Origin of the sequence: Sphingobacterium puteale (genome assembly GCF_003627955.1) — a bacterium.
Classification (GTDB): Bacteria; Bacteroidota; Bacteroidia; order Sphingobacteriales; family Sphingobacteriaceae; genus Sphingobacterium; species Sphingobacterium puteale.
Genome location: NZ_RBWS01000001.1, coordinates 173,015 through 288,357, shown reverse-complemented (window position 1 = coordinate 288,357; position 115,343 = coordinate 173,015). Strand labels below are relative to the sequence as shown.

The window sequence follows — 115,343 nt, the reverse complement described above, 5'->3', positions numbered from 1 at the left end:
CCATCACTTGCTTATATGACCATGGTGACCAACCTGTTTCCTACAGGCCTGAATGGATTGGTAATCGTGGTGTTAATTGCTGTATTGGTGGGCACCATCGGTTCGTCGCTTAATTCTTTGAGTACAGTTTTCACCATGGACATATATCTTAAGCATATCCGGCCAGATGCAACCAATAAGCAAATCACCCAGGTAGGACGTTATACAGTTATCATCGGCTGTCTAGCTTCGGTTTTCGTTGCCCTGGCGATTGATCAAATTAAAGGGCTCAATCTTTTCGATGTATTTCAGTCTATTCTCGGATTTATTGCGCCACCTTTAGCTGTTGCTTTTCTAATGGCCGTGTTGTGGAAAAGAACCAATCGAGCAGCAATCAATACGATTTTGACTTTTGGTGCGGTAATGAGCTTGGGGACAGGTGTATGTTATCTCTGGATTTTCCCAAAAGATATTTATTCCTTTTGGCCGCATTATCTAATGCTTTCCTTTAGTCTTTTTATGCTGCTACTTATTATTGGAATAGGCCTAGCATACTGGGTACCCAAGTCGGGTTATGAAATGGAACATAAGGATATGTACAATATCACTGTGGAGAAACCAAGTGGCCGCGTGAAGACTGCTTGGGCAATGTTATTTGTGGTTATGCTCTTGTTGTATATTTATTTTAAATAGCCTTTGTCAAGTTAATCCTAGATTGGATTCAATTTGTGATCTGCATTTTTTTAAACTTTCAACAATAGTTTCGGTGGGTATATTCTGCCCCATTTGACGTCGAACGAGCTTTGAAACCGTGAGGCAGGCGATGATTCCTGTTTCACTAGTTCCGATGGGAACAGAAATATCGATGATGCCTTCCGCGTATGCGCTGGGCATCTCATAAAAGCCTTTGCGTTTGATATCGGCTAGGTCGCTATCAAATTGCTGACGTTCTGCTTTCTTCAAACTGCGGTAATAGGGATCGGCTTCTAAAATGGATTTTCTTTTTTTAGCCTCGGAAAAACTTAAAAGGAGCTTTCCAGACGCGGTCTGGGACGTGTTGTAGAGGTTGCCTTCCTCAATCATGATGCTGATGGGCGACGAACCTCTGGCGTAAGCGATGACCATGACCTGATTATCGTAAATAACACAGAGGTGACAGGGGTCCTTGATTTCGTTGGACGTATTCTGCATCGGTAGTAATGACGTTGCCCGTAGTTTCTCTACAAAGGAATGCCGGTGTGAAAGATAGTATAGCTTCAGTGAAAGCGAATATTTAGATGAAATTGGATCACGATGAATGTACCCGTTGGACTCCAATGATGCAAGCATGCGATAGATTTCATTGGGACTTCGATGCAAGCCCAAGGCGATCTCGGATTGGGATTGTGCTGTTGGTTGTAGGGCCAGAAATTCAAGAATCTGCAATCCTTTTTCGAGCGCTGGTGCTTTATATTTATCGGAGCTATTTACTATCATAATATGTTTTGCTTACAAATGATCGGGCTAAAGATAGAAAAAGTATTTATGAGTTTTTAGCTTCTCAAAAAAGCATGTTAAATTTTTATATTCAAATATTGTATTTATATTTGAATATTATAAACCGCTTTTCCTTTGGGAAAAAGCATTAGAAGGGAAAAGATTATAAACAATAATATCAATAATTAAAAACAGGACTATTCCGCATAGGCTATATTATCAGATCAATAGCGAAACGAAATAGGATAAAATAGCCGTGACTCCACTATTGTATTTTGGCGTTTTTAAGGAGGAATCGGTAATAGACCTTGATCATAAGATGATAGTTACAGTTGCTCTGTTTTTCGACAAGACAACATAAAATAATAAATGAATACACAATGACAGAGAAAATCCAGTTAAAAGGGATTACCTGGGGGCATACCAGAGGCTTTGTACCGATGGTTGCGACTGCGCAGCGTTATGAAGAATTATGTCCAGCTGTTGAAATTGTTTGGACAAAACGGACTTTACAGGAATTTGCTGATAAATCAGTGACAGATTTGGCAATGGAATACGATCTATTGGTCATTGACCATCCATGGACGGGACATGCTGCCGCGAAGGGGATGCTCGCTGCATTTGATGATTACCTATCCGCAGATTTTTTGGCAGATCAGCGTGCTAATAGTGTTGGGAAGTCCCATGAAAGTTATAACTTTCTTGGAAAGCAGTGGGCATTGGCTACGGATGCTGCAACACCGGTGGCTGCAAGTCGTCCGGATCTTTTACAGGCCTTGCAAGTGGCACTTCCACGTACATTTGAAGATGTTTTAGCGCTAGCAAAAACCGGGAAAGTCGGATTTTCGCTGTTGCCGATTGATTCCTTGATGCACTTTTACGGTCTTTGTTGTTCTTTGGGTGAAGAGCCTTGCCAAGATAACGAAAAGGTAATCAGCGACGCAGTTGGAATAAAGGTCTTAAAATTATTCAAATCACTTGCGGATGAACTGGATGCCGGATTTTATGATAAAAATCCATTTAGGGTGTTTGAAGAAATGACGCAGCGTGATGAAATTGCTTACTGTCCATTTGCCTATGGTTATTCGAATTACGCTCGGGCAGGTTATGCACGTAAGGTGTTGCATTTTCATGATTTAGTGTCATTAAATGGTACGCCTATGATCAGCACACTTGGTGGTGCGGGGCTGGCGGTATCCTCACAGGGCAAGCATATTGATGTGGCCATGGATTATGCACGATTTGTCGCGACACCGGAAGTTCAGGAAACGCTATATGTCGAAAATGGCGGCCAGCCTGGACATTTACGTGCCTGGAAAAATGAGCAAGTAAATGCCGCTACGGCCAATTATTTTAGCAACACACTACCCGCATTAGATCGAGCTTATTTGCGTCCGCGTTATGATGGACATCTTTATTTTCAGGATCATGCTGGTGATATCGTGGTTGATTATCTAAGGGATGGCGGCGACGAAAAGGTAGTTTTGGATAAGATGAATGCGATGTATCTGGAATCATTAGTGGATAAAGAAGATCATGGATAATAAACCATTGGAAGGACTTTTGGTCCTCGAGTTTTCACAATTTATGGCTGGGCCAACTGCTGGCTTGCGTTTGGCGGATCTCGGTGCCCGAGTCGTCAAAATTGAACGTCCGGGGGCTGGCGAAGGGGGGCGGCAGATTGCGATTAAAAATATTTTTGTAGATGAGAGCAGCCTGGTCTTTCATACCATCAACAGAAATAAAGAATCGTATGCAGCCAATTTGAAAGATGAAAATGATCTGGAAAATATTGAAAAATTAATCCGCCAGGCCGATGTAATGACACATAACTTCCGTCCGGGGGTGATGGAAAAGATCGGTTTGGATTATGAGAGCGTACGGAAAATCAATCCAAAAATGATCTATGCCACAGTAACGGGCTACGGTAATGAAGGTCCCTGGGCAAAAAAACCAGGGCAGGATTTACTCGTGCAGTCGCTGTCGGGACTTTCCTGGTTATCGGGCTGTGCACAGGATGGGCCGGTTCCTTTTGGATTGGCCGTGGTGGATATGTACTGTGCCACACATCTGACACAAGGTATATTGGCGGCATTGTTGAAACGTGCCCATACCCAACAGGGAGCTCTTGTTGAAGTCAGTTTGCTTGAATCTGTGTTGGATATGCAGTTTGAAATGCTGACTACACATGTCAACGATGGTCGCAAGCTGCCTCAGCGGTCGACGGTTAGAGGAGCTGGCCATGCTTATTTAAGTGCGCCTTATGGACTCTACAAAACCCTTGATGGCTATCTAGCCTTGGCCATGGGCAATGTAAATCATATTGCAGAAACCATAGGCTTGTCTGGACAGTTCTATCAAGACGCTGCAACCTGGTTTTCACGACGTGATGAAATACTTCAAGAATTTGCTGCTGTATTGTGTCAAAAGACAACGTGCGAGTGGATATCCCGTTTGGAATCCGAAGGGATCTGGTGTGGTGCAGTCAACGATTATCATCGTTTTTTTGAGGAGCAGGGTTTTAAGGAGGCAGGAATGCTGCAGGAAGTCACTTTACAAGATGGCACCGCACTGACCACCACCCGTAGCGTGTACCAGATCGATGGAAAACGTTTATATGCGGATAAACCTGCACCAAAAGTGGGCCAGCATACGGCATCAATTGTTCACGATTATTTAGAAAATTAATATGTTACCATTAGCAGGTTATACCGTAGTCGACTTTAGTCAATTTTTATCCGGGCCATTAGCAAGTTTACGGCTAGCTGACTTAGGCGCACGGGTTATAAAAATAGAAAAACCAGAAACGGGTGATATTTGCAGGCAACTATATACCTCTGATACGATATTGAATGGTACTTCAACAGTGTTTCATGCCATTAATCGGAATAAAGAAAGTATGGTGTTGGATTTGAAAAGCGAATCCGACAAACAGATTATACGTGATTTAATCGCGCGGGCAGATGTGGTGTTGCACAATTTTCGTCCAGGTGTCATGGAACGTTTGGGCTTTGACTATGCAGGTGTCCGAGAGATCAATCCGACGGTGATTTATGGAGAGATCTCGGGATATGGAAAAGAAGGACCCTGGGTTAAGCGGCCTGGCCAGGATTTATTATTGCAATCGCTTACCGGGATGACTTGGTTGAGTGGCGATGCAAATAATGGTCCAGTAGCCATGGGACTTTCCGTTGTGGACATGTTTGCTGGATCCAATCTATGTAGTGCCGTATTGGCCTGCCTGTACCGTCGGGCGATGCAAGGGATAGGAGCGCATGTTCATGTCAGCATGTTGGATTCTGCTGTGGATATACAGTTTGAGGCCGTCACAACCTATTTTCGTGATGGTAAATTGTTGCCACAACGTAGCGAGGTGAGCAATGCACATGCATATTTGGCAGCACCTTATGGGGTGTATCGTACGCAGGATGGTTTTCTGGCCCTTGCGATGGGGTCCATTCCTTTTCTTGGTAAATTATTGAATTGCAATTCGTTAGAAGGTTTTTCTGACGGAGAGCAAGCTTTTCGGGAGAGAGATACCATTAAGGCCATTTTAGCCGAGCACCTGACGACAGCAGGTACCAGACATTGGCTGGAGATACTGGAAGCAGCGGATATCTGGTGCGCCGATGTCTTGGATTGGCGTCGTCTGACCGAACATAATGCTTTTAAAATCTTAGACATGCTACAGCAAGTAACGATGGGCGATGGCTTCCGTTATGAGACCACCCGTTGTCCCATTCGCATCGATGGCGAGCGGTTGACCGCCACAAAAGGTTCGCCCAAACTTGGTGAGCACACAGCTAAAATATTGGAGGAACTGTATGGATAAGTTACGTTTTGCTGTCCGGAAATTTGAACCCTTTGAGCGTGCCATGGAGAAATGTTGGGCAGCTTATCAGCAGGTATATCCATCGGAGGTGGAGATGGAGTTTGTTCCGCTGGATTTAGAGGAATTGACAGCAGCTTTTTTTGAAAAGAAAGGCCTTAACAATGGCGATTGGGATATCATTCACATCAATACCGATTGGATGGCACGTGCCTATGAAACCAAGGGTTTGTCAGCACTGGATGGTATGATCGTCCAAAATCCACCGGAAGACCTGAAGGGGGCCTGGTCAGAAAGCTTACAAGCTTTACAGTGTTTTGACGAGCAAATATTTGGCCTGCCTTTTCATGATGGTCCCGAATGCCTCGTTATTCGAAAAGATTTATTTGAAGATTCGCAAGAACAGATGCGTTTTCAGGCACGCTACGGAAAGCCTTTGGCCGTCCCAAAAACCTGGCCTGATTTTATGACTGTTGCAGCATTTTTTACGCGGCCGGAAGATAACTTGTACGGGACAGTGTTTGCTGGCTATCCAGATGGACATAATGCGGTATTTGATTTCTGTATTCAACTTTGGTCCCGCGGTGGAGATTTGCAGCAAGGCGACGTACCTGTTAAGTTGGATCAGCCATTGGCTGTAGACGCATTGGATTTTTATCGTAGCTTATTTATAAAGGATAGCGGATTGCATCCCGAATCGGCCAATTATGAATCAGTGCAGGCTGGTGCTGCCTTTGCGCGGGGTGAAGTAGCTATGATGGTCAATTGGTTTGGTTTTGCATCCTGGGCACAGATTGATACCGCTTCGGCAGTAAAAGGTAAGGTGGATGTAGCAGCTATTCCTTCGGCAGAAGGCGGGATGTCCCCCTCATTAAATGTGTATTGGTTGTATGCAATTCCAGAAGGTAGTCGTCATAAGCAGTTGGCTTATGACTTTATACGTTTTGCAGTCGGACGTCAACAAGATAAGCTGCTCACTGTCGAAGGAGGAGTAGGTTGTCGTTACTCCACCTGGTATGATTCCGAAATCAATCGGATGATACCCTTTTATAATAAATTGGCGGAATTGCACGATACTGCACGCACATTACCGCGCTTGGCCAATTGGCCTCAGATTGCACATATCATCGATGATACTGTAATTGCTGCGATTAAGACCGATGAAAGTAGTGTTTCATTGTTAACAAAAGCACAGGAAAAAATAAATGCATGGTTATGATAGATATCCCTTATAAAGCGATTTTACCCCAGACTGCTTTGCCGATTATTATTATAGGTGCAGGTGGTATAGTGAAAGATGCACACCTCCCGGCTTACCGTAAGGCAGGTTTTCATGTGCATGGTATTGTCAATCGTACAAAGGCGAAAGCAGAAGCATTGGCAGTAGAATTTGGCATTCCATATGTTTACGATACGGTGGAAGATGCTGTTGCACAAGCTCCTGAAAACGCGGTTTATGATGTAACCATTATGCCGAATAAATTTATCGAGACTTTGGAGGCCTTACCCAATGGTGCGGCTGTATTGATTCAGAAGCCTATGGGCGATTATTATACCGATAGTCAAGCGATATTGGAAGTCTGTCAACGTAAACGCTTGGTAGCTGCAATCAACTGTCAGCTTCGGCAGGCACCATTTGTAAACGCCGCACGTTGGTTGATCGAGCAAGGTTATATCGGTGAACTTTACGATATGGAAGTACGCGTATCGGTGCATACACCTTGGCAACTCTTTCCCCATGTCATGGTACACCCACGCTTGGAAATTCTGTATCACAGTGTGCATTATATCGATTTGATTCGCTCCTTTCTGGGCAATCCTGAATCGGTTTATGCAAAAACATTAAAACACCCGGCTAAAGATTTATCCTCCAGTAGGACAACCTTATTATTTGACTATGGTGATACCCTGCATGCAGTTGTCAATACCAACCATGACCACGAATTCGGGCCAAAGCATGAAGAAAGCTATATCAAATGGGAAGGTACCAAGGGGGCTATCAAAGCGACAATGGGTTTGCTGATGGATTATCCGCATGGGGTATCTGATGTGTTTGAATATTGTATCAAGCCAACAGACGGCAGCCAACCGGAATGGGTGACCTACCCGATCGAGGGAACTTGGTTTCCCGATGCTTTCATCGGCAGCATGGGCAGCTTGATGCGTTTTAAACTGGGTGAAATAGCGGTATTACCAGCCGCAGTTGAAGATGTAATCCATACCATGGCCGTTGTAGAGGCTGCTTATCAAAGCAGTGCCCAAGGGGGGCAACCCATAGCAAAGGGGTAAAGAAACAAAGCCTTAAAACCAACATTAAATTAAATTATGCATTTCGAATCTATTTTTTTTGAAGATTATATATTAAACGATAAACGGACAACATTGGGCCGCACGATCACCGAAACAGATTTTGTTGTTCATGCCGGACATACAGGCGATTTCTTCCCCCATCACCTCGATGCGGAATGGTGCAAGACCCAACCCTTTGGACAACGTATTGCGCACGGCACAATGATCTTTGCAATCGGTATCGGACTGACGGCCTCAGTTATTAATCCGGAAGCGTTTTCCAAAGGCTACGATCGCCTTCGTTTTGTCAAGCCTGTATTTATTGGCGATACCATCCACGCAGAGGTGACTATTTCTGAAAAATCCGATGCAAAAAAGCCTGAATTTGGTACCGTAGTTGAACATGTTGAAATTATCAATCAACATGGTGTGGTGGTGTTGGTCGCAGACCATATCCTATTGGTAAAACGCAAGGAAGCGTCAATTTAACCGATAAGCATATGGAAATTGGTACAAAATCATCGATCAAGTTAACAGAGACATCTAGTAAAGGCTATCTGCTTCCTTTTATTCTGATTGTCAGCCTATTTTTCTTATGGGGTATGGCTCATAATTTAAATGGTGTGCTGATCCCGCATTTGAAAAAAGCCTGTCAGCTGAATAATAGCCAGTCGGCACTGGTTGATACTTCAGTTTTCTTCGCTTATTTCATTATGGCACTGCCGGCGGGTTATGTTTTGCGCAAATGGGGGTATAAATTGTCCATTATTATAGGACTGGTTACATTCTCCGTCGGTGCATTTCTATTTATCCCTGCGGCAGATCATCGTATGTATGAGCTCTTCTTGCTGGCATTATTTATTATTGGTTGTGGACTAGCCTTATTGGAAACAGCGGCTAATCCTTATGCTGCAGTTTTGGGTAAGCCCGAAGCAGCAACACATCGGCTTAATTTGGCCGCCTCCTTTAATGGATTGGCGGCAATGGTCGCTCCAGTTGTAGGTACTACCTTTATTTTGTCGGGTAGGAGCTATTCAGAAACGGAACTGGCGGCTATGTCGGAGAGCAACCGGTTAGCGTATCTGCTTCATGAAGCGTCTTCCGTAAAAATGCCTTATTTGATATTAAGTTTAATCTTGTTAGTCGTAGCGTTAGTCTTTTTGTTTGTTAAACTGCCTGAAATTCAGGGTGAAAAGAAGGAAGGAGAGAAGGCGCAAAATTCTGGTTTATTCGCAGTACTTCGGCATAAGCATTTGAGTTTTTCTGTAATCGCACAGTTTTTCTATGTTGGAGCGCAGGTTTGTGTGACCAGTTTTTTTATTCGTATGGCACAGCAGGGAGCCGGTGTCGATGAGAAGACCGCGGGGTATTTCCTAGGTGTATATGGTTTGCTCTTTATGGGCGGACGTTTTGTCGGTACCCTATTGTTGCGTTATACCACAGCCCAGCGTTTATTGGCAATTTATGCTGTTTGCTGCGCAGTATTGGCAGCTGTTGCCATTTCGGGGACGGGAATGGTGATCTTATATGCGTTGGGCGGACTTGGCTTTTTTATGTCAATCATGTTTCCAACAATTTTTTCCCTGGGTATTGCGGGGCTGGGGAACGAGACGAAACAAGCCTCTTCTTGGTTGATCATGTCCATTGTCGGTGGCGCAGTATTTCCATTCCTAACAGGAATGCTTATTGATGCCGCCAATGACAATACAAAGATTGGATACAGTGTCCCTTTAACCTGCTACCTTGTCATACTGTGGTTCGCGCTCAATGGATATAAACCTGCAAAAACATAGGCCATGCACAAAAATAAATTGGAAGCTCCCCGGGGCACCTACAAAAATACATCATTGCATATGAATAAAATTATTTTAATGATAGCATGTCTTATCACCACAACGACATCATTCGCGCAACATAAGAGCACCTGGATTTGGTATCCGGGGGATTATGAGGTCTGGCTGAGCAACGATATGCAAAATCGCCGCACCGAAAGAGGTACATTTTTCCCGCCTTTCTGGAAGATGGACAGTCACTATGTGCTGGTCGAATTCAGTAAAGAATTTGACTTGCCGGCAGCGGAGGAAATCCGTATTTATGCCGAAGGTAAGTATAACGTGAAGATCAATGGAAAAATGCTTCATGGGACACCCGATAAGGTGAAGCTCCAAAAAGGAAAGCAAAAGATCAACGTCAAAGTCTATAACCAGGGGAACGTGCCGGCGCTGTATGTAGCTGGAAACACTGTAACGACGGATAGTGACTGGAACGTAACGTATGAAGATAAGGAATGGATAGACGAGACAGGCAAAGCATCTGATCAATCTGGAACAACCTATGTTAAGGCTGGTAAATGGAACTTTGATGAACCAACAGTTCGCCCATCCGCGTTTAAATTGCCTGTTAAGCCAAAGCAAGCGCTTTCGCAAGAAAAACAAGGTAAAGGTCTCTTGGTTGATTTCGGAAAAAATACATTTGGTTTTCTTACCCTGCATAAGCTGGTGGGGACAGGTCGCCTGAACATCTATTATGGCGAATCCCGTGAAGAAGCACTTTCAACTAAAACCAGCGAGACCATCGATTTACTTGAGGTACACAAAAACCAACAACCACAGGACAGCACACTCGACCTTTCCAAAGCCTTCCGCTTTGTCTACCTGGAACCTGAAGGAACGGTGAAATTCGACCAGGTATCCATGCAGTACGAATACTTACCTGTTGCAGATCGCGGATTCTTTCGCAGTTCAGACAATGAATTAAACAAGATATGGGATGTTGCCAAATATACCATGGAGTTAACCACACGTGAGTTTTTCATTGACGGTATCAAACGCGATCGCTGGATCTGGAGCGGTGATGCCTACCAATCTTATGCGATGAATTACTATTTGGGCTTTGATTCCGAGTCCGTCAAAAGAACGATTTTAGCCTTACGGGGTAAAGAACCGACGATCAGCCACATCAACACCATCATGGACTATACCTTCTATTGGTTTTTGAGCATTGCTGATTATTACCGCTATACCGGTGATAAAGAATTTATAGCGGGCATCTATCCACGAATGAAAAGTCTGATGCAGTTTTGTCTGGATAGAAGAAATAGTGATGGTTTGATGAAAGGTTTAGCTGGCGATTGGGTATTTATTGACTGGGCCGAAGGTCTCAGCAAGCAAGGGGAAGTGAGCTTTGAACAATTATTGCTTTGCCGTAGTCTCGAAACCATGGCGATGTGTGCCGATTTGGTTGGTGAACCGACAGACAACCGGCACTATCAACAAGAAGCGAAACAACTCAAAGATAAGCTATTTGCCTATTATTGGAACGATCAGAAAAAAGCCTTTGCACATAGCCGTATTGATGGTAAGCAAACCGATAACGTGACACGCTACAGCAATATGTTTGCGATTTTCTTTAATTATCTGAATGAACAACAACAGGCAGGCGTGAAGGCTAATGTCTTGTTAAATGATCAAGTACAACAGATTACCACACCTTATATGCGCTACTATGAACTTGAAGCTTTGTGTGAACTTGGTGAAAAGGACTATGTGATGAAAGAAATGAAAGACTATTGGGGCGGTATGCTAAAACTTGGTGCGACGACCTTCTGGGAAGAATTCAATCCAGCGAAAAAAGGAGCCGAGCACTATGCGATGTATGGAAGAGATTTTGGCAAGAGCCTTTGTCATTCGTGGGGAGCAAGCCCGATCTATTTGCTGGGTAAGTACTATCTTGGTGTGCAACCTACAGCGGCGGGCTACGCACAGTATGAAATTAGACCCTATCTAGCATCGCTGGAATGGATGGAAGGAAAGGTGCCCACACCTCTGGGTGAGATCGAACTTTACGTGTCAAAAAATAAAATCAAGATTAAATCGCCTATTGGAACAGGAAAGCTCAAGTTGCAAAGCAAAACAGTTCCACGTGTAAAACAAGGTCAAGTAAAACATATTTCAGGGAACGACTATGAGCTCGTCTTGGAAAAAGGAATAGCATATGAAGTCGATTACAAAAACTAGGTTATATAAAAAAATAGCCGTATCCAAGCTGAGTGTTGCCCTGTTGTTGTCATTGTCAGTAATTTCGGTACAGGCACAAACGGTTGATGGAAAACCTGCGGTCATCCCGCCAGTGCCGAATGGACAAATCGCTGCACCATGGGAAAATCCGATGATTACATCGATCAATCGGGATCCCTCACGTGCCACGGGCTATTCCTATGCGACAGTGGAAGAAGCTTTGAAGAATGACCGGGCAAGCAATAAACGAATGCTCTTTTTAAATGGCGAATGGGATTTTAAATTTGCCTTTAAACCGGCCGATGCACCTCAAGATTTTCATGTATCCGAAGTCAAAGGCTGGGACAAAATACAGGTCCCTTCCAATTGGGAAATGAAAGGTTATGATATCCCCATTTACCGTTCGGCAGTCTATCCATTTAGTCCAATTGATCCGCCGCGCATTCCCAAAGAGTACAATGGTGTCGGGTCTTATCAAAAAACATTCGAATTGCCCGAATCCTGGGATGGAATGAATATCACCTTACATTTCGGCGGGGTTATTTCAGCTTATCAGTTGTGGATTAATGACAACTACGTAGGCTATGCGGAAGATTCCTGTTTACCATCCGAGTTCAATGCGACACCTTACCTTAAAAAAGGTAAAAATCGTATTTCTGTCCAAGTTCTGCGTTGGAGCGATGCTTCCTACCTGGAAGATCAGGATCATTGGCGCATGAGCGGTATTCACCGTGAGGTATTTTTGATGGCTGAACCGAAAGTTCGCATCGCTGATTTTCATTGGCAGGCCACTTTAGATGCTGATTATCAAGATGCCAAATTCTCGCTTCGCCCAAAAGTCGATAATTTTTCAGGCGACAGCATCAGCGGCTTTACGCTCAAAGCACAACTGTATGATAGCAATAATAAACCCATTCTCGATAAACCACTAGAGAAAGATGCTTCAGCCATCTTTGATGAAATCTATCCGAGGTTGGACAACGTGAAGTTTGGTTTATTGGAAACGACGATCAAAAATCCAAAGAAATGGTCGCCGGAAGAACCTCATCTCTACCGTTTGGTACTGACCCTTTACGATAAGAAAAATCGCTTGCTGGAAGCGAAGACTTGTCAAGTCGGGTTTCGGAGTATCGCTTTTTCTCCAAAAGACAGTAAACTTTTGATCAATGGCAAAACCACCTATCTATACGGTGTCAACCGTCACGATCACCATCCTGAACGGGGAAAGGCATTGACACGGGAAGATATGGAAGCCGACATTCGTCAGATCAAGCAATTTAATTTTAATGCGATTCGGACCTCACATTACCCCAATGACCCTTATATCTATGAACTCTGTGACCGCTATGGTATTATGGTGATGGATGAAGCCAATATGGAAACACATGGTCTAGGAGGAAAGCTGATGAACGATCCGGCCTGGCTGGCGGCGCTCAACGAACGGGTTACGCGGATGGTAGAACGTGACAAGAACCATCCCTCCATTATTATTTGGTCGCTAGGAAATGAATCTGGAAGAGGTCCGAACACGGCGTCTATGGCGGCTTGGATCCATGATTTTGACATTACGCGCCCAGTACATTACGAACCGGCCATGGGCAGCCATCAGCTACCGGGCTATATTGATCCTTCAGATCCACGCTATCCAAAATCCAACGATCACTCCCATCGTTTACAAAATATAAAAGATCAATATTATGTTGATATGGTATCGCGATTCTATCCCGGTATTTTCACCCCCTCGTTACTCTTAAATCAGGATAATGACGATCATCGTCCGATCCTTTTTGTTGAGTATACCCATTCCATGGGCAATTCGACCGGTAACATTCGTGATTTCTGGGATATCTTTCGTGCACATCCCCGTTTGATCGGTGGCTTTATCTGGGACTACAAGGATCAGGCATTGATCCGTAAGGATTCTGTTTATGGTAAAGTATTGGCCTATGGTGGTGATTTTGGTGAAAAGGTACACAATGGTGCGTTTAGCCTGAATGGTATTACGGATGCCTGGGGTCGGCCAAAAGCGGCGATGTATGAAAATAAACGGATCTATCAGCCGACGGAAATCCATTTGGTTGATCCAGAAAAGACCACAGTACAAGTCAAAAATAGATCAGCGGTACTCAACCTAAATCATTACGATGCCGTCTTATTGTTTCGCAGAAATGGTCTGCTGTTGAAGGAAGTACCGATATCGGCTATCGATTTAGCCGCAGGCGATTCCACACAGCTGACTTTCGCCTCCTATTTGCCATCCAAACGTTTGGCAGATCAGGAATATCAGCTTGATATCCAGTTCCGTTTACGGGAAGCGACTGCATGGGCGCCAGCAGGATTTGTTGTGTCTTCATCACAGGTCCGATTGCAGGATCAATCCAATGTCCTACGACCTTTATCCTACAAAGGCAACAAATTGGTAAAGACAGAAACTGCCGATCAGTATCAGATCAGGGGTAACGCTTTTCAGGTTAGCTTTGACAAATCGACCGGAAGTTTGACTGCGTTTAATTACAAGGGGCAGGAAATTATCAAAGATGCCATTCGACCAAGCTTCACACGACCAGCTACGGACAATGACCGCCGGGGCTGGAAACCGGATAAAAAACTAAAATACTGGTATGGCGCGCCAAGAATAGTGTCGGTAAACGCGCAGGAAAAAGATCAAGGGTATGAAATCCAGACATTGTACGCCCTTGCAGGTGATTCCGCACAGGTAAAAGTGATCTATACGGTGAAAAATCCAGGTATTGTGTTCGTCAATTACCAGCTGCAGGTGAAGGCTGGATTACCTAATATCCCTAAAGTTGGGCTCCAAATGGGGATCAATCCCACATTTGAAGACATCCAATACTATGGCTTAGGGCCCATGGAAAACTATCCCGATCGTGCTTATGGTTTTGATCTTGGTGTTTACCACATGAACATCGATCAATTCATGGAGCATTATCTTTATCCACAGGAAAACGGAAATCGGATGGATGTTCGTTGGATGCACCTTCAAAATAAAAATGCAGGTCTTTTGGTTGTCGGCGAGCAGCCGCTGTATATGAGTGCATGGTCTTATTCACAAAAAGCAATCGTCGAAGCAAAACACTGGTTTAAATTGAAAAAAGAAGATAAGATCACTTTAAATGTCGATTTAAAGCAGATGGGTGTTGGCGGAAATGATACCTGGACAGATGTGTCGCAACCGTTGGAAAAATATCAAATTCCGGCAAAAGACTACAGCTATTCCTTTTATCTGATTCCGACAGATTTGAAACAATCGGTCAAGGATTTTGTCCAATACAATTAAATAAATGAAGATTAGTAGGAAGATATCCAGTAAGTAAAGTTAAACCCTGTAGGAGTCAACTAGTTGAAATGACGGAATAAAGGGGATACATTCAAAATTGAAAGAAATAGGTTGTCCAAACTTTTGGATAGCTTCAAAGAACAAGATAAGATATGACGAGGATTAAGTTGCTATTAGGGACAAGTCTTCTTTTTGGCTGTTTGAGCGGCAATGCACAGATTAAAGGTATTCCAACGGCATTAGTTCCTTTGGATCAACATTCGTTTGAACAGGCAAAACCATGGGTATTTTGGTACTTTATGCATGCCAGTTATTCCAAGGAAGGGATTACTGCGGATCTGAAAGCGATGGCAGAAAATAAGATCGCAGGAGCCTACCTGGCACCGATCAAGGGTAAAACCAATCCGCCTCTTTTCGATCCACCGACAGAGACGTTAACACCAGCATGGTGGGATATGTTCAAATATATCGTCGACGAAGCAAAAAAATATGGGGTAAAAATAGCTTTATTGCCCAATGATGGATTTGCAACCGCGGGGGGACCATGGATCAGTCCCGAGAAGTCGATGCAGAAAGTCGTGCATGCCGATACCGTAATCGATAGCAAGGGCGAGCGGATGCGCAATGTTCAATTGCCACAACCACAAGCCCAACAAGGCTATTACGAAGATATTGCCTTATTTGCACTGCCACTGACACATTCGCCGCGAAAAAGCTTTACGGAGAAGGTTCACGTATCCAACAGCTATGGCGAAGATCTAAAACGACTGGCTGAAAGAGGGAATAAACAAAATTTTGCAACAGCTGCGTCAGGTTGGATACAGTATGCATTTGATCAGCCCTTCCCTTGCAATTCATTGAAAATTGAATGGACAGCATCCAACTACCAAGCGAACCGTTTGCAAGTTTGGGCTAGCGATGATGGCCTAAATTTTCGGAAGATTACACAATTAGAATCCCCAAGAATGGGCTGGTTGGACTGGGACAATGGCGTCACACACCTGATTCCCTATACCAGAGCAAAATATTTCCGTTTTGTCTACGATCCCGTGAGCAGTGAGCCTGGAGCCGAAGACCTCGATTCCGGTAAATGGAAACCTTCGCTAAAATTAAACGGCATCAGTCTGTTTGAAGAAGCGCAGGTCAATCAGATCGAAGGAAAGACGGGAGAAATCTGGCGTGTAGGAAAAAACTCTGAACCAAGCACCGTAGACAAAGACGCTATCGTCGGGCAGCAACAGCTTATCCGTTTGCCCAGTCCCGACCAAGCAGGTCGTGTCGACCTGACACTGCCGGAAGGAAAGTGGAAAATATTGCGTGTTGGACATACCTCCACAGGACATAAAAACGAAACTGCTGGTGCAGGCAAAGGTCTGGAATGTGATAAATTAGACGCGGCTACTGTCGCTTTTCAATTTGACCAGTGGTTCGGGGCAGCTAAAAAACAGGTGGATCCGCAATTATCTAAAGAAGTCCTCACAGTATTTCATATTGATTCTTGGGAATGTGGTAGTCAAAACTGGACCCGAAGTTTTCCGAACGAGTTTTTGAAACGCCGGGGTTATGACTTGACCGACTATCTCCCTGTTTTGACAGGTTGTTTTGTCAATAGTGTAGAAGATTCCGAAGCGTTTTTGCAAGATTACAGACAGACCATCAGTGAGCTGTTGCAGGAGAATGGTTATGCGACATTACGCCAAAAAGCGGATGAATACGGAGTCGAATTTACAGCCGAAGCCACGGCTCCCGTGATGGTCGGTGATGGGCTGGCCCATTTTGCTTCAACCGATCGTCCGATGGGTGAGTTTTGGCTCAGAAGCCCTTCGCACGATAAACCTGCTGATATCCTGGATGCCATTTCTGGAAGCCATATTTATGGGAAACAGGTGACGATGTCCGAAGCCTTTACCCAGATTCGGGCTCAATGGGACGAACATCCACGACTCCTGAAAAGTCTTCAGGATAGAAATTACGCCTTGGGAATCAATAATCTAGTTTACCATGTATATGTCCACAATCCTTGGTTAGACCGCAAACCAGGTATGACCATGGATGGTATCGGAACCTATTTTCAGCGCGATCAAACCTGGTGGAAACCCGGTAAAGAATGGGTGAATTATGCCATCCGGACACAACAACTCTTACAACACGGGGTACCCGTACGTGATGTAGCTGTGTTTATTGGTGAAGAGATTCCCAGAAGATCCCTGCTTCCAAGTGCTTTGGTCAATGTGCTGCCTGGTATTATCGGTGAAGGCCGTGTCCATCGGACAGATTCTCTGTTGGCCAATGTCGGCTTACCGATGCAGAAAGTTGCGGGGGTGACTACAGGAGCCAATATGTATAGGCCCGAAGATTGGGTTGATCCGCTACGCGGCTATGCCTACGATTCCTTCAATCCCGATGCACTATGGAACCAGACTAGGGTGCTAGACGGTAAGGTGATTTTTGCGGACCATATTGCTTACTCTTTACTTGTGATGCCTGGAGAAACAGCATTAAATCCGAATGGTAGCCAGTATTCCCTTCGTACCTTAGAACGCATCAGGAGTCTTGTCAATCAAGGGGCTACGGTGCTTTTTCAAGATATACCACAGACCTGGCGGGGCAAATTGACGGATGAAAAAGCACAACAATATCGCAGTTTGCTTAAAGAATTATTCAGCAATCTCGAGCCATTCACAAATACAACATTACAGGTTAAACAACTCGGAAAAGGGCGGGTGCTTGTTGGACACTATGAATCCAAGAATTTTAGTCCATTAAATATTGTTCCTGATGTGCTGATCAACGAAGGGGACAATCCGCATATTTCTTGGAACCATCGCCGTTTCGATGGCGGCCATTTGTTTTTTGTGGCCAATCAGGACAGCCTAAGGCAAAGAGCGACTTTGTCTTTACGGACAAATAACCGATATGCATACCGTTACGATCCGGTAAGCGACAAACTGGCGGTGCTACCGTTTAAAGTGATCAAGGATAGGACAGTTTTTGACTTGTCATTTGAAGCCTATCAATCCGGCTTTGTGTTAACCACTGATAAAAAGATTGATGTACCAACCTATCAGTTATCCGGGAAAACAGCCTTGACAGAACCCTGGTCATTCACGGCTGATGGGCTGCACAACAAACAAACGCTTAAACAGCAGGAACCTCAGTTTTGGACAAGCAGTACAGACAATGAAACTAGGTACCATGCTGGCTCCGGAAGCTATGAGACAACGTTGCGTGTTCATGAAATTGGTAAAAAACAGCGTGCTTATTTGGAGTTTTCAGCGATCGAATCCATGGCTGAAATTTTTGTCAATGAACAGTCTGCTGGGGTCGTCTGGACCAAACCTTATCAGATCGATGTGACTGATTTTATCCGGCAAGGAGATAATAAAATCAGGGTGAAAGTGTACAACACCTGGGGCAATCGCTTGCTGTACGAAAAAGAAAACCCCGCTGCAGAAAAGAAAATAAAAACGACGGCATCGGACAAGTTTCTGAAAGGCTTGCTGCCTTCGGGCTTGCAGGGGAAAGTTGAATTACTATGGCTAGATGCAAAATAAAGAAATCATGAAAACGAAGCGCAAACTATTGATCCTGGGTCTCTTCTTCGCGACGGCCTGGCAGGTCCAGGCCCAGGAAAAGTCTATTACAAATACTGGCGCAAGCCCTTATGCCGTCCAACAGGCGGTCGATATGGGGGATGTGCAATGGACCAAAGGTTTTTGGGCCGATCGTACAAAGTCATGCTATGAGCAGATGGTGCCACAACTCTGGCACGTTTATACAGATGCTTCCATCAGTCACGCCTATCGGAATTTCGAAATTGCGGCAGGCTTGGAGAAAGGAGAACATACAGGGCCATCCTTTCATGACGGCGATTTTTACAAAACATTGGAAGCTGTCTGCGCAATCTATGCACAGACAAAAGATAAAAAGCTGCTTGACATGCTGGATGAAGTTATTCCCGTTATCCGCAAAGCGCAACGTGCCGATGGCTATATTTATACCAAGGCGACAATTGACCAGCAGCGATCGGGACAAAATATTGAGTTTCAAGATCGGCTGAGCTTTGAATCCTATAATATCGGGCATTTGATGACAGCAGGATGTATACATTATCGGGCGACCGGACAACGTGAGTTGTTGGATATCGCAATCAAAGCAGCCGACTACCTGTATGGATTTTATAAAAAATCCAATCCGACCTTGGCCCGAAACGCGATCTGTCCCTCTCATTATATGGGTACTGTAGAACTTTATCGGACGACCAAAGACCAAAAATACCTGGAACTTGCCAAGCACTTGATCGATATTAAAGGTGAGATTGAGGATGGTACTGACGACAATCAGGACCGTATCCCATTCCGCAAGCAGCATAAAGCCACGGGACATGCCGTGCGGGCAAGCTACCTCTATGCAGGAGTTGCCGACTTATGTGCCGAGATTGCAGATACCACATTGAGCAACCGCCTTTTTGAAATTTGGGCTGATGTCACTAAACATAAAATGTACATTACTGGTGGTCTGGGATCGCTGTATGATGGTACCTCACCTGACGGAACTTCCTATAATCCCAGTGAGGTACAGAAAATCCATCAGGCATTTGGGCGGGATTATCAATTGCCCAACTTAACTGCGCATAATGAGAGCTGTGCAAATATTGGCAATATGTTGTGGAATTGGCGCATGGCTAATTTCACGGGCGATGCAAAATACATCGATATATTGGAACTGGCGCTCTATAATAGCGTACTGTCAGGGGTTAGTTTAGATGGCGACAAATTTTTGTATACCAATCCATTGAGTTATTCATCCGATCTTCCATTCCAGCAGCGCTGGTCGAAAAAGCGGGTTCCTTATATCTCATTATCTAATTGCTGTCCACCCAATATCGTTCGTACGATTGCAGAAGTAGCCAACTATGCTTACGGACTATCCACAGATGCCGTTGCGGTAAACCTGTATGGCGGAAATGAATTGAATACAACATACCAAGGCAAACATATCAGCATTGTACAAGAATCCAGGTACCCATGGGAAGGAACCGCCACCTTCACCTTAAAAGAGTTTCCTTCCGATCATACTTTGAAACTACGGATACCGGGTTGGGCTGGAAAGGCAGAAATATGGAAAAACAAGGTTAAAATAGACGCACCGATCGAGAAAGGCTATGCCCTTTTAGCCGGACCGCTGAAAAAGGGGGATCGCATTGAAATTAGGTTACCCATGGATGTTTCTTTGATGGAATCAAATCCATTGGTCGAGGAAACCCGCAATCAGGTTGCGGTCATGCGTGGACCAATTGTGTATTGTCTGGAAAAGCAGGATGTGGCTGCGGACATCAATATCTTTGATCTAAAAATGAAACAAGGCGAACAGTTCGCGCCAAGACATGAAAATATACTGGGCCAAGATATTGTTCTGTTGGAGGGAAATGCCTATCGGAAAAACAGTACGAAATGGAATTCGCTGTACCGGAAAACATCTGATGGAAAGCCGGAGGCTGTTCCGCTACGTTTAGTGCCCTATTTTGCTTGGGGAAACCGTACATTTGGAGACATGAGCGTTTGGATGCCAGTTTTTTAAAGCGATAATTTATGACAATGAAAACTTGTTTTTTTGCGATCGTGTTACTGTTGGCCCAATTGAGTAGCCAGGCGAAAGTACGTTTATCGGCTCTCTTTACCGATGGGATGGTGCTGCAGCAACAAAGTAAAGTCCCGGTATGGGGCTGGGCGGACCCCCAGACAACAGTAACCTTACAGGCCTCCTGGAATGGGCAAAAATATCATGCGAAGGTGGACAAGCTTGGCCAATGGAAAATTGTAGTAAATACACCAGCAGCAGGTGGAACTTATCAGATCAAGGTCTCAGAAAAAAATGTGATTGAACTGCACGATATTTTAATCGGTGAAGTTTGGCTGTGTTCGGGCCAGTCGAATATGGAAATGCCCTTAAAGGGCTATCCTGGGCAACCCATCCTCGGCAGTACAGAAGCGATGATGAATTCAAGGGACGATCAATTGCGTATCTATACCGTACCCCGCAATCCCTTGTTACAGCCTGCATCCGATAGCAAGCCAAGTGTTTGGAAAAAAGTTGAACCGCAGTCTGTGGTCGGTTTTAGTGCAACGGCCTACTATTTCGGCCGACAACTGCGCAAAACTTTAGGGGTGCCTGTCGGTTTGATTCATAGCAGCTATGGCGGTTCAAATATCGAAGCCTGGATGGAGGCATCTTGGCTGGCGGATCAGAAAGATATAAAAATCCCAAAACAAGAGGAAGGCTTGAAAGATAAAAATCGCGTACCGACCATGTTATACAATGGTATGATTCATCCCATTGCCGGTTATGGCATTCGAGGTATCATTTGGTATCAAGGTGAGTCTAATTACGAACGTCCAGATCAATATGAAGTCTTATTTCCCCGGATGGTCGAGAAGTACCGTGCGTTATGGGGAAATAATGAACTTCCATTTTATTTTATGCAAATTGCGCCATTTGATTACGCTTCATTGCCGCCTTATCATGTAGGGGGAAAATACAATTCGGCCTATTTACGGGATGCACAGCGTAAATCATTGGATAAAATTCCGTATTCCGGGATGGCTGTTACCTTGGATTTGGGCGAACAGAATTGCATCCACCCATCACATAAACAGCAAAGTGGTGAACGGTTGGCCTACCTGGCGCTACACGATAGTTACGGTTTTAGTACACTAAATCTCAAAAGTCCTGTTTATGAAAAGTTGGAAATTAAAGGCAATACTGCAGTACTCTCTTTTAAGGATGTACCGCTAGGGCTGACCTCATATAGTAAAGAAATAAAGACTTTTGAAATTGCGGGTAAAGATCAGGTTTTTTATCCTGCGAACGCTGTTTTGAAAGGAAAGACCATTGTTGTAGCGTCGCTCAAAGTTGAGGAGCCAGTGGCTGTTCGTTATGCATTTAAAGATTTCGTTGTCGGAGATGTGTTCGGTGCCAATGGCTTGCCCTTAAGTTCTTTCCGTACAGACGATTGGTAAACAGAAATGATGATTGAAAAACGTATTATAGGGATTCTAGTTTTAATAATTGTTTTATTGAGCCCAATTGGGGCTCAAGAGTTCAATTGGAAAGACTACAATGTATCTTGGACCACACAGAGCAAAAATTCATCTGAATCCATGCCTGTAGGTGGTGGAGATATTGGATTGAACGTTTGGGTGGAGCATGGCGAATTACTTTTGTACTTGGGGAAAACAGGTGCATTTGACGAGAATAATACTTTGTTGAAGCTCGGCCGCATCCGCCTCCATCTGTATCCCAACCCCTTTGCAGAAGGAAAATTCCAGCAGGAATTGCAGTTGGATAAAGGTCATATTGTCTTGAAGGGCGAAAGCAAAGGCGTCAAGGCCGAAGTACTGGTTTGGGTAGATGTGTTTAATCCCAATGTACATCTCGAAGTAAGTGCCAATCAGAAGATCAAGGTGGAAGCAGCTTACGAGAGCTGGCGTTTTCAGGATCTGTTTCCTAAGAAGAAGGAAAATAACGCGAATTCTTGGAAGTGGGCACCACCAAGGCCCGTTGTCACACATAAAGACCAAATTGGCGTTGAGGCTGATAAAATTGTTTTTTATCATCAAAATCAAGATAGTACAGCATTCGATATCGTCGTGGACCAGCAAGGTCTGTCGACTATCAAAGATTCGTTATACAATCCATTAAAAAGCCGGATTTCAGGAGGTCTTTTAAAAGGTGAGAATTTTGAATACGTTGGGCAGCGTGCAGGGACCTATATGAATACACCCTACCAATCCTGGATACTTAAAAGTAAAGCGGCAAAGACCAATCATGCGCTTCAAGTGACCTTGCATGTAGGGCAACACGCAGACCTGCAACACTGGAAAGCAGTACTGGAGGATCTGGCTACGCCCAAACCTACCTTTGTATCCCTCAAACGAGCGACAGAATTATGGTGGAAGGCCTTTTGGGATAGAAGTCATATTATTATTCATCCCGGTTCAAAAGATCTCAATAATGAAGCTTGGCAAGTTGGCCGAAACTATCAGTTGTTTCGGTTTATGTTAGCTTGTAATGCCTATGGGGATTATCCGACAAAATTTAACGGGGGTTTATTCACCTATGATCCTGTCACAATTGATAGTACGTTTACGTTCACACCAGATTTCCGCAACTGGGGAGGCGGTACCCATACCGCACAAAATCAGCGCTTGGTCTACTGGCCATTATTGAAGAGCGGTGATTTTGATTTAATGCCGGCACAATTTAAGTTTTACCAACGTCTTTTGAGTAACGCCGAATGGCGATCCAAATTTTATTGGGGACATACTGGTGCAAGCTTTACGGAGCAGATTGAAAATTTTGGTTTACCCAATCCAGCAGAATACAATTGGAAACGGCCAAAAGATTTCGATAAGGGCCTAGAATATAATGCTTGGTTGGAATATGAGTGGGATACCGTACTGGAGTTCTGCATGATGATGCTGGAAACCGAACGTTACAATAAATCCGATATTCGGGCTTATATACCACTAATTGAGAGCTGCCTACGCTTTTTTGACGAACATTATCAATACCGGGCTCGGCAAAGGGGTAGCAAGGTATTGGACGATGCAGGTCATCTTGTCTTGTATCCGGGTTCTTCCGCGGAAACCTATAAAATGGCCTATAATTCGGCTACTACCATTGCCGCTTTGCAGCAAGTAACCAAAGGATTGCTGGCATTGCCGAAAGGCTACATCAATGCTGAAATGTGTCGTTATTTGCAGGGTTTTTTGACCAGAATTCCACCTTTGCCGCAACGTGAACTTGGAGGTAAAAAGATGTTGGCGCCAGCACAGCTATGGGCCCGGGTCAACAATACCGAATCCCCGCAGCTCTATCCTGTATATCCTTGGGGAATTTACGGTATTGGTAAACCCGACATGGGTATTGCGCTCAATACTTATACGGATGATCCCGATGTGCTTAAATTCAAAAGCCATGTCGGCTGGAAGCAGCATAATATCTTTGCTGCACGTCTTGGATTGACCGATGAAGCCAAACAATTGACTGTCTTAAAGCTCAAAAATTCAGAACGAAGATTTCCAACCTTTTGGGGACCGGGCTTTGACTGGGTTCCGGATCATAACTGGGGTGGTTCGGGCATGATCGGCTTACAGGAAATGCTTTTGCAGGTAGTGGATGATAAAATTTACCTTTTTCCGGCATGGCCCAAAGAATGGGATGTGGATTTTAAGCTGCATGCTCCCGGGCAGACCACGGTCGAAGGGAGGTTAAAGGATGGTAAATTATTGGATCTAAAAGTTTTTCCAAAAGAACGGGAAGCAACTATTATCAACCTCTTAAAATAGGCTATTCGTGGATTGCTAACAGTATATTACAGCTTATGAATTGATTTAAGCATTGCGAGCCAAAGCAAAAGTATACACTTTTGAATCCTAAATTGCTAAAAAATACAAGACTAAATAAATAAAACTGGGCTGTCCATTGTTTCGGACCGCTCCGTTTGTCTGTTTTGCACACAAAACCGAGGTGGTCATAACAGTGCATAACAGTTCTAAAAAACCAATGAATTAACTTAGTCGTTAAGAACCTAAATAACGTTTATATGAATGCAGTTTTCGGAGTTATATTTCATTTCATAGGCGGATTCGCCTCGGGAAGTTTTTATGTGCCGTACAAGAAGGTAAAAGGATGGTCTTGGGAATCCATGTGGATATTAGGGGGGCTTTTTTCCTGGATCATTGTGCCGCCTATAGCGGCGATGTTAACCATACCCAATTTTGCTGAAATTATTAAAAGTACAGATAACGCCACATTAGGTTATACTTTTTTGTTTGGTTTGCTTTGGGGAATTGGTGGATTAACTTATGGTCTTGGTGTGCGCTATCTCGGTGTTTCGTTAGGTAGCAGCATTATTTTAGGGCTTAGCATGGTCTTTGGTTCTTTGATGCCCAGCATCTATTATTTTTTCAATAAGGCCGAGGGCAAACATGGCATAGATTATTTTTTTACGACCCAATCTGGTCTATGTATCCTTCTTGGACTTTTGGTCTGTGTGCTTGGTGTCTATCTATGTGGTAAAGCTGGTGTTTCAAAAGAAAAACACTTATCCACATTGTCCTCAGAAAGCAAGTCTGATTATAATTTTGGGCTGGGGATCGTTGTGGCTATTGTTTCTGGAATATTGAGTGCTTGTTTCAATTTTGGTATTGAATCAGGGAAGCCCATGGCTGATGTCGCAAATATATTGTGGAAGTCTGCTAATCCAAATCAAGGTGAATTTCTGTACCAGAATAATGTCACTTACATTGTGATTTTATGGGGCGGTTTTACGACTAATTTCCTATGGTGTCTTTACCTTTTGATCAAGAACAAAACGTTTTCGGATTATACGAAATCTGATGTGCCTAAAGGCAAGAATTTACTTTTATGTGCTTTAGCAGGAACGACTTGGTATTTACAGTTTTTCTTTTACGGTATGGGCGAAAGCCGCTTGGGTAATGGAGCTAGTTCTTGGATATTGCATATGGCGTTTATCATTTTGATATCAAATGCTTGGGGTGTGGTACTCAAAGAATGGAAAGGTGTAGATCGGCCTACCTATCGTTCCATAATAGCAGGTATCGTGACAATTATCATCTCCATTTGTATCGTAGGATTTGCTAAAACATTAGAAAATTAATATTAAAACAAAATATAGAAGAAGTGAAAACGTACAAACATGTCAATTATTTATGGGACGATCAGAAAGCTCAAGCACTTCGTGGTGATGAGGTAGCTTTGTTATTATATCGTTCAAATATTCTAGGTGCAGATTTAAGAATCACAAATTATGGCGGTGGTAATACGTCTTGTAAAGTTGTGGAAAAAGATCCGTTGACGGGCGAAGAAGTTGATGTGATGTGGATTAAAGGATCTGGTGGAGACATCGGAACGTTAAAAAAGTCAGGTCTTGCGGCTCTTTATTTGCAACGTCTCCGCAATTTGGAGAATGTCTATCGTGGTCTTGAACATGAAGATGAAATGGTGGAGTTATTTAACCATTGTATCTATGATTTAGCGTCAAAAGCACCTTCTATAGATACGCCTTTACATGGATTCTTACCATTTAAACATATTGATCATTTACATCCCGATGCTGCGATTGCGATTGCTGCTGCCAAAGATGGTAAAAAAATTACACAGGAATTGTTCGGCGGAACCATTGGCTGGGTAGATTGGCAACGTCCGGGATTCGATCTTGGGCTGCAATTGCGTGCCTGCTTGGAAGAAAATCCGGGTATCCGTGGTATTATGTTGGGGTCACATGGTTTATTTACTTGGGGCGATACAGCATACGAATGTTATGTCAATTCCTTGGATGTCATCGAAGCTTGCGCGGCATATCTTGAGCAAAATTATGGTAAAAAGGCACCTGTATTCGGTGGGCAGCAGGTAACCAGCTTGAGTAAGGAGGAAAGAACTGCGCAGGCAGCTAAACTTGCGCCTGTTTTAAGAGGTTTCTGTTCCAGTGAACGTCACATGATCGGACACTTCACGGATGATGAGCGTGTATTGGAATTTATCAATTCAAATGATTTAGAACGTTTGGCCCCGCTTGGTACAAGCTGTCCGGACCACTTCTTAAGAACTAAAATTCAACCGTTGGTATTGAATCTGGATAAATCAGAAGATCTGGACAATGTGGAGGATCTAAAAGCGAAATTGACACCATTGTTTGAAGCATACCGTGAAATGTATGCACAATATTACGAAAACTGCAAACACGAAAACAGCCCGGCTGTACGTGATAAAAATCCGGTCATTGTTTTGTATCCGGGGATTGGTATGTTTGCTTTTGCCAAAGACAAGCAAACGGCACGTGTAGCGGCAGAATTCTATACCAATGCGATCAATGTCATGAAAGGGGCCGAAGCCGTAAGTGAATACACTGCTTTGCCCCGTCAGGAAGCGTTTGATATTGAATATTGGTTACTGGAAGAAGCGAAGCTTCAACGTATGCCAAAGCCAAAAGCTTTGTCTGGAAAAATTGCCTTGGTCACTGGAAGCGGTGGCGGTATCGGAAAAGCAATTGCCAAAAAGATGGCTCAAGAAGGTGCTGTTATCGTGTTAAATGATATCAATACAGAACGTTTGGAGTCAAGTAAAGCAGAATTTGTAGCAGAATTTGGAAATGATGCAGTCATTGCTACGACCCTTGATGTAACCAATGCGGAATCTATTAAGGACGCCTTAAAAGATGCTGCTTTAGCATTTGGTGGTATCGATATTGTCGTAAATAATGCGGGATTATCGATTTCCAAGACAATCGAAGATCATACAGAGAAAGATTGGGATTTATTGTACAATGTATTGGTAAAAGGCCAATTCTTAGTTACTCAAGGAGCGACTTCACTCTTAAAAGGCCAAGCAATCGGTGGCGATATCATCAATATTGTCAGTAAAAATGCCTTGGTTAGTGGTCCCAATAATACAGGATACGGGAGTGCAAAAGCTGCACAATTGCATTTAAGTCGTCTGTGTGCAGCAGAATTAGGCCCTGCAGGAGTACGTGTGAACGTTGTGAATCCAGATGCGGTTATTTCAGACAGCAATATCTGGGCAGGTGGATGGGCTGAAGGTCGCGCTAAGGCTTATGGCATCACGGTCGCTGAATTACCAGCTTACTATGCAAAACGAACGCTTTTGAATCAGATCATCCTTCCAGAAGACATTGCAAATGCATGTTTTGCTTTTGTCGGTGGATTATTGAATAAATCTACTGGAAATGTGCTAAACGTTGACGGAGGTGTTGCTATGGCGTTTGTACGCTAATTTTTATATCTTAGGTGTCGCGTTCAGAAAGGGAAAAGATGTGCGCGACACCTAGTATTTTTACACGATAACCATTAAATCATGATTTTAGATAAGAAAATTATAGATCAGCACAATAGCCAATTAAAAGATAAGCATAAAAGAGCATTTGACTATGTGTCGGGAGATATTGCACAGGTAGATGAAATTCTGGATAAACTTCAAAAGTTTCAAATTGCCATACCAAGCTGGGCATTAGGTACAGGTGGAACTCGTTTTGGCCGTTTTTCTGGAGCAGGTGAACCGGCTACTTTAGAGCAAAAGCTTGAGGATGTTGGCTTGTTGCATGCACTTAACAGATCGAGTGGAGCAATTTCGCTGCACATCCCTTGGGATATTCCTTCAGATGCAGCGAAAATTAAAACATTGGCATCTTCCTTGGACATTGGATTTGATGCAGTAAACTCTAATACTTTTCAAGATCAGGCAGGCCAGGAGCATAGCTATAAGTTTGGCTCCCTACACCATGTCGATCCAAAAGTTCGTCAGCAAGCTGTAGACCATAATATTGAAGTAATCAACTATGGCAAAGCGGTTGGTTCTAAAGCGTTGACCGTTTGGTTGGCCGATGGATCATCCTTCCCCGGACAGTTGAATTTCAGAGAAGCGTTCCAAAATACCTTATCAAGCTTACAGGAAATCTACAAACATTTGCCGGAAGATTGGAAACTTTTTGTAGAGTACAAAGCATTTGAACCGTATTTTTATTCCATGACAATTGGTGATTGGGGACAATCCCTGTTGTTGGCAAACAAATTAGGACCGAAAGCATATACATTAGTTGATTTGGGACATCATCTCCCAAATGCAAATATTGAACAAATTGTTTCTTTATTGTTGATGGAAGGCAAATTGGGCGGATTCCATTTCAATGATAGCAAATATGCCGACGATGACCTGACTGCAGGTAGTATCAAACCTTATCAGCTATTCTTGATCTTTAATGAATTGATCGACGGTATGGATGTGAAAGGTATTGATCATGCGAGCGGACTGGGGTGGATGATTGATGCCTCCCATAATTTAAAAGACCCATTGGTAGACCTTTTACAGTCAGTTGAAGCGATTAAGATTGCATATGCTCAGGCTTTGTTGGTCGATCGTAAAGCGTTGAAACAGGCACAGCAAGCAAATGATATTGTGAAAGCCCAGGAGATATTGCAAGATGCATTCCGGACAGATGTTAGACCCTTAGTAGCTGAGGCTAGATTAAGAAGTGGAGCTGCTTTAAATCCTGTTCAGTTATTTAATGAAGGAAATTTACGCAGTAAACTTATCGAGGAACGCGGAGTAAATTCTGTAGCTACAGGTTTGTAATTAGGGAAAAAGAATGAAGGGGAAACCAATACCAGTAGTCGCCATATTCGACGTTGGGAAGACGAACAAGAAATTATTTCTCTTTAACGAGCAGTACCAAATCGTATTTGAACGGTCGGCTCGTTTTTTGGTAACTGTAGATGAAGATGGCGACCATTGTGAGAATTTGGAGAGTTTGCGTCTGTCAGTTTTTGATTCGTTGCATGAAGTGTTTCGAAAGGGCGAGTTTGAAATCAAAGCAATTAATTTTACCTCATATGGAGCAAGCTTTGTCTACATTGATAAAGACGGCAGGCCTTTGACGCCATTATATAATTATTTAAAAGAATACCCTAAAAAATTGTTGGAATCTTTTTATGCACAATACGGTGGAAAGGATAAATTCGCATTAGAAACCTCCTCTCCAAGCTTGGGGAGTCTGAATTCAGGACTACAGGTCTACCGTTTGTCAAAACTTAAACCAGCAGTATTTAAGGAAGTAAAGTGGGCGCTACACCTTCCACAATACTTGAGTTATCTGATCTCGGGGCAAGCTTATTCGGATATGACAAGTATTGGATGTCATACAGCGCTATGGGATTTTAGTAAAAATAATTATCATAAGTGGGTAGAAGATACAGGAATTATTGATAAAATGCCTCCGATCGTTCAGGGAGATCGTCTTTACAGAGCGACATTTCCTGGAAGTGGTTATCTAGTAGGTAGCGGTTTGCACGACAGTTCGTCTGCATTGATCCCCTATTTATTGAATTTTCATGAACCTTTTATATTGATTTCGACGGGAACCTGGTGTATTTCTTTCAATCCGTTCAACATTGATCCGCTCACCAAAGAAGAACTTCACAGTGACTGTCTTTCGTATATGACCTATACGGGTAAACCTGTGAAAGCATCAAGACTATTTGCAGGATATGAGCATGAGGAGCAAGTAAAACGCATTGCTAAAGCATTCCAGATTTCCACGGGTAAGTTTAAGCAGATCGATTTGGATTGGACCATAATAGAAAAATATCAAGCTTTGGATATTTCGGATGAACTGTCTGCCTTTTCCACAATTGATCTGAGTCATTTTGGCGATTATGTTGAAGCTTATCACGTGCTAATGATGCATTTGGTCAAGGCTCAAGTGAAGGCGACTACTCTTGTCATGAATCAAACCGGAGTGCAGCGAATATTTGTGGATGGAGGCTTTAGCCGTAATCACATATATATGGGGCTGCTGGCTCAAGCCTTTCCAAATAGTGAAGTGTTTGGAGCCTCTATGGCCCAAGCTACTGCACTTGGTGCAGCTTTAGTGATTCATGAGCATTGGAATAGCCGGGCGATTCCAAATGATATTATTGAGTTAAGGTATTTTAGAGCCAAACAGCAAACGCATTAGTGCGGTGTTATAGATGAAATAGGATTTAGTTTTTTTATTAGTTATCGTGGGAGGTCAGGCAACTTGTTGTCTGGCCTTTTTTAATGAGCTATGAGTGGACATCATAGGGAATTATAAAAATAAAAGGTTTCCAAACGGGAGTAAGGAAACCTTTTATTAAAAACCTAAAATTATGAATAATTATACCAATTATTATATGATATGTAAAGTTGTTAAATTTTAATGGTTCAGCTGTCCTGAACTGTTGATAGGGGCACTTTTGATTTTTAAAGTACAGGTAAGCGCAGGAAAGCTAGATTAAGATGAAGAATTATATTTGTACAACTTAATTATAGAACTTAAAAATGCAGCGATTAATCTTAACAATTGGTCTTCTTATATTGATAAAGTGTCCCGTACTATTTGCGGAGCAGATCGTAAAAGAGTTTAATTTTGGCCATAAGACAAAGAGCGGCAGCATCCTCTTGAAGAAGGCAATGGCCTATCAGATCAACCAAGGATATGGTTTCGAGTTTTCAACAGAACAAAGTGTCACTATTGATCAAAAAAATAGGAATCTTTTTAGCAAAAAGCCATTTTATTTTTCGGTAAAAGTTCCTGAAGGAAATTATAAGATTACGATTTCATATCAGGGATTAGGGAATCAAGCTTACAGCAGTACGATACGGTCTGAATCCCGGAGGCTGCAAATTGAAAATCAAGAGGTGCTCCCCAATCGAGTGTTAGATAGGACCTTTATTGTACATATTAAAAATTCGAAGATTGTTTCTGGTGGGATTGTAGCATTGAAGAAGCCACGTGAACTCCAGAAATTGGATTGGGATAATAAGTTGACGTTAGAGTTTCAACAAACGAATTGTATTTCAGCCATTCGTATCGAATCGGTTCGCGATATACCTACTATATTCCTGGCGGGAAATTCTACTGTGGTAAATCAAGAGGATGAACCATGGACTTCATGGGGACAAATGATTCCTCGTTTTTTTGATTCTGGTATAGCCATTGCTAATCATGCAGAATCTGGATTAGCTTTAAGTTCGTTTTTGTCCTCAAAAAGATTGGAAAAGATTCTCTCGGTCGCCAAATCCGGAGATTATTTGTTTATCGAATTTGGACACAATGATCAAAAAGAAAAGGGAGAGTATGCCGGAGCGTATAAAGGGTATAGCGAACGATTGCGGCACTTTGTTAATGAATTTCGAACCAAAGGGGGCATACCCGTTATTTTGACTTCTACGGCACGGCGTGCATTTGATGAACAGGGAAATCTGTTGCAGACATTAGGTGATTTTCCGGATGCGGCTCGGAAGGTAGCTGCGGAACTTCAGGTACCTTTGATCGATCTCAATAAGAAAACAAGTTTGTTTTATAAGGCATTAGGAGTTGAAGAATCCAAACGGGCATTCGTCCACTATCCTGCGCATACTTTTCCAAATCAAAAAAATGATTTGGCCGATAATACCCATTTCAATCCCTATGGTGCCTATGAGATTGCTAAAATGGTGCTAACAGGAATTAAAGAAAACAACTTGAATATAGCAGACCATATCGTCGATTTTCAAGGCTTTGATCCGCAGCAACCAGATGATTTTAAAACTTGGTATTGGCCGCCAAGTCTAATTAATAGTGTTGTGAAACCAGATGGCAATTAGTTTTGTATTGATATAATGTGAGGCCGAACGATAGATTTTGTTCGGCTTTTTTTGTGCGCTATTTGTTGATTTTGACCATGATACTACAGGATGGTGATTGCAAGAATATTTAATATAATTGTAGTATAGGTACTATAGTTACAGGCAATCAACATTAAACCATTCATAACCATAATTTGATTCAAACCTCTCGGTGCTAGTTAAAAAGGGATAAAATCGTAACATGTCAATGACAGCGCATTCTTTTGATAATGCCGTTTGCGTTTTATAATTGTAATTTATACATTTATAAATATTATGATTAATTATAACCAATGAAAACGGATAACTTCAAATTAAGAGCCTATAATTTGTTTCTTACAAAATCGCTTTGCTTCTTTTGTTTATTTTGGATTTTCAGTGCTCACGCCCACAGCAGCAGCGCTTCTGAACCGGATTCGGTTTATTTCTTTGCGTATGCAAAAGAAAAGAATGCTGGGAGGGAAGGGCTGTTATATGCCTGGAGTTTAGACGGTAAACAATGGAATTCCATCGGAACGGATCTTGCCTTTGTGAAATCAGATTATGGACGGTGGGGATCAGAAAAACGGATGATAAATCCTGTACTATTCCCTCGAAATGAAGGTGGTTGGTCCTGCGCATGGCAATTAAGTCCTGAAAGTAACGGAGCATATGCATATACTTTTACCACTGATTTTTTCAATTGGGGCAGACAGGACTATCATGTTGCATTAAAAGATTTGGATAAATCAACTGAATCTCTTGTAAAAAACAGTTTATTGGCTCGTGAACATATTTCACTTCATGGCGATCGTTTACATGGAACGAAGTTGAAAGTTTCATGGCCTGTTGTCAAAGAATTAATCAAGCACTATGATCTCGCGCTGCTTAAGCAAAAACAATGGTCCGAACGAAGCGTTGACGATGATGCCCGCTTCCCTGGCCTAAAGCCATTGGATGTCAAATTAACGCCGAAGGTAGGACAAACCAAGTCCATCAGTGATATGTTGGTGGGTGTTTTTTTTGAAGATATTAATTATGCCGCAGACGGAGGTCTTTATGCAGAATTGATTCAAAATAGGGATTTTGAATATAAATTGGACGATAAACAGGGGCATGATAAAGATTGGAATGAGAAAACTGCTTGGCGTATGGATGGCTCAGGGCAGTTTCATATTGACAGCATCAATCCAATTCATCCTAATAATAAACATTATGCGAGATTGCAAGGTGAGGGTATCTTCAGAAATATAGGCTACGATGGTATTGCCTTGAATAAGAATGAACGCTATGATCTTTCGTTTTTCGGAAGGGGCACTGTTAGTAAAGCACCTAAACTAAAGATCCGGATAAGTACAAAAGACGGAAAAATCCTCGATGAGAAATCCGTAATTGTTGACAGTAAAAACTGGAAAAAATATCAATTGGTATTGACATCCAATGAAACCTGTAAGGATGCCGTATTGGAATTTGTATTTACAGACCGACAACAATTGGATTTGGATCTGATTTCTTTATTCCCTCAGCATACATTTAAAGGGCGAAAAAATGGATTGCGTAAGGATCTGGCCGATGCTATAGCTGCATTGAATCCCCGTTTTGTCCGTTTTCCGGGTGGCTGTTTAGCACATGGCGATGGGATTGAAAATATCTACCATTGGTCTAATACTGTAGGGCCGCTGGAAAGCCGTATGCCACAGCGTAATATGTGGGGATATCATCAAACCGTGGGCTTGGGATATTACGAGTATTTTCAATTTTGTGAAGACATCGGTGCCTATGCTGTTCCAGTAGTGGCGGCTGGTGTACCCTGCCAAAATTCGGGTGCTCACGGTCACCCATTGGGTGGACAACAATGTGGTGTCCCAATGGAAGATATGGATGACTATATCCAGGAAGTACTGAATCTGATTGAATGGGCCAATGGCGATAAAAATAGTACCTGGGGAAAGGTACGTGCTGCCGCGGGGCACCCCGAGCCATTTCATCTAAAATACATTGGTGTTGGTAACGAAGATTTAATATCGAATGTTTTTGAGGAGCGTTTTACCATGATTTATAACGCTATCCGTGCAAAATATCCCGAAATACAGGTTATTGGGACTGCAGGGCCATTTTTTGAAGGAACTGACTATGTAGAAGGTTGGAAAATTGCTGATAAATTGAATGTACCCATTATGGACGAACACTATTATCAGACACCGGGCTGGTTTATTCATAATCAGGACTTCTATGATAAATATGATCGCAGCAAATCACAGGTGTATTTGGGCGAATATGCGGCTCATATTCATGGAAGGGCAAGTACTTTAGAAGTGGCTTTGGCGGAGGCAGCCTATCTCACGGCATTAGAGAGAAATGCTGATATCGTTAAGATGGCGTCTTATGCGCCGCTATTGGCGAAAGATGGTTATACCCAATGGCGCCCCGACCTTATTTATTTCTCCAATACTGACGTGAATTTAACACCATCTTATTACGTACAGCAGTTATTTGGCTGTAATAATGGGACTGAGTATATTCCAATGGAAGCCAGCTATTCTAATGCTGCAGTTGATGTACAGAAGCGCGTGGCATTTTCTATGGTTAAAGATCCGAAAGATCAATCGCTCATTGTAAAACTGGTTAATATTTTGCCTGTTGCGGCCAACATACAATTGGAACTGGATCAGTTTGATTTGAAAGCGGACACAGCGGTTGTTTCGCAGCTGACAGGGAAATTGGATAGTAAAACAGCTAAACCTGAAGAACGGACTGAGACAGTAGAAAAACTTAAACATCAAAAATTGCCGCCGTATTCGTTGACCATCATCCGGATTCCTCCGGCAACGAAATAGCCTAATTCAAGTAATATGATATATCCAGCTTTGATGAAAAAGTTTATTTTAGTTTTTATTAATCTCTGTTTGGCAATACTCCCACTGTTTTCGAGCGAGGCGTTCCATCTGATCAAAAATAGTCGAGCTGCGAATATCTATTACGGAGGCACTAACGCTGTGGTTGAAACCGCATTGGAACTGTTGGCTGCAGACGCACAGCAGGTTGGCCAATCTGCTTTTAGACGAATAGGTAGTGCAGATGGCGGAGCGATTATAATTGGGGAATTAAATGATCCAATTATCGACAAACTGATAAAAGATTATCATATCCGTCTTCCTGAAATGGAAGGTAAATGGGAAATGTTTTGTTTGAAGGTGATTCCGATAGAAAAAGTGCCGACACTTTTAGTGGTAGGCTCTGATGCTAGAGGTACGGCATATGGAGTGATGGAAATTTCCAGAAAATTGGGCGTTTCTCCATGGAGTTGGTGGGCTGATGTGGTTCCCCGTAAAAAATCAACGATTTCTCTACCCGTCGATTTTGAAGACAAGCAATTTCCTAAAGTGCAATTCCGGGGGATTTTTATAAATGACGAGGACTGGGGATTGACACCTTGGAGCAGCAAAACCTATGAACCCGAAGCAAAGTTAGATGCAGGAATTGATCCGGCCAAAACAAAAGAAATGGCAACCATAGGGCCTAAGACTTATGCCCGTATTTTTGAATTATTATTGCGGCTGCGGGCTAATTCAATCTGGCCAGCAATGCATGAAGTAACTGTTCCCTTCTATTTTGTCCAAGGAAATCGAGAAATAGCCGAAAAATATGGGATATATATCGGCTCATCTCATTGTGAACCCCTTGCCCGAAATAGTGCGACGGAATGGGATATCGTAGGTCGGGGGCCCTATAATTATTTGACGAATAAAAATGAGATTGTTGATTATTGGTCCAATCGACTCAAAACACTGGGGCGATCCCATAACATATTTACACTGGGTATGCGTGGGAAACACGATGGAGCAATGGAGGGCGTCAAAACAACTGCAGCTTATAAAGATGCGATCAATGAGGTCATTAAAGATCAAACGGATCTGTTGAAAAAATATGTCAATGCAGACCCCGCGCAGATTCCTCAGGTTGTTATACCCTATAAAGAGGTATTGGACGTATATAGAGCCGGTATGGATCTTCCTGACTATACAACACTGATGTGGTGTGACGATAATTATGGCTATATCACCCACTTCCCAAATCAGATAGAAAGAAAAAGGTCGGGTGGTAATGGACTGTATTATCATGTTTCCTATTGGGGGCGACCACATGATTATCTTTGGTTGTCGACCATGAGTCCGGCGCTGATCTATCAGCAGCTTTATACAGCTTATCATCATGATGTTAAAAAAATGTGGATTGTCAATGTTGGGGACATTAAGCCTGCTGAATACCAAATTGAACTCCTGATGGATATGGCTTGGGATATGGATCATATACAAAAAATAGGCGTTTACCAGCATATGAACCAATTTTTGCAACGGGAATTTGGACATCGTTTGGCGAAGAAGATTGTGCCGATTATGAAGGAACATTATCGGTTGGCGTATATTCGAAAACCTGAGTTTATGGGAAATACACGTACGGAAGAAAAAGATCCAGCCTATAAAATTGTGAAAGACCTACCTTGGTCCGAACAGCAGATCAAAAAGCGATTGGAACAATATAAACATATTCAAGATGCAGCCACCTCAATTGGGGCATCAGTCCCGTTGGATCGCAAGGATGCATATTTTGAATTAGTCCTGTATCCGGTTGTTGCAGCGGCAAAGATGAATGAAAAACACCTTTATGCGCAGTTGGCACGTCATGGCAAAGCTGAATGGCAAAAAAGCCACGATGCATATGATAAAATTGTTTCCTTAACTGCGCAATACAATGCTTTGAATAAAGGTAAGTGGAAGGGTATGATGGACTATAAACCAAGAAACCTTGCTGTTTTCGATAAGATTATAGAAGAGAAAGCAGTTGCTCCGCTGGCCAATGATGATCAACCCGACAAGCGAATTCCTGGTAAAGATTTAGAGGGGGCAATAGGATTTGAAGGCTTGGGGTATCAAGGGCAGGCCGGAGCTATCCCATTGGGCGCAGAAGCCAGTTATCCGCTCAAAGGGCTCAAGGGCGATTCTGTTACCATTGTCGTCCACTTGCTGCCTACACATCCTGTCTCTTCAGATGATTTGCGTTTTGAGCTGTCTTTGGGGCAACAGCATTCGTCTACTATTTCTTATAAAACAATCGGACGAAGTGAAGAATGGAAAGAGAATGTCTTGCGAAACCAGGCTATTCGAACGGTTAAATTTAAAATAGCTTCATTGCAACAGGACATATTGCGTATCAAAGCGCTTGATGAGGGCGTAGTGGTCGATGAAGTAACCGTATATTTGGATTAAAGTATTCGTTTCCTGCTCTATAATGGAAACTCGTTATAGACTTATTCATAAGATTATAAAAATGAAAAAACAATTTCTAGTCACGCTCTTCGTTGTATTGACTTGCCTGGCTAAGGCACAGTCTCCTGTCTATCTTTTTTCCTATTTCATAGGTAATGGCGCCGATGGGTTACATCTCGCTTACAGCTTAGATGGACTGAAATGGGAGCCTTTAAATCAGGGTAAACCTTTCTTAGAACCAACTGTGGGAAAAGATAAACTGATGCGCGATCCCAGTATTTGCCAAGAGCCTGATGGCACGTTTCATCTGGTATGGACAACAGGCTGGTGGGATAAAATTATCGGATACTCTTCTTCTAAAGATCTTATGCATTGGACCGAACAAAAAGCACTACCGGTCATGGTAGATGAACCTGAGGCTAAAAATGCTTGGGCTCCGGAGCTTTTTTACGACAAGGCGACGAAGGAATATTATATCATTTGGGCCACGACGATCCCTGGTCGACATAAAGAGGTACAGACCAGCGACAGTGAAAAAGGCTTAAACCATCGGATGTATAGCGTCACGACAAAGGATTTTAAACGTTTTTCAAAAACCAAGTTATATTTTGATCCCGAATTTAGTGTCATTGATGCGGCTATTATACAGCAGGCCAATAAGGAATACATGATGGTGTTGAAAAATGAAAATTCTAACCCACCTGAGAAAAATATTCGGATCACAACAACAAAGAGTTTAGCGAAAGGATTTCCGACTAATGTCTCTAAGCCGATTACAGGAAATTATTGGGCGGAGGGGCCTGCTCCGCTGCAGGTTGGGGAGTATATGTATGTATATTTTGATAAGTACCGCGACCACAAATATGGAGCTGTAAGAAGCAAAGACGGCATCAACTGGGAAGATGTCTCCGATCTGGTGAGCTTTCCTAAGGGAGTACGTCATGGAACAGCTTTCACAATAAATCAAACGGTTTTATCAAATTTATTAAAAGTAAATTGATAGCCTTGTTGATTATCGACAGGCTATCGTATTACGCTATAGGGTGAAACAGTGAAGTACAGGTTGCATATCGATAAATAGATGCTTAATTTCATTGCATGAGTTCGGCACTGAATCCGAATATACGCAGACATAGATAAATATTATTTAAGGGATAGTCATGACGGTTCTTGTCCTATGCCAAGCCTCTGATTGAACGTTTCTCTTGGTTTTAAGAATAGACAATTCAATTAAAATAGCATGAAGAAAATCCTCTTTTCCTTTATTTTGGCAGGTATTGCGTTCAGCACACAGGCTAAAGTCACATTACCACATGTTTTTGGATCGAATATGGTACTTCAGCAAGGAAAACCAGTGGTGGTATGGGGACATGCAGATCCTCAGGAGAAGATTGAAGTCAGATTGAAAGGTTTGACAAGAAAAACAGTGGCCGATCAAAAAGGAGCATGGAGTGTTACCTTTACTGCTCAAAAAGCAAGTTTCGATGCATTTACTATGGAAGTAAAGGGAGATAATACAATTTTGCTGAAAAATGTTGTTGTGGGTGAAGTTTGGCTATGTTCGGGACAGTCCAATATGGAGTATACGATGCAATTACGTAAGGGGTATAAGCAGCCTGCTACTGGAATTGATCTAGCGAAGGAGGAGTTGCACCAACCTGAAAATCCAAAAATTCGCTTATTCCTTGTTGCCAAAAAGAAAGGGCCTCTGGGGGATGTGGAAACTAACGGATGGCAAATTGCAGGCCCAAACTCACTTGGCCAGTTTTCCGCTCCGGGTTATTTCTTTGGAAAGACACTACAACAACAGCTGAATGTTCCTGTGGGTTTAATTAGTTCATCCTGGGGCGGCAGTAGAATAGAGCCATGGACACCCTTGGAGGCCTATCAAAACTCCGGTCTCTTTAAGCAGGAGATGCAAAATGGTGAAACCAAAATTGAAAATACCGTCGCCGGAGAAATGTATGAAGCGATGATCCGTCCATTGGCACCTTTCGCCATGAAAGGCTTCATCTGGTATCAGGGTGAAAGCAATCTTATGTTTGAGGATGCACGTTACTATGCAAAACAAAAATTGCTGATCGACACTTGGCGTCGTGTCTGGCAGGATAAAAATATGCCATTTTACTATGTTCAGATTGCACCTTATTATTATAGTAAAAGGAATGACAAAACAAAACACACTGCAGAGGCATTGCCTTGGTTCTGGGAGATCCAGACAAAATGTATGGATATTAAAAATTCGGGAATGGCTGTAGTCACTGATTTGGTCGACGATCTTTCTGACATACACCCCTCCTATAAATGGGAAGTGGGGCGTCGTTTGGCACTGTGGCCCCTGGCTTTTGACTATGGCCTGAAAAATACTGTTTTTTCGGGACCGCAATATAAAAGCAAAAAGATCGTAAAAGATCACATTATTTTGAATTTTAAGCATGTTGGCAGCGGATTACAGTGTAAAGGGGATCAATTGACCTGGTTTGAGATCGCAGGGCAGGACGGCAAATTTGTACCTGCTGAAGCGAAGATCGATGGCAATCAAGTGATTGTATCCGCAGCATCGATAAAATCACCAAAACAGGTCCGCTTTGGCTGGAATGAAACAGCTCGTCCCAATTTTTTTAATATAGAAGGATTACCGGCATTGCCTTTTAGAACAGAGTAGTGTATTTCTGTTGTTTTTCTATTGAAGTACACTACTTTTGAAGTTATCTAGTTGTTACTGAAATTACGAAGTTATAACTATAGTTGCCATCCGGTAATAGAAGAGTGTTATAAAAAAAGGTTTTCAAACGGGGAGAATGAAAACCTTTAAAATAACCAATTAATCCTAAATTTATGATAAAAAATATAATGCTCTTTTATGGGCTTTCCTTTACTGTAACTCGCGTAGTGTCATATAAAGTACTCACCATTGAAATTTGGAAATAACCAATTTAATACGACAAGTTTAGGTATACTGAATGAATTTGTCATCCTGTGCTGTTCTGCTTATGTGAACAAATCAAAATGGCCTAAGATGAATTTAATATAACCGTTTGAAAGTCATTGGCGTTTATATTAAGCTGGAAATTTGTAAATTTGGTCGCTGGTTAAGTGTTTAAACAGCATGCTACCTTTCCTTTTGAAAAGTTAACAATGGATGCTATCGCAGAAAATAAGCTAATGATTTCGCTTTCCCAAGGAGACGAGCACTCTTTTTTTGCTTTATACGAGCGTTACAGCCATGCCCTATTTTCCAATGTTTTCAGAATGGTTAAAGATAGGCAAGTCAGTGAAGAGATTGTACAAGATGTATTCCTAAAAGTCTGGCAAAAGAGGTCCACTATTGACCCCACTCGAAGTTTTAAATCTTGGATCTTTACGATTGCAAAAAATGATGTGATTTCTTGGTATAGAAAATTAGCTAAGGAAACGGCACTGCAGGAAAATTTATATCAACATTTCGAGCAGCTCTACGTTATGGACAAAGAGGGCGATATTCAAGAACAACAGTCCGCATTATTAGAAAGAGCGCTCAATACCTTAAGTGAGCGCAGGAAAGAAATCTTTGTTTTATGTAAAATAGAACAAAAGAGTTACGAAGAGGTTGCTAGAAAATTGAATATTTCCGTATCTACTGTGAGTAATGCTATGGTCAAATCCAATCAACATATTCGCCAATTTGTGCAGGACCACTATGATGAAATTTTAGTCATTCTTGTTACTTTCTATTTTTTTTAAAAATAATAAGATAGCGATAGTGTTTTTGCTAGTAAGTTGCGTATTAACTTATAGATATGGCAAAAAAAATAGAAAATATTTACAAGAGCTATTTGAATGGGAGTATCAATCGTGTTGATCTGGATGCGCTCCTTCTGTATTTTGAGAAAGCTGGTGATGAAGAATTGAATGCGCTGACTTCCTTTGCTATTGATGATTTTGAGGCAGATCAAGTCGAAGAATCTTTCGCTGCGCATATCCCGGTTATTAGGCAGCGATTAGAAAATAAACTGAACGAGTCCAAAAAACTGCCTATCCGTTTAAGATATAAAAAGAGCTGGTGGGCGGCTGCGTCCGTTCTTTTTATGGCGGGATTGGCCACATGGTTTTATGCGAAACAAAGCCCCAAGCATTCCGATGTGATAGCCCCTTCGGAACCTATTTTATATGTTAAAGATAAATCTGGTAAAGAAATAGCCATTTTGCCGAAAACGGATTCGATTTGGACAGTAGGCGATATTGCGTTTTCTCGAATCGACAGTCAAACTGTAAAAGTAATCGCAGTAGGTAAAAATCCAAGTTTACAAACGATATATACTCCCAATTCGGATTTTAGGTTAGTTTTGGAAGATGGCAGTAAGATTACGATGAACGCTGCATCAACTTTACGGTTTCAGCTCCCTTTTACCCCTGCAAAAAGGGAAGTTTCTTTGGAAGGGGAAGGTTACTTTGAAGTCGCCCATGATGCGCGAAGACCATTTACAGTAAATGCTGGTGCGGCAAAAATTGAAGTATTGGGAACTGTATTTAACGTACGAAATTATGCGAGTGATGGGCAGGTTACCACGTCCCTTATGTCTGGACGGATAGCCTTAAGTAAATCGGGGACCTCTGAAAGAATTGTTCTCCGTCCAGGCGAAACAGCTGTAACCGATCAGAAAGGAATACATATTGAAAATTTGGCTCCCAAGCAAGCTGTTGCTTGGACGGTTGGCTACTTTGATTACCGGGATCAGTCACTTCGACTTATCTTGTCAGATATGTCCAGATGGTATGGCGTAGATGTCGATACCATCATGCTGCCAACTGATCAATCGATCTATATGAAGGTCCGAAAAAATATTCCATTACAGGAAATGTTGAATCTATTGAATGAAGCAAGTGGTCTAAATTTTCAATTGAACAATAATAAAATCACATTAAAAACTACTGATAAAAAATAACAACTAAATAGTACATTTACCTTAATCTACCATGTCACACCTAACCGAAAAGCAACCGGTATTTTTGCGAAAATACCTGAGTTTGGTTGCTGGAATTGCCTTGATGAGCATGATTGACCCCTATGAATTACATGCGCAACAGGTACAATTGAATTTTAAAAATGCAGATGTCAAAGAAGTGATTACGAGTTTATCGGATCACTACGGCTACGAATTTGTCTTTGACGGCAATCTGCTCAAATCGGCGCACCCGATCAGTGTTAATCTGAAACTATCAAGCGTCGAAGATGCTTTATCCATTTTGTTTAAGGATCAGCCCTTCGGCTATCGGTTGGAAAACAAACGGATCATTCTCTATCGTAAAGCTGTATCAACCAATAGTCAGCTTGTACGCGGAAAAGTAATAGACAGTTTGGGTAATACCATTCCCGGCGTGTCTATTCATAATTTACAGGATGATAGTCAGACGATCAGTTCCGGAAATGGTGACTTTGAACTGGATGTTGCTAGCTCAGACATCCAATTGTCTTTTAGGCATGTTTCTTTTAATGAAAAGGTCATGCACTTCAGTCCGGAACAAATTGCTCGGCCCATCCGTGTGATGTTGAGTGCAAAGGAGTCTATGCTCAACGAAATTATGATAACGGGATATCAGCGCATCAGCAAAGAACGTAGTCCTGGAGCTTATACGAGTATTAGCAATGATCAATTGAACAAACAGATTAATACCGATTTGACTTCCGCATTAGAAGGTCAGGTGGCTGGATTGACCTATATCAAAAATCCAACGCGCTCCGGTGCAGACAGCCCCGTACTTCGGGGCATTGGCACCTATTCCAGTCAGGTAACCACCAATCCACTCATTGTTGTCGATGACCTGCCGACGGAGTTCACCTTGAACGATATTAACCCCTATGATGTTGAGTCCGTTACCGTTTTGAAGGATGCGACAGCGGCGTCCATTTATGGTGCCCGTGCGGCCAATGGGGTTATCGTCGTGACCACCAAAAAAGGGAAGGGGCAAGGTGTTTCCGTGAGCTTTAATATGGACCAATTCATCACACAGAAACCGGATATCTCCAAAATGCACTATGCGCGTACATCAGATTTAATTGATTATGAAATTGATGTATATAAGAAGGAGTTATCCCGTTATGCGAACAGTGAATCGCTATTTAATTACTACGGAAGGCTTGGAAGTGGTAGTCTAAAATATTATTCACCACTGTATGATCTATTTCGAAAAGAATCCATTGGTGCGATTAGTCAGCAAGAACGCGAAGCAACGATCAATTCATGGCGGAGCAACGATTATATCAAGGAGTTTACGGAAAATGTCTGGCAGAATGAAATACGTCAACGTTATAATGCGAGCATCTCCCAGAATTCCAGTAAGAGCAATACCTTTGTTTCTTTTAATTATGATAAGGGTAAGGGACAGGTGGTCAATGAAAAGAATGATAAATTCAATCTGTATTTGAAGTCGGGGTTTAATTTGACCAAATGGTTGTCTGCAACAGTAGGACTGAATGGTACGTATACAGTAAATAAAGAAACCGACGGCGTTTACAATAATGTGTTCTTGCAACCACGTTATGCTCGCATCAAAGATGAAAGTGGCAACTTAGTTTATACGCCGTACGTTGAATTGTCCAGTTCAGTAGGACCGGGCTCTGCCATTAACGGCGAAACGGCGGAACAAATTGCTGCTAATGGAAATCTAAAAAGTACATCCTTTAATGTGCTTGAGGCATTAGGAGAGGGCATTGAAAGTAATAAAAGTTTAGGCCTTCGTGCTTTTACATCGTTGCGGGCCAATATTTACAAAGGACTTTCTTTTCAGACACAGTTTTCATATGAATTGGGCCAAGCAGCACGTGAAAGCTTCTACGATGAAGATAGCTACATGATGCGCGTTGCATCAAATGCGATGGTCAGTTACAATGATGCGACGGGTATTTATACCAAGAACTTACCTGCTGGGGGACGTTACTATCAATTTGAGAGCAAACGCTATAGTTACACCTTTCGGAATCAGTTTAACTACGATAATACCTTTGGACAATATGGTCAACATCAACTGACAGCACTGGCCGGATTCGAGATGCGACAGTCACATGTACCACGCTCAATTGAACAATTGCTTTTAGGGTACAATCCAGTAACATTGACTTCGACCACAATTGATTGGGCTACCTTAAGTAAAACAGGAATAACGAGTTATGTGTACGGGGGAAACAACCGATTATCTGATTTGAATGGCGGGGCGCAAACAGAAACTTTACATCGATATACTTCACTTTATGCCAACGCAGGTTATACATATAACAATAGATTTAACTTGACTGGAAGCATACGGGTAGATCAAGCAGATCTATTTGGTGTAGATCCAAAGTTTAAATATCGTCCTTTATGGTCCGTCGGAGCAGGCTGGAATGTCAGCAACGAAAGCTTTATGAAAAATGAAGACTGGTTGAATTCACTCAAACTGCGGGCTACATATGGTATTACCGGTAACGTGGATCAAGCCAGTTCCAGCTATGGAACTGCAACCTGGAAATCGGATAAACTTTTTCCTTATCTACAGTATTTGGAACAGAGATCATTGCCAAATCCGATGTTACGCTGGGAAAAAACAACAACCACCAATTTAGGGGTGGATTTTTCGATTTTCGATAATCGTCTTTCGGCTAGTATCGATGCCTATAATAGATATAGTTCGGATTTGTTGGTCAACTCAGTATTGGACCCTACTGTGGGAGCCAGTTCCCGTGTGATTAACAATGGTGCGTTACGGAATAAAGGTATTGAATTTAATATCAATGGAGTTTGGTTGAAGAAGAAAGATTTAACGGCGAGCACACAGCTGGTATTTTCCTTCAATAAGAACAAGGTGGAGAAAGTGAACGGCTTAACATCTACAGCACAATCGTATGTCGGTTCGCCAAGTAATTACTTTTTTAAAGGAAGTAGCTATAATTCAATTATGGCATATCGCTACGGGGGCATGGTGAATGGTTATCCATATTTCTTGGATCAAAACGGTGAATCAAATGTTGTTTTTGACGAGAACGGTACTCCGACAAGCATTAAAGATATTACCTCGCCAGATGCATTGGTGAATATGGGGACACTGTTTCCCAAATATACAGGTTCCATCAATCAACGTTTGCGCTATAAGGCTTTTGATCTTTCGGCCATGTTTGTCTTTTCGGGCGGACATAAACTGCGTAAAGATGCAATCGACTTAGCTAGTGATAAGCTGACAAACGCTGGTTTGATCAATCGATGGGCAGAAGGTGCGGATAATGATTACCCAAGATTGCTGGTTGATTATCCTGACAAATTGCGTACCGACGCGAGCAAACTATCTACCTTATGGCGATATAGCGACAAGCAGATTGTTTCAGCAGATTACATCAAGCTGCGAAATGTGGCCGTCGGCTATCAATTACCAAAACAATTAGCGCAGAAAGCTGGGATGCAAAACGTCAAATTAACCTTGCAGGTGAATAATTTATGGACCTGGAGCGCCGCTGGTGATGACATCGATCCAGAAGCTTATTCGCTCAATAGCGGAACACGCAATTTGCCGCTGGCTAAATCATTCCTCATGGGGCTTTCATTAACTTTTTAATCTGAATCTACGATGACTTTTAAAACTTTGGCGGCGGCATTTGTGACTTTACTGGTCTTTTCCGCCTGCGACAAATACCTCGATATAACACCAAAAGGCTCACAACTGGTGAGCACAGCGCAAGATTATTACGACTTGGTTGCTTATCCCAATAGAGGGTATCCCATCAATAACTTTCAGTATTTGGTCGATGACCAGTATTTGAAGGAATCCAATGTAATTGGTTTGACACCTAATATTAACACGATCAACTTTTTGTTTCAAGAACAGGAGGATCGAGTAAGTCGCATCACTGCATCAAGCTTTTACAATCAGTGCTATAAATACATTGCACAGTGGAATATGATTATTTCTTTGGTTGATGAAAGTACAGGAGATAGTCAATTAAAGACCCTAGCCAAGGCTGAGGCCAAGATATATCGAGCCTTTGATTATTTCCACCTGATTAATGTCTACGCCAAAGCCTATGATGCGAATACTGCTTCTCAGGATGGCGGCGTCTGTATCATGGATAAATATGACCTGGAAGCTATGCCCGTAAAATCGACGGTACAGCAGGTATACGATTTTATCCAAAAGGATATCGAGGATGCTTTACCGCATTTGCAGGAAAAACCTACAAACCCCTATCATCCATCCTTAGCCTTTGCCTATGCATTGAAGGCGAAGGTACATCTTTTCAAAAGAGAAATTGTTGAAGCACAAGCTGCTGCTGAAAAAGCATTGCAGCTTAATGGGCAGCTAATTGATCTTGTTCAGTATGAAAAGTTAGGTGGTCCGAGTAAGACGCCTATAATCGCTGAAAATAATCCAGAAGTATTGAGTTACATGTATGTGAATGGCTATACGGAGATGAACTTTGGTTACAGCTATATCTTAAGCCCGGAATTGACAAGCATGTTTGATAAGGAAGACAAACGTTTTAGTCTATTCTACACGACCTCAAATGCCAGTTTTCTGGATATTGGCGCTGGAGCAAGTTACTACAACGTGAAATACACTGCTTTTTTCTTTCCCACAGTAGGGCTGAAAACACCGGAGATTTATTTGATGTTGGCCGAATGTTATGCCCGTCAGGATCAATTTGCCAAGGCTATTAACATGTTGAATACCTTACGTAAAACCCGGATCGAAGGCGATAAAGCAATATTGGCGGTCCCAACGACCCGAAAAGAAGTGATGAATCTAGTGATAAACGAACGTCGTCGGGAATTGCCAATCGGTTACCATCGTTTTTTCGATCTGAAACGCTTGAATCTAGAACCTGATTATGCCAAAACGCTCGTTCGTGTATTCCCGATTGTCAATAAGACGGTGGAGCAAAAGACCTATACATTGGCTCCGAATTCACGAATGTATATTATTCCATTTCCATTGGATGCGATGAAGTTAAATCCAAACCTACGGTTGAACACTGATGAAACTGTACCGTTTTAATATATGCTATTACATTACACATGAAAAACAAAATTATCTATAGTACCCTTGCCTTGCTTTTGTCCGGCGGTATGGTTCAAGCTCAACAGAGCCTGAGCAAGACGGACACTGTAAAATCAAAAAATGATCTGAATGAAGCTTATAGCAAGATTTTAAATAAGAAGAAAATTGCCCGGTCTGGCGTTTTTAACGTCGTAGAGTCGGAAAAGAAATGGTATTTGGAAATACCGGATAGTTTATTGAACCGCTATTTTCTGACGGTAACGCGCTTGGTGTCTGCTCCACAGGGATTCCCAATGTATGGTGGTGAAAAACTGAATGAACAGACACTTTATTTCGAGAAAGGCCTGGGTGACCGTATACAGTTGCGGGCAGCAATTTATAAACAAGATGCCCCAGAAAACGATGCCATACGGACCGCCTTAGTACAGTCACAAGAGGATCCTATTATCGCGATTTTAGATATCAAAGGACTTAATCCGGCAAAGAACGGCTATCTTATTGATGTGACGGATCTTTTTCGGAAAGACAATGCTGCAATTTCATTTGATAGTAAGATAAAAAGCGAAAATAAACTATCTTCATTGGCGGATGACCGATCTTTCATTACAGACATGAAGGTCTTTCCCATTAATTTGGAAGTAAAAACAACAAAAACCTATTCGTCGACATCTGGCACACCAGCGGCAAGTCTGACTGGGGCAATGACTTTTACAACCAATACCTCCATGGTACTGCTTCCAAAGGTGCCGATGAAAAAGCGGATTTTCGACGAACGTGTAGGGTATTTTGCAAACAAGTATATCCTATTCACCGATAAAGATCAACGTTCTAAAGCGTTGAATTTTATACAACGCTACAGACTTGAACCTAAAATCAAAGATGTGTCGCGATACTTAAAAGGTGAACTTGTAGAACCACAAAAGCAAATTGTGTATTATATCGATCCCGCGACGCCCAAGAAGTGGCGCCCTTATCTCATCGCAGGTATCAACGACTGGAATGTCGCATTTGAACAAGCCGGATTTAAAAATGCGATTGTAGGCAAAGAATGGCCTGAACAAGATACCACCATGAGCCTTGAAGATGCACGTTTTTCCGTGATTCGTTATTTCGCTTCTGAAAAAGCAAATGCCTATGGACCGCGGATCTCAGATCCTAGAAGCGGTGAGATTATCGAAGCGCATGTCGGCTGGTATCATAATGTTATGAAGCTCGTTCAACAGTGGTTTATGGTACAAGTGGGGCCATTAAACAAAGCTGCTCAAAAAATGCAGCTGGATGACGAAGTGATGGGGCAGTTAATTCGCTTTGTTTCCTCACACGAAGTGGGACATAGCTTGGGTCTACGTCACAACATGGGGGCAAGCAGCCAAACACCGGTCGAGAAATTGCGCGACAAGAAATGGGTGGAAAAAAATGGCCATACGGTATCAATTATGGATTATGCACGTTTCAATTATGTCGCTCAGCCTGAAGATGGCGTGGGGTTGTCTGGTATATATCCGCGTGTAGGCATGTACGATAAATGGGCTATTCAATGGGGGTATCAATATCTTCCACAGTTTTCAAGTGGTGAAGAAGAGCGCGGCTATCTTACAAAACAGGTGACAGACAGCCTGACGGCTAACCCGAAGTTATGGTTTGGTGGTGAAGGAAACAATGAGGATCCGCGTAGTCAGAAGGAAGATCTTGGTGATGATTCAATATTGGCAAGTACCTATGGTATCAAAAATCTGAAAAAAGTAGTTACTCATTTGGTGGATTGGACTCATGAGCCTGGCGATGATTATAGCAACCTAAAGGATATGCATAAAGCTGTCCGAGGACAATTTAATCGTTATCTCTATCATGTGCTAAAAAATATCGGAAGCCAAGAGATTACGAATAAAGTCCGGGGTCAAAAAGGAGCCGTCTACGCAGCAGTTCCCAAAGAAAAAGTGAAAGCAGCAGTACACTATGTAAATAATAATGTATTCGCTCCACCCTTGTGGTTATATCCTGACAATATACAGTCGCTCATTGGAATAGACGCCAATAAAGAAATCAATGATCAACAAGAGCAGATGCTCAACATGCTGATGAGTCCCGGTTTGCTTTATAATGTTTATGTCAAGTCTCTAAGTAATGAGGATCCTTACACCTTGAATGAATATTTGGAAGACGTTGGTCATGGGGTATGGACATTGCCCGGTGGGGATCTTCGGATGGATGCCTTCAAACGTGGCCAGCAACGCTATTTTCTGGAACGGGTAAATCAAGTTGTCAACCCGAAAATCGGACCAGGGTCGGATATCATTACACAGGCGCAGCGCAGTGACGTACAACTGTATGTCAGAAATTATCTGCCTAGTTTGATTGAGCAGATCAATCTGCTTCATGCCAAGCAAACAGATCAACTCAATAAGCAGCATCTGAATTTGATGCTGCAAGAAATTAAACGTATTCAAAATCAAATAAACAAAGACTAAAATGAAAAGTAGATTAAAAAAAATGTATGTGGCATGTGTGATCGGCTTCATGCTGGTTTCTTGCCAATTAAGCGGGCAGGATAATGCACAAGCACAGCGCGACAGATTATTTAAGGCCTATATGGAGGTGAAACAGGATATCACGGATGAGAACTTTGCTGGCAGTAAAGAGCATGTCGTTCAGTTAGAAAAAGAAGTACAGAACTTTCGGCTAAAAGGTTTGCAGCTCGATGATATGATGCGCCTCAAGAAGGTCAGTCAGACCATGAAGACAGATGCTGCCGGCTTGAAATCTGCGCAGGATATGAAGGCAATGAAGGTTTCCTTCTCTGCAATTACGCAATCCCTATTTACCATAATGGAAACGATGAAATGTACAGATGAAACCGTTTACTTACAATATTGTCCCATGGAAAAAGGCTATTGGTTAAGTTATGACAAGGAGATTGAAAATCCTTACGCAGCTTCTATGCGCGAATGTGGACAATTGGTCAAAGGGATGGCGACAGGAGATTATCCTGAGCCCGTAGCCTGCCATTAAGGGGCGCCATACAAGAAAATTACAACAATTCAGGTAAGTTCAGGACACTTTAGTGTCCTGAACTTTTTATTTTAGGGGTTTGCAAACTCAATAAATAAACCTATGTTTAAAATTCGAATTGTCTTGCTTGCATTGCTATGCGTTACGTCTGTTCTGATGGCCTTAGCACAGACGCAGAAAGAAATACATTATCTTTCAGGAACAGACAATATTCACACGGTGAATTGGGACTTCTGGGTGACAGGAGGACGTAAAGCAGGAAAATGGGATAAGATTGCAGTGCCGAGCCATTGGGAACAGCAGGGATTTGGGGCTTATAATTATGGACGTGATTATGTAACCTATGGAAAAAATTTTGTATTTCATGATGAGAAAGGTCTGTATCGGCATCAGTTTACTGTTCCAAAGCATTGGAAAGGTAAGAAAATAAGCTTGGTTTTTGAGGGTTCGATGACGGATACTGAAGTCAAGGTCAACGGCCAGATCGCTGGAGATATCCACCAAGGTGCTTTCTATCGGTTTAAGTACGATGTTACCGACAAGATCACCTTTGGCAAGACCAACATATTAGAAGCCACTGTATCGAAGATGTCTTCCGATAAATCCGTTAACAATGCGGAGCGTCTGGCGGATTATTGGATTTTAGGCGGGATTTATAGACCGGTGTACCTTGAGGCGACGCCACATGAACATATCAGCTGGACAGCTATTGATGCAAAAGCAGACGGAACTTTTCGAAGTAATGTGCATTTGGAGGACTTGTCTAAAGCTAATGATCTATTGGTAGAGATCAAAGATTTAAAGGGGAATGTGATCTCAACTCAAAAATTTCCGATTACTTCGGAAGATTCAGTGAAATTGGTCGAAATGAAAGTAGAAAAACCGTTGTTATGGACAGCGGAGACACCAAACCTATATCAGGTTACCTATACCCTAGTAAATGGCAAGAAAAAAGGATATCAATATCAGGATCGTTTTGGTTTCAGGACGATCGAAGTTCGCCAAGGAGACGGCATTTACGTCAATGGTGTGAAAGTGAAGATGAAAGGTGTGAATCGTCATGTATGGTGGCCCGAAACCGGACGTTCAGTGAACGCCCAGTTGGATCTGAATGATGTTAAATTGATCAAGGAAATGAATATGAATGCGGTACGCTGTTCGCATTATCCGCCAGATCGGTCATTTTTAGCTTATTGCGATTCATTGGGCTTATATGTTTTGGATGAATTGGCCGGGTGGCAAAAGGCGTATAGTACCGTTGTAGGTAAAAAGCTGGTGCAAGAAATGGTTATCCGAGATGCCAATCACCCTTCTATCATACTTTGGAGTAACGGTAATGAAGGCGGGCACAATAAAGAACTCGTAGACGAGTACAAAAAATATGATCTTTCCGCACGAACAGTGATCCATGCACACCATAGACCGGGAAATGCAATCAATGGAATCGACTGCAACCATTATGAAGACTTTTATTCAACAAAAAAAATTCTGGAAGGTCCAAATATATACATGCCGACCGAATTTCTCCATGCACAGGATGACGGTGGCGCCGCAGCAGGATTAGCAGATATATGGGAGTTGCATTGGAATGCCAAATTGGGTGCAGGCGGATTTATCTGGGATTTTGCAGATGAAGGTATCGTACGAACAGATTTCAATAATGTGATTGATGTCAACCGGGTAAATGCCCCGGACGGAATCCTTGGACCACATCGCGAAAAAGAAGGAAGTTTCTATGCCATTCGGGAGATCTATGCACCTGTGCATATTACGATGAAGAAATTACCTGCTGATTTCAATGGAACTATTCCGGTGGAAAATCGTTTCCACTTTACCGATCTAAAAGCGTGTCGATTTGAGGGTAAACTGGTTACTTATCAACAGCCCTATGCGGATGAATCGGGCATGGATTCGGTGCTGAACCTGAAAGTAAATAGTCCCGTAGTGGCTCCTACGCAACAGGGGGCTTTGCAGTTGAATTTGCCTGTTGACTGGAAGCAGTATGATGCACTGTTATTGACTGCGACTGATCCACAGGGTGCGGAAATCTATACCTGGACATGGCGGGTAAGATCCAATCAAGCTCTTACTGCTGAAATCCTACCCTTGAAATCTTTTACCGATGTTGAAGCGAAAGAAGACAGTGTGAATTATATCCTTAAGGCAAATGGGATAACTGCTTTTGTTTCTAAAAAAACAGGATTATTGGTTGATCTGGCCAATGATTATAGCATGAAATTAGCTTTCAATAATGGTCCGGTGCTTATCGATGGTCAGTCAGAGCTGAAGAGCACTAAACGTTGGCGAGAAGGAAAAAATGAGGTGGTTGAGTTTATGTTTGATGGTAATCTAAGCTTTATCCGTTGGACGATGCGTCCGGATGGTTGGTTGAAACTCGATTATGCCTATAACATGAAAAAAGCGGTACCTTATGCGGGAGTGAGCTTCAACTTTCCTGAAAACTATATTATCGGTGCCAAATGGCTGGGAAATGGCCCTTATCGCATATGGAAGAATAGGTTGCAAGGTGCCACGCTTAATACATGGGAAAAAATGTACAATGATGGAAAAGCCGGTATTGGTCAATGGACATTTCCTGAATTTAAAGGCTACTTTTCGGATGTCAGTTGGGTACAATTCAATACCGTTCAAGGAAAGTTTTTGGTCGCAACAGATCAAGATGACCTATTTCTACGGCTGTTCGAGTTTTATGGGATTTCAGGTCCCAAAGGATATCCGCAATTGCCTACTGGAGATATTTCCTTTTTGGACGCTATTCCTCCAATTGGAACAAAGTTGGCCCTGGGGATAAATGGTAATGCCGCAGTGAATGGACCTGCAGGAGAATCGAATCAAATGAATAAAAATGTAAACCGGACGCTCTATTTTTACTTTGGTACTCCGAAGGGCGAAAAAGAAAATACGCAATTCGTGATGCCTAAAATAAATGTATTGACCGATTAATATCCCGGTTCATACATAAAAAAAGGCTTTTCTATTTTAATAGAAAAGCCTTTTTTTATGTATGAAGATCAATGGCATCAGGTTTATTGAATGTCGGGAATCAATTCGGCTTGACCTGTTATTGTATGTAAGAGAAACCCTTGATATATTGATTTTGGACTGCAGTTGAGGTTATTTTCTTGAGCCGTACATCCTTCAATTGAACTGTCTGAATTGGAAGTTCCGAATTGCCGTTGATCTTTGAAATAAATTCACCTATTTCTACATCAATGTTTGAAAGATAGACGTTCGATATGGGCGTTAGTTTTTTTACTTTGGTTGGTACCAAGTTGCGCCATTGATAGAGGACATCGGTATCAATTCCAAGTATACCCTCTTTTACATTTTGGGCTTTAATATTTGAAAAATAAATGTTTTTAACATAGCCACCCATACGCTCATTCGTTTTGATAAACAGTAAATGCATCAATTTTTCATTGGGTAGGACCGCACAATTGTTTACATAAATGTTTTCAATTCCACCCGAGAGCTCGCTCCCAACGGCAAGCAATTGGTGACCATCGCGGATCTCGCAATTACGGATCACAATATTTTTTGTTGGTGTTTTTAATCGCCAGCCTTCCGGATTTCGGCCTGATTTCAATGCAATAGCATCATCACCTTGGTCAAAAATACAATTCTCAATCAATACATTCTGACTCATTTCTGGGTCGATCCCATCATTGTTATGACCATGGGCATAGATGTCGATCCCACGTACAAGGACATCTTTCGTTAAGTAGAGGTGCAACGTCCAAAAAGGACTGTTTCGGATCTTAATATCTTCGACTCTAACATGTTGACAACGGTTGAATTGAATAAATTGCGGTCTAAGATTGGATGTGTCATTGACCATAAGGCGTTGTTCTGCAGGTATTCCATCTTGTGCCCAGTTATAAAGATTTTTGATGCTCTCCATATGTGGTTTCGGTCTTGGAAACCATTTCTCCCAAACAGTAAGATCTGCTTTTATGGTTCCCTTGCCTGTAAGGGCAACATTTGTCGCTTCATAGGCATAGATCAGCGGGGAGTAGTTATAACATTCTAGTCCTTCCCAACTACTGTGAACAGCAGGCAGATAGTCCTTTGGGTCTCCCGAAAATAATAACGTTGCTCCTGCACTGATATGTAAGTTGATATTACTTTTTAAGTGTATAGCCTTGGTGTGCCATTCGCCTGGCGGAATGATGATATTGCCCCCAGAAGTTGTCGCCATGTCAATTGCCTTTGCAATTGCGCTGGAAGTACTTTTCTTATCTCCTTGCCTAGCACCAAAATCGCGGATATCGTAGTTTTTACAATGCTCGAAATTGGGAACCTTAAACGTTGGAATTTCAAATGGAGCCTGAATGTTGATCTCTTCCTGTGCGATCTTGCCTGTTTGTGCAAAGCTTAAGCCAACGAACGAATTTAATAATAAAATGATTGTAAAGATTGATTTATATGTCATAATTGATTGGTAATAAGTTCTGAATGAAGCCCTAGGGCTAACTAATTAAAGAACAATAATTGTTAAAAATAAAGAACTATCAGCTTTTCGCCTAATCTTACGGAGCAGGACAGTACAAGGTGGTTTGGAAAATAATTTATCGTCTATCTGACATACTTCTCGGTATGTTTTGCAGCTTCGGTTAGTTATTCGGCAGTTGTTTGGGAATCGTCCGGTAGCTGTTCGAGACTGCTTCGGGACAGCGAGGGGACGGCGTTGGCGCTTATTCGATTGTTGTTCGGCTTCGTGTCGGAGCCTACCCGAAGCCCACCCGAAGCGTTGTCGAAGAAGGGTCGAAGTAGTTGCGAAGCATTCTCGAACTAATCCCGAAGCTAAGTCAAATAATGTAGGGACTTGAAGGGACTTAAAGGGAGTTTAAGGGAGTTTAAAGGATCGTAGTTGGTCTGCCAATTCGCGAAAATGTCGCGTGTTTTGCGTGTACGGAAAAGTTCGTAAGAAAAAGGATTCAATGCTTCCAACAGATGGCAAAAAAACGAATAAATCATGCCTAAGTGCTGAGTTACCGTAAATAATTCAACGGGGCAAAAAATAGATGGCGTCCCGTCGAAAGTTTCGTGCCAATAGTAGGAACAATATTGTTGGATTACCATTATTTTAGGTTAGTTTCCTCTATAACAAAGATATTACGTAGCTGCTTGAAAAGCCGATAGTAGACTTGTTTTCAGACAAATTGATAGGATAGGGCAACTAGTGGGTATGATGTTCAGGATACTACAGGACAGCTCTTGTTAAAAATGTTGATACTTTTAGGGATAACTACTTATTATAAGCGTCCTTAGACGCATTCAATTCTAAAAGGCCGTTCATTGCATGGAATGGATTGATAGGTTAGGGGGAAACATATTTATAAATCTAAATATTATGAAAAAATTCTTTCGTTTTTTACATCTACTCACCTCACTTGTGTTGTTGTCCACAGCACATGCGCAAGAAAAATTTCCGGACGGAACAGCAATCTCAAAATGGTTTGAAACTGTAAAATCGACTGATATCGGAACGCTCGGAAAGAAATTTTTGATCACTGATTTTGGTGTAACGACAGATAGCACCATTGTGCAAACGGCCAAAATCCAGCAAGCAATTGATAAAGCCTATACCAGTGGTGGGGGAGTGGTCGTCGTACCGAAAGGTATCTATTTGAGTGGGTCATTATTTTTTAAGCCAAAGACACACTTATACTTAGAAGAAGGAGCTGTATTAAAAGGAAGCGATGATATTGCAGATTTTGCATTGGCAGAGACGCGTATGGAGGGGCAAACGGTCAAATATTTTTTGGCGCTTGTCAATGCAGATCGGGTGGATGGTTTTACAATTTCAGGCAAGGGTACACTCGATGGAAACGGGTTACGCTACTGGCGGTCTTTTTGGCTTAGACGGCAGTTTAATCCAAAATGTACAAATATGGACGAAATGCGCCCGCGCTTACTCTATGTGTCCAATAGCAAAGATGTACAGATTTCGGGCATTCGCTTAATCAATTCTCCCTTCTGGACCTCTCATTATTATAAATGTGAAAACCTCAAATTGATCGGCTTACATATTTCAGCGCCAAAGGAACCTGTCAAAGCACCTAGTTCCGATGCAATCGATTTGGATGTCTGCCGTAATGTATTGATTAAGGATTGCTACTTGTCCGTTAACGATGATGCGATCGCATTAAAAGGTGGGAAGGGGCCGAATTCCGATAAGGATCCTAACAATGGTCCCAATTCAAATATCATTATTGAAAATTGTTTTTTTGGATTTTGTCATAGTGCACTGACGTGCGGAAGTGAGTCAATTCATAGTTATAATGTGATTTTTAGAAACAACACGCTGGATAAAGCGCGTAAGCTGTTGCAGCTAAAGATGCGTCCGGATACACCACAGGAATATGAAAATATTTTGATTGAAAATATAAAAGGAAATGTCAATAGTATGTTGTTTATCAAACCCTGGACCCAATTTTTTGATTTAAAGGGCGAGAAAGATATCAAAATGTCTTATGCGAGAAATATTGTCCTGCGTAATATTGATCTGGATTGCGACATTGTTTTTGATGTACTCAATTCGGAGCAATATGTATTATCGGATTTTACATTTCAAAATATGCATGTCCGTGCGAGTAAAGATCCTGTTATTCATAAGGAATACATTAAAAGATTTGTTCTAAACAGTGTAACCGTTAATAATAAAAAGCAATAATATCTATCAGCATGTTGTTGTGATGTAGACCTTGAATGATGAAAACAAAACTTATTCTTTTGACAGGAGCACTGATCGGTTCTCTAGCCGTTTCAGGCCAACGCAAAATGGAGTTTTTGGATCGAGGAATGGTTGGTGTAAAAACTACGGAAAATTCCGTGTTTTTGAGCTGGCGTTTGCTGGGTACCGACGATTTTGACACGGCCTTTGCTATTTATCGGCAGGAAGGAAATGGTATACATAAAAAATTGAATAACGCACCTTTAACAAAGGGTACCAACTTTTTGGACGATCATGTTGACCTGAGTAAAGATGTAACCTACACCTTAGATCTTGTGTCGGGTGGGAAAGAAAAGGAAGTTGCTAAACTCACTTTATCCAAAGATCAAAAAGTACAGCAATACTTGAATATTCCGTTACGCACCCCCAAAGGCTACACACCGGGGGATGTTTCTGTGGGCGATTTGGATGGAGACGGAACTTATGAACTTATTGTTCATCAGACCGGTGTTGGACATGACAATGCACATAATGGCATTACTTCAGAACCTATTTTTCAGGCGTATAAACTAGATGGTACCTTTTTATGGGAAATCAATTTGGGTAAAAATATCCGGGAAGGAGCACATTATACCCAATTCATGGTTTACGACCTCGATAGCGATGGACGTGCCGAGCTGGTCTGTAAAACTGCCGATGGTACTAAAGATGCACTCGGACATGTTATTGGTAATCCAAAAGCCGATTGGCGTGATACCGTATCAAGTTCAAGAACTGTAGGCCGCATACTGAAAGGGCCTGAATATTTAACCGTGTTTGACGGGCTGACGGGCAAGGCGATAAGTACTGTGGATTATCTACCTGAACGTGGGGATCTGCGCTCATGGGGAGATACGAATGCTAATCGCAGTGATCGTTTTCTAGCTTGTGTAGCATATTTGGACGGCATACATCCGAGTGTCGTGATGACGAGAGGATATTATGAACGTACGGCCTTGGCAGCATGGGACTTCAAAGATAAAAAATTGGTGAGCCGCTGGGTATTCGACAGCAAGGTTCGTCAAGACCCTTATTCCGGTCAGGGCTATCACAACCTCACAGTTGCTGATGTAGATCAAGATGGTAAAGATGAAATTGTCTTTGGGTCGATGGTTATTGATGATAATGGAAAGGGGCTGTATAGTACAGGGTTGGGGCATGGCGATGCATTGCATGTCAGTGACTTGGATCCTGAAAGGCCCGGACTGGAGATTTTTGGAATTCATGAACTGAAAGGGGGACGAAAAGGGATAGGGGTAGCCTTGTTGGACGCCAAAACGGGAGACATATTGTTTCAAAGTGCAATAGACCAAGATATTCCTCGCGGTGTTGCTGCAAATATTGATCCCGATCATAAAGGAGCATATCTATGGTGGCTGGGGTCTAAAGACATGTATGATACCGAGGGAAATATTATCGGGCGGGCTCCGAGATCGACCAATTTTTTGATCTGGTGGGATGCCGATTTAAGCCGTGAGCTTTTAAATAGTAACTATATTGAAAAATATCAAAATGGGAAAACGGAACGAATCTTTACGGCGACAGGTAGTTCATCAATCAATGGATCTAAAAGTACGCCCAATCTGAGTGCTGATATTTTTGGTGACTGGCGGGAAGAATTGGTCCTGCGTTCAGAAGATAACCAGAATCTGCGTATCTACACAACAACGATTCCAACAGAACAGCGCGTATATACACTAATGCACGATCCGCAGTATCGTCTGAGTATTGCATGGCAGAATGTAGGTTATAATCAACCGCCGCATGTGGGCTATTACCTTGGTATGGGTATGAATCGGCCGGTCAAACCAAACATTCGGCTGGTTAAGTATGCCTATAAGAAATAGAAATTTGGAAGCGCGATTTGGATTTTTTGACTAAAAGAAATAGATAAGTTAGCAAATGAAGCATACAACAAAATGGATAGGGATGGCACTGACAGCCTTTCTTTTGATATCCTTTGCAAAACAACAAAATAAACCTACGATTTATCTTATCGGTGATTCGACCGTTAAGAACAGCAATAAGGAATATTGGGGCTGGGGTACTCTGCTTCCTGAATTATTGGATACGACACGAGTCCGTGTAGACAATCATGCGATGGCGGGGCGCAGTACACGTACATTTGTCAAAGAAGGAAGATGGGCAAAAGTTGATTCTTTGTTCAAGCCGGGAGATTTTTTATTGATTCAGTTTGGCCATAACGAAGGAAGTAAGCCCGATACCAGTAAGCAAGGCTATCGCGGTGTGCTACGGGGTATCGGTCAGGATTCTATTGTTTTGGATTGGGGAAATGGGAAGAAAGAGACCGTACGTACTTACGGTGAAAACTTACGTCGTTTTGTGATTGAAGCAAAGAAAAAAGGGGTAACACCGATCTTATTATCCATGATTCCGCGCAACCAATGGGATCATCAAGGTAAAGTGAAGCGGGCAGATAAGGATTTTGGACTGTGGGCAAAGGAGATTGCGAAAGAACAGGGCGTCGCTTTTTTGGATCTAAACAGTATTACAGCAGATAAATATGATCGGCTTGGCCCTGAAGCAGTAAAATCTAACTATTTTCCAGGTGACCATACCCATACGAATAAAAATGGGGCGCGAGATAATGCATTGTCTATAATCGAAGGATTTCGTAGGATTAAAAGTCAGCTAGTACAATATATTAAATAATAGTGAAGATGAAATTGAAATTGTTGCCATGGGCTGCGGCCCTTTTTGCTGTAATCAGTATGTCCTTTTTGGGACAACAACATAAACCGACCTTGTTTATTATTGGTGATTCCACCGTAAAAAACGGACAGGGAAATGGTTCCAATGGACAGTGGGGCTGGGGAAGTTTGATCAGTCAGTATTTTAAATTGGATAAGATCAATGTGAGGAATCGTGCTTTGGGGGGAACAAGTACCCGGACATTTTATAACAATCCAAAGCTTTGGCAGAAGGTACTGGATAGCATACAGCCAGGCGATTATGTCCTTATGCAATTTGGACATAATGATTCAAGTCCCATTGTGGATACGCTACGTGCCCGTGGAACGATAAAGGGAAATGGTGACGATTATGAGGAAGTATATAACCCGTTATTGAAGCAACATGAAGTCGTGTATAGTTATGGTTTCTATTTACGACGCTTTGTGAAGAATATTCAAGATAAAGGAGCCACAGCAATTATCTGTTCGCCAATTCCGCGTAACGCATGGGATGGAAACCAGGTGCGCAGATCAGATTATGCGCAATGGGCTAAGGAGGCTGCGCAACAGGCTGGGGCATTTTTTATCCCGTTACAGGATGTTGTTGTTGCGCATTATGAAACTCTAGGGAAAAAGAAAGTAGAAACGGATTTTTTTGATCCGAAGGATGCGACGCATACGATCAAAGAGGGCGCGCTGTTGAATGCTAAACTCGTTGCTGAGCAATTAAAAGCACAAACCAAAATTGGACTAAAGAAATTTATGTAGCATGATGAAACCACTATTTCCGCTTTGTATCTTTTTTCTATTGATACAATTTTCATTGCATGCACAGCAAAGACCCAATATTGTGTTGATTCTGGCCGATGATATGGGTTATTCGGATTTGGGTTGCTTTGGCTCTGAAATTCAGACTCCAAATCTAGATAAGATGGCAAATGAAGGCATCAAGATGACCAATTTTTATAACGCTTCACGTTGTTGTCCATCGCGTGCTTCCCTATTGACCGGATTATACCCGCATCAGGCGGGCGTGGGCGATATGATGAATAAGCGTCCTTTTCCTGCTTATCAGGGTTATTTAAATAGAAATTCGGTTACACTAGCTGAACTATTAAAAGGTGCAGGTTATGGGACCTATATGGCTGGCAAATGGCACGTGGGACAGGAGAAGGAAAATTGGCCGCTACAGCGTGGATTTCAACGTTATTATGGATTGATTGATGGAGCAAACAGCTACTTTGAAAACAGACCTTATCGACCCAAGCAAACATTGACGATAGCTTTGGACAATGAAGCGATCGTTCCGCCAAAAGATTACTATAGCTCGGATGCCTATACGGATTATGCAATGACTTTCATTGGCGAGCATTTGGAAACGAAAAAAGAGGATCCTTTTTTTCTATACCTCGCTTTTCAGGCTCCCCATTGGCCTTTACATGCCAAGCCACAGGATATTGCAAAGTATCGGGGTAAATATATAGAAGGCTGGGAGGCTATCCGTGAAAGGCGTTTTCAGAAACAGCTGCGGTTAGGAGTATTACCACCAACAACGAAGTTGTCGGAAATTGATACAACCTTGAGAAATTGGAATGATTGCAGTTGGGAAGAAAAAGTAAAATGGGATGAAAAGATGGCTGTATACGCGGCGATGGTCGACGAATTGGATCAAAATGTGGGTAGATTGGTTGATTATCTCCAGTTGAAAGGACAATTGGAAAATACCGTTTTTATCTTTCTCTCCGATAACGGCGCGAGCAATGAGACAATAAGCAATGGGGGATTTACAGCAGAAATCAGGGCTGCCAATGAATTTCCTGCCAGTCATCCACGTTCTTTTACAGCTTATGGAATCGAAGGTGCTGCAGTGAGTAATACGCCTTTCAAAAAGTTTAAGCATTGGGAGTTCGAGGGAGGCAATGCAACTGGTTTTATCGCCTATGGACCGAAGTTCCTACAAGGCGGTAGACAGTTTGATATGCCAGCCCATTTAATCGATATCATGCCCACCTTAGCACAATGGTCAGGAGCAAACTATCCTAAAAGCTATGCAGGGAATACGATTAAACCCATGGAAGGATCGTCATTGCTTCCGCTATGGACCGAGCAACAGCAGAATATCGACAGGGAAATTTGTTTTGAACATGAAGGCAACAAAGCTGTGCGCAAAGGAAAATGGAAACTTGTCTCTTCCTATCCCGAAAATACATGGTATCTATATGACATAGAAAAAGATAGGAGTGAAACAGTTGACTTATCAGTCTCTTTTCCAAAAGTATACCGTGAAATGGTTCAGCGCTATGAAAATTGGGCTAAAAGAGTTGGTGTAATACCTTACGAACAACTAGCACAAAAAAAGGGAAATACCCGTTATGAATAATTATATAGAAAAACATGAAAATATTTAATACTTATACGGCTACTTTATTGATAGCGTTTTTCCTTTCAGCATGTTCGTCGATAAAAAAGGTGGCCGAACAGAAAAAAGAACTCGCTGCTGTGGAAGTCCTTCAGTCCTTGCAGTTAACCAATCGTTATTTCATGAATAAATGGACGGACACAGGGAAACCGATCTACACCAACCGTTGGCGGCCGAGCAATATCTGGACCCGGGCCGTTTATTACGAAGGGCTCATGGCACTTTATCAAATTGACAAAAACAGTGCATACTACGATTATGCTGTGGATTGGGGAAACAAACATGATTGGGGAATGCGGAATGGTTTGGAAACCCGAAATGCCGATGACCAGGCTTGTGGGCAAACCTATCTGGATCTCTATGAGATTGAACCGAAGCCTGAGCGTATCCAAAAGATTAAAGCAAATATAGATTACATTATCAAATCGGGAAAAGTAGACGATTGGACTTGGATCGATGCCATACAAATGGCCATGCCAATTTACGCTAAATTGGGTGTAATGACCAAGGATCAAACTTACTTTGATTACATGTATAAAATGTATCATCATTCAAAAACACAGGAAGGTGGTGGTCTGTATAATAAGACCGATAAACTTTGGTGGCGTGATAAGGATTTTGTTCCGCCCTACAAAGAACCGAATGGTGAGGACTGCTATTGGTCACGTGGTAACGGATGGGTCGTGGCTGCTTTAGTCAGGGTACTTTCTTTAATTCCGGAAAACGAAGCCCACCGGGCGGAATATCTGGCCGATTATAAAGCGCTGATGGAAGCACTTGTTCCTATTCAAAGGCCGGATGGATTTTGGAATGTCAGTTTGCATGACCCTGGTAATTTTGGCGGGCGCGAGACCTCAGGCACATCATTGTTTGTCTATGGTATGGCCTGGGGAATTAATAATGGATTTCTAGATGCTAAAATATATCGACCTGTTGTCGAAAAAGCATGGAAAGCAATGATCGCTGAAGCGGTACACCCTTCCGGTTTTTTAGGCTATTTACAAGGAACGGGAAAAGAACCTAAGGATGGGCAGCCCGTCAGTTTTTCAAGCCAGCCGGATTTTGAAGATTATGGTTTGGGCTGTTTTTTATTAGGGGGCACAGAGGTTTATAAGATGTTGTCAAAATAAGCTGTCTCATTCAGGTTGTTGACAGCAACCTGATCAATTAGCATTCGTGATGGGAATGGAGCCGGTTATGCTATACATAAAAGTACGCGTTCTTATTAGCCCTAAAAAAGTATACGATGGAAAGGTTATTCTTTATTTTTTGTTGCCTGCTACTTTCGTTCGACACATATGCTCAAGCAGGCCGGAAGACTTTTAGTTTTAATGCTGACTGGCGTTACCACATCGGCGATGTCAACTATGCTTCTGCCGCAGGATTTGATGATCGTGTATGGAAACAGGTTACCTTGCCTCAGGCATGGAATGAAGATGAAGCTTTCGCGAAAGCGATCCATGACCTTTCAGCGAATATTGTCTGGTATCGAAAAAAGTTTAGTGTCCCCAAGGGAGTAACTTCTGATAAGGTCTTTTTGGAATTTGAAGGAATTCGCTTTGGCGGAGAATTTTATCTCAACGGCAAATTTATTGGTCGCCATGAAAATGGCGTCATGGCTGCAGGATTTGATATTTCGGACCTGATTGATCGCGATCACGAAAATATCTTGGCTATACGGATAGACAATAGCTGGAGCTATCGTGAAAAAGCAACAAACAGTACGTATCAGTGGAACGATAAAAACTTTAATGCAAACTATGGTGGAATTCCAAAAAATGTATGGATCCACTTTGCTTCAAAAATTTATCAGACGCTACCATTATATTCCAATTTAAAGACTACCGGTGTTTACGTATATGCGAAGAATATGAACATCCCTAAAAAGACAATGGATCTTTTTGTTTCTTCCGAGGTGAAAAATGAAACCCAGCAATCGCGCCTTGTCAACTTTGTTGCCGAAGTACGTAATGCCGATGGGAAGTTGGTGAAAACTTTTTCAAAAAAGTTCAATCTTCCTGCCAATCAAACACAACAATTGACTATGAGTTCAGCTTTGAATCAAGTGAATTTTTGGAGCTGGGGTTACGGTTATCTCTATACGGTGACAACAAAAATCGTACAGGGCAACAAAACTATCGATGCTGTACAGACGAAAACAGGATTTCGAAAAACTGCTTTCAAGAATGGAATGGTGTACCTCAATGACCAAGTTTTGATGATGAAGGGTTATGCGCAGCGTACCAGTAACGAGTGGCCTGCCGTTGGCCTATCTGTAGCACCTTGGTTAAGTGATTTTAGCAATGGGCTGATGGTCAAGAGCAATGCCAATCTGGTTCGCTGGATGCACGTAACCCCTTGGAAACAGGATGTTGAATCCTGTGATCGTGTGGGACTTATGCAGATGCTACCTGCTGGAGATGCTGAAAAAGATACGCAAGGTAGACGTTGGGAACAGCGAACAGAGCTTATGCGTGATGCAATTATTTATTATCGGAATAATCCAAGTGTCTTGTTTTATGAATGTGGAAACGAGTCGATTTCGGAGGAACATATGGCGGAGATGAAGGCTATTCGTGATCAATATGACCCAGCTGGTGGACGGGCAATCGGTTCCCGAGAAATGCTGGATAGTAAGCTAGCTGAATATGGTGGTGAAATGCTGTATATCAATAAAAGTGCGCGTCACCCCATGATCGCAACCGAATATATGCGGGATGAGGCCTTACGTAAATATTGGGACGAATGGAGTTATCCATTTCACAAGGACGGTGAAGGGCCGCTTTATAAAGGTGTAGATGCCAGTGATTATAACAGAAACCAGGATAGTTATGTTGTTGAAGCTGTACATCGCTGGTCGGAATATTGGAAAATGCGTCCAGGCACTGGTGATCGTGTAAATTCGGGCGGCGTCAATATTATTTTCTCAGATTCCAATACACATTTTAGGGGAAAAGAGAATTATAGAAGAAGTGGCGAAGTAGATGCCATGCGTATTCCCAAAGATGCTTATTTCGCCCATCAGGTTATGTGGGATGGTTGGATTGATCCAGATCCAAAGGGATTACATCTCGTTGGCCACTGGAACTATGCTCCAGGAACGAAAAAGGATGTATTAGTCGTTTCGGCCGCTGACCATGTAGAATTAGCTGTGAATGGAAAAGTACAGGGAGCGGCAGAAAAGCTATATGATTTCCTATACCGTTTTCCAGCTGTTGATTTTGAGGCTGGCGTATTGACTGCGAAATCATTCAGCAAAGAAGGAAAATTATTGAATACAAAAGAGCTCAGAACCACAGGCGAACCGTATAAAATCCGTTTGACGGCACAACATGGCAAAAATGGCCTTTTTGCAGATGGGAACGATATGGTATTGGCCGAAGTTGAAGTGCTCGATAAAAATGGCTTACGCTGCCCATTGGCTTCAAACAAAATTGATTTCCACCTAGATGGACCAATGGATTGGCGTGGTGGAATTGCTCAGGGGCCCGACAATTATATTTTAGCCAGATCGCTTCCGGTCGAGGCTGGTATAAGCCGTGTATTACTTCGTACACAGTACGATAAATCGGGTAAGGTTGTATTGAAAGCAGTGGCTGAAGGCCTTTTATCCGATTCGGTTACCTGGATGGTACAACCTATCAGAACGATGGCGAATTATTTTGTCAAAGAATCCAATGAAAATTTACCTTCATTTTTAGCGCGGGGACCAAGTCCAACGGAACCTACGCTGGTACAGCTAAAAAAAAGTCTTAAAATCCGTACAGCTACGGCTGGAGCTAACCAAGACAAGGTGGGGCAATCCTACGATGACAATGAGCTATCCGACTGGGTCAATGATGGCCAGTTAGGTACTGCTTGGATTACATACATCTTACAGGAAAAATCCGATATGGATGAAATCGATCTGAAACTGAATAATTTTAGATCAAGATCCTACCCATTACAGGTTTTCGTTGACGACAAGCTTGTTTTTGATGGAAATACGGATGTGACATTAGGCTATTGTACATTGTCATTTCCGCGTACTAAGGGCGAAAAGGTAACTATAAAACTTAAAAACGCACCTTTTACAGCAAAGGAAAACAATCAGGTGGAAATGGGGGGTAAGAAACTTGATGATGGGTTGGCTCGTAATGATGCCAATGCCAAAGGTACCTTGAGTATTATTGAAGCCGATATCCATCAGGTATTAGCCAATTAATAATACGGTAATAATAAAACAGTTCAATACATAAACAAGATGGAGAAAATAGCATTTAAGATGAAACTGAAACCAGGTATGTCGGCGGAATACAAGCGGAGACATGATGCGATCTGGCCAGAATTAATAACCTTATTGCGCGAAAATGGGGTTTCTGACTATAGTATCTTTTTGGACGAAGAGACGGATACATTATTTGCTGTTCAGTACTTGGCGGGGCATTCGTCACAGGAATTGGGCAAAGAAACTATTGTTCAGCAATGGTGGGATTATATGTATGATATCATGGAAGTCCATGCCGATCATTCTCCGGTATCGGTCAGTTTGAAAAAGGTATTTCACATGGATTAGCCCAATTTTAACATGAAGAAAATTTATATATCGTTCCTGCTTGTCTGTAATCTGTTGGCCTCTGGCCGAAGTATTGCACAAGATCTATGGCCAGCAATTACCAAAGAAATGAAGCCGTGGACACGTTGGTGGTGGCTTGGTTCAGCTGTAGACCGACCTAATGTCGAACGTGAATTGACCCTCTTTGAAAAAAGTGGATTTGGTGGTGTTGAGATAACACCGATTTATGGCGCTAAGGGATTTGAATCCAACTACCTGAGCTTTCTTTCACCACAATGGATGAATATGTTAGCTGTAACTACGGATAAAGCCGGTACGCTGGGAATGGGAGTAGACATTAATTTAGGGACGGGGTGGCCCTTTGGGGGACCTCAAATCAAAGAAAAGGATGCCGCTACCAAATTAATCCTAGATGAATTTGAATTAAAAAAAGGTGAAAAAATTACCTTTCCCCTAAAACCTAAGGATCCTAAACAGCATTATTTCTTTTTGCAGGCTTTACGGGCGTTTAGATCCGACAATAGTGAGATTAAGCTGGATGAGTATATTTCAAAGACCACTGGAACCTGGGAAGCACCTACCGATATTCGTTTATTGGCTGTATTTTCGGGAAGGACAGGCCAAAAAGTTAAACGTGCAGCACCAGGGGGCGAGGGGTATACACTGGATCATCTTGGAAAGCAATCCGTCGGATCCTATTTTAATAGATTTGCTGAAGCTTTTAAGGGCAAACCATTGCATGTACGTGCTTTTTTTAACGACAGCTACGAAGTATATGGGGCAAATTGGACGGATGATTTTTTGCAGTCATTCGAACAGATAAAAGGATACAAACTACAAGATAACCTGCTAGATTTTGCAGGCAGGGGCAAGGATGAAGCTAAAACAGCAGGCCTTAAATCGGATTATCGTGAAGTCGTGAATGCGCTGCTTGCCCAGAATTTTTTGAATCCATTTACGGATTTTGCCCATCGCTATAAAGCCATTTCGAAAAATCAAGCGCATGGGTCTCCAGGAAATCTGATCGATTTATATGCAGATGCCGATATTGCGGAGTGTGAAACCTTTGGATCCAGCAGTTTTGATATTCCCGGTTTAAGACGCGATACCGCGGATATCCGTAATGTGGATCCAGATCCTATGATGGCCAAATTTGCGACATCGGCAACAAATGTATACGGTAAAAAATATACTTCTTCGGAGACTTTCACTTGGCTTACGGAACATTTTAAAACCTCCTTATCACAAGCGAAACCCGAAGTCGAACAACTATTCCTCGCCGGAGTGAATCATGTCTTCTATCATGGGACGACTTACTCGCCCCAAAACGTGCCTTTTCCGGGATGGCTATTTTATGCTTCTGTTAATTTTGTCCCGCAAAATTCTTTTTGGGATCATCTCACAGGTTTGAATCAATATATTACCCGTGTTCAGTCCATCTTACAGTCCAGTCGTGCCGACAATGAACTGCTCATATATTGGCCCATTTATGATATTTGGAACAATGCAAAAGGGATGGATAAGGCTTTAAAAGTGCATGATGTTGACGATTGGTTACATCCGACGGAATTTTATAAACAGAGTGTACAGCTACAGAAAAGAGGATATAGTTTTGATTTCGCCACTGATAAAATTCTGGCCGGAACTACAGTAAACGATGGGGAGTTACATACTTCGAAGGATGCGATCCCGTATCGTGCAATTTATATTCCTGCCTGTCGTTATTTTTCGGAAGTGACACTACAGAAAATCCTGGAAATGGCCAACCAAGGAGCAACTGTTATCTTCCAAAAATTGCCGCAAGCTGTTCCTGGATACGGCCAATTAGAGGAACGTCACGCAATGTTCAATAAATTAATTGCTTCGTTAGGTTTTGCGAAGGATAAAGCGAACCAGTATACAGCTTTTGGAAAAGGTAAAATCTATTTGACGACGGATGTCAATTCGGCACTCGAAACAGAAGATATCGCGCCCGAGCGGATTAACCAAACAGGGCTGAAATTTTCACGAAGAGTTGCGGGTAAGGACAGCTATTATTATTTGGTCAATCACAGTGGGCAGACCGTGGATCGTTATATTACACTAAATGCGAAGGCCGCGTATTATTCGTTGTTGGATCCTCAAACCGGTCGGACATATCAATTGCCATCAGCTGACGACAAAATTCGGGTGCAGATACCATCGGGTTATTCCTGGATAGTCTTGGCCTCAGAGCGACAAGCCAAAGAACCTTTCCGTTATCAGGACGAATCCATCCAAGTGGCTCAATTGGACCGTGATTGGAAAGTACGTTTTGTCGCTGGAGGCCCGGTGTTACCAAAGCCCCAAAAGCTAGATCGACTTTCTTCCTGGACCAAATGGGGCGATAAAGATGCCATCAATTTTTCAGGTACAGCGGCCTTTGAGAAAACATTTTCTATCCATAAGGATCAATCAAAATCCTATCTTCTGAAACTTGGGCGTGTTGCGGAAAGCGCCAGGGTGTATATTAACGGAAAGGATGCGGGTGTCTTATGGTCAATTCCGTTTCAACAGGATATTACCACATTATTGGTTGATGGCGAAAACAAGATTCGTATTGAGGTCGCCAACTTAATGGCAAACCGTATTCGTCATTTGGATCAGCAGAAAGTTTCGTGGCGTAATTATCATGAAATAAACTTTGTCAATATCAACTATAAAAACTTTGATGCCAGCGATTGGAAACCCATGGAAAGTGGTTTGATCGGCCCCGTGACTTTGTGGAGTTATTAAGTGAAAACGATTGGATGTGTTCGCCGGCGCTCCTACTTGGCTGGTCAATTTTTCACCACGGCAAGAGGTTGATTTTGACGTTTAACAGGATTCAAAAGAGAATAATCTTGTTACATTAATAAACATATATAGCAACAAAAAGCCCCTTAAATGGGGCTTTTTGCTTTCTGTAACAGACTAGATACATGCGAGCCTGTAAGTTCAGGATAGTTAGTTTCAAGGGATACTATAACTTCCAGTTACCAATATAAATCACAAATAACAATTTAAACTTCAACCCATGAAAAATATCTTACGATATGGTACCGTAGTAATGACCCAGTTGGCTTTGACTCAGGTATTATATGCTCAAGAACTGCTGAAGGGAAAAGTTGTTGACGATAAAAGTCAACCTATCAGTGGAGTAACTATTCATGTCAACGGCAAAAGTAATGGAACAACGAATCAACATGGTGAATTTGGTGTCGTTGCCAAGCCAGGGGATAAAATTACCTTCACTTCGATAGAATACCTCACTAAAACCCTCAATGTCGTTAACCTCTCGTTTTTACAAGTGAACTTGACCTCTAAACAAGAATCGCTTGATGAGGTAGTTGTCATTGGTTACGGTACGCAAAAACAGAAAAATCTGACGGCTCCCGTTTCTAAATTCAAAGCTGAAAATTTGGATGAACGTCCGATAGCCCGTGTTGATCAAGCCTTGATTGGACAAATAGCAGGAGTACGAGTCAAACAATCGACGGGTGTCCCGGGCAAAGGTCTCAGTGTGCAAGTCCGTGGTTCTGGCTCCATCTCTGCAGGTACAGAACCACTCTATGTGGTAGACGGATTTCCTTTGCAAAATGCGAAAACAAATGCATCTGGAGGTTATTCCTCCGGGAATCCATTGGACAATATGAACCCAAATGATATTGAATCGGTTGAAGTATTGAAAGATGCTGCAGCTGCTGCTATCTACGGGTCACGTGCAGGTAATGGAGTTGTTTTGATTACGACCAAACGAGGACGCACCGGTGAAGCAAAATTGAGTTTAAATTCTTATGTGGGTATTTCTTCTCCTTATCGTAAGCTCGATATGCTAAATGGCGAAGAATGGATCGATCGTCAGGTTGAAATGATCAACGCCCAATGGGTTGCGTCAGGTACAGGCAGAACGGCCAGCCAGAGTAATGAAGAACGACGCAAGATATTAGGACTGAAGGAGGGCACGTATAATACTTCATATATGTATGATGATCGTTGGCTGGAGCCGGGACGTCCGGGACTTTATCTGATCGATTGGCAGGACGAAGCTTATCGTAAGGGGATCACACAGAATTATCAAGTTACCGGTTCGGGTGGGACAGAATATGTCAATTATTATGTGTCGGGGAATTATATGAACCAGCAGGGTATTGTAAAAGGTTTGGATTATAAAAATTATACGGCAAGGGCTAATGTGGAGGTGAAAGCCAATAAGAAGCTAAGTTTTGGTTTAAATTTAGCACCTTCTTATTCGATTGGTAATGATCCAGGTGTCGAGGGGAAAGATAATATCATGCATCAGATTTACTCGATGTCGCCTGTGCAAGATAATCCTGCCGGGACGGTGAACGTACTTGACAATGATAAGTATCCTTGGAGTGTATCGACTAACGACCCGATTGCTAAATTAAAAAACTATCTCGGCGAAAACAAAATCTCACGTTTGCTGGGAACAGTGTATGGGCAATATCATATCCTGGATCATTTAACTTTTAAAACCACAGTTAACTTGGATCAAACGGATAGTCGGAGCAATCGGTTCGAACCATATACGATCGCGGGATCATTGGCAAATAGAATCACCAAGCCAAACCAGGCAACTTATGGCTCCAACAGTGTATACCGTAGACAGACTTTTGTCAATGAAAATACACTGAACTACAATATCAATATCGGAAAACACGATATTACCGCTTTGGTAGGGCAGGCATATAATTTTGACAAGTTAGAGACTTCGTCAATCACTTCTAAAGATGGGTACATCAATAGTTCCATTAAAACGTTGAATGGGGCTGTGGCTACTGTGGCTTCAACAGGAGCAATGCAAAGTATTTTGTTGTCTTATTTCGGGCGTGTCCAATACGCCTTTGATGGAAAGTATCTATTTTCGGCAAGTCTTCGGCGCGACGGCTCGTCCCGTTTCGGTACCAATACTAAGTGGGGTTTGTTTCCTTCCCTTTCTTTTGGTTGGCGTGTCTCGGATGAGAATTTTATGAAATCATTGAGCTTTATCAACGATTTAAAACTACGGGGTAGTTTTGGTACAGCTGGTAACAACAATATAGGTGACTATAGCAGTATTTCGGTATTAGGAATCTATAACTATTCTGCAAATGGAATCTCTGCTCCTGGACAAGCTCCAAAAAATATTGTTAATCCCGATTTAAGATGGGAAAAATCTCGTACTTACGATGTTGGACTGGATTTCGGGCTTTTTGGCTCTCGAGTTACCGGATCTTTTGATTGGTATACACGGAAAAGCAGTGACCTTTTGTTGAATGTTCCCGCAATGTATGTAACCGGATTCGGATCTTACTTAAACAATGCCGGGGAACTGAAAAGCAATGGCTGGGATTTGGAAATTACATCACATAACATAAAAAAAGGAGATTTCTCTTGGTCGACATCCTTCAATATCAGTCATAGTGCCAATAAGGTGACCAAATTGGATGGCAATCAGAAGGATTTGTTGATCCCTTCTTCTTTCGATATACAACATAGTCTCTTGCGTGTTGGCGAACCTATGTACAGTATTTATGTGGTGCAGCAGAATGGCATATTGAGTCAGCAAGATATTGACAATGGAGCTGCGTTATTTGGTAATGAGAAAGCCGGAGATCCACGTTATGTTGATGCCAATGGTGATGGTGTGATTGATGCCAATGACCGTGTTATTGTTGGGCACCCCAATCCAGATTATGTTTGGGGTATTACCAATAATTTTAAATACAAAAACTTTGATTTGAGCTTTATGTTCCAAGGCCAAAATGGTGGGCACATTTATTCTTTGTTGGGCAGAGCACTGGGACGTACGGGACAAGGGGCTTCGGACAATGCATTGGGCTTCTATCGGGATCGGTGGCGGTCGGAAGAAGATCCGGGCGAGGGCCGGGTTGGAAAAGCCTATTCGACGTTCGGACGTATAAAAAATACAGATTGGTTATATTCTTCAGACTATTGGCGGTTGCGTAATATAACCTTAGGATATAATATCAAAGATATGAAGTTCGGTGGCCAATCTAAACTCAGTATGGTTCGCCTGTTTATGACATTGGAGAATTTCTGGGGTAAAGACAAGTATGATGGTGGTGTCAATCCCGAATCTTCCAATACCAATCTGAGCGGAAGCGATACCTATCCGGAAGCTGGGGATTATGGAGGTTTAGCGATTCCGAAGACAATCACCTTTGGTTTAAATGTAAATTTTTAAAATTATGAAACCATCATGATTTATTCAATCACACAAAGGAATGAATAAATCTGATAGCTTCATCACAATTGAAAAACAAATTTATAAGGATGAAAAAACTAACTATATTTTTATTGCTATTAGGAATTTTTGGTTCCTGTAAAATGGATCTCGATCAGCAGCCCATTTCAGATGCAACCTCAGAAACTTTTTTCCAGACAACGAATGATTTTGTGCAAGGTGTAAATGCCTTGTACAATGGCCTGCAGAAGTATCCGGATCGTTTGATGAACCTTTCGGAAACCCGCTCCGACAATTTATATGCCATCTCGGACGGCGGTGTACGTGACTGGGAAGGAATCAACAGTTTTCATAAGACGATTGCGAGTAATCCCTACGTGCAAGAAGCTTGGTATACGAATTATAATGTGATTTTTCGGGTAAATAATTTTCTGGAGCAGCTGCAGTCCAAAGGTGCGACCGTGATTACCGATGAGGGACTGCGCAATCGGATGGAAGGTGAAGCGAAGTTTTTGCGTGCTTTTCTATATTTTGATCTGCTGCGCTACTTCGGCAAGGTTCCGCTGATTGATCATGTCGTTTCAGCCGAGGAAGCCAAAACCATTCCACGCAGTAATGTCGAGGATATTTATACCTTCATTATTGGCGATCTCAATAAAGCGGTGGAAACCTTACCTGTGCCAGCTGGCTATGCGGAGGCAGATCGAGGCCATGCCAATAAATATGCCGCAAAGATGTTGTTGGGTCTGGTTTATATGACGAGATCAGGGCCTACATTAGGCATAGAAGGTGCCGGACAGGCCAGTAACGAATGGAGCAAGGCCGTCGAGCAATTCAATGAAATTATAGCGAGCAATGAATTCCTTCTGTTGGACAAGTATGCCGATATATTTAGTTATAATAATGAGCGCAACAAAGAAGTTATATTTAATATTGAATATGCCAGTGGAGCGAATCCGGTTGTTGGATCGACCTTTCCCTGGGTATTGGTGCCTGATAACTGGTTTAATTCGCTTGGATTGGGCACGCAAGGTGGGTTGACGATTCGACCCGTTTCAAACGATTTTATGGGCACTTATGTGACGGATGATTCGCGTAGGCCTTTTTGCATTCAGGAGGGCTATATATACAATAAAGTTGCAGAGAATCGACCTTTCATCAAGAAATTTGTTGATGTTACCAAAGTGCCTGCGAGCCGCATGGATTGGCCGATCAATTATATTGTGTTTCGTTATAGTGATTTGCTGCTATTGAAGGCAGAATGCATCTTGAATGGCGCTCCCGGTAACAGTTCGACTGATGTGGATGCGGTTGTTAACCAAATCCGAAAACGTGCTGGATTGACTACAGAGCTGGCCAATGTAACTAAATCTCAGTTGATGGACGAACGGAGACGTGAGTTTATTGGTGAGGGATTGCGTTGGTTTGATCTTATACGCAGTGGTACCGTAGAACCGGTCATGAAGGCGTGGATTGCGAAAGAAGATCAGGCAAAACAGATGTCAGATTTTCAATTGAATTATATATTATACCCAGTCCCACAATCCGAACTCGACAATAGTCCCGGGCTATATACACAAAATCCCGGATACTGATATTTTAATGAATTTATCGCCCTTTATAACTTAAAGGGCGATTTTTTTGTCCATAGCGCCAGCTCATCACAGGATTGAACAGGATGGTTATTATAGATCATCCTGTTATTTTTAGCCAACATTATAAGCCTGAGAGGAATCCTGATAATCTTTTAAGTTTGCCTGCCTATTAAGCGATAAGTAAAGATCATGCAGCTTTTTTATATCTCGTTATAATGAAAATAGATTTTCACTACGGAAGATCAACAAGGGGAAAAATAAAATAATACCTAAATAATACTTTAATGATAAACTATTTAACAATTAGGTTTGATCATCATGTAAAGAAGTGCGCTTTTTTGCTATTTATGGCGATGCTGTGTACCTTCAACTTGTTTGCTCAAACTACGAGGACTGGAAAGGTAAATGATGAAAAAGGTTCACCTATCCAAGGCGTGACGGTACAGGTAAAAGGCAAAGCCATGACGGCAAAGACCAATGCCGATGGGTCATTTACCATTAGTGCTATGCCTTCAGATGTATTGGCTTTCAGAAGCCTAGGGTATGAACCCCAAGAAATTTCTGTGGGTAGTCAAAATAGCTTCCATGTAGTTCTAACACAAAAGGTCGATGTGATGGATGAAGTCGTGGTGGTTGGTTACGGCACGATGAAAAAGAAAGATGTGACGGGTTCGATAGCGAGTGTGGGCGAAAAAGAACTGAAGGCAATGCCCGTAAAAGATGCGTTGCAGGCCATGCAAGGTAAGGTTGCGGGAGTGGATATTACATCGAATCAACGACCGGGAACCACTGGTAGTATAAAAATCAGGGGAGTACGATCTATCAATGCAGATCAAAATCCGCTGTATGTAGTCGATGGAATGGTATTGCAGGCCGGTGGCATTGACAATATCAATCCGAGTGACATCGAAACTATTGATATTCTAAAAGATGCGTCTGCAACAGCTGTATATGGCTCGCGTGGTGCTAATGGTGTAGTTTTAGTGACGACGAAGCAGGGTAAAAAAGGTCGGTTAACGTTAAATTATGCAGGTACAGCGACATTTGAAAAGATGTACGATGTAACGGAGTATATGGATGCTGCCGAATGGTTAGATTATGCACGTTTGGCAAATTTCGGTACGATGACACCTAACTATGAAGCAGATTATAAGAAATGGTCTAAAGTGCCGGCTTCTTGGGCAAATATTGCCAAAGGATGGACCAATAATAATACCGTTTGGGATCCAAGCTTAGTCGGTAGCTACGATTGGGCTGCAGCAGGACGTAAAAATGCCTTATCGACAGAACATACCTTAAGCATCTCAGGTGGAGGAGAGAACTCAAAAGGTTATGGTTCATTTGGCTATTTAAAGCAAGATGCCACACAACCAGGCCAAAAATTTGATCGCTATACCTCAAAAGTAAGTTTTGAAGCGACTCCGACGAAGTGGTTTACCATGGGAGCTTCTCTAAATACCTTTTTCTCCGATCAAGACTATGGTTATAACTTCTCCAAATCGGTCACGGGTGCGGGCGATTATTACTCAGCTTTGCGGAGTATGTTGCCATGGTCAGTACCTTTCGATGAAAACGGGAACTACCTTCGTAATCCCGCGGCAGGAGAAGTAAATATTATCAATCCAATAAACGAGTTGACAAATAATACTAATCAACGTCAGACTTTCGGTGCTAATGGTAGTTTCTTTAGTCAATTGGATTTTGGACAGATTTATGCGCCATTGAAAGGGTTGAGATATCGGATACAATTTGGTCCTGAGTTTAGATATTACCGTTTGGGTTTGGCGAATGCGGCCGCAGGAGTTAATGGTGATGGTAATAATGCTGTGACTTACTCGACTAATAGGAATCTTGCTTGGACCTTGGACAATTTAATTTACTACGATCGGGACTTTGGAACAGATCATCATTTGGGCATTACATTATTGCAAAGTTCGTCGAAAAAGAATCTTGAAATTAGTGAAATGAAAGCAACTAATGTCTATAGTGCAAGAGAATTATGGTATAATATCAATTCTGGTGGTCTCGCTGGCAATTGGAAAACAGGGCTAGAAGAAGTTCAGATGGAATCTTATATGGCCCGTGCTAATTATAGCTATAAAGACCGTTATATGTTAACAGCCTTTGTGCGTTGGGATGGATCTTCGGTATTGGCGCCTGGTCACCAATGGAGCTCATTTCCATCTGTTGCTGCATCATGGCGCATTGACCAAGAAGATTTTATGCAAGATGCGCGATTTATTAATGCATTAAAATTACGGGTAGGCGCGGGGGTTGTTGGCAACGCTGCAATTGGCGCCTATGGCACAAAAGGAGGATTGACGCAAAATTTTTACAATTGGAATGCTAACAATTCGAGCCCGGGTTATGTGGCATCAGATCCTTCTGCAGCGAACCCGCAGAAAATGGCCAATCCGGAATTGGGCTGGGAACGCACCACCCAATATAATCTTGGTGTCGATTATGGATTTTTTAATAATCGTATCAATGGTGCTGTGGATTTCTTTAAAACAAAAACGAACGACTTATTATTCGCAATGAGTTTAAACCCTGTTACCGGATTTCCGAGTACTTGGGCCAATGTGGGGAAAACATCGGGTTGGGGGATTGATTTTCAGCTGAATACAGTCAATGTGAAAAATGATAATTTTCAGTGGAATACAACCCTAACTTGGTCAATGGATAGAAATAAGATTTTGCAATTGAACAATGGGCGAACAGAAGATGCCGATAATAAGCTGTTTGTTGGTCAGCAAATTTCTGTACCGTACGATTATGTTTACGATGGTATTTGGAAAACCTCGGAACTGGATGAAGCTAAAAAATATGGCGCTAATCCCGGACAGATTCGTGTAAAGGATATCAGTGGTCCGCAAGGTGTACCTGACGGAAAAATAGACCCAACTTATGATCGGCAGATTTTGGGATCTTATCGCCCGAAATGGTCCGGTGGTATTATGAACACTTTTACCTATAAGAATTTTGATTTATCGTTCTTTATTTTCTCCCGTTGGGGGCAAATGATCAATGCTGGGGCAGAAAATCTAGGTGGACGTTTTATGATGCGTAAATTGGATTATTTTATCCCTGGCGTGAATGAAAACGCGGAGTATTATCAACCGGGATTGAATGGTATCGATGTTGCGGACCCGAAGAACTCTTCCATGAATTACCGTGATGGATCATTTATTAAGTTGCGGAATGTGAGTTTGGGTTATAATTTTCCAAGGGCAAAATTGGAAAAACTAGGTATCAGTAATTTTAAAGTCTATGCACAGATCATGAATCCCGCAATGTTGTATTCAAAAGTAGATTTTTTGGATCCGGATTTGTCAAGTTATAATAATAATACAACGCAATCAGGGTCTGCAATAACAACTCGGGGTGCAGTAATTGGTGTAAACATTGGGTTTTAGACCTTAAAAAGATTAAAAAAGATATTCATGAAAAATTATAAAATATTAATTGCTTCCATCTTTGGTGCTGCTGGATTGCTGGTATTGAATGGATGTAGCAAAGACTTTTTAAAAGAGGACCAGATTACTATCCCAGATACGGAATATTTTAAAACGCAGGCAGGGTTGGATGATCTGGCTACAGGAGTTTACTCGAAGCTGAAGTTTAAATACAACTATACCTGGGGTATGGCCTTGTTCAATTTGGGTGCAGACGAATTTACAGATGCAAATAATCCTTCCCCAAGTTTCAACAGCTATAGTGCGGATCTAAATTCTATGGAATCAACCTATGGTGGCGGAAATATTAAGCCAGTATTTGACAATATGTATAGCGGTATCGAATCGGCCAATACGCTGATTCAGAATGTACCGTTGTATTATGATAAATCCAACGCCAACTACAATACACGTCTAGGCGAAGGATACTTTATGCGAGGCTATTTCTATCTGCAACTAATTGTACAGTTTGGTGGAGTTCCACTCAAATTGACACCAACTACAAAAGTAGAATCCTATTTCACTCGGGCTTCGGAGGATGCTTGTTTTGCCCAGGCTATAGCAGATCTTGAACAAGCTTATACATTGTTGCCTGCTTCGGCGACACAATTTGGGCGGGTCACCAAATCTGCTGCGGCGCATTACATTGCCAAAGCAAGATTAACCCGTGCGAGTGAGTTATATGCTTCCTGGAATTCCAAATATACCGCAGAAGATTTGGATGCTGTCATTAAATACGGATCGGAAGTTGTTGCAGCGCACCCTTTGGTTGATGATTATGTCAAATTATGGGATTATCAAAAAGCCAATAGCGCCAACGAAAAAGTATCTGAGGTTGTTCTTTCGGCACAGTTCTCGGACGATCAGGCGACATGGGGACGTTATGGAAATCAAATCCATCTCTATTACCCAGCCGTATACCAAGATTTAGGTGGAACAAGCCGAGATATATCGGGTGATCGTGAATTCTCCTATGCACGTACCACAAATTATACATTGGATGTCTTTGATCGTGTGAATGACTCCCGTTTTTGGAAATCTTTTATTACGATGTACGGTGCCAATAATACCGCTAATGCACCAGAATGGACTGCCGCGAATATCGCTTATGCACCTGCCGGAACCGCGGTAAAAGATAAACGTTTTAAAGGTGGTGAGTTGGGTATCAAGTATATCGTGAACAATGCCGGCGATACGCGTTATAAGGCGATAGCGAGTGATCCAACAGGAGTTCTTAAAAATGGCGTGATGCAAAATCCGCATACGTTTGTGCGTTATTTCCAAGGTGAACCACAGGCTTGGGTAGGTCAGCATGGTAACAATGGTTACTATGGTGTACAATCACGTTATGTGGCACTTTCGAAATTTAGAGATGGTTACCGAGTAAGTATCGCATCTGCCAATGGTACCCGTGATGTGATTATGGCCCGTTCGGCAGAAGATGTATTGATGGTGGCCGAAGCATATATCCGTAAAGGCGAAGGTCAGTATGCTAATGCCATACAATGGATCAATAAATTACGGAATCGTGCCGGATATAAAAATGGTGAAGACCGTGCCAAGCATGTTGACGGTGGACAAGCCTACAAGAATAATTCGTATGCTGTCGGTAAAGGTGGCGGTTTTTCAGCCGAGGGCGCAATTTATTGGGAAGGAAACTCCTACTATGAATCCAATAATGATATGCCCAAGACAACAGCATCATCCGAATCGCAGATGCTGATTAATTCGGTCGCCGATATTTATAACTCGAAAGTCGATGCTCCGATCTATGAGAAATTGGGCGCTGCAAGCAATGCGCAGAAAATGATGGCTTTCCTATTGAATGAACGCACACGCGAATTGTGCGGTGAACTCTATCGCTGGGAAGACCTAGCTCGTACCAAAACCTTAGAAGCAAGATGGAAAGCCTTCAATGATGGTTATGTTCGTACGGGAGCAGCTTTTAGTCCAAATACACACTATTACCGACCGATTCCGCAATCTTTCTTGGATGCAACGACCAATGAAAGTGGTGCCGCATTGACACCGGCAGAAAAACAAGCAATGCAAAATCCAGGCTATTAATTTAGTGAATATAATAAACGTGAATCTACCTGTTCTGTACTAGAATGGGTAGTTTTTTTGAGGAATCCTTTAGAAGATTTGTAAATATTGGTTTGCAATCGGTTGCAGGATAGGGCAGGATAGGTGCTTTAGCTAGTTTTGGTATCTTACGGCTTGATTCGTATAACATTGCGGATCTGGATAAACCAAATTGTAAATCAACGGAAGGGAAATGTTCACATGGATAGAAGAGTCTTCTTAAAGTCAAATGCATTTTTATGGATGACAGCGGTATTACCTTTAGGTACATCGGCCAAAAAAAGCTGGATAGAGTCGCCCTATTTTAAATTGAAACCGATCGGTCGTTCATTGCAATTACAAAATTATTTTATTTGGTGTTCATCACCGATTTGGGGCGAGGATGGGAAAGTCCATCTTTTTTATTCGCGTTGGCGAAAGGAGAAAGGAATGGGGGGCTGGATCAAAGGTTCTGAAATAGCCCATGCGATCGCCGATTCGCCCTACGAAGCATTCAAACATAAAGATATTGTTCTACAACCTCGAGAAGGTTTTTGGGACGGTACCACTTGCCATAATCCCTTGATAAAAAAAATAGATGATACCTATTATTTATTTTATATGGGAAATTCCAATGGCAAGACAGATACGAAGCGAATTGGGGTGGCAACGGCGAAAAACCTGGATGGACCATGGAAACGCAGTGATCGTCCCATTTTGATGCCCGGTGCCGAAGGTACATGGGATGATCATTGCACCACAAATCCAGCATTCTTAAAAGGCGATGACGGTAAATTTTGGCTTTACTACAAATCTTGGAATACAGCCGAATACCTCCGTGATAAAGGTTCTGTCCGGGGGAATCGGAAATATGGGTTGGCCAAAGCAGATCATCCCTTGGGGCCATACATTAAAATAGCTGATCATCCAGTGATTGATTTTTCGAACCGGCCCCATAATGCCCAGCTTGAAGACGCTTTCGTTTGGAAGCAGGATGGGCAGTATTGTTTGATCGCAAGGGATATGGGGTTCTATAATCATGAATATGGCCTAATCTTAGCATCATCAGATGGATTGCAATGGTCAGAACCACAAGTAGCGTATCTCAATCTATCCACCTATATGCAGGAACCGCCACCACCGGCAAATTTGAAACGGTTTGGTCGGCTGGAACGGCCCATGATTTTAATGGATAAAATAACAGATAAACCTCGTTTCCTATTTGGAGCTACCCAAGGTGGCGTAGCTGGTACCTCGACAACTTTTGTTTTTGAGATCGTGTGAGGAATTTGCCATAGTCATGTTCAGTTTGAGAAAGTAGTTGCAAAGTTGTGCCTTTGTATGCTGAAGACCGATGTAAGTGCACTAAACCTGAAAGCTGTTACAACAATGATAACCAGAAACAATTATATACCCATGAAAAAAATTTTTAGTATGCTGCTCACACTTTTTGTATGTGTAGCAAGTCAAGCACAACAGACAACGTGGACGAGTGCCCAGCAACCTTTAAATGAAATTGAAGAGCTCAAAAAGATTATTGTGGCTCCTACATTCAAAAATAAGGATTATTCCATCGCTGAATTCGGAGCTATTGGGGATGGCAAAACAAAAAATACAGCAGCCTTTAAAAAAGCGATTGAAGCTTGCAATAAACAGGGCGGAGGACGGGTGGTTGTTCCCAAAGGAATCTACCTGACCGGTGCCATTTATTTGAAAAGTAATATCAACCTTCATATCAGCGAGGGTGCAACGGTGCTCTTTAGTAGAGATAGCGCAGATTATCCGATGGTCTTCACACGTTGGGAAGGAATGGAGTGTATCAATTTTTCTCCCTTTATCTATGCGTATAAAGAAGAAAATATTGCGATTACGGGAAAAGGATTACTGGATGGAAATGCTGACAATGATCATTGGTGGTATTGGTGCGGTGCCCGCAAATATGGCTGGCACGAAGGGCGTCCTGGCGAACAAAAGCCGGCCCGGGCAATCTTACACCAACAGATGGCTCAGGAAATGGATCCGCATAAAAGGGTATTCGGGGACGGAAATTTCCTTCGGCCTAATTTTGTTCAACCTTATTTATGCAAGAATGTTTGGATTGCTGATGTCAAATTGATTAATTCCCCGATGTGGAATCTGAATCCTGTCTTGTGTGAGAATGTATTGATCGAAGGTGTAAAGGTGGTAAGCCATGGACCTAATAATGATGGTTGTGACCCAGAGGCAAGTAAAAATGTATGGATCAGAAATTGTTATTTCGATACGGGCGACGACTGCATCGCCATTAAGTCAGGGCGAGATGAAGATGGGCGTAATATTGGCCGGCCCGCTGAAAATCACATCATCGAAAATTGTGAGATGAGAGATGGGCATGGTGGTGTCGTCATCGGTAGCGAAATTGCAGGCGGAGCCAGAAATATCTACGCACTTAACAATGTGATGGATAGTCCCAATCTGGATCGTGCCTTGAGGATAAAAACCAGTTCCAGTAGAGGTGGTATCATCGAAAACATATTCTTTTATAACACGCAGGTGGGACAGTATAAGGAAGCGGCGGTACGTTTCAATATGTTTTATGAAAAACCTGGGAAACATATTCCGACAATCCGTAACATCTGGGTCGAAAATCTTCAGGTCAACGGTGGCGGGAAATACGCTGTGTTATCAACCGCATATGAGACCTCGCCTGTGACAGATTTTACAATGGTCAATTGTAAAATTAACGGTGTAAAAGAAGCATTCAAAGTGGATTACCTAAAGAATGTTTCATTAAAGAATGTTATTGTCAACGGAAAAGAGCTAAAGTCTTTTGATTAACATGAAATAGCTATCTATGGAAAGCACTAGCGCCAGTGACTACGAAGCAGCAAGAAGCTACATCAAAAAAACAAAGCTGTTATAGTCAGCACATGAAATAAAGATTGATATGATACGAAAACATTTGATTGTTTGCGGTTTGTTAGTGGGAGCTGCCTTGCAGTTCGCTGTTGCCCAATCCAAACATTGGCAACATAATGATCGTGTATTGCATTATACCGAAGATCAAGGTGACTTTTTGCTGGTGAATGGACGATATCGATTCAATCGGGCACTTTATGGCAATAATTTGGCATCACGGGTCGAAGCGGGAGATTTACCGGAATTTGCATTATATATGCCCGGAATGGGGGGAAATCTACAATTTGTCCTAGGCAATAAACAGGCACGTAAGAAAATGATAGATGCCGACCATATCGAGACAAGATATCGACCTGGAGCTATGCATTATCGTATCAAAGATGCTTTATTGGGCAACGGTTATATCGATATCGTTGTGATGGCGCAGGCCGATGCCGAAGGGATGATTGTAAAACTAGAAGGAACAGCTATTAAACCAGAAGTACAACTGTATGTTGTGTATGGGGGTGCCAGCGGAAAAACATTCAGTAGAAATGGCGACATAGGTGCAGATCCGGAGTCGGGGTTTTATCTTCTGCCCGCATATTGTAAACATAATCAATATACACTAAAAGAAAATAGTTTCGGACTAAAGTATCAAAATAAGAAAAATGAACTGCAGTTTATTCAGGGTAATTTTTCTGGGCTTTCAACCCTTCGTGTTTCAGATGCTACGGTTTTGGACGATCTATCGAATTTGACCAAGTCTGAGAACAAGGGCAGCCCTATCCTTGTTGGGGAACTTAATTTAGCTAAAAAAATATGTTATATTCAAATCTCAAAGGGCAGGCTTTCTGCTGAGAAATTTTCTGAAAGTTCATTGGTGAAGGCCTACGAAGAAGCAGAGCAAAAAAGGGTTTCTTTGGCTAGCCGTGTTAAAATAAATACCCCGGATCGATATATCAATAATTTAGGGGCGGCGCTCGCGGTAGCTGCCGACGGTATTTGGGAATCGCCCACTTTTTTGCATGGTGCTGTAGCATGGCGCATGCGTTTGAATGCATGGCGAGGAGCTTATACCGCAGATGCATTGGGATGGCATGCCAGAGCGAAAGAGCACTTTTCGAGTTATGCCAATTCGCAGGTGGTTGAACCAAGTTCTGGCCCGGTTGTGATGGATACCGCACTGCACCTCGCAAGACATCTGGAGAAAATGGGTACCTCCATGTTCTCCGCTGGCTATATTTCCCGCAATCCCAATAACAACAGGGTCGCCCATCACTACGATATGAACTTGGTCTTTATTGATCAACTGTTGTCGCATTTTAATTATACGGGGGATGTTGCTTACATCAAACAGATGTGGCCCACCCTGACTCGGCATCTCCATTGGGAAAAGCGAAATTTTGACCGGGACAATGACGGCTTATATGATGCTTATTGTGCCATTTGGGCCAGTGACGGACTACAATATTCTGGCGGTGCCGTCACGCACACGAGCGCTTATATGTACCGTGCCAATTACATGATGGCCAAACTCGCAAAGGTCATAGGAGAGGACCCGACTCCCTATCAACAAGAAGCCAATAAGATTCGAAAAGCGCTAAAAGACCGACTTTGGCTGAAAGAAAAAGGACATTTTGCGGAGTTTCAGGATGCGCTTGGCAACCAGCTTGTACACGAAAATCCGGGCCTATGGACGATTTATCATGCTGCGGACGCTGCTATGCTGGATGATTTTGAAAGTTACCAAAACCTGCAATATGTAACTAATTATTTGCCGCGGATTCCTATTCGCGTCAAAGGACAGGAACAGCATGACCTGTATACATTGCCTACGACGAGATGGCAACCTTATACTTGGTCAACCAATAATGTAGCTTTGGCCGAGAATCTGCAAACGGCACTTGCGTACTGGCAATCCGGTCGGGCAGATGATGCCTATCAGCTCTGGAAAAGTAATCTCATGGAGAGCATGTATTACGGAATCAGCCCTGGTAACTTTCAGCAACTCTCCCATTATGATGCATTTCGTGGCGAATTATACCGCGATTTTGCCGATCCCATAGGTGTTGCATCACGAACTTTGGTTGAAGGGTTATTTGGTGTACATCCACGACTATTGGATAATCAATTGTTTATTAAGCCGGGCTTTCCATTGGCATGGAATTTTGCGCAAATTGAAATGCCGGAATGGAGTTATGCGTATAAAAAAGATAATACCGCTATCACATTGCAGATGAAGACCCATTATGCGATGCCCGTAAAACTTGTTTTGGAGGTTCCTGTAGATTTTACCCAGGTGAAGGCTGTTAAAGTCAATGGAAAGGAAGTAAAGTGGTCGCTAAAACCTTCCGCTATCAATAAACCATCTATTGTTATTGAATCTGAGGCTGAGTGGAATTTCGACGTCACAATAATCGGCGAAGGTAAGCTCGAAAAGCAGGATACCCAACATGTGGAGCAAGCATTCACCGATCAATGGTCATTTCCTTTAGCTGCCAATACCCAATTGTTGGAATGCTACGATCCACAAGGAATTATCCAAAATCGCGTAGATTACAAATTTTCTTTTGTCCAGCAAGACCGCGTAGGAACCTTTTTTGTAAAGCTTCAGCAGGGAGCTATGGTTTGGTGGCAAGCGGTTGATATGCGGTTACTGCCGCCGATAAAATCAACCATCGTTCGTAGAGAACCAAACTATTACCTGACGCTAGAAAACCGTTCAGATCAGTTGCAAAACCTGAAGATTGAGCATAACGATTTTCAGACTAGCTTAAACTTAAAATCTAATGAGAAAAAAGAACTTGCGCTTTCTGCCCATATCTTTTCAAAAGGAACAAACAGTTTTTATGTGATTACAGGAGCTTATCGTCAAAAAGTAGATTATATTGATTGGAATATCAACGATAAACCAAGTTTTCTGGAAGAAAATTTATCAAGCTATTACAATGCTCGTTTGACGGATATTTTTCAACAAAAATATCTTTCGCCAAGGCCAGAAGGACCTACCTTGCAGCTCCCCTGGCAGGGTATAGGCAATTGGTGTTATCCCTTGACCACGGCAAATATTGATGACAGTGGAATCATGAAAAAAGGCAATCAGGGGAATTTAACATACCTTGGGATTCCGTTTCAGCTAAAAAATGATTCCAAAAATGTGGTCTTTGTCAGCCAGTGGGATAACTATCCGGAAAGCGTTAAGATACCTTTAGCAGGTCAGGCCAGCAAAATGTATTTGCTGGTCTCCGGTTCTACAAATCCGATGCAATCTCAATTTGTAAACGCAAAGATTAAGATCAATTATAGGGATGGAACCGCTGATACCCTCGATCTGATCAACCCCATAAACTGGTGGCCGATCGAACAAGATTATCTGGATGACAACCACGCGTTTGAACTGCCCGATGAAAGAATTCCGTATCGGATCAGTTTAAAATCGGGAGAGCTTTACAAAGGGGGGACCTGGAAACGTTATACGGAAATCAAGGGGTATAGTAATCGTGCAATTGATGGGGGAGCTGCGACCATATTGGATCTACCATTGAATAGGAAAAAGACGTTGCAATCTTTGGAGCTCATGGCTGTGGCAAACGATGCGGTCATCGGTTTGATAAGTTTTACTTTAATGCGATAGATAAAATAAGGAAGTTCAGAAATGTAATCCATCGCTTTGGACTAACATCTTGGATACGGATAAAGTTTGTATAAAACCAACTATAAATGAAAAAGAAATATAACATTATTTTCATTGCCCTTGCGAGCATAATATACCCTATGTTGAGCAAGGCACAACAGGAAACAAAAATTAATCGGGAGAGCGTTGTCAGAAGACATAATGTCTCCAATCAAGCAATGGATACCCTGGCCTCACTTACCGTAGGTAACGGTGCCTTTGCCTATACTGTTGATGCTACTGGGATGCAATCGTTTCCTATATATTATAAAAATGGTGTTTCTTTGGGGACACAGTCCGAGTGGGGATGGGATTCCTTTCCTAATACAAAGAACTATAAATTTGAGGAAACATTAAAATCCTACGACTTTAACAACGAAGGGCGGGATGCAAAATATAGTATCCAACTGAAAGAGCCAGCGCGTAATGTGGAGGCTGTAAACTACTTTAGAGAAAACAAACATCGTTTACAATTGGGGAACGTTGGCCTGGAGCTTTATCTGAAAAATGGCCAACGGGCAGCCGTTCAGGATATAGAGCATATTCGACAGCAGCTGGATCTTTGGACCGGTATTGTCACAAGTGAATTTCGAATTGAAGGAGAACCGGTTTCTGTAAAAACCGCATCGTATCAAGGTAATGACCGTATCGCTGTCCATGTCGCTTCGCCATTGATAGCACAAAAAAGGCTTAAAATATTTATACACTATCCTTACCCAAGTGGGAAATTTTTGGATGAAGGGACTAATTATGATCAGGCGGATAATCATAAAACTACGATCGTAACGCAATCGGCAAATGTTACATTGATAAATCATCAGTTGCAGGGGACAGACTATTTTACGAAACTCGATTATTCCCAAGGAACGATAAAAAATACAGATCCACACTATTTCGTGTACCAACCAGCAGCGGGACTAAAGGAATTTGATTTTTCTTTTGCATTTGCACCGAAAAATAAATTCGATAATGAAGCCCACAATTATCTTGATGCGGCCGGTGAAAGTACAGCATTCTGGAAGAATTTTTGGGAAAGCGGTGCTGCCGTTGACTTTGCAGGAAGTACAGACCCCAGGGCCAATGAATTGGAAAGGAGAGTGGTGCTATCTCAATATTTGACAAAAGTCCAATGCGGGGGAAGCAATCCGCCACAAGAGACAGGACTTACCTTTAATAGTTGGTTTGGGAAGCCGCATACAGAAATGCATTGGTGGCACGCCGTACATTTTGCATTGTGGGGACGAGCCGACATCATGGAAAAAACATTGGACTATTACTTTCGGACTTTTGAAAAAGCGAGGGAGCTTGCAAAGCGGCAAGGTTATCAAGGCGTCCGATGGGTCAAAATGTCTGATAATGAAGGTAATGAAAGTCCTTCGTCGGTAGCAGCATTTCTAGTTTGGCAACAGCCGCATATTATCTATATGACGGAATTGGCATACAGGGATAAAAAGGACTTGGCTGTTTTAAAAAAATACAAGGATTTGGTGTTTGCGACAGCTGAATTTATGGCTGACTTTGCACATTATGACCAGGCCACAGGTCGATATAATGTAGGAAAAGGAGTTATTCCCGCGCAAGAAGTTTTTAAAGCTTCCGAGACGATGAATCCGACTTATGAGGTTGCTTATTGGGATTGGGCACTTCGTATAGCCCAACAATGGAAAGAAAGATTAGGTGAGTCCAGGGTTAAGAAATGGGATGAAGTGATTGAAAAATTGGCACCCTTACCAAGTAAAGACAAGGTCTACTTGGCCACTGAAACTGCTCCCGATTCTTATACTTACGATCGTTGGATGACAGACCATCCTGCGGTACTCGGTGCATTGGGGATGGTTCCTGAATCTCCGAAGCTGAATAAAGATATAATGAAAAATACGCTGGATGTCGTTTTAAAGAAATGGCATTGGGAAAAAACCTGGGGTTGGGATTTCCCGATGACGGCCATGAATGCTGCCCGTCTGAATCTTCCCAATAAAGCGCTGGATGCATTATTTATGAATATCCAAACCAATACTTATCTCAAAAATGGTCACAATTATCAAGATGGACGCCTGCGAATCTATTTGCCAGGCAATGGTGGGGTGCTGACGGCCGTAGCGATGATGCTTGAAGGTTGGGACGCTTCCAACAGTGATTTACCCGGGTTTCCAAAAGACGGTTCATGGGTTATAAAAAAAGAAGGATTTAAAAAAATGCCTTAATAGATGAAGAAAATAATATTACTATTGCTTTTGGGGTGTGGAACGGTAGCAACAATTGCTCAGGAATTGCCCGCTAAGTCAACGATTGTGCGTGAGTTGCGTTCTGCGAATGATTATTTTATGCGTAAATGGCCAGACCCTGTTAAAACCATCATTACAAATAAAGAAAGACCGGCCAATATTTGGACCCGTGGTGTGTACTATGAGGGACTGATGGCCTTCTACAAGATCGATAAACAGAAACGATATTATGATTATGCAGTAGAGTGGGGTGAAAAACATCATTGGAAACCTGTTCGTGGTGAAGTTTATACACGACATGCCGATAATCAAAATTGTGGGATGACTTATATTGATCTATATCGCATTGATCCGAAACCTGAACGTCTGGCAGCGATCAAAGCAAATATAGACTCTGTCATCAATAGTGGCCGATATGATGACTGGACTTGGATCGATGCGATCCAAATGGCGATGCCGATCTTTGTCAAACTGGGCGTAACGTTAAACGATACTAAATATTTTGACTATATGTATAAGATGTATAGTCATATTAAATATCAGGAAGGAGGGCATGGTCTATTTAATCCGAAAGACAACCTGTGGTGGCGCGATAAGGATTTTATACCGCCCTATGCTGAACCTAATGGTGAAGACTGTTACTGGGCACGCGGAAATGGCTGGGTGCTCGCAGCACTGGCCCTGGTGCTTCAGGAACTACCTAAGACAGATGCACATTATATGGAGTATCTGGATGATTTCCAAAAGTTAGCGGAAGCATTGCGTCCATTACAAAGAACAGATGGTTTCTGGAATGTGAGCTTGCACGACCCGAATCATTTTGGCGGAAAAGAAGCTTCGGGTACTGCATTGTTTGTTTATGGAATGGCTTGGGGAATAAATACAGGGCATTTGGCGAAAAAAGATTTTTTACCAGCAGTGGAAAGGGGATGGAATGCAATTTCGAAGGAGTCACTGCAACCAAATGGCTTTTTAGGATACATACAATCGACAGGGAAAGAACCTAAAGATGGACAGCCTGTTACTGTCGATAAAGTTCCGGATTTTGAAGATTATGGGCTAGGTTGTTTCCTGTTGGCAGGAACTGAAATTTATAAACTTGCAAAAAAATAGAGTGATACTCCAAGTTGATATTCTAAACTTTTATTGACAGGACTATTTCACAAAAAGGCGCAATCAAATCTGATTACGCCTTTTTTATTCAGAAGAATATTTCCTAGATCCATTCTGGATTTTTTAACGCAGATGCATCTTTAATCTTTGGTGAAATATCCGACGATACATGGTGTGATTCATCTTGTCTTAACTTTGATATGTTTTTAAATCTAACGTGCAACCGGTTGTTACCATCGACTGTCCTGAACTGTCCTGCAAACGTTGCCGGCATCGTTTGCGTAATTTTAATCGCACCATTCTATGGTATCAAGCCTGTTTTCAGTTAATATTGTTTATACGAATTGCAAGAATAACCAATTGAAATTTGCTGTAAATTTTATTAGAAGAATTACGAATCGATATTAAAAAGCAACGATAACAGCTAACACTGCTGTGAAGTAATTCACGAATAAAATAATAACCAATTTAATAATAGTAACTTAATTATGAGAAAAATCAAAACCTTGTTGTTTCTGATTTCTGTGGCACAAGTCGCCTTGGCGCAGGAAAAGAAAATTGTGGGGACAGTCTATGGTCCTGATGCAAGACCGATGTCGGGGGTAACGGTCAGCATAAAAGGAAAAAGCAAGCAGGCAAGTACCAATAAAGATGGACAATACACTATTGCCGTTGGCTCTCTCCAGGATACCCTAGTTTTTTCTTCTGTAGGATTTATTCGAGCTGAAAAGCCCGCTGCAATCGGCAATAATATTGTTGTGACCCTACAGGAAGATGCCCGTGGACTTGATGAGGTTGTTGTCATTGGCTATGGTACTGTTTCACGTAAGGATCTTGCCGGTGCAGTGAGTTCGATCAAAGGAAAGGAATTGGAGAAAGCGCCTGTGGTCAATGTTGCCGAAGCATTAACTGGCCGGCTGCCGGGAGTACAGGTCACCACAGTGGATGGTGCTCCGGGGGCAGAGATCGTTATTCGAGTACGCGGAGGTGGCTCAATTACGCAAGATAATGCCCCCCTTTACATTGTCGATGGTTTTATTGTTAATAACCTCAACGATATCTCTGCTTCGGATATCGAATCCATTGATGTACTAAAAGATGCCTCATCAACAGCAATTTATGGTTCCAAAGGAGCAAATGGTGTCGTTATTGTCACCACCAAGACACCAAAGGCTGGCAAGACCAGCATCAATTATAATAACTTTTTTCAAAGTAAGTATATGCCCAAGGAATTGGGGGTACTCTCACCCTATGAATTTGCCCTCCTGCATTATGAATATGGAATGATTCGCGGAACAACGTCGAGCGAGTATACCAATTTTAAAAAATTCTTTGGCGAATATGATGACCTGGAACTCTACAAATATCAAGCGGGTACCAATTGGCAAAACGAACTTTTCGGTGGTGCTGTGCGTTCCAGCCAGCATAACCTTTCCATCTCCGGGGGGACAGAGAAAACCAAATGGGGCTTTAACAATACCTATAACAAGGACGAAGGGCTAATGCTCAATTCTGGACAAAAACGATACTACTTTAATTTCAAATTGAACCATGAATTGTACAAAAACCTCAAATTGGATCTTTCCGCCCGGTATACCAATAATGTGATCGATGGCGCCGGAACATCGGGAACTTCGAGCGTCCGTATTTCAGATGGTATCCAGACCAGGCCGATCAATGGTTTGGTGGATCATATGGTTATCGATCCTACTACAATAGTCGACGGCGAAGACGATTACGATAATTTTCTTCGTAGTCTGATCAACCCTGTTGAACTCGCCAAACAGGATTACCGGCAGCGGAAAACCCGTGATTTTAGTTTCGGGGCGGCCATTACCTATAACCCATTAAAAAATCTGAACCTTCGTTCCGAGGCTGCAATCACCCTGCGTGGAGGTGATAGCAAACGCTACTGGGGCCCGCTGACCGGAGAATCCCGGAATGTGGGTTTGAATTTGCCTTTAGGTCAAATTGATTTATCCAATGCAAGCATTTATCGTTTTGTGAATACCGCTAACTATACAGCTCTCAAGGATAAAAAACATAATTTAAATCTCTTACTGGGACATGAATTGAGTTTTACCACGGGTAATACCAGCTTGAACCGGGCCAAATATTTCAACGAAAATGTAACGCCAGAGGCTTTATTTTCGAATATGGCTTTGGGGACACCTGAACGCATGGAAACATATAAAGTCCGTGGCGAAGATTTTGTGTCCTTTTTTGGCCGTGCAAACTATTCCTATTTAGATCGTTATATTCTCTATGCAACATTACGTGCCGACGGCAGTAGCAAATTTGCACCGACCAAAAGATGGGGCTACTTCCCTTCGGCCTCTTTGGCCTGGAAGGTGAAAGAAGAAGATTTTTTGAAGGATGTGAGTTTTATCAATGACCTAAAGCTACGTTTGAGCTACGGCCAGGCAGGAAATAACCGGATCGCCAACGATTCCTGGCGAATGTTATACGGACCTAGCCAAAATCGGCCTTATGGCGCCGGGGATATTAATCAGACGTATTACAATATCTTAAATTCTTCTTTGCCAAATCCCAATCTAAAATGGGAAACAACAGTCTCGCGTAATTTAGGCTTAGATTTCAGCCTTTTTAACAATAAGCTTTCGGCCATCATTGATATCTACAAAAACACAACAAAAGATTTAATTATCGACAATGAAATCCCACCTTATAATGGTTTTACCAAGCAATTGATCAATCTTGGAGAAACGAGCAACAAGGGTATTGAAATAGGGCTCACAGCACCACTGATCGAAAAGCAGGATTATGGATTGACGCTCTCGTTCAATATAGGTCGTAATATTCCGAAAATTGACAAACTTGACGGCAATAATAGACGAGTTTTGCAATCCAATTGGGCGGGTACGGACCTTAAATCGCAAGATGATTACCTTTTTAATGTAGGTGAAACCATCGGGCAAATTTATGGATATGTTGCCGACGGTTTCTATACATCAAATGATTTTGAATCTTACAATGGTGGTAGTTCCTATACCCTTAAGGATGGAATCGCTTCGTCGCAGGGTATACTTGGCGGAACATTGGGCATTAGGCCAGGAACGATGAAGCTTAAAGATCTCAATGGAGATGGTCTCATAACAGCTGAAGGGGATAGGCAGGTGATTGGAAATGCTTTACCTAAACATTCCGGTGGAGTAGGATTCAACGGCCGCTATAAAAGTTTTGACTTAAGTACTTTTTTTAACTGGGTTTACGGAAATGACATCTATAATTCGGGGCGTATACAGTATAATATGCTCTATAGAACGACATTTGGTAATATTTCCGATCGGATGAATTCCCATGACCGCTTTAAGTATATCAATAATGCCGGGGAGTTGGTAACAGGCTTGGACGAACTTGCAGCACTGAATAAAGATGCCAAAGTATGGTCGCCATTTTCGATGGGCACAGCATCTCCTGTATTAACTTCCGATGCCATTGAGGATGGCTCATTCCTGCGGCTTTCCTATGTAACTTTAGGCTATACCTTGCCCAAGCAACTGACCTCACGCGTTGGAATAGCCTCTTTGCGTCTCTTTGCTACTGTTTACAATGCTTTTGTATGGACCAAGTATTCCGGATATGATCCTGAAGTCTCAACTACCCGAAGCAGCGCATATGCTGCGTTAACACCGGGTGTGGATTATTCTGCCTATCCAAAAAGTAGAACCTTTACGTTCGGTTTGAATGTCAATTTTAAATAAGAACACCATGAGAAAATATTTTAAAAAATCAAGATATATAGCTTTAATTATTTCACTGGGACTGATCTCCTGTGAGAAGTTTCTAGATACGGATTCGCCATCAAATTTTACACAAGAGACGATCTATGCCAATGTGAGCGATGCAACCAAAGGAGTGAGTAGCATCTACGCTTTATTTAATCAAGATGCTTTTACCTCCCGGCTTTCCAATGCGTTTATTCCCAATACGGACATTGAAGTTGGCGGAGTGGGAGCTGCACCGGAAAACTCGAGAAGGGATATCTGGTCCATGGAAGCTACGGATGGTAACGGCGATATCCGGACGGTTTGGAACAACGCCTATAATGCGATTAACCGTGCAAATTTGGCTATCGAAGGAATTGAACAGTCTCCTATTGCCCATCATGCCGACATGAAGCAGCTGCTAGGTGAAGCTAAAGCGCTCCGCGCGCTATGGTACTATTGGTTGGTCAATTACTGGGGGGATGTCCCGTTCAAATTAAAACCTACGCAAGGGGGAGATAATTTATACCTGTCGCGAACTGGACGGGATACAATTTTAAGTACCTTGATTCAAGACCTTATCGGTATTGAGTCGAGTATGAAACCAGCTTCCCAGCTGAGCTATGGTGTCGAATCTGTAAATCGAGAATTTACGCAAGGCTTAATTGCCCGATTAGCTTTATGTAGAGGAGGTTATTGGCTATATCCTGATATGACTATGAAGCGTAAAGACGATTATCTGACCTATTATCAAATTGCAAAAGAGTATAGTAAAAAAGTGATGGATGAGTCAGGACATTCGTTAAATCCAAAATTCGCAGATATTTTCGATAATCAAAGCAAATGGATTGTTGACAGTAAAACTGACGTGCTTTTTGAAGTCGCTTTTGCTCCGGGCTTTGGCGATGTGGGGTGGAATATTGGCGTTGCGGTTGATGCTGGAGAACATCCTTATGGATCTGGGTCGAGTTATATGCCCTATAATCCGGCATATGTATATAGTTTTGACACCCTGGATACCAGATTATCCAAAACAGCAGCGTTCGTCAAATATAATTCTAAGCTAGAGCAAGCAACGATCAGTGCGACGGGAATAGGTATAGGCAAATGGAATAGAATGCTTATGCCGACACCATCGGGTTCCAATTCTGCTAAAGGAACCGGGATAAATTGGCCTATTATGCGTTTATCGGATGTTATATTGATGTATGCCGAAAGTGAGAATGAGCTGAATGGTCCGACGCTCGAGGCCCAAGAGGCATTGAAAAAAGTACGGCAACGTGCCTTTTCAGCAGCAACATGGACGAATAAGGTCGATCAATATGTGACTCAGGTTTCGGGAAGTAAAGGCACCTTTTTCAATGCGATAGTTGATGAACGCGCTTGGGAGCTGGGCGGTGAATGCATTCGTCATTATGATTTAATCCGATGGAATCTATTTGGTAAAAAAATTGCCGAAAATCGTAAAAAACTGATGGAGATAGGCGAAAACACCTTTAATGGAGCAGGCCCATATGCAATTCTACCGGGGAATCTTTACTATCGTTTGAAAGCAGACAAAACAATCGAATGGTATGGTGGATTGTTTAAACAGGTCGTTGTGCCACCTAAGTTAAAAGACAGTCCTTCAAAGGGGGATAACCCGGATGGATATACTAATCTGACTTGGCTTAAAGCGCTATACAACGATAAAGAAAAGCGTGCCGCGGATTACATCTTGCGCTCATGGCGGGGATATAAGGACGATACAGGAATGGCCCCTGCGCCCTATATATTACCCTTGCATAGTTCCACTGTGACCAGCAGTTTGGGGACATTAAAAAATGAAGGCTATAATTTTTAATCAGGTTATTTTCCATCGGATTGATGGAAAACAAAAACGTATTTAAGATGAAACGTATATCATATTTAATCCACTCGATTATGCTTTTGGGCACAGTGATACTACTCCTGTCGGGCTGTAAAAAAGAATGGACCGCGGAGCTGGACGGTGATGCTCCGCGATTGTTTAGACCCTCTATGAAGGGAGCACTCGTAGCCACCGGTAATTATATTGATGTTGCCTGGCAGGAAAGTGAGGGTGCAGGCGGTTATAAAGTTGAAGTTAGCGTAGATACTTTTAAAACAGTAGCAAAATCAATCGATGTCGTAGACACAACAGCTGGAACGGTAGACGACCTGCTTTGGGAGCAATTGTATCAAGTTCGTGTAACCACGCTACATCCTACGGATGCTGCTAAAAATTCGAGACCCGCGGATTTCGGTGAAATAAAGACTCCGCGGTTTCCTACGATCGTCATTAATCCGGTTTCATCGGATGCCGGGGTGAACCGCATTCTGTTTAAGTGGAAAAACGAAGGTGATGCCGTGACAACGGTCAAGGTTTTTCAGGCAACTGCCGAATCTACTCCCGAAACGCTTGTTCAGACCATTGTATTAACACCGCAAAATATCAGCGATGCCTGGGTCCTGATCGAAAATCTAAAAGCAGCAACGGCCTATCGTGTGGCGCTTTATAGCGGTGAGAAATTCAGAGGTGAAAACAGTTACACGACAAAAGATCCGCTGAGTGGTGAAATCATCGATTTGAGTAAAGAAAACCCTGCGAGTGTTGATTTGGGGGATGTGATCTCAAATGCCAGTGCAGGGGCGACCATCTTATTGAAAAAGGGAGCCACATACGAAATATCGACCGCTGTTAATTTCAGTAAATCAGTGACAGTAATGTCCGAAGATAATCCATTGATCAAGATCAAAGCACAATTGTCCATCAGTGGAGTATCTAATTTTGGTATTACAGCCAATAGCACGATAGCTAAGCTTTCCTTTGTTGACCTCGAAATATTTAGTAATGATGCAGCTGGTAAATATATTTTCAATCCAAATACAATGGCAACTATCGATCTATTTTCTTTTGAAAACTGTATCATACACGATGTGCGCGGGGTAACTAGGTACAGAGGGGGGATCACTGTTGGGCAGCAGACTTTTTCCAATTGTATCTTGTTTAACATAGGTGGATATGGAGTGCTGACAGTCGATGATAACAAGTCTGCAGTCAATAATATCACATTCGAAAATTCAACTGTTTATAATACAGAGCTATTTCTAGCCAGTAAAAATAACGCCAGCGGCGTTTACAGAGTTTTGAACAGCACATTTTATCGTGTCCCGCTTGCCGGGAAGAACGTTATCGATTTTGGCGGTACCACAAATACCATTACCGGCGGGCTTGAGATCAAGGGTGTGATATTCGGTGATCCGAAGACCACAGAACCAAATGCGACAAACAAAACATTAGGCAGCATAAGAATCAATCCAAGTACACAGATTACTGCAGGCGGAAATTACCGTACGGCCGATTTTACCTGGAAGGAGGCGTCTGATTTAATTCCGCTGTCCACACTTGATTATTCCAAGAAAAGTACGGATTTATTTACAGATCCAGAAGCGGGCAACTTCAAGATTAAAGATAACGGCTTTGCCGGAAAAGACAATGCCGGAGATCCACGTTGGAGACCATGAGAATAACCGATTCCTATATAGCTATACCCCATTTAAACCTTACTTAACATGATGAAATTATCAACAGTACTACTGTTAACTACGGTTAGCATGTATGCCGCATGCTCAAAATCCATTGTACAGCAGCCCGATAACGGGGGAGTTTTGGCGGATCCTTCGAATCTAAATGTGCAGGTCGAAGGAACAAAGGCAAATTTTAGCTGGACGAAGGATCCGATGGCAGATGGCTATTTCCTACAATTGGCGGAAGGAACCTCCTTCGGTAAGGCAGCTTACTCCAGCGATACTATTCAAAATGAGCAATATGCTTTTGCTGATTTAAAACCCAAGACAGATTATACCTTACGGATTAGGGCGATAGATCAGGATAATCCAGCATTTACATCGCGGAGCATATACAAATCCTTTCAGACAGGAGCTGTTGCTGTGGAGCCGATATATGCTTTCCCCGGGGCCGAAGGCTTTGCACGCCAGGTTACAGGTGGTCGGGGTGGTCGGGTCATCAAAGTGATCAACCTGAATGACGCGGGGCCGGGGAGCCTGCGCGAAGCCTTAGATCAGACCGGGGCACGTATTATCGTCTTTGAAGTGTCCGGCAATATCGTGCTGAAGAGTAATCTGGATATCAAGAATGGTGATGTGACTATCGCCGGGCAGTCCGCTCCTGGAGATGGAATTTGCCTGCAGGATTATCCGGTTAGCATAAAAGCCGATAACATTGTCGTCCGATTTTTGCGTTTCCGGATGGGGGACCGAAAACAGGTTGAGGGGGATGCGATAGGTGGTTTTGAACGCAAAAATATACTGGTTGACCATTGTTCGATGAGTTGGTCTACAGATGAATGTGCATCATTTTATAATAACGATAACTTCACCATGCAATGGTGTATTGTCGCTGAAAGTTTACGTTTGTCAGCACATGCCAAAGGAGCACATGGTTATGGTGCCATTTGGGGTGGAAAGAAAGCGACATTTCATCACAATCTGGTAGCGCATCATGACAGCCGGAATCCACGCTTAGGAGAGCGGGAAGGATCCGCGTATGCATTGACGGATCTCGTTGATATTAGAAATAATGTTTTCTACAATTGGGCAAGCAATAGCGGTTATGGTGGTGAAGCGATGCATGTCAATATCGTTAATAATTATTATAAACCCGGTCCTGCTACGCGGTCTGGTGTTCGTGGCAGAATAGTATCCATCGATAAATATCTAAAAAATGAGGCTTCGCCCATTTACAACAAATGGGGAGAATTTTATGTTCAGGGAAACTTCATTGAAGGGAATGTTCTGGCTAATTCCGATAACTGGACAAATGCCGTAGCGAATCAATTCAATGCAAAATATGGCATATTGGACGCAGCTACGCTAAGTGCCATCCAGTTGACAGCAGCTTTGCCGATTGAAGATAATGTGAAAACCGAATCAGCTGAACAAGCTTATCATACCGTTCTGGAGAAAGTAGGCGCCTCACTCGTACGGGATGATGCTGACATCCGGATTATAAATACAGTTAAGAATGGGAATTTTACGGCGAATGGATCTAGTGGCGATGAGCGGAGCCGAAATGGCATTATTGACTCACAAGACGATGTTGGTGGATGGCCTCAACTCAAACAAGGAACAGTTCTAAAAGACAGCGATGGGGACGGCATGCCAGATGCTTGGGAGACCGCCAACAAGTTGGATCCGAACAAACCAAATGCAAATGATAGGGATTTGAGCCCGGGCTATGATAACGTAGAGGTATATCTAAATAGTTTGGTAAAACATTTATATTAAATTTTAGTTCGATGAAAAATCAAATCTTACATTGGATCAATAGTGCGGTCTATTTCAATTGTATCCTATTCCTTCCTTCCTGCAAAAATGAAATGCTGTATAATCAACAAATGCTTTCTGAGTTAGAAGGCCCCCAGGAGATACATATTGAAAGCCAGCATAATCAAGCAGCCGTCAGCTGGAATCCCATTACTGGTGCTGACGGATATTTTGCTGAACTTTCAATAGGACCTTCTTTTGTCTCAACTTTGAGGCAGTCCGATACGATAAAGAACACCAAATATACTTTTGAGGACTTGGAAGCAAATACAGCTTATACAGTCAGACTGCGGAGCATAAACCTTACATCGCCATCGCTAACCTCCAAAAAGCAGGTAAAGACATTCACTACTGCAGCGATGCCCAAAGAAGATTTCGTACCGGATATTGTTGTAGCAAAAGATGGTACCGGAGATTATCTTTCTGTACAGGAAGCCATTCATGCAGCTCCAGTCAATGGAGCACAACCCTTTTATATCTATATCAAATCCGGTACCTATAAAGAAATCATTGAAATACCACAAAATAAACCCCTTATTCACCTGATAGGTGAAGATAAAGAAACGACTATCTTGACATTTGACAATTACAGTGGTAAAACTAAACCTGATGGTGGTACATATGGAACAGCAGATTCCCGCTCCGTATATATAAAAGGAGATCAGTTTGTTGGTGAAAGACTTACCTTTGCCAATTCTGCGGGCATGGATGCCGGACAAGCGGTCGCTTTATATATCGACGCACCTAGGTCCGCCTTCAATGATTGTAAAATGTTGGGCTATCAGGATACCTGGTACGGACACAATGGAACAAAGTCCCTGTTGGAAAATTGCTATATAGAAGGCTCTGTGGATTTTATGTTTGGAGGATCTACGACCGTGTTTTCCAGATGCCAGGTTCATAGCAACCGTACCGGTGGCTATATTACCGCTGCTTCTACTCCGGATGAGCAGCACTATGGTTATGTCTTTGTCGACTGTAAATTAACCGCTGCAAACAATGTCTCAGAGGTATGGTTGGGTCGACCTTGGCGTCCTTACGCAAAAGTCGTCTTTATGAATACTGAAATGGGAAAACATATTCGGCCGCAGGGTTGGCATAATTGGGGAAATCCTGAGAATGAAAAGACGGCTTATTATGCTGAATATAAAAGTCGTGGTGAAGGAGCTCATATAAACAGCCGAGTTAGCTGGTCACATCAGCTGACCGATGCCGAAGCAGAGCAATATACAAAAGAGAAGGTGTTGGATGGCTGGGAACCGACCTTCTTACCGGAAAACGCACGGATAGTAACAAAGCACAAAAAATAGGAGAAAACAAGATACAATACCTGGTGTCCTTTTGACATACAACAGTACAGTACAGGATGATGAAACCGGTTGCATTGTGTAATATTGTGTAAACCAATATATAACAATTATAAACCCAAAGCCAGCACTGGCTGGCTTGAAAATCTTATCATTATGAAAAGACAGTGTCTATTTTCTTTTGGCGCTTTGGCTATGATTCTTCTTTCTTGTTCCAAAGATACACTTGTTTCCAGATTGGAATGGATTGAATGGGCTGAAAGTAATGCTACAACTGAGGACGGAAGGCTACTTGCTTTTCCTGGGGCAGAAGGTTTTGGCCGTTTTGCTACCGGCGCCAGAGGGGCAGCAACACCAAGCGTTTATTTTGTAACAAATCTGGATGACAGCGGTGCAGGCTCGTTTCGTGATGCTGTGAGCAAGCCTGGACGTTTTGTGTTGTTTAACGTATCCGGAATCATTAAATTAAAATCTAATCTAGCTGTTGCTGCAAACACCACCATTGCCGGGCATACGGCGCCAGGCGATGGTGTGGTTGTATATGGAAGGAAAGTTTCTTTTTCTGGCTCAAATGGGACGATTGCGCGCTTCGTGAGGATCAGGCTCGGCGCCAATGCGGGTGCCGGGAAAAGTGACGATGCATCCGGTATTGCCAACGGAAAAAATATCATGCTCGATCATATGTCTTTCACTTGGGGCTTGGATGAGGTATTTTCCATTAACTGGGATAATAAAGGGAATGAGCCTGATAGTATTACCATTCAAAATTCGATTATTGGTCAAGGTTTACAGCGTCACAATCACTCTGCAGGCGGCTTGATACAGACAGGAGGAAAAATATCGATTATCAAATCATTATATCATAGCAACAAGACCAGAAATCCGAAAGTGAAAGGCATTAACGAATTTGTCAATAATGTTGTTTATAACTTTGGAAACGCTAATACAACCTATCCTAATCATAGCGTATCTGCTGATGCTTACATTCTTGGTGGTGAATCCTCCGGAGAGTCTAACGTGACCATATTAAATAATTATTTTGTGGGAGGGCCGTCAACCCCAAAGACGAAAAGAACTCCATTTTCTAGAGGAAACGGCAACTTTAATCTCTATCAGTCGGGTAATTATTTTGACAATAATCAGAATGGTAAGCTAGACGGGGAATTAATTGAGGCTACAGAAGCTTGGTACCCGGGGCTAGCTGCAGATAATTTTAAAACAGCCGGCTTCTACGAGACCTACCCCACCTTGAGACCCAAAATGAGCGCTAAAAAAGCGTATTCCTATTTGATTGATCATGTCGGTGCCACCTTGCCCCAAAGAGATCAGGTTGATGCTTTTTTAATTCATGAATTACAGAGCAAAGGCACACTCGGATTTTATACCTATCGCGAATCGGATCTTCCTTTGGAAAATGGCGGGTTGGGCAGATTTGAATCTGCCGATCTACCGATGGATTCGGATGGAGATGGAATACCTGATGAATGGGAAGTAAAGTTAAAGCTTGACAAAAATAATAATGCTGATGCCTTGCAATCAAGTAAACATCCATTGTTCAAGGGCTATTTAAATATGGAGGCCTATTTGATCTTGTTAGCGCAGCAGAAATAAGTGGTCAAAATAAAGAAAAGGGTTTCCTAGGAATGGAAGCCGTTCCTTGTAAGTCGCCCATTTTTATGTGCTGCAAGCAAGTGCTATGTTGCATAAAATGCGATTTAATAACCCGATGAAAATCTCAATATACTAAATTATAATGCGAATAATAAAAAAATCACCCAAGGGTAAATCTGTGTTGTTTAATTCAAAGCTTAAGTTAGCGTTGGCGACCTTAGCCTTGCCGTTCCATCTCTGGGCACAGTCAAATAAAATTTCTGGAGTGGTGGTCGATGACGCAAATGTGCCTCTTACTGGAGTAAGTATCCGTATAAAAGGAACAGATCGAACGCTACAAACGGATTCCAAAGGATTATTCCAATATGTAGCGAAAGAAGGCGATATTTTGCAGTTATCATGCGTTGGTTATGAAACGACAACGTTTGTTGTCAAAGAAAATGTACCAATTAGAGTGCAATTGAAAAAATCCAATCGCGATCTTGATGAAGTGGTTGTTATTGGATATGGTACAGCCAGAAAGAGAGATTTGACTGGCGCCGTAGGCTCGGTCAAAGGAAGTGAAATCAAGGATATACCGGTGACAACTGCAGCGCAAGCATTGACTGGAAAGATTGCCGGAGTCAACATTGTTACGCAAAGTGGTGCCCCGGGATCGGCAGTCAATGTTACTGTTCGTGGTGGAACAAGTTTCTCAGGATCGAGCAATCCATTGGTCATTGTTGATGGGTTTGTTATGGATGGAGGATTGAACAGTGTGGATGCAAGTGACATCGAAAGTATCGATGTATTGAAAGATGCTTCAGCTTCTGCTATTTACGGTTCTAGAGGTGCTAATGGTGTTATATTAGTAACCACTAAGTCTGCAAAATCCGGTCGGACCAATATAGATTACAATACCTATTTCAGTTTTGAAAGACTAAGCAAGAAATTGGATTTGTTGCGGGTCGAAGATTATGTGAAATATCAATATGAATACCAGACCCTAGGGGGCAGGCAGCAGCAATTCGCAAATATGTTTGGTGGGGATCCCTCAGCTTCAGATTTTGCGAGCAATGCATATCCACGGATACAGCAGGAGTATGGCAATCGTACCGGGATCGATTGGCAACAGGAAGTTTTTGGCGGTTCGGCGATTTTACAGAATCATAATGTCAATATAAACGGCGGAAATGAAAAGACGAAGTTAATGTTGAGTTACAATAACATGAGTCAAGATGGTATATTAGCTAAATCCGGCTATAATCGCAATAGCGTAAGAGCTAAAATCAATCACAACCTTTTTAAAGGCGTGGATTTGGATTTTAACACCTTACTGCAAGATGCGAATACACAAGGTGGAGGTTCGTTGGGAGGGATGCTTAAGATGTCCATCCTGCAACCGGTCACTGGGGGAGTTCGATTCACCAATGATCAATTGCTGAACGCCGACATTGCAGAAGAGCTTCAGGCAGTAGATTCACAATATGATATTTACAACCCGATTATCATGAACGATGCGATTACAAAGACCAAGGCCAGCCGTTTGGCTGTGGCCAATTTGGGCCTAAACGTCAAATTCCTTAATGATTTTACCTTTCGAACCGCGGGGTCCTACCAGTGGAAGCAAACGAGAAATGACATGTGGGATGATGGACGTACAGTAAATGCCCGTAATAATGGTGGGCCATACGGATCAAGAGGTAATGCAGAAGGGTATCAATGGCAGGTCACCAATACACTGTCTTGGATGAAACAGTTTGAAAAGCACCATCTAAATTTAATGATGGGACATGAGATCCTGTATTCCAAAGATCAAAGCTTGGGACATACATATTATGGGTTTCCGCAGAGTAATTTTGGACTGAATGATGTATCCCTGGCAACCCGGATAGATCGCGCAGATGTTGACGAAGGCCGGTACGGACTTGTCTCTGGATTTGCGCGAGCGATCTATAATTATGATGATCGTTATCTACTTACGGCTACACTGCGTGCAGATGGCAACTCTAAATTCAAGGAAGGGCATCAATGGGGTTATTTCCCCTCAGCCTCAGCAGCCTGGAATATCCATAAGGAGCAATTTATGGTAGGCCAGAACTTTTTTGATCAATTAAAGATACGGGCGGGTTATGGATCTACCGGAAACGATAATATTGGTAATGTGACCTATGCTACATTGTACGGATCCACGATTGCTGCGATCAATAATACAGAGGTAATAGGTTTGAAACCAAGTGATTTGTTGGGGAATCCTGAATTGCAATGGGAGAAGACGCAAACGTCTAATCTCGCGCTGGACATTGCTATTTTAAAGAATCGTATTAGTTTAACGACAGATTTCTATTCCAACAAATCAAGTAATCTCTTGTTAAAGCAGACAATACCTACCTCAACTGGATATCGTTATCAAAATCAAAATGTGGCAGCCCTGCGCAACCGGGGAGTAGAGTTTACCTTACGCACATTGAATATCAAAAAACAGAATTTTCAATGGCAAACCAATTTCAATATCACATTTAATAGGTCAAAAACGCTTGGCCTATATGGATCTAGTAGTGAAAATAGCGATTTTATGTTGAATAATCTCAGCTCAAGGATTGACTTCATCACAAGAGTCGGTGAGACTGTGGGACAATTTTACGGTTACAAATACGACGGTGTATATACCACAGATGATTTTGTCCAAAATGGGGATGGTAGCTACATGTTGAAAGATGGCGTAGCATCATTAAAAGGGAAAAACAGAACGAGTATTAAACCAGGCGATGTCAAATATTTGCCAACAGCAGGCGAGACAGATAGCAATGGTAATCCCGTGTGGTCAACCAATGATCGTACGGTAATAGGCAATCCTGAACCCAAGTTTTTTGGTGGAATTGGGAATAATTTTTCCTATAAAAATTTTGATTTAAATATGTTTCTAAATTTTGCATATGGTAATAAGGCGTTTAATATGAATACGCAACGTTTTATGGGGCCTTATTTACCGAATCAGAATTCATTGGCGAACATGGCGGATCGATTTACGTTAATCGACCCCAATACTGGGGCAGAGACCAAAGACCTCAACCGTTTGGCTGAACTGAATCCCAATCAGCATCAGAAAGAGCAAGTATGGAGTCTGAATCCGACCAATAATATTGCGATAAGTGATGCATTGGATTATTACCTGGAAGACGCATCCTTTTTACGAATTAACAATATCACCCTGGGTTATACTATGCCTCAAGAATTGTCTAAACACGCTTATTTGCGAAAAATGCGCGTTTTTATGACACTCAACAACATTCATACATTTACCAAATTCTCGGGTTATGACCCCGAAGTAGCGTCAACATCGTCTATTTTAACGAGAGGCGTGGATAACTCAGCCTATCCAAGAACAAAAAGTTTCGTTGTTGGCTTTAATTTGACCTTTTGAGTGATTGATTTGGTTAATATATAGTAGCACTACAAACAAAATAATTGAATGCGATTTAACAAATCGTTTAGGACAAAATAGCCTTTGATGATAAACACTTTATTCCAATGAAAAGAATTGTAACAATATTAAGCATAGCCTGTTTATTGGCTACAGGATCATGTAAGAAATTTTTGGAACTTCCTTCCCAAAGTGATTACGATAGTAGTAATATCTTTGAAAACGCCGATCGTGTCGAAATGGCATTACTAGGTGCTTATACGAGTGTTTTTAATTCAGAACTGTATTACCAATTTGGTATGGGAACAGACGAATGTTTTTCCACGGAGGGGGAGACCAACTCAAAAAATCAAGTTTCCAATTATGTGTATACCCCGGCAACAAGCCCCTCTTCGACCTATACAGCAATGTATTCTGGCGTCGAACAGGTCAATGTATTGATTAAGAATATTCCATTAATGCAACCTAAGACTGATTCAGAAAAGAAAAAACTTGATATGCTCCTTGGTGAGGCACTGGCTATACGCGCCAAAAATATGTTGAATGTGGTACGTTATTTTGGCGATGTTCCTTTTCCGCGTATTCCCGTAGTCGATGCGGGGAGCTTCTCTTCTTCGCGTGTGAGCCGTGATACGATCATGGATGCCTGTGTCGAAGATTTACAAAAAGCTATTGCGTTACTTCCTTGGAAAGGAGAATCTGGTTTATCCGTAGAACGTATTTCAAAGAATGCAGCTTATGGGCTATTGGCTAGGACAGCTTTATACGCGGCAGGATATTCCTTGCGTTGGGATCTAAACTCTTATTCGGCAAGTAGTGTGCAGCTGAGTAAACGTCCGGATCAGGCCAGGATTAAAGAGTTATATCAAATCGCTAGAGATGCTTGCAAAATGGTTGTAGACCGGGGTGAAAATAGTCTGATAGATTATGAAACGATATTCAGAAACCTCATCAATGGAAAATACGATAACGAGTCCATGCTGCAGTATGGGCAGAAAGGAGCTGATCGTAACGATGCACAGATTGGTTATACAAATGGATTTTTTTCGCACACAAATTCCTACTATGGTAAAGCACAGCCAGCAATGGCAGCCTTTCCAACCTATTATTTTGAATTTGAGGAGGGGGATAGCCGCCGTGATGTTGCGATTGCATCCTATTCCATCACAGCAGATAGTAAGCACCAGATGAATACCTATGCAAGTAATACCATCGGTAAATTTAGAGTCAATTGGAAAGCAGAAAAAGGCATTGCGGTAAATAAAAGAGATATTAACTGGATTGAATTACGTTACGCTGATATCCTGCTGATGTACGCAGAAGCTGAAAATGAAATCAATCAAGGACCAACCGCAATTGCAAAAGATCTATACGAACAGGTACGCTTACGTGCATTCAAAAACAATAAAGCAAAAATAGGGACAACACCAACATCTTATCAAGGGTTTCGGGATGCCATTATCCAGGAACGTAAACTGGAATTGGGCTTTGAAGGATGGCGAAGGACCGATTTAATTCGTTGGGGAATTTTGTTCGAAAAACTGAGCCAAACCAAGCAAGATTTATTGGATCTTGCCGGCCACCAAGGCAAGTACGCAAATGTGGATTTATTCCGTGCGTACAAAATGACGCCGGCCAATACATTTAATGATCCGCTGATTGCACAAGAATTTATATCGTTTAAAGAGGCTCCGGAAGCAATAAAAAAAGCCGAATTAACTGCGCAGGGATATACCTTATTGGATATGTACAGCAATCAATCTATTTTCTTTTCAAATGCCTTGACCCCTACGGCGACTTGGGTGAGTAATATTTATAGAGGTCTGGAAAAAAACAAAGTAGAGATAGTCCCGTTAAGTACGACGACCATTGATAATAATCCGGGACTGACCGGTCAGCAGCATCCACTCTATTAAGATGTATTGTGTCCTTCCGATCGATTTTGCGCTCTGTCTGTGGAAAATTGCGCTGTATTTGCGCAATTTTTCCACTTGGCAAAATGAGTTCGACAGGTGAACGTTTGATTTCCCCTTAGGACAAAATATCCCTGACGCCTGTCGAAATGAAAAAGCCCCCCGACTTCTTTGTTTAGTTAATGGACTTTTTCATTTTGTCACTCGGCGAAATGAAAAAGTCGGGTGTCTGAACGATTTTTCCACGTGGGGAAATGAAAATTCCACGTGGGAAAACAAACGAAACACTGGTCGGAATGACTTTTCTACGTGACGAAGTCAATATTTTGCTGTGCGAAATCGTTCAGACAGCATGCAAATCAAGATAGCTCAGGACGGTTATTGTTTCTTTTTGTGATATTTTTAGCATTACTGGCTGATGTACATATTTATTACCTCTCGTAAGGTAAGTTCATAATTTAATTATATGCCATTATTAAAAGGTAACTAATGACATTATCTATTAGCTCCAGAAAGTCTTAACTCTTTATAAGTACTATAATAATTGTAAAATATTTATTTTAATCATACAGTACAAAACATATGGTCTTTAAAAAAATAATTGTTCTCCTATGCTTACTGGGAGTAGTATCTACGCTGACAGCACAATCGATGTATCAACATTTTGCAGATTCAGAAATGAAGCGGTTTCCCGAGGCCTGGCAATTGGATCACGGTAAACGATTATATTTCGGGTATTCCCAAGGCTTAGGTTGTCTTGCCATGTTAAAAGTTTTCGAAAAGACAGGAGATAAAAAATACTTCAATTATGTAGAAAAGTGGGCGGATACACTCATCAATGAAAAGGGCGAAATTCATCTATATGAGCTTAGTGCCTATAATGTGGATTTTGTCAATTCAGGAAAAATTCTCTTTGAACTTTATGAAAAAACCAAGAAACAAAAATATCGACTGGCTATTGAAACTTTGATTCACCAACTAAAATACCAGCCTACAACACTCGAAGGTGGCTATTGGCACAAGCTGATTTATCCCCATCAGATCTGGCTGGATGGGGTTTATATGACCGGGCCATTTCTCGCTAAATATGCTAAGCTGAGTACGGATGATCAGTATTATGATAAGGCTATTGACGAAATTTTAATTACTGCTAAACATACATTGGACCCTAGGACAGGATTGTATTATCATGCTTGGGACGAAAGCAAAAAGCAAGCTTGGGCAAATCCCCAAACGGGGCAGTCGCCCAATTTTTGGGGGAGAAGTATTGGCTGGTATTTTATGGCGGTCATTGATGTATTGGACGAGTTGCCGTTAGATTACCCCAGAAGAGACAAATTGATTCAATTGGCGCAATCGTTAGCCAATGCTCTTGCTAACTATCAAGATAATGAAGGCCTCTGGTGGCAAGTAATTGACCAGCCAAAAAAAGAAAGAAATTATCAGGAAGCGTCAGTAAATAGCATGTTTCTGTATGCTTACTCGAAAGGCATGAATAAAAAATACCTTTCAAAAAGCTATAAAAGTTTGGTAGATAGATTATATCAGGGTATCCAAAAGAAACTATTAAAACAAGAAAATGGATTGTGGACATTGATACAGTGTAATGCCGTTGCCGGTTTGGGGGGAAATCCGTATCGAGACGGTAGTTATGATTACTACGTAGGTGAGCGAATTCGTGAGAATGATGCAAAGGCAACAGGTCCTTTTATCATGGGCTGCATAGAGGGAGGATTTTGAAAGAGGTAGTTTTTAAGGTTTTTTTAAAAAAATTATAAACAAATCGTTAATTTTAAAATTATTAAAATCTAACAATGACCAATTCTGTAAATCAATTTTTAAAAACTTTAGAAATTAGTGATTTTTCTGCCACGCCCAAGTATCTGCAATTGGCAAATACGATTATTGATGCTGTTAAAAATGAAATATTGGTCAGAGATGATATGTTGCCTTCCATTAATGAGTTGAGTGCATATCTGGAGATATCACGCGACACAGTCGAAAAAGCGTACCGATATCTGAAAAAAAATGAGATCATAGCATCCAATCCAGGGAAGGGATATTATGTAAATAAAACTGATGTTCAATCAAAACTTAAGATAGCGCTCTTTCTTAATAAGCTGAGCGCACATAAAAAAATTGTATACGATTCCTTTGCAAGAGAACTCGGTGATCATGCCAATTTGGATTTGTTTGTTTACAATTCAGACTTATCGTATCTGAACACCCTTTTGGGGAGTCTAACCAAAACCTATGACCATTATGTACTCTTCCCTCATTTTAAGGAAGGGAGAGACAAAGCACCGGATATTATCCGTAAAATTCCTGCCGAAAAGCTAATGTTGCTGGGGAAGTTCATTGAGGATGTGCCCGGCGACTTTCCTGCGGTTTACGAAAATTATGAACATGATATTTATTCTGCATTGGAGGAAGCTAATGAAGTACTGAGCAAGTATAAAAACCTGAAACTGGTATTTCCAGACTATAGTGATTTCCCGAAAGCTATTATCAAGGGATTTTATAAATTCTGTCAGCAATATGCCTTTGACCATGAGCTGGTCTCCGATATAGATGAAGAGAAAGTAGAGAAAGGTACTTGCTATATCAATATAATTGAAGACGATCTCGTCAAATTGTTGAACAAGGTTATTCAAAAAAAATTGATCATCGGAAAAGATGTTGGTATCATTTCCTATAATGAGACGCCATTAAAGAAGTTTATTCTTAATGGTATTACGACAATATCGACTGATTTTGAGATGATGGGTCGGATGGCAGCTGAATTGATCATTAATAAATCCAAAGAACGCGTTGAAGTACCATTCTACTTAAAATTGAGACCTTCCGTTTAGTGACCGCTTTTTAGGATTATTAGGAGATTCCTAAACGGTTATAAACCGGAGCGATATTAACGTTGGGGGAATGCCTTAAACATGTTCAAAAAGAAAAAGACCGGTTAATCGAAGAAAACCGGTCTTTTTCTATTACAGGCGTTAAATTAAACTTTGTTTATTTTTTTAAGGTTTTTACAGGGAATAAGTCAATCACACCCTGTGCTACCTTACTGATGTTGTTGATTGCTTTCTCTGGATTATCTACATCACCCGAACCACGTGCTTGCCAGATCACTGCATTTGTTTTGCGGTCAATAGCTTCGATAATCAAGTGGCCATAACGGTAACGCTCCTTAGCAACAGGGTAATATCCGCCACCATAATAATAAGGTGAGAACCATGGTCTGTACCAGCCCCAAGGACCTCCCCAACCATAATATCCGCCACCGCCATATACCAGACGGCTTTTGTTATTGACGATAGTGATATAACGGAATAATAGATCAGGATTATCTTTTGAATATTGGAGTCCCTTCGCTTCCAAGGCGGCATTTGCGGCATCCAAAATGTTAGTTTTGGCAATATCATTATCAAAATAAGACTTTGAAAGCGAGTCTACCGGTGGTAGCCAGGCATACGTCTTGAAAGGAGTAAAATCCATCTTCTCTACCCGAGTGGTATTGTATTGGTAAGACGAACATGATGCCAACGCAACGCAGAGCACCAAAAATAACAGAATCTTTTTCATCGTAGTAATTTGTTTATTAACTGTGATGAATCTATCATGAGCAGCTTGTTTTGCTTGTTAGCTGTATATTCATGAAGATTTCATGGCCTATATGGAACTTATATTTATTTAAATTGTTTTAAACTTTCTTAACTATTCGCTCTGGCGGCCTCTAAGCAAGCCAAAGCAATTATTATGGCAATTCATTTTTGTACTGTACAGCACGGATTTTAATTTATTAATGTTAGACAAAAAACTATAAATATGGTTTAATGCTAATTGTAAAATTAATATGGATATTTTGCTACTAGTGGAATCTGTCTTCCCGTACCAAAAGCTTTGGGGCTCACCCGCAGGATTGGCGGTGCCTGAAAGCGTTTAAATTCAGCATTGTTCAACAATTTACTCACTCTTTCTACTAACGCTTTTTCGAATCCCATTGCTACAACTTCGGAACCGCTCTTTTCATTTTCAATCAATTCATATAAGATGTTATCCAGTAGGTCGTACTCCGGTAGGGAATCCGAGTCTTTCTGATCGGGACGCAATTCGGCTGATGGGGCCTTCTCAATGGTGTTGACCGGGATAATTTCACGCTCCCGATTGATATAACGAGCCAGTTCATAAGCTTTGGATTTATAGACGTCGCCAATGACCGAAATGGAGCCTGCCATATCGCCGTATAAGGTGCCGTAACCAACAGCGGCCTCGCTTTTATTGGAAGTGTTTAATAGGATATTGCCAAACTTGTTTGATACGGCCATCAAGATAACAGCACGTGCACGCGCCTGTATATTTTCTTCGGTGGTATCGTGTTTCAAACCTTCGAAAAGTGGAGCGAGTGTATTTTCGTATGCTGAAGCGATATCTTTAATGGGGACGATATGGTGTTTGCAGCCGGTATTGGTCACCAAGTCCATTGCATCTTTGATGGAATGATCTGAGGAATAGACAGAAGGCATTAAAATGGAAAGCACATTATCTGCGCCGAGTGCTTCACAGGCCAGGGCAGCAACCAAGGCTGAATCTAATCCTCCTGATAAACCTAATACTGCTCTTTTGAATCCTGATTTTTGGAAATAATCACGTAATCCCAAAATCAATGCGTCATGGATCAAGGCAATCTCTGTTATAGGATCTTTTGTGGGAGCGGTGGTTGAAGTAATATTTTTCTGATGATAGGTGACATACTGTAGGTCTTCTTCAAATCGTTTTAATTCAGCTACCTTTGTCCCGTCGTTGTTGAGCGCAAGTGATCGGCCATCGAAGATAATATCCATATGTGCTCCCACTTGGTTGACATATATCAGTGGACGATTGGATTTCACGACCTGACGGGAAAGCACTTTAACACGCTCTTCAAAATGTGTGTACGAGAATGGCGAAGCTGCAATATTGATCAGTAGATCAGGGTTCTCTTTTCGGAGTTCGGACATAGGGTCACCTACATATGAGTTGCCGCCCTCATCGTCGTCCCAAAGATCTTCACATATGGTCAGGGCAATTTTTACACCGTTCAATGTGATGCAATCAAAACGCTTGTTGGGTTCAAAGTATCGGTATTCATCAAATACATCGTAATCTGGTAATAAACCCTTTTTTACAATATTTCGAACAGCTCCCTGTTCGATAAATATGGCGGTATTGTAAAGTGCTTTTCCTTCAGGATCGCTGTTTGTGACAGGCGCACCGATGATACAGGCAATGTCCTGGCAGTGAGCTGCAATCTGGTGAATAGCGGCGTTGCACTGTTGTTTAAATACCTTACTTCGCAGCAGGTCTTTGGCCGGATAACCTCCGATAGCGAGTTCTGCAAATATGATAAGATCTGCCGATGCTTCTTTGGCTTGGTTGATGGCATGAATTATTTTTTTTGTATTTGCTTCAAAATTACCAATATGGTAATTCAATTGTGCTAAAGCTATTTTCATTCCTATTTCTTTTTTCAATTTATTAGATGGCAAGTGTCGTCAAGAAAATTCTGATAGTTTCCTATTTTTTAACGCACTTCATTAAACGTAGTGTATACTGACAAAAGCTCTTACACAAATTTATTCCTTTTTATTGAAAGTGTTTGTTTATTGATATTGTTTTCTAAAAGAATTCAGGCTTTCATTGCCTTGCTTATTTTTTTCTTAAAAATTGGCCGTTTAATTCTCTGATTTTGAAGACCATGATATGGTCTTACACACTTCGTCGAATCTTGAACAATACTGCTTCAGAATATATTTAAAAGCTTCCAATGAATTCTTTCGTGCATTATTCTCGTTAATTATATCTATTGGTTAATTTATTTCACAATAAATATTATTCAAACATGGTCACTAGCCTGTTACAATTTGCTAAATTGTTTTAACATAATTTTAACAACGTTAAATGCTGTTAAATTTCTTGACATGAAAGGGAATGTGTGTTACCTTTGATATATCAAAACAGAAAGATATATACAAAATAATATATAAAGAACTTTTCATAATTTAGGTTAATAATTGGTTAGGTAAAGCTCGGAGTTCCCCACTTCGAGCTTTTGTTGTTTAAAAGCTCTTCCTATTCACTTATTATACCGGTCAGACATGGAGCTTTACTCGGCTGGATTCCTAAGTCGAGAAATGCACTTATTGTTCTAGTTGGGATTTATTATTTTGAGCATATTCCTATTTTCCAGTAGCCAAGGGGAAATATAATACGATATTTTTGATAAGATTATATTGTGATTAACAGGAAGAAATAGAAAACACCTAAAATCAGAAGTTGCTTTAGACGTCTTTACGTTTGTATTTTAAAAATATTACCGGTTTTTTGTGTTGAAGGATCTTATTTGATGTCTACGACTTCGATAACAAAATCCAATGGAGAATTAGCAGGGATTTTACCCATTGCTAGACTCCCATGCGCCCATCTGGAAGGTACCACAATATGGATCTTGGAGCCTTTTTGAAGCCCTTTTTCGGTCAGCCCTCCTAATTTCATGTCTCCAATCCTTTTTGGTGCGAAGGCGAATGTCCAAGCCGGAATAATTGTGCTGTCGAAGGGATATTGATAGCCTGTATTTGTTCTAATGTTGAAGGTTGATGTTTTGCCTGCTTCCGTTTGATCAAAGATATTCCCATTCAAAAGTTTTCCTACATATTTTACGGTAGGAGAAAATTTGAGATGTTTTGCATTTAGTGTATCTACTATTTTATAGTTATAGTTACCCGTTCCTGTGGCAAGCATCTCATACCATATTCCCGTTTCTGCATCATACTGTGCATCAGGAAACCAGCTGTCAACATAATTTTTAAGTAGGACGGAATCTGTCTTAAATTGCTCAGTCGCATTATAAATAGGGATATCGTCGTTTTTATTGCAGCTAACAACATTCAGTAGAGCGAGGGCTACGATTCCTAAAAATAAAGGCGATAAAAATTTATTCATAGCACGGTTAATAGGTCTTCAAAAACTTTTTTGGATGGTTTTTGAAGACCTATTGTGTTTTTTGTAAGACTATTTATTTTTAATATCAACAACCTCAATTGTAAAATCTAAAGGTGATTTAGCTGGAATCGAAACGTCTGAAGCGGAAGAGCCTTGTTTGCCCGTATCACCGTAAGCCCAAGGAGACGGGGTAATGATGCGGATTTTAGATCCTTTTTTTAGACCTGTTGGCGTAATTCCTCCTGTTGGAATGTCCTTGCCATTATACGATATGGATTTCGGAAGAAAAGCGATCTGCCAAGCTGTGATAACGCTGGATAAATTCAATGTAGCTGTTTTTCCCTCTTCGGTCTGTTGGAATATTGTGCCACTGGGAACAAGTTTACCAATGTATTTTACCGTCGCATCAGGAGCAATAATTCCACCGTTGGAATTAAATGAATAGGTGTATGAGCTCTCCTCTCCAGTAGCTAAAAGCTGGTAGGCTAGACCTAGAGAATCAATATATAGTACATTCTGAAGCTGGTTGTCCGCCACATATTTCTTGATAATAGGAAATTGTTCTTCAACGCGCTTTTTGTTGATGGAATCCTGAATGCGTTGTTTTTCCAACTGTTCTCTTTCCCAAGCGGCATAGTCAAAATTGTCTTTGTTACAGCTAGCAAAAAAGATCGAGGTCAGTGTTAGTCCAAAGAGTAGGGCAGAAAGTAGTTTTTTCATGGTATTATGTTAATTTTAATTTAAAGAAGCCATTCTCGGGATGAAAATGGCTTCTTTAAATAGTATGTTTTTTAGTTTGAAGTGGCTGCAGCAATTGCGGTAACTTCAATTTCATAAGCAACGGGTGTATTTACAGGAACCGTTACTTTTTCACTTCCATCTTTAAATTCTTTTTGATCAAAACCCAAATAAGATGGTGCTACAAAACGAATTTTGGATCCTTTCACTAAGCCTGTGGCTGTTAGCCCATTGAATTTTAACTCTCGACCATCTTGACTAATTACTTTAGGGATAAATGCATAGTACCACGAACCGCCATACTTATTGATCGCAGGACTTAAGTTGCTATAA

Annotated in this window: 65 protein-coding genes (2 of these 65 running past the window's edge); 58 read left to right on the top strand and 7 right to left on the bottom strand. The window is 41.9% G+C overall.

Going from position 1 to position 115,343, the window contains the following annotated elements; all coding sequences use genetic code 11:
• Nucleotides 1-672 carry the 3' portion of a sodium:solute symporter family transporter gene (locus D7322_RS01075; RefSeq protein WP_121120630.1) on the top strand. The gene continues 909 nt to the left of window position 1, outside the view, so the window shows 672 of its 1,581 coding nt (coding positions 910-1,581); its start codon lies beyond the left edge, outside the window; the stop codon is at nt 670-672.
• A 6-nt stretch (nt 673-678) separates the two neighbouring features.
• Here the strand turns inward: D7322_RS01075 and D7322_RS01070 are convergent, their stop codons facing one another.
• Nucleotides 679-1,455: an IclR family transcriptional regulator gene (locus D7322_RS01070; protein WP_121120629.1), complete on the bottom strand. Its 777-nt coding sequence runs from the start codon at nt 1,453-1,455 to the stop codon at nt 679-681.
• Nucleotides 1,456-1,835: 380 nt separating this feature from the next.
• Here D7322_RS01070 and D7322_RS01065 point away from each other — a divergent pair, with 380 nt between their 5' ends.
• The 29 genes from D7322_RS01065 to D7322_RS00925 all read left to right on the top strand — a co-directional run bounded on the left by D7322_RS01065 (nt 1,836) and on the right by D7322_RS00925 (nt 53,334).
• Nucleotides 1,836-2,999, top strand: a complete 1,164-nt coding sequence (locus tag D7322_RS01065) for an ABC transporter substrate-binding protein (RefSeq protein ID WP_121120628.1) — start codon at nt 1,836-1,838, stop codon at nt 2,997-2,999.
• Nucleotides 2,992-4,143, top strand: a complete 1,152-nt coding sequence (locus tag D7322_RS01060) for a CaiB/BaiF CoA transferase family protein (RefSeq protein ID WP_121120627.1) — start codon at nt 2,992-2,994, stop codon at nt 4,141-4,143. The genes D7322_RS01065 and D7322_RS01060 overlap by 8 nt, the downstream gene beginning before the upstream one ends.
• A 1-nt stretch (nt 4,144) precedes the next feature.
• Nucleotides 4,145-5,287, top strand: coding sequence for a CaiB/BaiF CoA transferase family protein (locus D7322_RS01055; protein ID WP_121120626.1), 1,143 nt, complete (start codon nt 4,145-4,147; stop codon nt 5,285-5,287).
• Nucleotides 5,280-6,503 carry an extracellular solute-binding protein gene (locus tag D7322_RS01050; protein WP_121120625.1) on the top strand — a complete coding sequence of 408 codons (1,224 nt, stop codon included), beginning with the start codon at nt 5,280-5,282 and terminating at the stop codon, nt 6,501-6,503. Before D7322_RS01055 ends, D7322_RS01050 begins: the two co-directional genes overlap by 8 nt.
• Nucleotides 6,500-7,573, top strand: coding sequence for a Gfo/Idh/MocA family protein (locus tag D7322_RS01045; protein ID WP_245971219.1), 1,074 nt, complete (start codon nt 6,500-6,502; stop codon nt 7,571-7,573). Before D7322_RS01050 ends, D7322_RS01045 begins: the two co-directional genes overlap by 4 nt.
• Before the next feature lie 36 nt (nt 7,574-7,609).
• Nucleotides 7,610-8,062, top strand: coding sequence for a MaoC/PaaZ C-terminal domain-containing protein (locus D7322_RS01040; protein ID WP_121120624.1), 453 nt, complete (start codon nt 7,610-7,612; stop codon nt 8,060-8,062).
• An 11-nt stretch (nt 8,063-8,073) separates the two neighbouring features.
• The gene (gene fucP, locus D7322_RS01035; protein ID WP_121120623.1) at nt 8,074-9,366 is read left to right on the top strand and encodes an L-fucose:H+ symporter permease; all 1,293 of its coding nucleotides are present in this window, start codon (nt 8,074-8,076) and stop codon (nt 9,364-9,366) included.
• A gap of 3 nt (nt 9,367-9,369) precedes the next feature.
• Complete coding sequence (locus D7322_RS01030; protein ID WP_317125713.1) at nt 9,370-11,589, top strand: alpha-L-rhamnosidase-related protein; 2,220 nt, start codon at nt 9,370-9,372, stop codon at nt 11,587-11,589.
• Entirely contained in the window at nt 11,567-14,887 is a 3,321-nt protein-coding gene (locus D7322_RS01025) for a glycoside hydrolase family 2 TIM barrel-domain containing protein (RefSeq protein WP_121120622.1), read from the top strand. The genes D7322_RS01030 and D7322_RS01025 overlap by 23 nt, the downstream gene beginning before the upstream one ends.
• A gap of 152 nt (nt 14,888-15,039) precedes the next feature.
• Nucleotides 15,040-18,441, top strand: coding sequence for a glycosyl hydrolase (locus tag D7322_RS01020; RefSeq protein WP_121120621.1), 3,402 nt, complete (start codon nt 15,040-15,042; stop codon nt 18,439-18,441).
• 7 nt (nt 18,442-18,448) lie between these two features.
• Nucleotides 18,449-20,467 (top strand): aceric acid hydrolase, encoded by a 2,019-nt coding sequence (locus D7322_RS01015; protein ID WP_121121217.1) that lies wholly within the window; start codon nt 18,449-18,451, stop codon nt 20,465-20,467.
• A gap of 17 nt (nt 20,468-20,484) precedes the next feature.
• Nucleotides 20,485-21,906 carry a sialate O-acetylesterase gene (locus tag D7322_RS01010; RefSeq protein WP_121120620.1) on the top strand — a complete coding sequence of 474 codons (1,422 nt, stop codon included), beginning with the start codon at nt 20,485-20,487 and terminating at the stop codon, nt 21,904-21,906.
• Between the two features lie 6 nt (nt 21,907-21,912).
• Complete coding sequence (locus D7322_RS01005) at nt 21,913-24,237, top strand: DUF5703 domain-containing protein (protein WP_245971218.1); 2,325 nt, start codon at nt 21,913-21,915, stop codon at nt 24,235-24,237.
• A 257-nt stretch (nt 24,238-24,494) separates the two neighbouring features.
• Nucleotides 24,495-25,571, top strand: a complete 1,077-nt coding sequence (rhaT, locus tag D7322_RS01000) for an L-rhamnose/proton symporter RhaT (RefSeq protein WP_121120618.1) — start codon at nt 24,495-24,497, stop codon at nt 25,569-25,571.
• Between the two features lie 23 nt (nt 25,572-25,594).
• Nucleotides 25,595-27,703, top strand: a complete 2,109-nt coding sequence (locus tag D7322_RS00995; RefSeq protein WP_121120617.1) for a bifunctional aldolase/short-chain dehydrogenase — start codon at nt 25,595-25,597, stop codon at nt 27,701-27,703.
• 81 nt (nt 27,704-27,784) lie between these two features.
• Nucleotides 27,785-29,059: a sugar isomerase gene (locus tag D7322_RS00990; RefSeq protein WP_121120616.1), complete on the top strand. Its 1,275-nt coding sequence runs from the start codon at nt 27,785-27,787 to the stop codon at nt 29,057-29,059.
• A 13-nt stretch (nt 29,060-29,072) separates the two neighbouring features.
• Complete coding sequence (locus D7322_RS00985; RefSeq protein WP_121120615.1) at nt 29,073-30,440, top strand: FGGY-family carbohydrate kinase; 1,368 nt, start codon at nt 29,073-29,075, stop codon at nt 30,438-30,440.
• Between the two features lie 344 nt (nt 30,441-30,784).
• Entirely contained in the window at nt 30,785-32,092 is a 1,308-nt protein-coding gene (locus D7322_RS00980) for a rhamnogalacturonan acetylesterase (RefSeq protein ID WP_121120614.1), read from the top strand.
• 314 nt (nt 32,093-32,406) lie between these two features.
• Complete coding sequence (locus D7322_RS00975; protein WP_121120613.1) at nt 32,407-34,929, top strand: alpha-L-arabinofuranosidase C-terminal domain-containing protein; 2,523 nt, start codon at nt 32,407-32,409, stop codon at nt 34,927-34,929.
• 33 nt (nt 34,930-34,962) lie between these two features.
• A complete protein-coding gene (locus D7322_RS00970; protein WP_220700002.1) occupies nt 34,963-37,359 on the top strand; it encodes a glycosyl hydrolase 115 family protein in 2,397 nt (798 codons plus the stop codon).
• A 61-nt stretch (nt 37,360-37,420) separates the two neighbouring features.
• Nucleotides 37,421-38,359 carry a glycoside hydrolase family 43 protein gene (locus D7322_RS00965; protein WP_121120611.1) on the top strand — a complete coding sequence of 313 codons (939 nt, stop codon included), beginning with the start codon at nt 37,421-37,423 and terminating at the stop codon, nt 38,357-38,359.
• Between the two features lie 240 nt (nt 38,360-38,599).
• Nucleotides 38,600-40,024, top strand: a complete 1,425-nt coding sequence (locus D7322_RS00960) for a sialate O-acetylesterase (RefSeq protein WP_121120610.1) — start codon at nt 38,600-38,602, stop codon at nt 40,022-40,024.
• Nucleotides 40,025-40,497: 473 nt separating this feature from the next.
• Nucleotides 40,498-41,082: an RNA polymerase sigma factor gene (locus tag D7322_RS00955; RefSeq protein ID WP_147430274.1), complete on the top strand. Its 585-nt coding sequence runs from the start codon at nt 40,498-40,500 to the stop codon at nt 41,080-41,082.
• Between the two features lie 56 nt (nt 41,083-41,138).
• Nucleotides 41,139-42,284 (top strand): FecR family protein, encoded by a 1,146-nt coding sequence (locus tag D7322_RS00950; protein WP_121120608.1) that lies wholly within the window; start codon nt 41,139-41,141, stop codon nt 42,282-42,284.
• Between the two features lie 31 nt (nt 42,285-42,315).
• Nucleotides 42,316-45,921 (top strand): SusC/RagA family TonB-linked outer membrane protein, encoded by a 3,606-nt coding sequence (locus D7322_RS00945; RefSeq protein ID WP_245971217.1) that lies wholly within the window; start codon nt 42,316-42,318, stop codon nt 45,919-45,921.
• A 12-nt stretch (nt 45,922-45,933) separates the two neighbouring features.
• Complete coding sequence (locus D7322_RS00940; RefSeq protein ID WP_121120607.1) at nt 45,934-47,358, top strand: RagB/SusD family nutrient uptake outer membrane protein; 1,425 nt, start codon at nt 45,934-45,936, stop codon at nt 47,356-47,358.
• Between the two features lie 20 nt (nt 47,359-47,378).
• Nucleotides 47,379-49,829, top strand: a complete 2,451-nt coding sequence (locus D7322_RS00935; RefSeq protein ID WP_121120606.1) for a zinc-dependent metalloprotease — start codon at nt 47,379-47,381, stop codon at nt 49,827-49,829.
• Between the two features lies 1 nt (nt 49,830).
• Nucleotides 49,831-50,370 (top strand): DUF3347 domain-containing protein, encoded by a 540-nt coding sequence (locus D7322_RS00930; RefSeq protein ID WP_121120605.1) that lies wholly within the window; start codon nt 49,831-49,833, stop codon nt 50,368-50,370.
• 102 nt (nt 50,371-50,472) lie between these two features.
• Entirely contained in the window at nt 50,473-53,334 is a 2,862-nt protein-coding gene (locus tag D7322_RS00925) for a glycoside hydrolase family 2 protein (RefSeq protein WP_121120604.1), read from the top strand.
• A 118-nt stretch (nt 53,335-53,452) separates the two neighbouring features.
• Here D7322_RS00925 and D7322_RS00920 read toward each other — a convergent pair whose 3' ends face one another.
• Nucleotides 53,453-54,823, bottom strand: coding sequence for a glycoside hydrolase family 28 protein (locus D7322_RS00920; RefSeq protein WP_121120603.1), 1,371 nt, complete (start codon nt 54,821-54,823; stop codon nt 53,453-53,455).
• A gap of 921 nt (nt 54,824-55,744) precedes the next feature.
• Here D7322_RS00920 and D7322_RS00915 point away from each other — a divergent pair.
• From D7322_RS00915 to D7322_RS00780, 28 genes are all read left to right on the top strand, one after another.
• Nucleotides 55,745-57,067 carry a rhamnogalacturonidase gene (locus tag D7322_RS00915; protein WP_121120602.1) on the top strand — a complete coding sequence of 441 codons (1,323 nt, stop codon included), beginning with the start codon at nt 55,745-55,747 and terminating at the stop codon, nt 57,065-57,067.
• A 35-nt stretch (nt 57,068-57,102) separates the two neighbouring features.
• The gene (locus tag D7322_RS00910; RefSeq protein ID WP_245971216.1) at nt 57,103-58,953 is read left to right on the top strand and encodes a rhamnogalacturonan lyase; all 1,851 of its coding nucleotides are present in this window, start codon (nt 57,103-57,105) and stop codon (nt 58,951-58,953) included.
• Nucleotides 58,954-59,008: 55 nt separating this feature from the next.
• Nucleotides 59,009-59,779 (top strand): rhamnogalacturonan acetylesterase, encoded by a 771-nt coding sequence (locus D7322_RS00905; RefSeq protein WP_245971215.1) that lies wholly within the window; start codon nt 59,009-59,011, stop codon nt 59,777-59,779.
• A gap of 8 nt (nt 59,780-59,787) precedes the next feature.
• Complete coding sequence (locus tag D7322_RS00900; RefSeq protein WP_121120600.1) at nt 59,788-60,567, top strand: rhamnogalacturonan acetylesterase; 780 nt, start codon at nt 59,788-59,790, stop codon at nt 60,565-60,567.
• 1 nt (nt 60,568) lies between these two features.
• Entirely contained in the window at nt 60,569-62,179 is a 1,611-nt protein-coding gene (locus D7322_RS00895) for an arylsulfatase (protein ID WP_121120599.1), read from the top strand.
• Nucleotides 62,180-62,193: 14 nt separating this feature from the next.
• Entirely contained in the window at nt 62,194-63,348 is a 1,155-nt protein-coding gene (locus tag D7322_RS00890; protein ID WP_121120598.1) for a glycoside hydrolase family 88/105 protein, read from the top strand.
• 116 nt (nt 63,349-63,464) lie between these two features.
• Nucleotides 63,465-66,422 carry a glycoside hydrolase family 2 protein gene (locus D7322_RS00885; protein WP_121120597.1) on the top strand — a complete coding sequence of 986 codons (2,958 nt, stop codon included), beginning with the start codon at nt 63,465-63,467 and terminating at the stop codon, nt 66,420-66,422.
• A 39-nt stretch (nt 66,423-66,461) separates the two neighbouring features.
• Nucleotides 66,462-66,773 carry an L-rhamnose mutarotase gene (rhaM, locus tag D7322_RS00880; protein ID WP_121120596.1) on the top strand — a complete coding sequence of 104 codons (312 nt, stop codon included), beginning with the start codon at nt 66,462-66,464 and terminating at the stop codon, nt 66,771-66,773.
• A 12-nt stretch (nt 66,774-66,785) separates the two neighbouring features.
• Nucleotides 66,786-69,527 (top strand): glycosyl hydrolase, encoded by a 2,742-nt coding sequence (locus D7322_RS00875; RefSeq protein WP_121120595.1) that lies wholly within the window; start codon nt 66,786-66,788, stop codon nt 69,525-69,527.
• A 280-nt stretch (nt 69,528-69,807) separates the two neighbouring features.
• Nucleotides 69,808-72,981 carry a SusC/RagA family TonB-linked outer membrane protein gene (locus tag D7322_RS00870; protein WP_121120594.1) on the top strand — a complete coding sequence of 1,058 codons (3,174 nt, stop codon included), beginning with the start codon at nt 69,808-69,810 and terminating at the stop codon, nt 72,979-72,981.
• Nucleotides 72,982-73,070: 89 nt separating this feature from the next.
• Nucleotides 73,071-74,576: a RagB/SusD family nutrient uptake outer membrane protein gene (locus D7322_RS00865; protein ID WP_121120593.1), complete on the top strand. Its 1,506-nt coding sequence runs from the start codon at nt 73,071-73,073 to the stop codon at nt 74,574-74,576.
• Nucleotides 74,577-74,860: 284 nt separating this feature from the next.
• On the top strand, nt 74,861-77,992 hold the full coding sequence (locus D7322_RS00860; protein WP_121120592.1) for a SusC/RagA family TonB-linked outer membrane protein: 3,132 nt from the start codon (nt 74,861-74,863) through the stop codon (nt 77,990-77,992).
• A 27-nt stretch (nt 77,993-78,019) separates the two neighbouring features.
• Nucleotides 78,020-80,098 (top strand): RagB/SusD family nutrient uptake outer membrane protein, encoded by a 2,079-nt coding sequence (locus D7322_RS00855; protein ID WP_121120591.1) that lies wholly within the window; start codon nt 78,020-78,022, stop codon nt 80,096-80,098.
• A 219-nt stretch (nt 80,099-80,317) separates the two neighbouring features.
• Complete coding sequence (locus D7322_RS00850) at nt 80,318-81,379, top strand: glycoside hydrolase family protein (protein ID WP_121120590.1); 1,062 nt, start codon at nt 80,318-80,320, stop codon at nt 81,377-81,379.
• Nucleotides 81,380-81,511: 132 nt separating this feature from the next.
• Nucleotides 81,512-82,912, top strand: a complete 1,401-nt coding sequence (locus tag D7322_RS00845) for a glycoside hydrolase family 28 protein (RefSeq protein WP_121121212.1) — start codon at nt 81,512-81,514, stop codon at nt 82,910-82,912.
• Nucleotides 82,913-83,021: 109 nt separating this feature from the next.
• Nucleotides 83,022-86,609: a DUF4450 domain-containing protein gene (locus D7322_RS00840; protein ID WP_121120589.1), complete on the top strand. Its 3,588-nt coding sequence runs from the start codon at nt 83,022-83,024 to the stop codon at nt 86,607-86,609.
• A gap of 86 nt (nt 86,610-86,695) precedes the next feature.
• Nucleotides 86,696-88,852 (top strand): hypothetical protein, encoded by a 2,157-nt coding sequence (locus tag D7322_RS00835; protein WP_121120588.1) that lies wholly within the window; start codon nt 86,696-86,698, stop codon nt 88,850-88,852.
• Between the two features lie 3 nt (nt 88,853-88,855).
• Nucleotides 88,856-89,986 carry a glycoside hydrolase family 88/105 protein gene (locus D7322_RS00830; protein WP_121120587.1) on the top strand — a complete coding sequence of 377 codons (1,131 nt, stop codon included), beginning with the start codon at nt 88,856-88,858 and terminating at the stop codon, nt 89,984-89,986.
• A gap of 488 nt (nt 89,987-90,474) precedes the next feature.
• A complete protein-coding gene (locus D7322_RS00825) occupies nt 90,475-93,711 on the top strand; it encodes a SusC/RagA family TonB-linked outer membrane protein (protein ID WP_121120586.1) in 3,237 nt (1,078 codons plus the stop codon).
• Nucleotides 93,712-93,718: 7 nt separating this feature from the next.
• Nucleotides 93,719-95,557 carry a RagB/SusD family nutrient uptake outer membrane protein gene (locus D7322_RS00820; protein WP_121121210.1) on the top strand — a complete coding sequence of 613 codons (1,839 nt, stop codon included), beginning with the start codon at nt 93,719-93,721 and terminating at the stop codon, nt 95,555-95,557.
• 47 nt (nt 95,558-95,604) lie between these two features.
• The gene (locus tag D7322_RS00815) at nt 95,605-97,239 is read left to right on the top strand and encodes a DUF4957 domain-containing protein (RefSeq protein WP_183078573.1); all 1,635 of its coding nucleotides are present in this window, start codon (nt 95,605-95,607) and stop codon (nt 97,237-97,239) included.
• A 48-nt stretch (nt 97,240-97,287) separates the two neighbouring features.
• Nucleotides 97,288-99,021: a fibronectin type III domain-containing protein gene (locus D7322_RS00810; protein ID WP_121120584.1), complete on the top strand. Its 1,734-nt coding sequence runs from the start codon at nt 97,288-97,290 to the stop codon at nt 99,019-99,021.
• Between the two features lie 11 nt (nt 99,022-99,032).
• Nucleotides 99,033-100,370 carry a pectinesterase family protein gene (locus D7322_RS00805; RefSeq protein ID WP_121120583.1) on the top strand — a complete coding sequence of 446 codons (1,338 nt, stop codon included), beginning with the start codon at nt 99,033-99,035 and terminating at the stop codon, nt 100,368-100,370.
• A 153-nt stretch (nt 100,371-100,523) separates the two neighbouring features.
• On the top strand, nt 100,524-101,978 hold the full coding sequence (locus D7322_RS00800; RefSeq protein ID WP_245971214.1) for a pectate lyase family protein: 1,455 nt from the start codon (nt 100,524-100,526) through the stop codon (nt 101,976-101,978).
• Between the two features lie 142 nt (nt 101,979-102,120).
• A complete protein-coding gene (locus D7322_RS00795) occupies nt 102,121-105,381 on the top strand; it encodes a SusC/RagA family TonB-linked outer membrane protein (RefSeq protein WP_121120582.1) in 3,261 nt (1,086 codons plus the stop codon).
• A gap of 107 nt (nt 105,382-105,488) precedes the next feature.
• A complete protein-coding gene (locus tag D7322_RS00790) occupies nt 105,489-107,297 on the top strand; it encodes a RagB/SusD family nutrient uptake outer membrane protein (protein WP_121120581.1) in 1,809 nt (602 codons plus the stop codon).
• Between the two features lie 579 nt (nt 107,298-107,876).
• The gene (locus tag D7322_RS00785) at nt 107,877-109,034 is read left to right on the top strand and encodes a glycoside hydrolase family 88/105 protein (protein WP_121120580.1); all 1,158 of its coding nucleotides are present in this window, start codon (nt 107,877-107,879) and stop codon (nt 109,032-109,034) included.
• A 74-nt stretch (nt 109,035-109,108) separates the two neighbouring features.
• Nucleotides 109,109-110,146 carry a GntR family transcriptional regulator gene (locus D7322_RS00780; RefSeq protein WP_121120579.1) on the top strand — a complete coding sequence of 346 codons (1,038 nt, stop codon included), beginning with the start codon at nt 109,109-109,111 and terminating at the stop codon, nt 110,144-110,146.
• A 157-nt stretch (nt 110,147-110,303) separates the two neighbouring features.
• Here D7322_RS00780 and D7322_RS00775 read toward each other — a convergent pair whose 3' ends face one another.
• From D7322_RS00775 to D7322_RS00755, 5 genes are all read right to left on the bottom strand, one after another.
• Nucleotides 110,304-110,876 (bottom strand): DUF4136 domain-containing protein, encoded by a 573-nt coding sequence (locus D7322_RS00775; protein WP_121120578.1) that lies wholly within the window; start codon nt 110,874-110,876, stop codon nt 110,304-110,306.
• Nucleotides 110,877-111,142: 266 nt separating this feature from the next.
• Nucleotides 111,143-112,786 carry an NAD+ synthase gene (locus tag D7322_RS00770; protein ID WP_121120577.1) on the bottom strand — a complete coding sequence of 548 codons (1,644 nt, stop codon included), beginning with the start codon at nt 112,784-112,786 and terminating at the stop codon, nt 111,143-111,145.
• 883 nt (nt 112,787-113,669) lie between these two features.
• Entirely contained in the window at nt 113,670-114,272 is a 603-nt protein-coding gene (locus D7322_RS00765; RefSeq protein ID WP_121120576.1) for an FKBP-type peptidyl-prolyl cis-trans isomerase, read from the bottom strand.
• A 69-nt stretch (nt 114,273-114,341) separates the two neighbouring features.
• Nucleotides 114,342-114,992, bottom strand: coding sequence for an FKBP-type peptidyl-prolyl cis-trans isomerase (locus D7322_RS00760; protein WP_121120575.1), 651 nt, complete (start codon nt 114,990-114,992; stop codon nt 114,342-114,344).
• A gap of 71 nt (nt 114,993-115,063) precedes the next feature.
• A protein-coding gene (locus D7322_RS00755; protein WP_121120574.1) for an FKBP-type peptidyl-prolyl cis-trans isomerase crosses the window boundary here: on the bottom strand, nt 115,064-115,343 show its 3' portion. Its footprint extends 410 nt past the window's final position; 280 of the gene's 690 nt are visible here — the last part of the coding sequence; the start codon falls outside the window, past its right edge; the stop codon is at nt 115,064-115,066.

What these genes read in the sequence shown, in the direction of transcription:
- D7322_RS01030 (WP_317125713.1), top strand. Translation starts at nt 9,370, where the DNA reads ATGCACAAAAATAAATTGGAAGCTCCCCGGGGCACCTACAAAAATACA.
- D7322_RS00770 (WP_121120577.1), bottom strand. Translation starts at nt 112,786, where the DNA reads ATGAAAATAGCTTTAGCACAATTGAATTACCATATTGGTAATTTTGAA.
- D7322_RS00865 (WP_121120593.1), top strand. Translation starts at nt 73,071, where the DNA reads ATGAAAAAACTAACTATATTTTTATTGCTATTAGGAATTTTTGGTTCC.
- D7322_RS00965 (WP_121120611.1), top strand. Translation starts at nt 37,421, where the DNA reads ATGAAAAAACAATTTCTAGTCACGCTCTTCGTTGTATTGACTTGCCTG.
- D7322_RS00815 (WP_183078573.1), top strand. Translation starts at nt 95,605, where the DNA reads ATGAAACGTATATCATATTTAATCCACTCGATTATGCTTTTGGGCACA.
- D7322_RS00990 (WP_121120616.1), top strand. Translation starts at nt 27,785, where the DNA reads ATGATTTTAGATAAGAAAATTATAGATCAGCACAATAGCCAATTAAAA.
- D7322_RS00830 (WP_121120587.1), top strand. Translation starts at nt 88,856, where the DNA reads ATGAAGAAAATAATATTACTATTGCTTTTGGGGTGTGGAACGGTAGCA.
- D7322_RS00985 (WP_121120615.1), top strand. Translation starts at nt 29,073, where the DNA reads ATGAAGGGGAAACCAATACCAGTAGTCGCCATATTCGACGTTGGGAAG.
- D7322_RS01065 (WP_121120628.1), top strand. Translation starts at nt 1,836, where the DNA reads ATGACAGAGAAAATCCAGTTAAAAGGGATTACCTGGGGGCATACCAGA.
- D7322_RS00835 (WP_121120588.1), top strand. Translation starts at nt 86,696, where the DNA reads ATGAAAAAGAAATATAACATTATTTTCATTGCCCTTGCGAGCATAATA.
- D7322_RS00785 (WP_121120580.1), top strand. Translation starts at nt 107,877, where the DNA reads ATGGTCTTTAAAAAAATAATTGTTCTCCTATGCTTACTGGGAGTAGTA.
- D7322_RS01060 (WP_121120627.1), top strand. Translation starts at nt 2,992, where the DNA reads ATGGATAATAAACCATTGGAAGGACTTTTGGTCCTCGAGTTTTCACAA.
- D7322_RS00860 (WP_121120592.1), top strand. Translation starts at nt 74,861, where the DNA reads ATGATAAACTATTTAACAATTAGGTTTGATCATCATGTAAAGAAGTGC.
- D7322_RS00760 (WP_121120575.1), bottom strand. Translation starts at nt 114,992, where the DNA reads ATGAAAAAACTACTTTCTGCCCTACTCTTTGGACTAACACTGACCTCG.
- D7322_RS00810 (WP_121120584.1), top strand. Translation starts at nt 97,288, where the DNA reads ATGATGAAATTATCAACAGTACTACTGTTAACTACGGTTAGCATGTAT.
- D7322_RS00905 (WP_245971215.1), top strand. Translation starts at nt 59,009, where the DNA reads ATGAAGCATACAACAAAATGGATAGGGATGGCACTGACAGCCTTTCTT.
- D7322_RS00945 (WP_245971217.1), top strand. Translation starts at nt 42,316, where the DNA reads ATGTCACACCTAACCGAAAAGCAACCGGTATTTTTGCGAAAATACCTG.
- D7322_RS00850 (WP_121120590.1), top strand. Translation starts at nt 80,318, where the DNA reads ATGGATAGAAGAGTCTTCTTAAAGTCAAATGCATTTTTATGGATGACA.
- D7322_RS01020 (WP_121120621.1), top strand. Translation starts at nt 15,040, where the DNA reads ATGACGAGGATTAAGTTGCTATTAGGGACAAGTCTTCTTTTTGGCTGT.
- D7322_RS00960 (WP_121120610.1), top strand. Translation starts at nt 38,600, where the DNA reads ATGAAGAAAATCCTCTTTTCCTTTATTTTGGCAGGTATTGCGTTCAGC.
- D7322_RS00895 (WP_121120599.1), top strand. Translation starts at nt 60,569, where the DNA reads ATGATGAAACCACTATTTCCGCTTTGTATCTTTTTTCTATTGATACAA.
- D7322_RS01050 (WP_121120625.1), top strand. Translation starts at nt 5,280, where the DNA reads ATGGATAAGTTACGTTTTGCTGTCCGGAAATTTGAACCCTTTGAGCGT.
- D7322_RS00980 (WP_121120614.1), top strand. Translation starts at nt 30,785, where the DNA reads ATGCAGCGATTAATCTTAACAATTGGTCTTCTTATATTGATAAAGTGT.
- D7322_RS01045 (WP_245971219.1), top strand. Translation starts at nt 6,500, where the DNA reads ATGATAGATATCCCTTATAAAGCGATTTTACCCCAGACTGCTTTGCCG.
- D7322_RS00775 (WP_121120578.1), bottom strand. Translation starts at nt 110,876, where the DNA reads ATGAAAAAGATTCTGTTATTTTTGGTGCTCTGCGTTGCGTTGGCATCA.
- D7322_RS01015 (WP_121121217.1), top strand. Translation starts at nt 18,449, where the DNA reads ATGAAAACGAAGCGCAAACTATTGATCCTGGGTCTCTTCTTCGCGACG.
- D7322_RS00930 (WP_121120605.1), top strand. Translation starts at nt 49,831, where the DNA reads ATGAAAAGTAGATTAAAAAAAATGTATGTGGCATGTGTGATCGGCTTC.
- D7322_RS00970 (WP_220700002.1), top strand. Translation starts at nt 34,963, where the DNA reads ATGAAAAAGTTTATTTTAGTTTTTATTAATCTCTGTTTGGCAATACTC.
- D7322_RS00780 (WP_121120579.1), top strand. Translation starts at nt 109,109, where the DNA reads ATGACCAATTCTGTAAATCAATTTTTAAAAACTTTAGAAATTAGTGAT.
- D7322_RS00900 (WP_121120600.1), top strand. Translation starts at nt 59,788, where the DNA reads ATGAAATTGAAATTGTTGCCATGGGCTGCGGCCCTTTTTGCTGTAATC.
- D7322_RS01010 (WP_121120620.1), top strand. Translation starts at nt 20,485, where the DNA reads ATGAAAACTTGTTTTTTTGCGATCGTGTTACTGTTGGCCCAATTGAGT.
- D7322_RS00940 (WP_121120607.1), top strand. Translation starts at nt 45,934, where the DNA reads ATGACTTTTAAAACTTTGGCGGCGGCATTTGTGACTTTACTGGTCTTT.
- D7322_RS00855 (WP_121120591.1), top strand. Translation starts at nt 78,020, where the DNA reads ATGAAAAATTATAAAATATTAATTGCTTCCATCTTTGGTGCTGCTGGA.
- D7322_RS00915 (WP_121120602.1), top strand. Translation starts at nt 55,745, where the DNA reads ATGAAAAAATTCTTTCGTTTTTTACATCTACTCACCTCACTTGTGTTG.
- D7322_RS00795 (WP_121120582.1), top strand. Translation starts at nt 102,121, where the DNA reads ATGCGAATAATAAAAAAATCACCCAAGGGTAAATCTGTGTTGTTTAAT.
- fucP (WP_121120623.1), top strand. Translation starts at nt 8,074, where the DNA reads ATGGAAATTGGTACAAAATCATCGATCAAGTTAACAGAGACATCTAGT.
- D7322_RS00920 (WP_121120603.1), bottom strand. Translation starts at nt 54,823, where the DNA reads ATGACATATAAATCAATCTTTACAATCATTTTATTATTAAATTCGTTC.
- D7322_RS00890 (WP_121120598.1), top strand. Translation starts at nt 62,194, where the DNA reads ATGAAAATATTTAATACTTATACGGCTACTTTATTGATAGCGTTTTTC.
- D7322_RS01025 (WP_121120622.1), top strand. Translation starts at nt 11,567, where the DNA reads ATGAAGTCGATTACAAAAACTAGGTTATATAAAAAAATAGCCGTATCC.
- D7322_RS00840 (WP_121120589.1), top strand. Translation starts at nt 83,022, where the DNA reads ATGATACGAAAACATTTGATTGTTTGCGGTTTGTTAGTGGGAGCTGCC.
- D7322_RS00870 (WP_121120594.1), top strand. Translation starts at nt 69,808, where the DNA reads ATGAAAAATATCTTACGATATGGTACCGTAGTAATGACCCAGTTGGCT.
- D7322_RS01055 (WP_121120626.1), top strand. Translation starts at nt 4,145, where the DNA reads ATGTTACCATTAGCAGGTTATACCGTAGTCGACTTTAGTCAATTTTTA.
- D7322_RS00975 (WP_121120613.1), top strand. Translation starts at nt 32,407, where the DNA reads ATGAAAACGGATAACTTCAAATTAAGAGCCTATAATTTGTTTCTTACA.
- D7322_RS00765 (WP_121120576.1), bottom strand. Translation starts at nt 114,272, where the DNA reads ATGAATAAATTTTTATCGCCTTTATTTTTAGGAATCGTAGCCCTCGCT.
- D7322_RS00845 (WP_121121212.1), top strand. Translation starts at nt 81,512, where the DNA reads ATGAAAAAAATTTTTAGTATGCTGCTCACACTTTTTGTATGTGTAGCA.
- D7322_RS00805 (WP_121120583.1), top strand. Translation starts at nt 99,033, where the DNA reads ATGAAAAATCAAATCTTACATTGGATCAATAGTGCGGTCTATTTCAAT.
- D7322_RS00935 (WP_121120606.1), top strand. Translation starts at nt 47,379, where the DNA reads ATGAAAAACAAAATTATCTATAGTACCCTTGCCTTGCTTTTGTCCGGC.
- D7322_RS00875 (WP_121120595.1), top strand. Translation starts at nt 66,786, where the DNA reads ATGAAGAAAATTTATATATCGTTCCTGCTTGTCTGTAATCTGTTGGCC.
- D7322_RS01005 (WP_245971218.1), top strand. Translation starts at nt 21,913, where the DNA reads ATGATGATTGAAAAACGTATTATAGGGATTCTAGTTTTAATAATTGTT.
- D7322_RS00825 (WP_121120586.1), top strand. Translation starts at nt 90,475, where the DNA reads ATGAGAAAAATCAAAACCTTGTTGTTTCTGATTTCTGTGGCACAAGTC.
- rhaM (WP_121120596.1), top strand. Translation starts at nt 66,462, where the DNA reads ATGGAGAAAATAGCATTTAAGATGAAACTGAAACCAGGTATGTCGGCG.
- D7322_RS01040 (WP_121120624.1), top strand. Translation starts at nt 7,610, where the DNA reads ATGCATTTCGAATCTATTTTTTTTGAAGATTATATATTAAACGATAAA.
- D7322_RS00950 (WP_121120608.1), top strand. Translation starts at nt 41,139, where the DNA reads ATGGCAAAAAAAATAGAAAATATTTACAAGAGCTATTTGAATGGGAGT.
- D7322_RS00800 (WP_245971214.1), top strand. Translation starts at nt 100,524, where the DNA reads ATGAAAAGACAGTGTCTATTTTCTTTTGGCGCTTTGGCTATGATTCTT.
- D7322_RS00925 (WP_121120604.1), top strand. Translation starts at nt 50,473, where the DNA reads ATGTTTAAAATTCGAATTGTCTTGCTTGCATTGCTATGCGTTACGTCT.
- D7322_RS00790 (WP_121120581.1), top strand. Translation starts at nt 105,489, where the DNA reads ATGAAAAGAATTGTAACAATATTAAGCATAGCCTGTTTATTGGCTACA.
- D7322_RS00910 (WP_245971216.1), top strand. Translation starts at nt 57,103, where the DNA reads ATGATGAAAACAAAACTTATTCTTTTGACAGGAGCACTGATCGGTTCT.
- D7322_RS00820 (WP_121121210.1), top strand. Translation starts at nt 93,719, where the DNA reads ATGAGAAAATATTTTAAAAAATCAAGATATATAGCTTTAATTATTTCA.
- rhaT (WP_121120618.1), top strand. Translation starts at nt 24,495, where the DNA reads ATGAATGCAGTTTTCGGAGTTATATTTCATTTCATAGGCGGATTCGCC.
- D7322_RS00955 (WP_147430274.1), top strand. Translation starts at nt 40,498, where the DNA reads ATGGATGCTATCGCAGAAAATAAGCTAATGATTTCGCTTTCCCAAGGA.
- D7322_RS01070 (WP_121120629.1), bottom strand. Translation starts at nt 1,455, where the DNA reads ATGATAGTAAATAGCTCCGATAAATATAAAGCACCAGCGCTCGAAAAA.
- D7322_RS00885 (WP_121120597.1), top strand. Translation starts at nt 63,465, where the DNA reads ATGGAAAGGTTATTCTTTATTTTTTGTTGCCTGCTACTTTCGTTCGAC.